Annotated in this window: 71 protein-coding genes and 6 pseudogenes; 39 read left to right on the forward strand and 38 right to left on the reverse strand. The window is 42.4% G+C overall.

Annotated elements, in window-relative coordinates; all coding sequences use genetic code 11:
• A pseudogene (locus H140_RS14030) lies at positions 1-205 on the reverse strand (RNA-guided endonuclease InsQ/TnpB family protein); the annotation flags it as partial.
• 932 nt (positions 206-1137) lie between these two features.
• Here H140_RS14030 and H140_RS0105565 point away from each other — a divergent pair.
• On the forward strand, positions 1138-1515 hold the full coding sequence (locus H140_RS0105565) for a hypothetical protein (protein WP_019672675.1): 378 nt from the start codon (positions 1138-1140) through the stop codon (positions 1513-1515).
• 297 nt (positions 1516-1812) lie between these two features.
• On the opposite strand, the pseudogene tnpA reads toward H140_RS0105565, so the two are convergent.
• A pseudogene (gene tnpA, locus H140_RS15455) lies at positions 1813-2019 on the reverse strand (IS200/IS605 family transposase); the annotation flags it as partial.
• Between tnpA and H140_RS16425 the strand changes: the two are divergent.
• Positions 2003-2567, forward strand: a pseudogene (locus H140_RS16425) (RNA-guided endonuclease InsQ/TnpB family protein); the annotation flags it as partial. The pseudogenes tnpA and H140_RS16425 overlap by 17 nt on opposite strands.
• A gap of 297 nt (positions 2568-2864) precedes the next feature.
• Here H140_RS16425 and H140_RS0105580 read toward each other — a convergent pair.
• The 5 genes from H140_RS0105580 to rpmI all read right to left on the reverse strand — a co-directional run bounded on the left by H140_RS0105580 (position 2865) and on the right by rpmI (position 8023).
• Positions 2865-3176, reverse strand: a complete 312-nt coding sequence (locus tag H140_RS0105580) for an integration host factor subunit alpha (RefSeq protein ID WP_026348864.1) — start codon at positions 3174-3176, stop codon at positions 2865-2867.
• Positions 3177-3598: 422 nt separating this feature from the next.
• Complete coding sequence (pheT, locus tag H140_RS0105585) at positions 3599-6010, reverse strand: phenylalanine--tRNA ligase subunit beta (RefSeq protein WP_019672678.1); 2412 nt, start codon at positions 6008-6010, stop codon at positions 3599-3601.
• 81 nt (positions 6011-6091) lie between these two features.
• Positions 6092-7195: a phenylalanine--tRNA ligase subunit alpha gene (gene pheS, locus H140_RS0105590; protein WP_019672679.1), complete on the reverse strand. Its 1104-nt coding sequence runs from the start codon at positions 7193-7195 to the stop codon at positions 6092-6094.
• Positions 7196-7370: 175 nt separating this feature from the next.
• Positions 7371-7727, reverse strand: coding sequence for a 50S ribosomal protein L20 (gene rplT / locus H140_RS0105595; protein ID WP_007394884.1), 357 nt, complete (start codon positions 7725-7727; stop codon positions 7371-7373).
• Between the two features lie 98 nt (positions 7728-7825).
• Positions 7826-8023: a 50S ribosomal protein L35 gene (gene rpmI, locus H140_RS0105600; RefSeq protein WP_019672680.1), complete on the reverse strand. Its 198-nt coding sequence runs from the start codon at positions 8021-8023 to the stop codon at positions 7826-7828.
• Positions 8024-8533: 510 nt separating this feature from the next.
• Here rpmI and hisI point away from each other — a divergent pair.
• The 6 genes from hisI to H140_RS0105630 all read left to right on the forward strand — a co-directional run bounded on the left by hisI (position 8534) and on the right by H140_RS0105630 (position 14505).
• Complete coding sequence (gene hisI, locus H140_RS0105605) at positions 8534-9574, forward strand: phosphoribosyl-AMP cyclohydrolase (RefSeq protein WP_019672681.1); 1041 nt, start codon at positions 8534-8536, stop codon at positions 9572-9574.
• Positions 9575-9709: 135 nt separating this feature from the next.
• Positions 9710-9964 carry a twin-arginine translocase TatA/TatE family subunit gene (tatA, locus tag H140_RS0105610; protein WP_019672682.1) on the forward strand — a complete coding sequence of 85 codons (255 nt, stop codon included), beginning with the start codon at positions 9710-9712 and terminating at the stop codon, positions 9962-9964.
• A 69-nt stretch (positions 9965-10033) separates the two neighbouring features.
• A complete protein-coding gene (gene tatB, locus H140_RS15465; protein WP_019672683.1) occupies positions 10034-10993 on the forward strand; it encodes a Sec-independent protein translocase protein TatB in 960 nt (319 codons plus the stop codon).
• Between the two features lie 98 nt (positions 10994-11091).
• Positions 11092-11865 (forward strand): twin-arginine translocase subunit TatC, encoded by a 774-nt coding sequence (tatC, locus tag H140_RS0105620; protein WP_227672927.1) that lies wholly within the window; start codon positions 11092-11094, stop codon positions 11863-11865.
• Between the two features lie 57 nt (positions 11866-11922).
• Positions 11923-13437, forward strand: coding sequence for a UvrD-helicase domain-containing protein (locus tag H140_RS0105625; protein WP_019672685.1), 1515 nt, complete (start codon positions 11923-11925; stop codon positions 13435-13437).
• Positions 13438-13503: 66 nt separating this feature from the next.
• The gene (locus H140_RS0105630; protein WP_019672686.1) at positions 13504-14505 is read left to right on the forward strand and encodes a tRNA dihydrouridine synthase; all 1002 of its coding nucleotides are present in this window, start codon (positions 13504-13506) and stop codon (positions 14503-14505) included.
• Positions 14506-14784: 279 nt separating this feature from the next.
• Here the strand turns inward: H140_RS0105630 and H140_RS0105635 are convergent, their stop codons facing one another.
• The 3 genes from H140_RS0105635 to H140_RS0105650 form a co-directional block, all read right to left on the reverse strand.
• Complete coding sequence (locus tag H140_RS0105635; RefSeq protein WP_019672687.1) at positions 14785-15210, reverse strand: MAPEG family protein; 426 nt, start codon at positions 15208-15210, stop codon at positions 14785-14787.
• Between the two features lie 177 nt (positions 15211-15387).
• Entirely contained in the window at positions 15388-15798 is a 411-nt protein-coding gene (locus H140_RS0105640) for an OsmC family protein (RefSeq protein ID WP_033426870.1), read from the reverse strand.
• Between the two features lie 381 nt (positions 15799-16179).
• Entirely contained in the window at positions 16180-18117 is a 1938-nt protein-coding gene (locus tag H140_RS0105650) for an autotransporter domain-containing protein (RefSeq protein WP_019672690.1), read from the reverse strand.
• Between the two features lie 594 nt (positions 18118-18711).
• Here H140_RS0105650 and H140_RS0105655 point away from each other — a divergent pair.
• Entirely contained in the window at positions 18712-19233 is a 522-nt protein-coding gene (locus tag H140_RS0105655) for an RNA pyrophosphohydrolase (protein ID WP_019672691.1), read from the forward strand.
• Between the two features lie 117 nt (positions 19234-19350).
• Here H140_RS0105655 and H140_RS0105660 read toward each other — a convergent pair whose 3' ends face one another.
• Positions 19351-20217 carry an NRDE family protein gene (locus H140_RS0105660; RefSeq protein WP_019672692.1) on the reverse strand — a complete coding sequence of 289 codons (867 nt, stop codon included), beginning with the start codon at positions 20215-20217 and terminating at the stop codon, positions 19351-19353.
• A gap of 339 nt (positions 20218-20556) precedes the next feature.
• Between H140_RS0105660 and urtA the strand changes: the two genes are divergently transcribed.
• The 5 genes from urtA to urtE all read left to right on the forward strand — a co-directional run bounded on the left by urtA (position 20557) and on the right by urtE (position 26810).
• A complete protein-coding gene (urtA, locus tag H140_RS0105665; protein ID WP_051086869.1) occupies positions 20557-21894 on the forward strand; it encodes an urea ABC transporter substrate-binding protein in 1338 nt (445 codons plus the stop codon).
• A 244-nt stretch (positions 21895-22138) separates the two neighbouring features.
• Positions 22139-23986, forward strand: a complete 1848-nt coding sequence (gene urtB, locus H140_RS0105670; RefSeq protein WP_019672694.1) for an urea ABC transporter permease subunit UrtB — start codon at positions 22139-22141, stop codon at positions 23984-23986.
• A gap of 10 nt (positions 23987-23996) precedes the next feature.
• Entirely contained in the window at positions 23997-25064 is a 1068-nt protein-coding gene (gene urtC / locus H140_RS0105675; protein ID WP_019672695.1) for an urea ABC transporter permease subunit UrtC, read from the forward strand.
• Between the two features lie 2 nt (positions 25065-25066).
• Positions 25067-26014 (forward strand): urea ABC transporter ATP-binding protein UrtD, encoded by a 948-nt coding sequence (urtD, locus tag H140_RS0105680; protein ID WP_019672696.1) that lies wholly within the window; start codon positions 25067-25069, stop codon positions 26012-26014.
• 97 nt (positions 26015-26111) lie between these two features.
• The gene (gene urtE / locus H140_RS0105685) at positions 26112-26810 is read left to right on the forward strand and encodes an urea ABC transporter ATP-binding subunit UrtE (RefSeq protein ID WP_019672697.1); all 699 of its coding nucleotides are present in this window, start codon (positions 26112-26114) and stop codon (positions 26808-26810) included.
• Between the two features lie 33 nt (positions 26811-26843).
• Here the strand turns inward: urtE and H140_RS0105690 are convergent, their stop codons facing one another.
• On the reverse strand, positions 26844-28508 hold the full coding sequence (locus H140_RS0105690; protein ID WP_019672698.1) for a DUF4139 domain-containing protein: 1665 nt from the start codon (positions 28506-28508) through the stop codon (positions 26844-26846).
• A 163-nt stretch (positions 28509-28671) separates the two neighbouring features.
• On the opposite strand from H140_RS0105690, the gene lgt reads away from it, so the two are divergent.
• The 3 genes from lgt to H140_RS0105705 all read left to right on the forward strand — a co-directional run bounded on the left by lgt (position 28672) and on the right by H140_RS0105705 (position 31277).
• Positions 28672-29559: a prolipoprotein diacylglyceryl transferase gene (lgt, locus tag H140_RS0105695; protein WP_026348871.1), complete on the forward strand. Its 888-nt coding sequence runs from the start codon at positions 28672-28674 to the stop codon at positions 29557-29559.
• Between the two features lie 212 nt (positions 29560-29771).
• Positions 29772-30632 (forward strand): thymidylate synthase, encoded by an 861-nt coding sequence (locus H140_RS0105700; protein WP_019672700.1) that lies wholly within the window; start codon positions 29772-29774, stop codon positions 30630-30632.
• Positions 30633-30695: 63 nt separating this feature from the next.
• On the forward strand, positions 30696-31277 hold the full coding sequence (locus H140_RS0105705; protein WP_019672701.1) for a dihydrofolate reductase: 582 nt from the start codon (positions 30696-30698) through the stop codon (positions 31275-31277).
• Positions 31278-31556: 279 nt separating this feature from the next.
• On the opposite strand, the gene H140_RS0105710 is transcribed toward H140_RS0105705, so the two are convergent.
• The 3 genes and pseudogenes from H140_RS0105710 to H140_RS15470 form a co-directional block, all read right to left on the reverse strand.
• The gene (locus H140_RS0105710) at positions 31557-33191 is read right to left on the reverse strand and encodes a hypothetical protein (protein WP_019672702.1); all 1635 of its coding nucleotides are present in this window, start codon (positions 33189-33191) and stop codon (positions 31557-31559) included.
• Positions 33192-33481: 290 nt separating this feature from the next.
• The gene (locus H140_RS14050; protein WP_227672886.1) at positions 33482-34093 is read right to left on the reverse strand and encodes a class I SAM-dependent methyltransferase; all 612 of its coding nucleotides are present in this window, start codon (positions 34091-34093) and stop codon (positions 33482-33484) included.
• A gap of 113 nt (positions 34094-34206) precedes the next feature.
• Positions 34207-34305 (reverse strand): annotated as a pseudogene (locus tag H140_RS15470) (transposase); the annotation flags it as partial.
• 315 nt (positions 34306-34620) lie between these two features.
• On the opposite strand from H140_RS15470, the gene H140_RS0105725 reads away from it, so the two are divergent.
• Positions 34621-36168 carry a phospholipase D family protein gene (locus H140_RS0105725; protein ID WP_019672705.1) on the forward strand — a complete coding sequence of 516 codons (1548 nt, stop codon included), beginning with the start codon at positions 34621-34623 and terminating at the stop codon, positions 36166-36168.
• A 105-nt stretch (positions 36169-36273) separates the two neighbouring features.
• Here H140_RS0105725 and H140_RS15125 read toward each other — a convergent pair whose 3' ends face one another.
• Positions 36274-37266, reverse strand: a complete 993-nt coding sequence (locus H140_RS15125; protein ID WP_019672706.1) for a helix-turn-helix transcriptional regulator — start codon at positions 37264-37266, stop codon at positions 36274-36276.
• A 168-nt stretch (positions 37267-37434) separates the two neighbouring features.
• Here H140_RS15125 and H140_RS0105735 point away from each other — a divergent pair, with 168 nt between their 5' ends.
• From H140_RS0105735 to H140_RS14060, 6 genes are all read left to right on the forward strand, one after another.
• Entirely contained in the window at positions 37435-38376 is a 942-nt protein-coding gene (locus tag H140_RS0105735) for an ABC transporter permease (protein ID WP_019672707.1), read from the forward strand.
• A gap of 89 nt (positions 38377-38465) precedes the next feature.
• Positions 38466-39398 (forward strand): iron chelate uptake ABC transporter family permease subunit, encoded by a 933-nt coding sequence (locus H140_RS0105740; RefSeq protein WP_033426875.1) that lies wholly within the window; start codon positions 38466-38468, stop codon positions 39396-39398.
• Positions 39395-40171, forward strand: a complete 777-nt coding sequence (locus H140_RS0105745) for an iron ABC transporter ATP-binding protein (protein ID WP_019672709.1) — start codon at positions 39395-39397, stop codon at positions 40169-40171. The genes H140_RS0105740 and H140_RS0105745 overlap by 4 nt, the downstream gene beginning before the upstream one ends.
• Positions 40172-40205: 34 nt before the next feature.
• Positions 40206-41240: a siderophore ABC transporter substrate-binding protein gene (locus H140_RS0105750; RefSeq protein ID WP_019672710.1), complete on the forward strand. Its 1035-nt coding sequence runs from the start codon at positions 40206-40208 to the stop codon at positions 41238-41240.
• A gap of 34 nt (positions 41241-41274) precedes the next feature.
• Entirely contained in the window at positions 41275-43488 is a 2214-nt protein-coding gene (locus H140_RS0105755; RefSeq protein WP_019672711.1) for a TonB-dependent receptor, read from the forward strand.
• A gap of 31 nt (positions 43489-43519) precedes the next feature.
• Positions 43520-43840, forward strand: coding sequence for a cupin domain-containing protein (locus H140_RS14060; RefSeq protein ID WP_019672712.1), 321 nt, complete (start codon positions 43520-43522; stop codon positions 43838-43840).
• A gap of 130 nt (positions 43841-43970) precedes the next feature.
• Here the strand turns inward: H140_RS14060 and H140_RS0105765 are convergent, their stop codons facing one another.
• From H140_RS0105765 to lnt, 4 genes are all read right to left on the reverse strand, one after another.
• Positions 43971-45821: an aminopeptidase P family protein gene (locus H140_RS0105765; protein WP_019672713.1), complete on the reverse strand. Its 1851-nt coding sequence runs from the start codon at positions 45819-45821 to the stop codon at positions 43971-43973.
• A 239-nt stretch (positions 45822-46060) separates the two neighbouring features.
• The gene (locus H140_RS0105770; RefSeq protein ID WP_019672714.1) at positions 46061-47635 is read right to left on the reverse strand and encodes a peptide MFS transporter; all 1575 of its coding nucleotides are present in this window, start codon (positions 47633-47635) and stop codon (positions 46061-46063) included.
• A gap of 317 nt (positions 47636-47952) precedes the next feature.
• Positions 47953-48372 (reverse strand): hypothetical protein, encoded by a 420-nt coding sequence (locus H140_RS16215; RefSeq protein WP_019672715.1) that lies wholly within the window; start codon positions 48370-48372, stop codon positions 47953-47955.
• A gap of 294 nt (positions 48373-48666) precedes the next feature.
• Positions 48667-50244, reverse strand: coding sequence for an apolipoprotein N-acyltransferase (lnt, locus tag H140_RS0105780; protein WP_019672716.1), 1578 nt, complete (start codon positions 50242-50244; stop codon positions 48667-48669).
• A 276-nt stretch (positions 50245-50520) separates the two neighbouring features.
• On the opposite strand from lnt, the gene recG reads away from it, so the two are divergent.
• The 3 genes from recG (at position 50521) to H140_RS0105795 (ending at position 55278) form a co-directional block, all read left to right on the forward strand.
• On the forward strand, positions 50521-52776 hold the full coding sequence (recG, locus tag H140_RS0105785; RefSeq protein WP_019672717.1) for an ATP-dependent DNA helicase RecG: 2256 nt from the start codon (positions 50521-50523) through the stop codon (positions 52774-52776).
• A 218-nt stretch (positions 52777-52994) separates the two neighbouring features.
• Complete coding sequence (locus tag H140_RS0105790) at positions 52995-53480, forward strand: hypothetical protein (protein ID WP_019672718.1); 486 nt, start codon at positions 52995-52997, stop codon at positions 53478-53480.
• A 109-nt stretch (positions 53481-53589) separates the two neighbouring features.
• Complete coding sequence (locus H140_RS0105795; protein WP_019672719.1) at positions 53590-55278, forward strand: flavin-containing monooxygenase; 1689 nt, start codon at positions 53590-53592, stop codon at positions 55276-55278.
• A gap of 583 nt (positions 55279-55861) precedes the next feature.
• Here the strand turns inward: H140_RS0105795 and H140_RS14070 are convergent.
• Positions 55862-56104, reverse strand: a complete 243-nt coding sequence (locus H140_RS14070) for a hypothetical protein (RefSeq protein WP_019672720.1) — start codon at positions 56102-56104, stop codon at positions 55862-55864.
• Positions 56105-56333: 229 nt separating this feature from the next.
• On the reverse strand, positions 56334-56867 hold the full coding sequence (locus tag H140_RS0105805; protein WP_019672721.1) for a DUF2058 domain-containing protein: 534 nt from the start codon (positions 56865-56867) through the stop codon (positions 56334-56336).
• Positions 56868-57287: 420 nt separating this feature from the next.
• On the opposite strand from H140_RS0105805, the gene H140_RS0105810 reads away from it, so the two are divergent.
• On the forward strand, positions 57288-57557 hold the full coding sequence (locus H140_RS0105810; RefSeq protein WP_019672722.1) for a DUF2798 domain-containing protein: 270 nt from the start codon (positions 57288-57290) through the stop codon (positions 57555-57557).
• A gap of 432 nt (positions 57558-57989) precedes the next feature.
• Here the strand turns inward: H140_RS0105810 and H140_RS0105820 are convergent, their stop codons facing one another.
• From H140_RS0105820 to H140_RS0105855, 8 genes are all read right to left on the reverse strand, one after another.
• On the reverse strand, positions 57990-58931 hold the full coding sequence (locus H140_RS0105820) for an alpha/beta fold hydrolase (protein ID WP_019672724.1): 942 nt from the start codon (positions 58929-58931) through the stop codon (positions 57990-57992).
• Between the two features lie 392 nt (positions 58932-59323).
• On the reverse strand, positions 59324-60082 hold the full coding sequence (locus tag H140_RS0105825; RefSeq protein ID WP_019672725.1) for a YidX family protein: 759 nt from the start codon (positions 60080-60082) through the stop codon (positions 59324-59326).
• Between the two features lie 98 nt (positions 60083-60180).
• Positions 60181-61239: a murein tripeptide/oligopeptide ABC transporter ATP binding protein OppF gene (gene oppF / locus H140_RS0105830; RefSeq protein WP_019672726.1), complete on the reverse strand. Its 1059-nt coding sequence runs from the start codon at positions 61237-61239 to the stop codon at positions 60181-60183.
• Positions 61240-61243: 4 nt separating this feature from the next.
• Positions 61244-62314 carry an oligopeptide ABC transporter ATP-binding protein OppD gene (gene oppD / locus H140_RS0105835; protein ID WP_019672727.1) on the reverse strand — a complete coding sequence of 357 codons (1071 nt, stop codon included), beginning with the start codon at positions 62312-62314 and terminating at the stop codon, positions 61244-61246.
• 112 nt (positions 62315-62426) lie between these two features.
• The gene (oppC, locus tag H140_RS0105840) at positions 62427-63332 is read right to left on the reverse strand and encodes an oligopeptide ABC transporter permease OppC (RefSeq protein WP_019672728.1); all 906 of its coding nucleotides are present in this window, start codon (positions 63330-63332) and stop codon (positions 62427-62429) included.
• Positions 63333-63380: 48 nt separating this feature from the next.
• The gene (gene oppB / locus H140_RS0105845; protein WP_026348876.1) at positions 63381-64301 is read right to left on the reverse strand and encodes an oligopeptide ABC transporter permease OppB; all 921 of its coding nucleotides are present in this window, start codon (positions 64299-64301) and stop codon (positions 63381-63383) included.
• A gap of 90 nt (positions 64302-64391) precedes the next feature.
• Entirely contained in the window at positions 64392-66104 is a 1713-nt protein-coding gene (locus H140_RS0105850) for an ABC transporter substrate-binding protein (RefSeq protein ID WP_406947560.1), read from the reverse strand.
• A 177-nt stretch (positions 66105-66281) separates the two neighbouring features.
• Positions 66282-67949 carry an ABC transporter substrate-binding protein gene (locus tag H140_RS0105855; protein ID WP_019672731.1) on the reverse strand — a complete coding sequence of 556 codons (1668 nt, stop codon included), beginning with the start codon at positions 67947-67949 and terminating at the stop codon, positions 66282-66284.
• Positions 67950-68404: 455 nt separating this feature from the next.
• On the opposite strand from H140_RS0105855, the gene H140_RS0105860 reads away from it, so the two are divergent.
• Genes H140_RS0105860 through H140_RS14080 form a run of 3 tightly spaced genes read left to right on the forward strand, consistent with a single transcriptional unit; the run spans position 68405 to position 72464 of the window.
• Positions 68405-69382, forward strand: a complete 978-nt coding sequence (locus H140_RS0105860; RefSeq protein ID WP_019672732.1) for a zinc-binding dehydrogenase — start codon at positions 68405-68407, stop codon at positions 69380-69382.
• Positions 69383-69429: 47 nt separating this feature from the next.
• Positions 69430-71781 (forward strand): DUF4401 domain-containing protein, encoded by a 2352-nt coding sequence (locus H140_RS15130; protein WP_019672733.1) that lies wholly within the window; start codon positions 69430-69432, stop codon positions 71779-71781.
• Positions 71778-72464, forward strand: coding sequence for a GDYXXLXY domain-containing protein (locus H140_RS14080; RefSeq protein WP_019672734.1), 687 nt, complete (start codon positions 71778-71780; stop codon positions 72462-72464). The genes H140_RS15130 and H140_RS14080 overlap by 4 nt, the downstream gene beginning before the upstream one ends.
• A gap of 52 nt (positions 72465-72516) precedes the next feature.
• Here the strand turns inward: H140_RS14080 and H140_RS16490 are convergent, their stop codons facing one another.
• Positions 72517-72645 carry a hypothetical protein gene (locus H140_RS16490; protein WP_406947566.1) on the reverse strand — a complete coding sequence of 43 codons (129 nt, stop codon included), beginning with the start codon at positions 72643-72645 and terminating at the stop codon, positions 72517-72519.
• Positions 72602-73054 (reverse strand): annotated as a pseudogene (locus H140_RS14900) (CatB-related O-acetyltransferase); the annotation flags it as partial. The pseudogene H140_RS14900 and the gene H140_RS16490, both read right to left, overlap by 44 nt.
• A 107-nt stretch (positions 73055-73161) precedes the next feature.
• Here H140_RS14900 and H140_RS0105880 point away from each other — a divergent pair.
• The 3 genes from H140_RS0105880 to H140_RS16120 all read left to right on the forward strand — a co-directional run bounded on the left by H140_RS0105880 (position 73162) and on the right by H140_RS16120 (position 74100).
• Positions 73162-73467, forward strand: a complete 306-nt coding sequence (locus H140_RS0105880; RefSeq protein WP_019672735.1) for a hypothetical protein — start codon at positions 73162-73164, stop codon at positions 73465-73467.
• Position 73468: 1 nt separating this feature from the next.
• Positions 73469-73717 carry a hypothetical protein gene (locus H140_RS15835; RefSeq protein WP_156819095.1) on the forward strand — a complete coding sequence of 83 codons (249 nt, stop codon included), beginning with the start codon at positions 73469-73471 and terminating at the stop codon, positions 73715-73717.
• 161 nt (positions 73718-73878) lie between these two features.
• Positions 73879-74100 carry a hypothetical protein gene (locus H140_RS16120; RefSeq protein WP_208596152.1) on the forward strand — a complete coding sequence of 74 codons (222 nt, stop codon included), beginning with the start codon at positions 73879-73881 and terminating at the stop codon, positions 74098-74100.
• Between the two features lie 254 nt (positions 74101-74354).
• Here H140_RS16120 and H140_RS0105885 read toward each other — a convergent pair.
• The 4 genes and pseudogenes from H140_RS0105885 to H140_RS0105900 form a co-directional block, all read right to left on the reverse strand.
• Positions 74355-74771 (reverse strand): annotated as a pseudogene (locus H140_RS0105885) (GMP synthase (glutamine-hydrolyzing)); the annotation flags it as partial.
• Between the two features lie 100 nt (positions 74772-74871).
• Complete coding sequence (locus H140_RS0105890; protein WP_019672737.1) at positions 74872-75861, reverse strand: tetratricopeptide repeat protein; 990 nt, start codon at positions 75859-75861, stop codon at positions 74872-74874.
• 234 nt (positions 75862-76095) lie between these two features.
• Entirely contained in the window at positions 76096-77694 is a 1599-nt protein-coding gene (gene guaA / locus H140_RS0105895) for a glutamine-hydrolyzing GMP synthase (RefSeq protein WP_019672738.1), read from the reverse strand.
• Between the two features lie 381 nt (positions 77695-78075).
• The gene (locus H140_RS0105900) at positions 78076-79716 is read right to left on the reverse strand and encodes an RNA-binding domain-containing protein (RefSeq protein ID WP_019672739.1); all 1641 of its coding nucleotides are present in this window, start codon (positions 79714-79716) and stop codon (positions 78076-78078) included.
• A gap of 199 nt (positions 79717-79915) precedes the next feature.
• Between H140_RS0105900 and H140_RS0105905 the strand changes: the two genes are divergently transcribed.
• From H140_RS0105905 to H140_RS0105920, 4 genes are all read left to right on the forward strand, one after another.
• Positions 79916-81757 (forward strand): FAD-binding oxidoreductase, encoded by a 1842-nt coding sequence (locus H140_RS0105905; protein WP_019672740.1) that lies wholly within the window; start codon positions 79916-79918, stop codon positions 81755-81757.
• 8 nt (positions 81758-81765) lie between these two features.
• Positions 81766-83607, forward strand: coding sequence for a glycerol-3-phosphate dehydrogenase/oxidase (locus H140_RS0105910; RefSeq protein ID WP_019672741.1), 1842 nt, complete (start codon positions 81766-81768; stop codon positions 83605-83607).
• Positions 83608-83718: 111 nt separating this feature from the next.
• Complete coding sequence (locus H140_RS0105915) at positions 83719-85290, forward strand: FGGY-family carbohydrate kinase (RefSeq protein WP_019672742.1); 1572 nt, start codon at positions 83719-83721, stop codon at positions 85288-85290.
• Between the two features lie 590 nt (positions 85291-85880).
• On the forward strand, positions 85881-87761 hold the full coding sequence (locus tag H140_RS0105920; protein ID WP_019672743.1) for a BCCT family transporter: 1881 nt from the start codon (positions 85881-85883) through the stop codon (positions 87759-87761).
• Between the two features lie 295 nt (positions 87762-88056).
• Here the strand turns inward: H140_RS0105920 and H140_RS0105925 are convergent, their stop codons facing one another.
• A complete protein-coding gene (locus tag H140_RS0105925; RefSeq protein WP_019672744.1) occupies positions 88057-89211 on the reverse strand; it encodes a MalY/PatB family protein in 1155 nt (384 codons plus the stop codon).
• A gap of 109 nt (positions 89212-89320) precedes the next feature.
• Complete coding sequence (locus H140_RS0105930) at positions 89321-89656, reverse strand: hypothetical protein (RefSeq protein WP_019672745.1); 336 nt, start codon at positions 89654-89656, stop codon at positions 89321-89323.
• Positions 89657-89732: 76 nt separating this feature from the next.
• Here H140_RS0105930 and H140_RS15845 point away from each other — a divergent pair.
• A partial coding sequence (locus H140_RS15845) for a hypothetical protein (RefSeq protein WP_026348878.1) occupies positions 89733-89954 on the forward strand: 222 nt, incomplete at its 3' end.

The following is an 89954-nucleotide window of genomic DNA, read 5'->3' on the forward strand; positions in this document are numbered from 1 at the left end:
GTAAGCCAAGTAATTCACCGCTACCTTTGGTGTATTCGTTTAGGTCATAGGCTGATAGGTCATAGGCTAAAAACAACTTGCCTGTTCGCCTTAGGTGTTTGTAACTTAGGTCATTGACATAGTTCCACGCATAGTTGACACTCCCAGCTATTTTGTTTAGCTGGTTTGCGTGTTTGTCTTTGATGCGTAGCTTGAGTGTTTTCATAGGGTTGGTGTGTCAAATTTACTGTTTGGCTGCAAGTATAGTTGTAGTCGAATAAATGAGTTACCAGGCAACCGAGTGCAAGTACTACTGAAGTAGGCTAAACGAGGTTAACACTGTAACTCTTTTATGTGGCTGTGACTATAATTATGCGATAGTCTGTGCTGCCTTATATCTGCCGCTTAAAGTCGGTGGTTTTACGGCAACCTTGGATAAATTTGAGTAAAAAATAATATTGACATATTTCGTTACATATTTAATGGCACTTTGTCATCTTGTTGTCAAAATCGTTACTGACTTTTTTGGTGCAAGCCATTATTATATTTAATGGTATAGGGTTAGTTTACGTTATATAAGTTGAATTGTTAGTGCTTTATATATTTCCCTTAACTTACTTCTTCTATCACTTAACTTTTCTATTTTAAGCTTAAGGCTCTATTTTGAGCTTAAAGCAATTTAAGGTAAGCGACTTATATTGATTTATTATCAATAAAAACAGGTACTTATACTTTAGGTGTTTATGTTACTTTAGGTACTTATGCTAAAGACAAACAGCTAGATCTTTGGTGGTAACCCGAATGATTACTGTCAAGCCTATATGATGTATTCTAATCATATGTACCTTATTGATAGTTATACTGTAATACCTGCAATCTAAATGTTTAGCTTATTAAATACTTACCAAACATAGAAATAAAGTATATTATTAGCTATATAAAAAACAAACAGGCAATATTTCGTTAAAAATTGTATCTAAATATAATGTTTAATGAGATTTACTTTAACTTGTAATATAAGTGATGTATAATCGCTAACGAATTCTGACTCTTCAAGATTTGATTATAAAAAGTTAGTTGACAGTAAATACTTTCTTTTTTCTGAGTAACTTTTTATATGATGTTGTGTCAGTTATATTTCACTATTTGGAGAAAATTATGAATCTTAAGCTAATCGCACTTTCAGGTCTAATGGCCGCTACTCTTGGTCTAACTGCATGTGGTAACAAACAAGAAGAAGCACCTGCTGAGCAACCAGTTGTTGAAGAAGCAGTAACTACTGAAGAAGTAGCCGCTGAAGAAGCTTCTATCGATGCTGAAGCTGCTGCTAGCGATGCTGAAGCCGCTGCTGGCGACGCTATGGAAGCTGCTGGTGATGCCGCTGCTGCTGCTGGCGATGCTGCTACTGACGCTGTTGCTGAAGCTGCTGACACAGCCGCTGATGCTGCCAATGCCGCTGCTGATGCTGCTACTGACGCCGCAGAAGCTGCTGGTGATGCTGCCGAAGCTGCTGCTGACGAAGTTACTGCACAGTAATTTAAAAAGCAGTAATTTAGAAAGCAATCTCGTAAACTCGTGATTTAGCATTAGGTTTAGTGGATGCAGTTAATTAAACTCAGTCCTAACTAAACCATACAAGTCATAAAAGTCGCTAAGTAGCTTGTGTATCTTACATCTACTTTGCAACTGCAAAAAAAGAGAGCCAATTGGCTCTCTTTTTTTGTTGATGTTGATACGTCTGTTAATACATCTGTTAATCAACTCTTACACTTTATCCAACGTTGTCTTATCCACCGACTTCAAGGGATGGATAAGGCAACTGTGTAGCCATGCTTACGCAAAAAAAGCTGTTTGGTGTGGCGTATTTTGCTGTTCGATATACTGGTGGATAATCTCAATTGGAGCACCGCCACAGCTACCTGCAAAGTAACTGGGTGACCACAACGCACTACCCCATAACTGTTTAGAGATAGATGGATATTGCTTTTTGCGAATAAGCCGACTAGAAACGCCTTTCAAACTATTAACCAAGCTTGAGATAGTACAAGACAGTCGTAACCGTTGGTATGCCTGTATCACTGTTAAAGACTTTCCTAAACAAGCTAGCGGTAAAGGGAGTCTCGGTGTTGATTTAGGCTTAACAGAGTCAGCCACTACCTCAAATGGTGATAAGCTGACAACCAAACAAACTCAAAAATAGGCGGATACACAAATTCACCACCCAATTAGTCAAAGATAATGCCTTGATAGTGGTTGGTGATGTTAAATCACGCTCATTTACAAATTCGATGACCAAACTGGCTAAATCAACATACGATGCAGGATGGTTTGAATTTAAGCGACAACTGGAATATAAATGCAAGTATGCAGGTTGTCAGTTTGAGATAGTAAATGAGAGTTACACTACCCAGACTAGCTCACACTGGCGCAAAATAAGCGATAGTAGTCCGAAAGGTAGAGCATCTCTTGGAATAAGAGAATGGAGGTGTGCTAAGTGTGGCACATGGCATGATAGAGATATCAATGCTGCGAAAAACATCCTTGCGGTCGGGCTTGACCGTCTAGATGTAGGAATCTCCTCAGTTTAGCGAGGGGAGGAAGTCAATGAACCTTGGTCTTAGCTAAGCAACACTTAGACTTAGCTAAAAACCCAAACTTGCTAAAAACTTAGACTTTGCAAACAAATAGACACTATAATTTATAAAACTTATAAATAGACGCTTAGTTAAAATTGGTACATATGTTAATCAGGAGTATAGTTATAGTTTAGCTAATGATCTAGTCATTAACTAATGGCTTAGTTAATTAAGAGCTTAGTTAATTAAGAGCTTAGTTAATTAAGAGCTTAGTCGTCAATTAAAGCCCTTAGTCAGTTAAGTTACAAACTATACCACTTGCCTCTCATCTACTTGACGACGAAGCTTTTGGCCTGCCCTAAAAGTAACAACTCGGCGTGCACTGATCTCTACTTCTTCACCAGTCTTTGGATTACGCCCTGGACGGCTTTTTTTATCTTTTAATAAAAAATTGCCAAACCCAGAAAGTTTCACCTCTCTACCTTCTACTAGGTGGGCATAGATTTCATCAAAAAATGAATCTACCAATAATCGACCTTGCTGGCGAGTAAAGCCAAACTTATCAACCAAATGGTCGATAATGTCCGCCTTCGTCAAGGTATCTGATTTTAATAATGTCATTACGGCTTCCTTATCATCTAAAATCCTTTGGTCATCCTTAAAAAACCAGGGAGGGTGAGCGCTATTCTTATGATAGCTATTGGGCTTTTTAGGGCGCATCATACACACACCCTAAAGCTTTCTCTTACAATTATACTTTATATTCAGGTCTGTTATTCTATATTATGCGTAATTAACAGCATAATATCCATTATTTTTATTCAGGACTGGATAGAATTGACAAATATCACTAATAGAGACTGTTATTGTGCAATACGCAATAATATATGTAACACTTAGGCGCTCTAAGTGCATAGACTTTACAAGATCTTAGCAAAAATAGTCCTGCCTCTTTGAGCTAATGCTAAATATCAATTCTATACAAGCCCCTAGCTTTACTCTGCTTTAGCTTTTTTGTAGCAGAAACCTACCTTATAGATGACTTAGCTATCCCTTAACTGAGCCCCATGCTCGCTTTGCAAGGCTTGAACTACCTTATCCATTACCGTATTTACCATCTCATCTGATAACGTTTGTACTGGATCTTGCCAAATTAGAGCAAAAGCAACCGAACGCATACCTTCTGGTGTATGCTCACCTTGATAGACATCAAACAACCAATGCTGCTGAAGCAACGCTCCACCTGCCTTACGTATGGTGGCAGACAGTGCTTGACGAGGAATATCAGCATTGACCAAAAGCGCAATATCACGGCGCACTTGCGGAAACTTAGATAAGCGAACAATCGCTTGCGTCTCACGAGCCTGCTGTAATACAGGAGTCAGACTTAATTGTGCAACCCAAGTAGTGGGTAAGTCAAGTTTTTGAGCGACACTAGGATGCAATTGACCCAACCATCCGACAGCCTCACCATCGATTAATAAGGTTGCACTTTGACCTGGATGCAAAAAGCTTAAATCACAGCGCTCGTAGCTGAGTCGTGCATCGTCAACAGCGACAGGAAGTAGTTGCTCTACATCATGCTTTAGGTCAAAAAAGTCCATCGCGCGGCTACCATGCGCTTGCTCTGGATATACATTACCCGTTGCTATAATCGCCAGACTTGGAGTCTGTACTAGCTCAGCAACTGTCGCTCCCACGAAGCTTAATCCAGTCTCAAAGAAACGCACTCTTGGCTGCTGACGATTTAAGTTGTATTGAACGCAGGGAATTAAGCTTGATAGTAGCGTACGGCGCATGACTGCTAAGTCAGCTGAAATAGGATTGGCTAATGGCAGTAGATTACCCAGCTTTGGATCATCAAGGATTTGTTCGACCTTGTCATCACTGAAGCTAAAACTGATGGCTTCCATATAGCCAGCATCCACCATAGTTAACTTCAGGCGATGAGTCAAATCATAGCTATCATCATAGCGCATATCCACACCAAGCTTAGGCAAAATACTTGGAATATTATCATAGCCATAAATTCGGGCGACTTCTTCAATCAAGTCTTCTTTGATTTCAATATCAAATCGATGACTAGGTGGCACACAGCTAAGAATTACTTGACCTTGCTGCTCAGTTTGAGTGACCTCAATTTCAAGCTGAGTTAGAATATCGATAATACGCTGGGTATCTATATGCAGTCCAATAACCTCAGATACCTTATTAGCTGGCAATATCACCGCCTCACGCTTTGGAAGCTGCTTAGGATTCTCAGCAACAGTAATCTGCCCCACTTGTGCGTGCGCAATATCACTGATTAAACTGACAGCACGATTTAGTGCCGTTATCGGCAACTCAAAATCTACACCACGTTCAAATCGCTGTGACGCATCCGTATGCAAGCCAAAACGGCGAGCACGACCCGCAATCGCTAAGGGATCAAAAAAGGCACTTTCTAACACGATATTGGTGGTGACATCTGTCACACTGCTGCGCATACCGCCCATAATCCCAGCCAACGCCAAGATACCTTCATCATCTGCAATGACCAGCTCATCACCGGTTAAGGTTACTGTCTGCTCATTTAGCAGTTCTACGCTTTCGCCAGCTGTCGCCAAACGAACCTGAATATCACCAACAATTTTATCCGCATCAAAGGCATGCAAGGGCTGACCTAGCTCTAGTAACACATAGTTGGTCACATCGACCAAGAAGTTGTGTAGGCGCTGACCACTTTGCAGTAACGTTTTTTGCATCCAGTCTGGGGTCTCAACTTGACGGTCAATATTAAGCACTGGCTGAGCCAAATAACGTGGACAAGCTTCCGTCGCGGTAACCTGTACTGCTTGACGGGTTTCAATATTTGGCGCTTGCTGTTGGATATCTGGCGGGGTACAGCTTATACCATTAATCACCGCAATTTCACGGGCGATACCACGCACGCTAAAGCAGTCACCACGGTTTGGCGTAATTGAGATGTCTAAAATCTTATTGTCCAAACCTAAGTATTTACGGATGTCTGTACCGACAGGCGCATCATCAGGAAGTTCAAGCAAGCCGTCTACCACATCTGGCAAGTCAATTTCTGAAGCACCGCACAGCATACCCTGTGACTCAACACCACGCAGCTTACTTTTTTTAATTTTAAAGCCTTTGCCATCATCGGTAGGCAACTTAGCACCAATAGTCGCCACTGGTGCACGCATACCCACACGTACATTAGGTGCACCACACACAATCTGTAACGGTGCATCGGCATCAATGTTCACTTGGGTCACACGCAGCTTATCAGCATCAGGATGCGGCTCAACTGAAATAACCTCACCGATAACCACACCACTAAAGTCGGCTGCAACGGTTTCGATATCATCGATTTCTAGTCCGACCATCGTTAGCTGATCGGCCAGCTGCTGTGTATTGTTGTTGGGATTTGCCCACTCACGTAACCACTGTTCACTAATTTTCATAAAGTTCTCAAAAGGATGTCAATTTATTGTATTTTGTCATGTTTTGTCGTATCGACTAAGCAATTATATGAGCCTACGGAATCAACCAAACTGGCGCAAAAAACGCACATCGTTTTGGAAGAACAAACGCAAATCATCAATGCCATAATACAGCATGGCAAAGCGCTCAATCCCCATTCCAAAGGCAAAGCCAGTATATTTTTCAGGATCTATACCGCAATTACTTAATACTTTTGGGTGCACCATACCGCAACCCATCACCTCAAGCCACTTACCATTATCCGCTAAAATATCAACCTCAGCTGACGGCTCAGTGAATGGGAAGAAAGACGGACGGAAACGCACCGTCAGCTGACGACCAAAAAAGGCCTCTAAAAACTCATTAATTAGTCCTTTTAACTCAGCAAAGGTGGTATGTTCTGTCACCATTAAGCCTTCTAGCTGATGGAACATTGGCGAGTGAGTTTGATCCGAATCACAGCGATACACACGGCCAGGACAGATAATACGGATTGGTGGCTCACCTGCCTCCATCGTACGAATCTGTACTGGACTGGTGTGGGTACGCAACAAATAATGCGCATCAAAATAAAAAGTATCATGCATCGCACGCGCTGGGTGATGTGACGGGATATTTAGTGCTTCAAAGTTATAATAATCACTTTCAACCTCTGGGCCCGTCGCCACGTTAAAGCCAGCTTGCATAAAGAACTGCTGCATACGCTGCGCTGCCATAGTGACAGGGTGCAGCTGCCCTTTTTGTTGACCACGTGCTGGCAAAGTGATATCTATACGCTCAGCAGCCAACTTGGCATTAAGTGCTGCGGTTTCAAGCGCTTGTTGTTGTGCATTAAGACCTTCATTAATCTGCGTACGCACTTGATGTAACCAACCACCTTTGGTTTTTTTGTCATCGGCATCAAGCTTACCCATTTGCTTTGACCATTGGGTTAGCGCACTTTTTTTACCCGTTAAGTTGACTCGCATTTGCTGCAAGTCAGCGCTGGTTACTATCTTAGTAATGGCCTGCTGGGCAGCTTGCGTATAGCCTTGCAGTTGCTCTTGCGTCAACTCGCTCAATACTTCCGATAAGATCGGTAAGCTGGCAATCAATTCATTAATGCTAGGCTTTGATTCAGAGTTATGATCATGTTGAGTATTTGATGTGCTGTCAGGTTGAGTCATGTAAGCATTCTCAGATAGTTGTTGGATGGGCCGCCTATCGCAAACAAGGCGCCTTCAATTGCGGAAATTAAAAATAACACGAATAATAAAATTGTAAGCAAATTAAACAAAAAAAGCCATCGATATGCGATGGCTTCTTTTTTGTACGAGCTGCTTAGCGTTTAATTAATGCTAATTAAGCCAAAGCAGCTTTTGCTTTTTCAGTCAAAGCGGTGAATGCAGCAGCATCATGCATAGCGATATCCGCTAGGACACGACGATCAATTTCGATGTTTGCTTTTTTCAGACCGTTGATGAAACGGCTATAACTTAAACCATTTAAACGTGCACCAGCGTTAATACGAGCGATCCAAAGACGACGGAAAGTACGTTTTTTGTTGCGACGGTCACGGTATGCGTATTGGCCAGCTTTAGTAACTGCTTGAACCGCTACACGATAAACACGTGAACGAGCGCCGTAATAACCTTTAGCGCGTTTTAAGATTTTTTTGTGACGACGATTGGCTTGAACACCACGTTTTACACGGGCCATAAGATACTCCTAATAAATTGATTTGCCTGTACTTATACGTTTAATTAAATCATTTTAATTAAGTAAAGTAATATAAGAACAATAAGAATTAAGTGGGTTTATAAATAAGGGCACATACGGCGAACCGCAGCTACATCAGCAACATGTACCATTTTCGTACCACGTAATTGGCGAATACGTTTAGGAGACTTTTTGGTCAGAATGTGACGTTTGAACGCTTGCTTGCGCTTAAAGCCGTTAGCAGTTTTTTTGAAACGCTTAGCAGCACCACGTTTTGTTTTCATTTTAACTTTCATAAGAACCTCTTATTCTTTGTTGTTAGCTTCTAGTGATATCATTACTATTAAATAAATAAATATTTAATTAATAATAAAAACAACACCTTGCTTAACAGCCAAGGGAAAACCTGTTCGTCAGTGAATTATTCATCATCTTTACTGTATTGTTAACCAATTTAATTTGGCACGCAATTTTTAAAATCGCTGCCTCAACCAGTCATAGTAAAAGACGCAAATAACCCTGCCTTGAGGTGGGAAGTGCGTATTCTAGCAGAACTGCCTCGATTAACCAACCTTATTTGTGCGAAATTTGACCAGACCTTCGTTTAATTCAACTAAAATAGGTTTATTTTTGTTATTTCATCTCAAATGCCAGTTTGCAATAATGATGATTGAGGGATAAACCTATATACTAGAGCTGTTTCCTATTTGCAGTGTTAAGTTGCTACGTTATGATTAAGTAGACGCTGTGACTCAATAGACACTGTGACTAAACCGACGTTATGATTAAATATAGAGTATGATCTCATGTCCCATCTAGATCCAACTAAATCAACAAAATCGACACACTTAACGACTGCGTCAAATCAGCCAGAACAGAGCCATGACACCCCTACGCATGGAGAGTCATGGTTAGATGAGGTTCAGTTCAATGCAGATGGTCTTATTCCTGCCATTGCTCAAGATAAAGCCACTGGTGATATCTTGATGATGGCATGGATGAACCGAGAATCACTGCTACTAACAGCACAGACCAAAACCGCAGTCTATTTTTCACGCTCTCGTAACAAACTATGGCACAAAGGCGAAAGCTCAGGTCATACCCAAATTGTGCATCAATTGTATTTAGACTGCGATGCCGATGTTATCGTGCTAGAAGTCACCCAAATTGGTAATATTGCCTGTCATACTGGGCGTAAGTCTTGCTTTTATCGCCAATTAGATTTATCAAACTCATCCAACCCAAGTTGGAAAAATGTGTTACCAGTAGTCAAAGACCCAGACGCTATTTATGGTAAGCGTGGTAGTGATATAATAACCGCAGAAAATGCCAACCAACCAGCGTCTGACACAAACAATGCTACTGAAGCAAGCAGCACCCTAGGCCTAAATGGTACCGTAGAAGTAGAAGCCAGCATCATTCTAAAACAACTGGATCAAGTATTACTTGAGCGCAAACAAGCTGATGCTGATAGCTCTTACGTAGCAAGCTTATACGCTAAAGGCATCAACAAAATTTTAGAAAAAGTAGGTGAAGAGGCGGTTGAAACTATTATTGCAGCCAAAGACTTGGCATATTATGAGGCCAGCGCTGAATATGACCACCTTAATAACAACTCTATTGACGAGCAACACCTAACTGATAAGCAATTCCTTACGAATGAGCAACAACTGACCCATAAACACGTACTAAAAAACAACTTAATCTATGAGATCACAGATGTCTGGTTTCATACCTTAGTCACCTTGGCCTGGTTTAATATTGGCTCTGAGCAGATATTAACAGAGCTTGCTAGACGCTTTGGCTTATCAGGCATTGAAGAAAAAAATAGCCGCACTAAGCAGTAACACAATAAGCAGTAAGCAGTAAATAGGTATCCGTAACCATAGCGCATAACTATACTCAATGCGCTCTAGCAACTTCTATTTCTCACTTTTTATATTTATAAAAATTTTTCTGCAACTTACTAAAAGGACAAGACAATGAGCTTATCTCCAATGCAGTTACTAATTATTCTAGGTATTGCCCTACTTATCTTTGGCACCTCGAAGCTAAAAAATGCTGGCAAAGACCTTGGCGGCGCAGTGAAAGGCTTTAAAGATGCGGTCAAAGATGAAGATGAAGCACATGCCAAAAAGCAGCACAAAGTCATTGATCATGATAGCAATGTGAGCAATAGCGTGAACAGCAGCAATATAGATGATGCGAAAGTCAAAGAAGATTCGCATCAGTCTTAAGCCGTTAACGTGAACCTCGTTACTTAATTCAGCCTTGCTATTTAGACAGTCATAGGACAAAAAGCGGTTATGTTTGACTTTAGTTTTTATGAGCTCTTGGTATTTGGGGTCATCGCCCTGATTGTGCTAGGCCCTGAAAAGCTGCCGCAAGCGGTGCGCACTTTGGGTACTTATTACGCCAAATTTCGCCGTACTGTCGGCACTATCAAAGCAGAAATGGAAGCAGAGCTAGACTTAGCTGAGACTCGACAACTGATGCAAGAAGAACTGGCCAAAATACGTCAAACTGAAGCCAAAATGAAGCGTGAAATGGATCAGTTACGCGACAGTATGCAAGAGTTTGAACAACAACAAAACTCACAACTGAAGCAGACCCTACACTCAGACAGTCCTACGGCTGATACCTCGGCTGCTAAGCTCGATACGCCTGCCCCAACGCAAAATATCAATTATCTGAATGAAAAAACTGATGCGCAGGAAAGTGCCGAGCTTACCGAACACAACGCCTCGGCTCAACAGCCAGTCGATAATGACAGCAATGCAGCGCAGAGCCGTATCGATACAAGTAACCGTAAGGTTATTGCCAAAGCCAAACGCCCAGAGCATGACAACTGGGTGCATCCTGTGGCTGGTGCTACGCCAACTACTATTGCTGCTTCAACCACTATTGCTGCTCCAACCACTATTGCTACACCAACTACGATGGCTGCGTCAGAGATTGAATCAGAAGCGGCTGATCCAGACACTCAGCTAGCTCAAGCGAATGCTGACAGCCATACCCATACAAACGAGCGCTCTGATAAACATTTGGATGAGGGCTGGCGCTTACCAATGTGCCGTCCTTGGGAAAATATGTGGTTTTTGCTCGGTGATTATGATCGTGCAAAACGCTTACCACCAGCGCCGTTTTTGCCCAATCGCAAAGCCAATCCATTATTAAATGCAATAACTAGCAACCATACGACAATAAACGCGACAACGCCATCATCCCTTACATCGGTTTCCTCTAGTCCTGAGGTCAATTCATGAGCGTATTAGATAAAGACCATCAGAAATCGACCTCAACAAACAGCAACCATCCCTCGCAAAACAGTAACCATCCTTTAGAAAGTGATGCAAGTGATACTATGGCAAATAAAGATGACAATCATCTAGCAGACATGCCCTTAACTGAGCACTTAGTTGAATTAAGGGCTCATTTGATTAAGATTGTGGCAGTTATTGCGATTATCTTTTTGGCCTTGGTCGGTTTTTCACGTCAGCTATATGACTTAATCTCTGCACCTTTGGTCGAGATACTACCGACTGCCTCGACCATGATTGCCATAGATCCTGTGGCTAACTTTATGGCACCAATTCGCTTAACGCTGTTGACTGCTGCATTTATAGCCATGCCCTTTATCCTATATCAAATCTGGTCATTTATTGCCCCTGGTCTGTACAAGCATGAAAAACGGATTGCAGTACCGATACTACTTTCCTCTATTGTGCTGTTTTATACTGGAGTGGCGTTTGCCTACTTTATTGTATTAAAACGAGCATTAAGCTTCTTGATTACCTTTTCGCCTTCAAGCGTGGTGCCAATGACCGATATTGAAAGCTACTTGAACTTTGTCACTAAGCTATTAATGCTGTTTGGTATTACCTTTGAAATACCTGTGGTGGTGCTGATTTTGGTCGTTACTGGTATAGTGTCTGTTTCATCCTTAGCTTCAAAACGTCGCTATGTGATCGTAGGCTGTTTTGCAGCAGCTGGTGTGATGTCTCCACCAGATGTACCCTCCATGTTTTTGTTAGCATTGCCAATGATCTTATTATTCGAGTTTGGCTTGTTAATGGCTCGCATATTAGTTAAAGAAAAAAAAGCAGCGCTTACTGATAAAGAAGAAGACCAAATCTAGGTATTTTCTTACTATCCTATCTGTAACTTAAATCAATATTTTAATAGGTAATTGTCCATGTCTGTTACTGAGTACTCATCCGATTCAATGCCCACTTACATGAGCGATCCGACCGATGAGCAGTTGGCAGCGTTAAACATGGCGATGGATGGTAAAACCTTCAAAATCGTTGCTTACGCTGGTGCAGGTAAAACCACCACACTTAAGTTAATCAGTGAGCGCTTACGTGGTCGTGGCTTGTATTTGGCCTTTAACAAAGGCATTGCCACCGAGGCAAAACAAAAATTCCCAGGTCATGTCGATTGCCGTACCTTTCACTCACTGGCTTATCGCCATGTTCCCAGAGACATTACCGCTAAGCTGTCACTGCCACGCTTTTCTCCCAAACGCTTAGGCGATGATTTGGGACTGCGTACGGTACAAGTACGCCGTCAAATTGAAGGCAAAACCAATTATGTTAACTTGACGCCAGCCCGCCAAGCCCGCTTTGTCAGTGATGCAGTCAGCTACTTTTGTAGCACCCATGCCAGCTACCCTGCCCCACGCCATTTGCAGTTTCCAAGCTGGGTCAACGAATCAGACGCTGAACAGCTACGTGATATGCTGTATCCTGCTGTCGAAAAGCGCTGGCTACAATCGATAGATGCCCGCCACCCTGCTGGCATCGGTCATGATATTTATCTAAAACTATGGGCACTATCAAAACCAACCATCCCTGCGGATTTTATTTTGTTTGATGAGGCGCAAGATGCGGATCCGTTAATGATGGGTATTTTGACTCAGCAGCCACGGCAAGTCATCTACGTTGGGGACGCACACCAGCAAATTTATGAATGGCGTGGTGCAGTAAATGCCATGAAAAAACTACCTTTACCACAAACGCTTCTCACCCAGTCGTTTCGCTTTGGTGAAGATATTGCTGATGTGGCCAATTTGCTATTAAAAGAGCTACAAGAAGAGGTGCCACTAAAGGGCAACCCAAAGAAAAAATCATCTACTACCAAAATTAGCGCTCAAGGCAAAAAAGATGCCATCTTGTGTCGAACCAATGCGGCAGCTATGACTCAACTGTTGGCTGGATTAAAAAGTGGGCATAAGGTTGCCTTGCAAGCAGATGCCGATAGAATGCTGAAGTTTTGTAAAGCAGCAGAGAGCTTAAAGGCCGGTAAATCAGCTTATGGTGTCCCTGAGTTGGCTTACTTTTATCAGTGGAGTGATGTGCAAGATTATGCAGAAACCAATGAGGGCAGTGACCTAAAAACTTTGGTTAAACTGGTTGATGATCATGGCACAGAAGTACTGAGCAAAGCGGTCAACAGCTTAACCGATGTCAAAGATGCTGACTACGTTATCTCTACTGCACATAAGGCCAAGGGGCTAGAGTGGGATCAGGTGCAACTCGACGATGATTTTTATTATGACGTTACGCCACATGGGCTAAAGATAACTCCAGAAGAGTTACGCCTGCTATATGTGGCCTGTACTCGCGCTAAAGATAACTTGGATATTCATCACATCAAAGACTTAATCTCAGGGTTAAAAACGGGTAAAAAAGTGATTTATGGATCTTAATCCTTACAAATAGATTGAAATGATACAGTGTAAATTTTTATTAGAATAGAAGACAATCCATACTCTATGAGCCAAACCACCGCCTATCAGCACCAAGCAGCTCAGCAGCAAGCAACTGCGAAGTTATTCGCCAACCCTGTGCGTCTGCTTGCCCCTATGGAGGGGCTTACTGACCCGTTAATGCGCCAAATATTGACTGAGATTGCGCATGACTTAGGCCGTCCGTATGATTGGTCAGTCAGTGAGTTTATCCGTGTCACTCATCATGTGCTGCCAGCACACGTTTTTTATCGCTATGTGCCTGAGCTTAAACATAACAGCAAAACGGCCAGTGGAACACCCATTCATATTCAGCTACTAGGTAGTGAGCCTGAGTTAATGGCACAAAATGCAGTGGCGGCATGTGGGCTGGGTGCTCCAGCCATAGACTTAAATTTTGGTTGCCCAGCTAAGACGGTGAACAATCATCGTGGCGGTAGTGTACTGCTCGATGAGCCTAGCTTGATGCGAGACATCATATCTGCGGTACGAGACGCAGTACCAAGCCATATTCCAGTATCTGCCAAGATACGTCTAGGCTACACCGATACTAGCAATCTTGATGATATTCGCCATGCTATCGGTGACAGTGGCGCTAACTGGCTGACCATCCATGCCCGTACTAAGACACAAGGCTATAAACCCCCTGCATATTGGGAAAAAATTGCTGACTTTACCCGCTTACCGATACCCATTATTGCCAATGGTGAAATCTGGAATAACCAACAGGCGCAGCGCTGCATCGAGCAAGCCAACACTCCACATCTGATGCTTGGGCGTGGTGCTGTGACTCGTCCAGACTTGGTGGCGCAGGTTGATAATCCACAAGCTTTAGTTGAATGGCAATCCCTTATTTCACATCAAATTGCATTTTTAAATGGCGATGCCAAAACCGACAAGGGACTGATAGGACGTTATAAACAGTGGTTAGCAATGCTAAGTAAAGGTTATGCTGAAGCCAATTCGCTATGGCATATCATAAAAAAAATGCGTGACAAACAGGCCATTATCGACCAGTTGCACGCTTAAGCTTATTAAAACAACCCCATTCTCAACATCAATAGCTAGCAACATTAATAATTGATTTATGGACAGTATATTTCGTTTATCTATTGCAAAATACTGAAAAATGTAGGGAGCCCCCCTTTCTCAAAGGGGGATTTAGGGGGATTTTAGTTATGTTATGTTTGGCCTAAAATCCATCCCCAACCCTTCCTTTTAAAAAGGAAGGGAGCCAAACCTTACATAAGCTACGACCTACATTTTAAGTTGAGATTGGTATTAAACTTATTAAAACAAAACTGACAGCTAAAACGCCATACGCATGCTTAAATAAAACAGCATAAAGCAGCACACCATAGACAATCCCCAAATAATAGAGCGGAGTGTGGGTAGGTTAGTGATATAAGCAATGCCATAAGCAATACGCAATACCACATACATCACTGCCAAATAGTTAACCACTATCTGAGGCACAAAAAATAGCATGGCGACAATCACAGAGGCCAAAAATATCGGCAAACTTTCAAAACTATTTTGCTGAGCGGCATTGGCTCTAGCTGCTACGCCTGTCATATTGGACAGCTTCTCACGCGGATGGGCATTATCTGCCATACGAAATCCACCCAATACTTTGGCAAAAGCTGCAAATATAAAGGGCAAAGCACTGGCAATAATCAGACACCAAATGGCCACACCCGATGACTCAGGGATTAATGCAAAAAACCAACTCATCTCATCTCTCTTTACAACGTCTCTAAATTGTCGTCTTTATTGTGATTGTTAGTGTTATACCAAACCTGAAAATTAAGATATCGAGGAAAACGAGTGTAAACGCTACAAATAGTAGGTTTAGCGAGTTTGACAAAGATAGGTTGTTTTTCAGAAAAGGTATTATATTATCATAGACAACTAACCCACTACCACCTCATAGCTGTGGGTAACTCGCACTCCACCATCAACAAGCATTTTGCTAGCTGAGCAGTATTTATCCGCAGATAGTTCTACTGCTTTGGCTACCTGCTTTTCTTTCACATCATTACCTGTGACTACAAAGTGCAAATGAATATCGGTATATACCGCAGGCACGGCATCTGCTCGCACAGCCGATAGCGCACAGCGCACATCGAGCACATCTTGACGGCATTTGCCCAAAATACTGACCACATCATAACTGGCACAGCCACCAAGTCCTAATAACACCAACTCCATGGGACTTGCACCTGCCTCTTTATTGGCATCAATATCCACCACCTTGCCTGACGGTGCAGTGCCAATAAAATGCTTGTCTTCTTTCCAAACCACACTGCCTTGAAGTGGCATACTTGTTGGCGCTATTCTTGGGGCGTCATTACTCATTTGGACTTACTCCTGATACGAGACCTGTACTATTTTATTTTACAGTAGTTTAACATCAGCTGCTGCTAATCCTAGCATGACCATCGGCCAATGCAAATAATCTTTGGTAACTCCCTGACGCTCACTACCTACTCGATTCAACTATTAATTCAACTATTAATTCAACTATTAATTCAACTATTAATTCAACTATTAATTCAACTATTAATTCAATATAAAAAGCCAGTATCAATTGGCACTGGCTATAATATAGGCGCTGGCTGGCTGTATAATAAATACTCGCCACAAGATTGTACTTAATGTATCTTATTCAACTTGTCTTGCCTAAGCCATCTTATTCGATGCTTAAAACTTACCACTCACCCCAACAAATACACTGGTCATGTCATCGTCATCACCAGTGGCATGTGATACCCCAGCATTGGCAGTCAAAGCACCAAACTGACGTGAGATACCAAGGCTAACACCAAAGCTATCATCATCTAAGTCTAACCTAGGTGTACTAAAGGGCATATCTGGCTGCGTATTTAAACGGGCAGTTACTTCTCTGTGATTGTCATTGAGCTGTTTTTGATAATGTACATCGCCAAATACATGAGTCTTATCATTTAATTGACTGCTCGCCTTCACTCCTACTGTGCCATAGGTGGTGCTGTATTTTTGCTTATCAAACTGCATGGCCATACCAGTCGTTTCTTTTTCTTTGATCGCATCTAGCTTAACTTGATTGGCTGTCGCTGCCAAATATGGTGTCATACTGATTTGGCTAAACTGGGCAAAGTCATTTAATGGCAATGGATACCCAGCCTGAAGTGTAGCATAGTAACGCTTACCATCAGCATCTGATTTGAACTGTTGCTGAATAGTATCAAGCGCAACAATACGGTTGATGTCTATATCAATTTTGCCATAGCCAATTGCACCATTAAGCTGCACATTGCCCAATTTATTGCTGTGGTATAGACCAACACCGATTTCATCAAAATCAATCTTATTGATACCACTACGCATACTCTTATCCAGCTTAGCTTGGCTGATGTGACCATAAATACCGCTGATGGCGTCTGCTGAGCCTGGATAATCATAGTCTAAGCCCAGTAGCAGCTGCACATTGCCACTGCTATCAAATCCTGCTACATCCAATGAGCTTATATCAGCAGATGCCCAAACTGATGGGCCTGAAGACTGGCGTGCTGGCTTGATACTTTGACCTTGATTGAGGTGAGCTTGTAACCGCTGGGTCGTTGCTAAACCTGACTGAGTGACAATGTGCGGTAACAAACCAACCTGGCTTGGCGCAGTTACTACCGCATTGGCATAGTCTGCAATCATGCGATGTGCCCGCCCTGTTGGATGAATACTGTCAGCAAAAAAGTAGCTATTTTCCGCACCCGCCTCTACCAAATCATCACGACCACATTCAAGCGAGCTGGTCTCGCCACAGGCCTTTTCTGTTAAGTTGCTATAACCATAAGCCGCTGGATTGGCCGCCACTTGTTGCAACAAACTAAAGGTGTCTAACGGAATAATATTGGCACCGGTTTTTTGAGCTGCTGAATACATGCTCTCGTTATACTGTGTCGCAAACTGAGTGCTTAGGTCTTGGAAAAAACTGCCGGCGGCGACAGCGCTTGGTGTCAGTCCCACATCTGGGATATTGGGTACCAAAATATAATTGGCGCCATTGGCTTGTAACTTTTGAATAACAGCCACTTGATCGGCAGCAGCCTCTTCAATAATACTATTGGCTGCACCTAGATTTTCAACGACGGACAGTAAGTCATTGGCACCAATCCAGACTGCATATAGCCCGTTGGGATCAACCGATTTTGACGCCAAAAAGCTGTCTAACTGGCTGCGTGCTGAGGCGATAGGAATACCTGAGCGATCAACATCAATCCCAGCTCGTGCGCCACCTATGGCATAGTTGTTACCTGAATTATCGCCACCCAAAGTATTGGGCACAGCAGCCGTGCCTAATTGCTGAGCCAATGAGCTGGCCCACGTATTGTCTGGGTTGGTGGTAAATTGGCCGGACTCTTCTTGGGGTGATAGTGGCTTAAAATAACCGCCATCGGTCAGACTGTCACCAAAAAAGGTGACACTGCTGTAATCGCTATTATAGTTACTGGCGTAAGCGCTGCCGGCTGTGACCAAACTGACTGCTAAAATTGCTTTGGTTAAGGTTTTTAAAGCGCTCGACGTTTTAGTTTTTGATGAGGCTGATTTTGATGTAGCTGGTTTTGATGAGAACGATTGAACATAAAGATGAGATGTAGACATCTTGACTTCCTTGTCATAAATAAAATAAGGTCAGTTAAAAATAACTGATAGTGAACAATTGTATATGCTTTACTAAAAGCTGGCAATCATTTTGCAAAAACCACAATCAGAATCAAATACCTAGCCGCTTATACCGCTTGTACTATTTACACCGCGTCTATTAACATCCCTTCTATTTATACGTCTTCTATTTATATGGATTCCATCTTGCTTGCCAATCTCAACGCTTGCCCCCATATAATTAGTATCAAAAGCTTAAAACACAGCTGACATTGCTGACAAAACTAACGCCCTAGTTGGCAACAACATACAGTCAAAAACACTAAAAATATGCCAAATAAGTTCAATATGTTAGCGTATTTTACCAAGAGGGGCGGTCAGCTAAACTGTGAAACATTTTATATCAAAATATCATTACCATTTAACTTGATTTACTGGTTTAATAGAAGCAACGATAATCAAACTGTTAATTCTTTGTTTTGATTGCAGATTCAGTTGCAGGTTTACTTGCCTATTAAAATGATAAAAGATGCAAGCTAATAAAGAATAATAGATTGATCTACTTCAACATTTTTAAATTTTAAGGTTTTCGTCATGATTGATGCAGACGGCTTTCGAGCCAATGTCGGTATCATCTTGGCAAATACACAAGGACAAGTACTATGGGCAAAACGAGTTGGTCATGATTCTTGGCAGTTCCCTCAAGGGGGTATTGATAAGGGAGAAACTCCCCTCGATGCCATGTACCGAGAGCTGTGGGAGGAGGTAGGCTTATATCCTCGACACGTTCAGCTTTTAGCTGCTACTGATAACTGGCTAAGATATCGCCTGCCCAAGCGTTATATACGCCATGGACAGCATCCTTTGTGTATTGGACAAAAGCAAAAGTGGTTTTTGCTCCAGCTAGATGAGCCGAATACTGAACATATCCGCTTTGATACAGCTAAGCCAGAGTTTGACCATTGGAAGTGGGTCAGCTATTGGTATCCGTTAGGTCAAGTGGTTCACTTTAAACGAGGGGTATATCGCCGTGCATTGCGAGAGCTGGCACGTGAGTTACCGCTAAAAAAAGAATTGGTTTTACCTGAGCAGACGAATCACTTACTGCAAGTTTAATAGGTGTAACCTTTACTTTTATTTGTTTAACTTGATTTTACTATGTAACAAAAGAGGCCTGTATCCATTGATACGGGCTTTTTTTGTGCGCTATTCTATCTTTAATACACGCCAGCTTTAATACGTACCAGCCTTATATTCTCGACTGAATAAAGTTAACTCAAGCTTCTTGTTAAAGTCTGTCATATTATCTTTATATTGATTTGGACTTTGCTCTTTATTAATGATCGTCTGTTTTAACGTCAAAATGCTTTGAGTCCTAGTACCATAGTTAGGTAACTTAGGTGTATCAATACAGATGGATGACAAGGATTGTTCCAGCTCTGATGGCATACCTGTATCTGGCAAGGCTGTACCTTTTGGGGCTTGCCTACTATCTGACAGCACCTCCCAAGCCGCTGGTTGCCAGTAGCTCATATCACCCTTATAAAACTCAAAACTCTCAGCGATAAGCGGTAGGATCTCTTGACGTACTCGCCCACGCAATTTTTCACACTTAAACCATTCATCATCTGGCTGACCATTAGAGATAACATGCAGGCCACTATATAGAGGGGTCGGTGGATACCCTCGGTTGTTTACAATGACTGCTTGTTTGTCATCGCCAACAATCAGGTTGAAGCCTGCATAGGCCTGTAAATCGATTTGTTTGGCATAAACCAAAGGCGATACATCGCTAGTTAAAAAGTTGGTGACCAACTCACCACGTGAGCGCTGATTTTCAGTCGCTTGTATCCCATCTCTAAAATTTAATACTGTGGCCCATCGTCCATTTTGTCTTAATAGTGCTTCCGAACCATTGACTTGTTTTTGGTGAATACCGAGCCATGTTCCACCGCTTGTATTATCACGTCCAGCATAAATAGGCGCATCTAACCACTGATGTACTGATGTGGTCGGGCGTGCTAAAAACTCATCTCGATTTGACAGTAATACTAATGGCATCTCATCAAATAACTGCCAAGCAATGGCGACAATGCACATAGCAACTCCTTATTTAAGTGTGTCATTTTTTATGACTATTTTTATTAATGACTATTTTTATTAATCACTATTTTTACTGAGTGTACTCACTCACTTCCTTACTCTTATGGTGCAAATACTCCGTTTCTAATACTTGCATCACCAATATGGTGCAAAAACAAGAGGTAATTCTCTAAAAAATAACGGTTTAGGTACATTTTAATGTATTTCAACTTGGCATGGATATTGAACTATTAGTATCAGTCAAACACAACAGGTTTATATTTACCACCCTGCTACTTTTTTTATTTTTTTAGGAGAAAAATTATGTCGTTATCTTCATCCGTTGCCACACTGAACATGACATCTACTGATGCACTAACAGCTATCCAACATACACCCACCTCATTCAAGTCACGCCTATCGTTATTAGCCGTTGCCGTTGTGGGTAGTCTAAGTCTTATCGGTTGTCAAAAGCCTGCTGAAACCACACCAGCAACAGAAACATCTGAAACTTCAACCGAAACAACCTCAACGCCAGCAACAGATGGCGATACGATCAAGGTCGGTATTTTACACTCACTGTCAGGCACTATGGCCATCTCTGAAACCTCGTTAAAAGACACCGCCTTGATGACCATTGATGAGATTAATGCAAATGGCGGTGTATTGGGCAAAAAGCTTGAACCTGTCGTGGTTGATCCTGCGTCAGATTGGCCATTATTTGCGGAAAAGGCACGTCAGCTATTAACCCAAGACGAAGTTGACGTTATCTTTGGGGGTTGGACGTCTGTCTCTCGTAAGTCAGTACTGCCTGTGGTGGAAGAGTTAAATGGCTTGATGTTTTATCCTGTTCAGTATGAAGGTCAAGAGCAGTCTGAAAATATCTTTTACACAGGAGCTGCGCCCAACCAACAAGCTATTCCTGCGGTTGAGTACCTAATGAGCCCTGAGGGCGGTAGTGCAGAGCGCTTTGTATTACTGGGTACGGATTATGTTTATCCACGCACCACCAATCAGATTTTACGTGCTTTCTTAAAGTCGAAGGGCGTGGCGGATGAAGACATCATGGAAGAGTATACCCCATTTGGCTTTAGTAACTATCAAACCATCGTAGGTAATGTTAAAAACTTTGCAGCAGGTAAAAAGACAGCGGTCATCTCTACTATTAATGGAGACTCAAACGTGCCGTTTTATCGTGAGCTTGCTAACCAAGGCATTAAAGCTTCTGACATCCCTGTTATGGCATTTTCGGTCGGTGAGGAGGAGCTACGGGGTATCGATACCAGCTTGTTAGAGGGTCATTTGGCAGCATGGAACTATTTCATGTCGATCAAAAACCCAATTAACAACGACTTTACCAAAAAATATCAGCAATATGCCGTAGATCACAACCTACCTAATGCCGATAAAGTTGTGACTAATGATCCTATGGAAGCCACTTATGTGGGCATCAATTTGTGGAAGCAAGCGGTTGAAAAGGCAGGTACCACAGATGTAGATAAGGTACGCATAAGTATGGGTGGTCAGACCTTTGATGCACCATCAGGCTATACCTTAAAAATGGATGAAGAAAACCATCACTTATGGAAGCCTGTGATGATTGGACAGATTCGTACAGACGGTCAGTTTGATGTCATTAACAAAACACCAGAAGTGATTCGTGCTGAGCCTTGGAGCCAGTATATTCCAAAATAAAGCGGCTTTTTAATACAGATAAGTCTTTTTTCTACACCTTCAACCCTCTTTCTTACGGCTGTTGCTGCTTTCATTGCCTTCAACCATTAACAAGAGGGTTGTTATCGACTTAATTATACCAAATCTGAAAATTAAGATATCGAGGAAAACGAGTGCAAATGCTACAAGTAGTAGATTTAGCGAGTTTGACAAAGATAGGTTATTTTTCAGAAAAGGTATTACATGACCACTAAGGAGCCGCTCTATGCTGCACCCGACTTTAAGCGCAGTGACAGAAGATGCCTTGCCCGACCATTCCAATCACACCCAATCAGATGTGTCATCGCACACTCAGCTTTTTTTTCAGCGCTGTGCCAATGCTAAATTTACATGGTTACCATTATTACTTGTCAGTTTGTTAACCCTATTACCTACGGCTCATGCAGATGACTCAGCTGTCACATTATCATCACAAACTGCAACAAATACCTCTGACATTGCAGCAAATCAAGTAGGTCAAGCATCAGATACTGAGCAAGTAAACAGTGCCTCAGGTGATGTGATCGAACAGTTTGTAGCAGCAGATTTTTCCAAGCGCCAAGCCATGCTAAATAGTTGGCCCGGTAGTGTTGAAAGCTTAGATACCTTAGTTGACCTTATCAGCAAAGATGAGCTCTATCAGGGCAATGGAGGTCAGACTTATCTATTAAGCAGTGATGATCAATTATTTACTTATCCAGATAAACAACAAACCTCAGACTGGCCCAGTGACTTATCTCAAGTCACTTTGACCAATGCTTTACGCTCAGCACTGATTTTTGGGCAAGCTAAGTTAAAACTGGCCTCAGAAAACCCCTCGCAGCGTTTAGAAGCGGTAGAAATTTTATCGGATAATATTGATCAAGTTGACCCAGCTCTTATCAGTAGCGCAACAACCAATGAAAGTAATCATAAGGTTGTTGAAGCCCTTACAGCGTTGCAAGCGCGTATTAATTTTAGAGATGGTAATCTTGCCACTAAAATTGCAGCTGTCCATCAGTTAGCGAACAGTGATAATCCGCAAGTATTGGTAGATATCCAGTCGGCATTGGCTACTGACAACCTAGATCCACAGTTACTAGATCCACAGTTACTAGATCCACAGTTACTAGATCCACAGTTAAAAGCCGCACTTATAGATGCTGAAAGCAGTGTTTCTAATCGTATCCAAATCAGTACTTGGACGGGTCACTTATTCACTGGCATGAGTACTGCCAGTATTTTGTTACTCGCCGCTTTAGGCTTGGCCATTACTTTTGGTCTGCTTGGGGTGATAAACATGGCTCATGGTGAGCTGATTATGATTGGTGCCTATGCCACCTATATGGTGCAAAATCTATTCCAAGCCTATTTACCAGGCATGGCAGGTTGGTACTTAGTGGCAGCTATTCCTGTGGCGTTCTTAGTCAGCGCTATTATCGGTATGATTATTGAGCGTATCGTCATTCGACCCTTATATGGCCGTGAGCTAGAGACTTTACTTGCCACCTTTGGTGTCAGCCTTATCTTAATGCAGTTGGTACGCATGATCTTTGGTGCACAAAACGTTGAGGTTAGTAACGTAAGCTGGTTAAGCGGGGCTTATCAAGTGTCTTCTAGCCTATCCCTACCATATAACCGCATCGCCATTATCGGTTTTACCATCATTGTATTGGCGCTGCTGGTTTATTTGCTAAACAAAACCCGTTTTGGCCTATTCGTCCGAGCAGTCACTCAAAACCGTCAAATGGCACGCTCTGTGGGTATCCCTTCAGCACGTATAGATATGTTGGCCTTTGGCCTAGGCTCAGGTTTAGCAGGTCTTGCTGGCTGTGCCTTGGCTCAAGTAGGTAACGTGGGTCCAGACTTAGGTCAAACTTATATTATTGATGCCTTCTTAGTGGTGGTAGTCGGTGGTGTAGGTCAGGTATGGGGGGCTGTATTGGCTGCTCTAGGCCTCGGTGTCAGTGGCACTGTTCTCGAAATCGGTATTGGTGCTGTAATGGCCAAAATAGTTTTATTGGTTCTTGTCATTCTGTTTATTCAGAAACGTCCACAAGGTTTATTCGCACTCAAAGGCCGCTTTGTGGATTAAGGAGAACACCATGAGCTTTACCCAATTATTATCAGACAAACCCCGTAATGCCCTACTTATTGGCCTATGTTTCTTAGTTCTATTGATGTTGCCTTGGCTACATTTAATGCCTGAAACTTCGGCATTGCATTTATCCGCTTATTGGATAACTCTAATTGGCAAAATTATGGCATTGGCCATGGTCGCCTTAGCACTAGACTTGGTTTGGGGCTATGCGGGTATACTCAGCTTAGGTCACGGCTTGTACTTTGCCTTAGGTGGCTATGCTTTTGGTATGTACTTGACTCGAGAAACTGCTGGAGATGCCCTACCTGACTTTATGCGCTTTTTAAGTTGGACTGAAATGCCTTGGTATTGGGCAGGAACCCAATATTTCTGGTGGTCAATAGCTTTAGTGGTATTGGTTCCAGGGTTGGTGGCTTTTATTTTTGGTTATTTTGCTTTTCGCTCAAAAATCAAAGGCGTTTATTTCTCCATCATCACCCAAGCCATGACCTACGCTGCGGCGCTGCTGTTCTTCCGTAACGAAACTGGCTTTGGTGGTAATAATGGCTTTACTGGATTTACTACTGTCTTAGGGTATGACATTACCGCAGCCTCTACTCGAGCCATGCTCTGCTTTGTAACCGCTTTGGCCTTGCTATTGTCCTATATCGGGCTGCGTTATCTTATGAACCAACCTTATGGTCGTGTGCTTGGTGCCATTCGTGATAGTGAAAACCGTTTGCAGTATCTAGGTTATAGAACCTTGTGGTACAAGCTATCTGCTTGGGTATTGTCTGCGATTATTGCAGGGATTGCCGGGGCATTGTATGTGCCACAAGTAGGCATTATCAATCCAGGTGAAATGAATCCCGTTAACTCCATCGAGATGGCGGTATGGGTAGCTGCTGGTGGTCGTGGCACGTTAATTGGTGCGATTGTTGGCGCTGGTGCGGTGAATGCGATTAAAACTTACTTTACCGTAGCTTATCCAGAGTTTTGGCTACTAATTTTAGGGGGGCTGTTTGTTGTCGTTACCCTATTTTTACCAAATGGCATTATCGGTCTGCTTGATCGCTTTAAGAAGGAAAAGTAATAATGACAAATCAAATCACCTTACCAAATACAGCACAGCCAGATCCAGATACAGGCATTAGTGATCCATCATATACTAACCAACTATCTACGACACTATCTACTAATAGTCATCAACCAGTAACTGGCTTAGAGTTAGGTATAGAAGATCAGAATTTTGCTAGCGCAGCAGGTCTTGTCCATCCTGTCCCTAAGTCAGGGCCTGATTTAAGTCACGGCATTGCCTTATATCTTGAAGAAGTCAGTGTTTGGTTTGACTCCTTTCGTGCACTTAACAACCTATCATTATACATTGAAAAAGGTGAGTTGCGCTGTATTATTGGGCCTAACGGGGCAGGCAAGACCACGCTAATGGATGTGATCACAGGTAAAACTCGCCCGACAACAGGCACCGCTTTTTTTGGTCAAGTCCATGATTTATCCAAGCTGTCTACCGAGCAAATCGCTGAAGCTGGTATCGGGCGCAAATTCCAAAAGCCGACAGTTTTCGAAAACTTTACCGTACTAGATAACTTGATGTTAGCAGCTCCTAAAGACAAACGGGTTTCAAAAAGTTGGTTTACTAAAATTGATGCTGATACCCAAGCTACGCTGGAATCAACGCTACAGCAAATTCGTTTAACTGAAATGTTACACAAGCCAGCGGGGCTATTGTCACATGGTCAAAAGCAGTGGCTAGAGATTGGTATGCTTTTGATGCAAAGTCCAAAACTTATTCTACTCGATGAGCCTGTGGCAGGAATGACTGATGCAGAAACCGAACACACTGCTGAATTATGCCTACGCCTGAAGCAAAACCATACTTTGGTAGTGGTCGAGCATGACATGACCTTTATCGATGCCATCAGCGAAAAGGTGACTGTACTGGCTAACGGTGCCATCTTGGCAGAGGGAACCTTAGATGAGGTTCAAAATGATGAGGCGGTTATTGAAACTTATTTGGGTCGATAATTTGTCTTAATTTACAAGTCATGGTCTGCAAATTAGTAGGCTCTGTTTCGGTTAAAAAATAAACAGCTTTGTTTTCATAAATTTTTAGGGCGTTGTTATGTTAGAAGTTAATGCGATAAATCAATACTATGGTGGTAGCCATATCTTACGCGATGTGTCGCTGATAGCACCTATTGGTGAGTGTAGTGTGGTACTGGGCCGTAATGGGGTCGGTAAAACCACTTTGCTTAAATGCTTAATGGGTATTTTGCCTATCAAATCGGGAGAGATTTTATTAAATGGGCAAGATATCAGCAAGCTGACGCCTGAACAGCGTGTACGAGCAGGCTTGGCTTACGTGCCACAAGGACGTGATATTTTTTCTACGCTTACCGTAGAGGAGAACATCCTTATTGGTATGGCTAAGTTTTCGCAGAGTAAGGCCAGTAAAGTACCCAAACATCTCTATGATATATTTCCCGTCCTTGATGAAATGAAACATCGCCGTGGCGGTGACTTATCAGGGGGGCAACAGCAGCAGCTTGCCATTGCCCGTGCTCTTGCCTCTGAACCTAAAGTACTGATATTAGATGAACCCACTGAGGGTATTCAGCCGTCCATCATTAAAGACATTGGGCGGGTGATACAAGATCTGGGTCGTCAAGGCAATATGGCCATTGTCTTGGTTGAACAGTTTTATGAGTTTGCCGAAGAATTGGCTGACAACTATACCGTATTATCAAGAGGACAAGTCGTTGCTCAAGGAAGGGGCGATGAAATGGCTGCCAATAATATTCAAGAGTTGGTTGCCATATAACAGGCGCCACTGTCAGCTCACATGACTGATGCGCTAGCGTTCAATCAGTCTTTTCTTTGCCGGATAACTAATGGTGGTCGTGGTTTTAACCGTTTGTGTTTGTTGCGGTGCCAACTCAAATTTCCAAGCAACAACGCCTTGTTGATCATTCCATTTTTGGGTGGTCACCGCAGGTGTATGTGTGGTCTCAAGCTTGATACCACTATCTCGGCTCACCGGCTCACTACCCAGTACTTCTAACTGTACTGTGCGATTGTGCAAGTTGGTGAATTGGTAAGCTTTGACCCGTGTTTGCTGTCTGCTTTGATTAAACACGCCACCTGCATCCCCTTTAACCGTATCGTCTGTCAGCTGTTTGATCACAATATTTGTGTCAGACCCAAAGCCAATGCCCTGCTCTGTTAGACGTTGATAGTTGTATTGGGTTTGTCCTATATAGTTGTCATCACGATACAGCTGCATGCTACCATCCGCCCACTCTGGCGTTATAAATGGCGCTGTCGCATACCAATAGGCTTTTTGCTCTACCTCTGGCGTGCTGCGTAACCACAGACTACTTTGACCAGATTTTTCGTCAATTTTGGTACGGACACGTCGACCATCGCTGGCGATACTGACTTTTTGTGGTAGGCGATATTCGGTGATGCCATTTTTGTGAGCGCTACTGACATCAAAGCTTGGCAACGGCATTTGCTCATCTGCTGCCGCCTCAGCATAGACTCTGTCCGCACCACCCCCACCCATGACAATGACAGGCGCTGGGGTGGGCACCAGCTCTTCTCTTTGCGGTGGTATCTCGTAAAGATCGAAATAAGACACCCTTGGCAGTCGATTTGCAGTGCTTTGATTGGGATTAACCGTACTGAGTACCACAGGAATATTGTTCCAGTTTTCACCGGTTTGTTGCGCAATCACAGCAGAAGCGGTAATGGCAAGTTGCCCTGTATTGGTATCCAAACGTGCTTGATAGCTTGGCTGCCAGCTTGCGCCTTGTACCTGATAATGCAGCTTGACTGTCCCTGAACCACGACTCGCCATACGCACACTGACCTGAGTCACCGTATTGTTATTGCTGTTCGTATTGCCCACAGAAGCCATCAGCTGATCTAGATCGTCTTGCATCTTGGCTTGCTGTTGTTGCAACTGAATCAGACGTTTGTTTGTATGAGCAGCTTGGGTTTGTAACTCATTGGCCTGTTTACCAATACCGCCTTCAATATTGATATTGGACGCCTTGGTTAAATGGGTTAAATAGGCTTGCGTCAACTTGGTCGCTTCAAGCTCTGCATTGATATTATCTAGCTTATCTTGATAATCACGAGCGTTGCTATCATCTTGGTAACAGCACAAATTGGCCTGCTCACCTGATACACGCCGAATGCTAATTTCACCAATATTGATACCTGGGCTAGCTTGAACACTGATGCTATTGTCGTCAATTTTTGGTGATAAACAAGAAAACAGCAAAACTTGCTCACCATTTTTGCTACCATTTGTATGTATTGGGAGACTGCGAGTCACACTCGCTAAACCTTGATAAATGGTGACTTCTTCGATTTGACTGATATTGGCATGGGCGGACAGATGAGTCATGATCAACCCAAAAGCTGTTGAGGTTGCCAACATAGAGAGCTTTAGCGCAGCTTGCTTTAGTTTTCCATGCTTGAACTTGCTATCTGTGACGGATACACCTGACATCTTAAATCCTTTTATGCTATGAATCGATATTGCTCGTAAAACGATAATAGCACTTTTGGTTACATATAAAAATCAAGATATAAGGTTTAATTTTTGCTATGATAGGCATCATTTTCCTAACATTTTTTGACACACTCTTTTACTAACTTTGTGATAATACGCCATGATGATTCATCCTCAATTTAATCCTGTTGCTCTATCACTTGGCCCCATCCAAGTCCATTGGTATGGCTTTATGTACCTGTTGGCATTTGCTGCTGCCTATGGCTTGGCTTGGTATCGCAGCAGCAAACGTGAAGGCTGGACAAAAGATATGGTATCCGACCTCGTGTTTTATGGCGCATTAGGGGTTATTTTAGGGGGTCGCATTGGTTATGTTTTCCTATATCAGTTTAGCGAGCTACTGGCCAATCCAGCCTATCTATTTAAGGTATGGGAAGGCGGAATGTCCTTTCATGGTGGCTTTGTTGGTGTGGCACTGGCAATGATTTATTTTGCGCGCAAATATAAAAAGCCCATTTTTAATGTATTAGACTTTATTGTGCCTTGTGTACCAACTGGACTTTTATTTGGACGTTTAGGCAACTATATTAATGGTGAGCTGTGGGGACGGGTATCTGATGGTGGCTACAACTGGCTTACTTACTTTCCACAAGCCGCCCGCTTTGATGCAGAGCTGCTTAACAGCACACCAGCACTTCAATCACTTGCAATGCAGTTCAATGACTTTGAACTATTACCACGCCATCCATCACAACTTTATGAAGCCTTTGCCGAAGGTTTATTAACCTTCATCTTAGTATGGTGGTTTTCTTCTAAGCCACGTCCACGTATGGCGGTATCTGCCTTATTTATGCTCTGCTATGGCATTAGCCGCTTTACTATCGAGTTTTTCCGTCAGCCTGATGCTGGCTATGAGCTAATTTTTGGCTGGATGAGTAAAGGGCAGCTATACACCCTGCCGATGATAGTCTTTGGCTTGATACTTATGATCTTAGCCTATCGCAACCAAGTGTATGACTGGGGCAAATATGCCGCCAATCAAAACTAAAGTGCACAGAACTAACCACTGCCTAAAACAAGCAAAACAGCTTGAGCTCAGACTGATAAAAAGCGAAGCAAATCCTTAACTCTGTTGTTTTTATTTTCTATTATTAATGACGTTATTTCTATTATTAATGACGTTACTTAAGCAACTTGAATGAATCTGGTTGCTCATTCATCACATCACTGAATCATAAAATTAAACAAAACGATATGACTATGACTCCTGTAAAAAATGAAGCCGCTTACCTAGATCTCATTCGCTACGTACGTGACCATGGCACGCCAAAAGGTGACCGTACTGGTACTGGAACCCTAAGCCATTTTGGCGCCCAAATGCGCTTTGATCTAAAGGATGGCTTTCCGCTATTAACCACCAAAAAAGTACACATGAAATCCATCACCTATGAGCTATTTTGGTTCTTAAAAGGCGATACCAATGTGCAGTACTTACAAGATCATGGCGTGCGTATCTGGAATGAATGGTCTACTGCCGAACAGACCGCCCGCTTTGGTCGACCTGAAGGTGAGCTGGGCCCTATCTATGGGCATCAGTGGCGCAACTATGGTGCCAGCAAAAGTGATGATGGTGGCTTTAATCAAGATGGGGTGGATCAAATTACCCAAGTCATTGAACAGATTAAAAACAACCCCAACTCACGCCGCTTAATCGTATCAGGTTGGAACCCAGCTGAAGCCAATTTAGTTGCGCTGCCGCCTTGCCATACCTTATTCCAATTCTTTGTCGCTGACGGTAAGCTATCTTGCCAGCTATATCAGCGCTCAGCAGATTTATTCTTAGGCGTGCCTTTTAACATCGCCAGCTACTCACTACTGACCCATATGATTGCGCAAGTATGTGACTTAGAAGTGGGCGAATTCATTTGGTCTGGCGGTGATTGTCACCTGTATCAAAACCACTTAGAACAGGTCAACGAGCAGCTATCTCGCACCCCTTATGAGCTACCAACTTTGTGGTTAAATCCTGAGGTAAAAGATATTTTTGACTTCACTTTTGATGACATTCGAGTGCAAAATTATCAGTCACACCCTGCCATTAAGGCACCTGTGGCAGTTTAACTGTTTTGCAAAATTTGCTAAACCAAATACTTCAAATATTTTCTAAGTATTTAAGGACATGACATGAGTTACGCTGGTACCCAAGTTGCCCAAATCGCTGCCATTAGCAACAATCGCTGTATTGGCAAAGGTAATGATTTGCCTTGGCACATTCCCAATGATTTAAAACACTTTAAAGCACTGACCACAGCAGAAACCGATGCCTATGTGGATAGCGGTGTCAAAGGTATTGTCATCATGGGACGTAAAACCTTTGAGTCCATGAATTGTAAACCCTTACCAAAACGGGTTAACTTTATCATTACCACTCAACTAGATTATGCAGATACCCATAATCTCACTGACTACAAAGACGTCTATGTGGCACACAACCTTGATGATGCACTGACGCAAGCTGCCAGCATAGCACATGGACTTAAATTTGATACGATTTGGGTCATTGGTGGTGAGCAAGTGTTTAAACAGGCGATGATGTTTACTGATCGTATTGAACTTACGGTTGTCGATACAGAGATTGAAAATGGTAATGCTTTTTATCCAGAAATTTCTGATGAGTTTAAAAAAGTGGCAAATTCTGAGGTTCAACACGATGATAAAAGTGGGCTGGCATTTGAGTTTATGACTTATATGGCAAAAGAGGCATAGTGTATCACGTACACAAGCCAAGAGATGGCTTTAACACACGTAACATGCTTGTGTCCTAAGGTGTGACACTAATGAAGTTAATACCTTTTCTAAAAAATAACCTATCTTTGTCAAACTCGCTAAACCTACTACTTGTAGCGTTTGCACTCGTTTTCCTCGATAGCTTAATTTTTAGATTTGGTATAAGTTGAATCAACTATACAGCCCATTAATTACTCTATGTTTTCTACCCTAATAACATTAAAAAATAGAAGCGGAATTAAACCTGAGTTATAAACCTTAACTTGGTGTAATAATGTGATATGTAGGCACTAATAAGACAATAAATACAGCCCATAAGGCATATACAGGTAGATAATCTGCAATTGACTTTTTAAGCAAACTATCACTAGCCTTTGGTTGACACCAAAATTGTATATAACGATAGCTTATCCAACATAAATGAATAAATACAACGATATTCACACCAAGTACAATAAAACGATTTAACGTAAAACCGTACGTGATAAAACGCTGTATCATAGCGTATAAAATAGTTAGGTTAAATAAGCTAACTACCAGTAGCATAAATACAGTTAACTTATCCATCATACCAAATGTTTGATGAGCCTGCTCACTAGAATCTCTAGCGATAATATGAAACACACTTAACACCCAAATAACAACCATCAAACCATTTGTCAGAATAAGTGCATCCCTATTTTCTGTGGGGCTAACACCACCATATAGCATGCTTAATAAATATAGAAAAAAAGTAACACCGCAAAGGGGAGAAAAAACTTTCAACAACATTGAAGCTAAGCGGCTACGTTCATTAAATACTGTTAAATACAAGTGACTTGCCACCACAGGCGTAGCCACTATGCCTAGTGGCACAATATTAGTAAAATATGTTTCGCTAATATCTACGACATTAGACCTCTCAAATAATATAATCGTTAAACCCGTTAAAAGCACGCCTCCAAACAAAATAAGTATCGACAAGATACCTACCTCACCCAGATATTGAATATAAGCAAGCCTTGCCTGCTTGGATTTAATAGCATGGCTGTACATGACAGCACCTAATAAGGCCATAGCAATGATGGGACTATGCATAAACATCAAAATAATGGAGTCATCTTTATAGACCTCGGTAGCATCAGCCGACTGCGAAATAACCACAAACATATAAATAATATAAGCAACAAAGCCCATCAGCCATGTTTTTTGCTGTCCTAATTGTTGTTTTTGAATAAAAAAGAAATAAAGTGCCACTCCAAAAACCACTAATAACGGAGTTATTGCAAGATGATAAAAACCATGACTAATATGTAAAAAACTGGGCACTAAATTCCAGTCCTTAAGTTTTACCAATGACCATACTATGATGGATAAGGCTACAACTAACCACCAAGAAGCAGCTTGATAACTTTTAAGAGAGCTTAAGAAAATGGAAGTGCCAGACTGGTTTTGTTGAATAAAAGATTGAGATGTCAGCTCAGAGGTTAGCTCATAAGAATCTTGTTGACCTGATGACAGGTTGCACTGATGAGCTGGGTTGCTAACATTTTCAGCATGAGTTTTTGCTGTTAACTCCTCAAATCTTATCTGCCAGCCAACCATAAAACCTGCTAGCAACTCATCATCAGCTAAATTCATTTGCAAATCTAGCAATGTGGTATTTAACTTTGATAAAGCGTGCTCTACTTCATCTAACTCCATTGACTGTAACTGCATTAGCCTACTTTCAATGTGCATTGCTAATGTATGTAAATCTTCAATACTATGCTGGCTTTTTAAATAAACTAAGCAATGTTCTTCTATTGATTGTTGCCGTTGTTTCAATAACTCTTCTTCATTAGATTTGATGCTATTTTTAGCAAGAGAATTGGGTGCTGGTGTAGAAGAATGTTTTTTAGGTGGGGTCGTCATAATGGTTATCCAAAGACAAATGCTTATACCAAATCTGAAAATTAAGATATCGAGGAAAAAGAGTGCAAATGCTACAAGTAGTAGGTTTAGCGAGTTTGACAAAGATAGGTTGTTTTTCAGAAAAGGTATTATTTTAAATCATGTCAGATTTTGAATATAGAGCTAGAACAGTTAAACGAACAGCGATTTTATAAGATTTCATGACATTTCCATCAATCATTCATCAAAGCGTACAATTATTACGCTTAATACATTAACACCACAGTAATTAGCTCTCTGACAATATTAGTCTAAGCTTGAGCAATTAACGTCAACACATCTGTAGTAAATGAGCCATCTGCTTGTATCTGAAAATACTCTTTGACCTCTTTGCCCACTTGTTGTTGTAATGATTTAATAGCCTGTACATAATGTACTGGCGTCCTCATTCTGCTAATCCAGCTCACAAACTGTAAGGGCAATTTATGAGTTTGTATGCTGTCAATTGCTAAACCTGCTTGACTCACCATTGACTGCCACTGTTGTGCTGAATAGTCACGCACATGGCTATTATCCCGCAATAGCTCGATAGTTTGTAAAAATGTATCACATAGTGGAACAGCTGGTGCCATAATATCCACTATGATAATGCGACCTTTAGGCTGACAGACTCTACGCATCTCTCTTAATGCGATTGGCACGTCTTGCCAGTGGTGAGCCGAAAAGCGACTAATCACCAAATCAAAACTATTGTCTGCAAAAGGTAAAGATTCGGCCACACCTTGCACCGTTTTAATATTACTAAGTTCTCTGTCTTTCGCTACCGTTTTCACAACTTCGAGCATATCCGTTGATAAATGAATTTTGCAAAGAGTATAGCCACTTTTTAACCCCTTATGCTCCAAAGTACAAATTAGAGACACGCACTATTTCCAACTTATACTATAATTATAAAGCTGAGGGTCGTTTGACCATGACTTAAAAGCAGTTACTTAACTACAAACAGACCCCGTATCGTATGCTTAGTGTTAATACGTAGGTCATTGACATAGTTCCACGCATAGTTGACACTCCCAGCTATTTTGTTTAGCTGGTTTGCGTGTTTGCCTTTGATGCGCAGCTTGAGTGTTTTCATATACTTAGTATGCCGAGGTTAATATTGATATACAACCCTTTAACCGCTTTTTACGACAGTTTGTGTCGCCTTATATCTCCCTCCTGAAGTGGGTGGATAAGGCAACGTTGGATAAAATTTACCAATGCAATATAACTAGAGCCTGTCCCTAAAAAAGTCTAAAATGGTTACTAGCCAAGCGAGTGCAAGTACTACTCTCGTAGGCTTAATGAGGTTAAAACTGTAGCAGCTTTAAAGTGAATTGACTATAACAAACCCCCAAGCTTATGAAGACTTTGACAATACATCCAATCACATTACCACAAAGAACACACTATGTTGATAAGCCTATTTAAAAAACTACTGATTGTAATATTGGCACTATTAGCCATACTCATTATACTGGGCGTCCTAAGTCACAAAAGCTTGCCTGATAACACGCAGCGCACAACCTCTACCTTCCTGCCTGTCGATCCCAATAGCCCCTTAGCACAAAAAATCTTACCCGCTATGGATCAGCGACCTGGACTGAGCGCGCTCTACCTCTTAGATGACAGTCATGAAGCTTTTTTGGCACGATTGACATTAGCAGCTTCAGCACAAAATACACTTGATGTACAATATTACATTTGGCACGACGACACCACAGGACACCTACTCATGCAAAGCTTGTATCAAGCTGCTGAGCGCGGTGTACGGGTGCGCTTACTCCTCGATGACAACAACACTGACGGCATGGATGAGCTACTTGCCAGCGTTAATGCTCATCCTAACATTGAAGTCCGTTTATTCAACCCCTTCATGCAGCGCACGATGCGCCCTCTAGGCTATTTAAGTGACTTTTTTCGCCTTAACAGACGAATGCACAATAAGTCCTTTACCGCTGACGGCTTAGCAACCATCACTGGTGGTCGTAATGTGGGGGATGAATACTTTGGTTTTGGCAGTGGCGTAATGTTTGCAGACTTAGACATGGTTGCTATTGGTCCTGCGGCCAAAGATGTCGTACAAGACTTTGATCGCTATTGGGCCAGCAACTCAGCTTATCCTGCTGAAAACATCATTAGTCAAAGTCAAAACCAACCGCCATTTGATACCACGCCAGACTCAGATCCTAATACTCAGCAATTCCTACAAGAGTTAAAAAACTCTGCCTTTGTAACCCAACTGCGCGAAGGTACGTTACCCCTCATTTGGACCAAAGTACAACTGATCAGTGACGACCCTGCCAAAGGACTCCAAAAATCAAAAGAAGCAGACTCCGTACTGGCTCACATCGCCCCCATCATGCAACACACTCAACATGAACTACTGGTCATCTCCCCCTACTTTGTGCCCACCAAACTAGGCAAAAACCTCTTTACCCAGCTTGCCAATGATAACAAGCGAGTCGCCGTACTGACCAACTCTTTAGCAGCAACAGATGTCATCCCTGTGCATGCTGGCTATGCCAAATATCGCAAGCCACTACTCGCATCAGGCGTTGAATTATTTGAGCTAAAACCGATGGCAACCGTCACCACAAAAAACCACGGCGGCATTATCAAAAGTAGCGGTGCGAGCCTACACGCCAAGACCTTTATCGTTGATAACAAAACGCTATTTGTCGGATCATTTAACATGGATCCTCGCTCAGCGAGCTTAAATACAGAGATGGGGTTTTTGTTTGACAGCAAACAGATGGCAAACTATCTGGCTGAAAATATGAAAAAAAACCAGATGCAGTATAGCTATGCAGTCACACAAAACCCTAATGGCAAACTACACTGGCAAACCGAAGAAGACGGCAAAATACTAGAATTTGATGATGAGCCACACAGCAGTCTATTCTCACGCTTTGGCGTTTGGGTCTGCTCCCTGCTACCCATTGAGTGGTTGTTGTAGGGTTTATTGCTTTCTTATTCACTTTTATTTTAACTATCTTTAGACTATTTAATGAAGACGGTCGTTTTTGTAATTATATATACTTAAATAAGTTTACCTGAGATCTTAGCTTCTTAGTGATAATAGCTCTCTATCTATAATTGACTGCCGAAACTGTGAAGGCGTCAGTTCATTGGTTTCCTTGAATAACTGACTAAAATGTGCTGCTTGATAACCACAAATTTCAGCAATTACTCTAATCTCAAGATCAGGTTTTTGTATAAGCAAAGTCTTAGCTTGATTTAAGCGGTATTGAGTCAAATATTCATGGATACTTTGACCCGTATATTGTTTAAAAAATCTTTTAAGATAAGAGGTATTTGTACCAATCCGCAAAGCTAACTCATTAATGGTTAGCGGCTGTCCATATTCAGCATGGATAATAGAGCATGCTTGCATCACAAAACTTTTCGCTCTATTTTCAAACTCATTACTATTTGCAAAATCACTAACCTTATTGATCTTAGTAGTACTATCAATAATGCTTGCCAGCCAATCCAAAGCTTTAGACTCAATACGCAATGAATCACTAATTTGATTGGTAGTTGGCATCTGACATATCTGCCAAGCAAGGTGTCTAAGTACTGGTGATACACTAACTCGCTCAAATATCTGTTTCGGCTTATTTAATACCAGTTTTACTAGCCAATGCGGCAGAGGCTGCTGTTCATTTAGGGATTCAATAAAGTGCTTATCAAACTGAAGGCTAACGTAATACAACTGTTTATTAGTGGCATATATGGTCTCAGCATCAAATTGATAGCCATTGGTGATATTCAAATCTTTATGGTAGATTTCTTTAAATGCCAAGTCTTTGAGATTAACACTGTCTGGCGCAAAAACAAAACAAATGCCAATATAATCATTTTCAAAAGGCTTATAACACATCGGAACTGACGTATAAGTATGCTCTCGAACTAAGCGAAATCCCTCCCGGATACAATGTGTTTCACGAGTGATATTTACTGGTTTCTTACTAACAGCTTCACTTACCTTTTCAACCTGTGAATTTCCCACCTTTTTGGCCTGCCAATGTAGCTCATCATAAACTATTGTCATACTCTCTATTTTTTATCCCTACAATCAATACGCAGCATAAACTCTATCGCCTGTGTTTAATACCAATAAAAATTTCCGATTTCTAAAATCACTTTTTCCGATTATCACATAAATAAAAATAATTTTGTAGATAATAATCATTCTCATATTCAAGTAGATGATTAACGAATGGTTTTTAGGTTATCACTTTTATTGCTAATTTTATGTGTTGTCTCCTTATTGGTTGGTGCAAACCAAATCACATGGTCTGACTTTCTAAACCCTTCAAGTAATATTTGGCTAACACTCACTGCCAGTAGGTTACCTCGCTTATTTACCTTGATATTAATTGGTGTTGGACTGTCAACCAGTGGAGTGATTTTACAACATATTGTACGCAATAAATTTGTTGAACCTGCAACATCGGGTGGTTTGGATGCTGCAAAACTAGGAATTTTATTAACGATTATTCTACTACCCAATGCGACGATAATAACTAAGATGACCTTCTCTTTACTTTTTTGCTTTGCTGCAAGTTTGTTTTTTATTGCTTTGGTTAAGCAAGTCAGGTTTAAAAATACAGTGCTTATCCCTGTGCTTGGGTTGATGTATGGCAGTGTATTAACTGCCATTGCAGAGTTTTATGCTTATAAAAACAATATGCTACAAAACATGCAAGGCTGGCTACTTGGCGACTTTTCACGCATCGTTCAAGGTCATTATGAATTGGTGTATCTCATCATTCCAATGGTCGCACTGATCTATTTGTACGCTCAGCGTTTCACGCTGATGGGTATGGGTGAAGATATAGCAACAAGTTTAGGGTTAAATTATATTGCGATGAGCTTATTGGGAGTGTTACTCGTATCAGTTACGGTAGCAACATCAGTAATTACGGTAGGTGCGATACCATTTGTTGGTTTAGTAATACCAAATTTAATCGCCTTAAAATATGGTGAAAATTTATCTCGTACCCTGCCATTGGTAGCACTAGGAGGGGCTTGTTTACTGCTCATAAGCGACATTATAGGACGCTTAGTAATATACCCATTTGAAGTGCCTGTTGGTCTGACAGTAAGTGCTATTGGTGGGATTATCTTCCTTATTTTAATAATAAGGGGCATACGTTAATGAAAAGTTTAATTCAAGTATCACTACCAAATAATTTCTGGTCAATGATATTTGTGGTTTTCTTTATTTTAGGACTAATAGCAACCTTTATGTTGTATGGCTTGGATTACAGTACTGGTTTTAGTGGTTTAGATTTTGACTACTTACTCCGTAAGCGCTTACTCCGATTAGCCACACTTATTGTTGGCAGCGTGTGTTTAGGATTATCTGCAACAACCTTTCAAACACTGGTAAGAAACCGTATCTTAGTGCCGTCTATCATGGGTTATGAAGCAGTATATTTGCTTTGGCAAGCATTACTATTACTCTTTTGTGGTACACAAGGTGCGATGTTATTAGGTATATCTGGGCATTTTATTATGTCTTTATTATTGATGCTCGGTTACTCGTGGATGCTACATCGTTGGCTATTGCCCAAGTGTAAAAACGATATGTTTACCTTATTATTATTCGGTTTTGTTTTAACCATGATACTCACAGCAATAACTCAATTTATTCAAATACGTATTAGTCCTAGTGAGTTCTCAATATTACAAACAGTGAGTTACACCTCTTTTAATCGTAGTCAGCCACAGACCCTACTTTATGGTGTCATCGCAGTGCTAATCGTCATATGGATAATCCGTAAAAACTTACCAATATTAGATGTCATGGCATTGGGACGAGAGCAAGCATTATCACTGGGTGTGGACTATGAGCACTATACTCGCTTATTTTTGGCATTGATTTCAATTCTAGTAGCAATATCAACTAGCCTAATTGGTCCTACTGTATTTATAGGTATCTTTATTGCCAATATCGCCTATGCCTTAGTCGCCAATCACAAACACAGCCATAAACACAAACTCATATTACCAGTTGCTTGTTTAGTATCCATCACCTTGTTTTTAATCGCTCAGTTACTGGTTGAGCATATCTTTAATTACAAAACCACCGTTAGTATTTTGGTGAATTTAGTATGCGGTATTTATTTTCTTTTATTAACCATACGTACAACCAAATTAAGCAAGGGTGTCGCATGATTAAGATTAACAATATTTGTAAACACTACGGCAAACATAAAGTTCTAAGCAATATCAACGTCAGTATACCCAAAGGTCAGATGACCTCGCTTATTGGACCAAATGGGGCAGGAAAATCTACCTTGTTAATGATAATTGCTAAGCTATTAAATCCCACGAGCGGTGCGGTTTGGCTAGATAAACGTACAATCAATACCATTAAAACAGCCAACTTTGCTCATCTAGTTGCCACACTTCGCCAAACCAATAACTTTAATTTACGCTTAAATGTCGAAGAATTAATAGCCTTTGGACGCTTCCCATATAGTCATGGAACATTAACGAAAGCAGACTGGCAAATTATTAATGACTCTATCGACTTTATGGGATTAGACAAACTACGTCACCGTTATATTGATGAAATTAGTGGTGGACAACGGCAAATGGCTTTTTTGGCAATGACTATTGCACAACAAACTGATGTGTTACTTCTTGATGAACCATTGAACAATCTTGATATGAAGCACTCTGTGCAAGTTATGCAAGCACTACGACGTTTAAGTGATGAACAAGGACGTACCGTTGTATTAGTCATTCACGATATTAATTTTGCTGCCAATTACTCGGACTTCATCATTGCGTTGAAAGATGGAGAAATTCTGTTTGATGGCGCAGTCAATAAAGTAATTAATCAAGCAAACCTAAGTGAATTATACGAGTTAGAGTTTCAAATCCATCAACTCAAATTTAATAATAATTATAAACAAGGATATTTATGCAACTACTTTATGTAGAACGGAATAACGTAGAAAAATTGAGGATTAGAAAATGGCTATAACAATAAATTTATGTAAAAAAAGCTGCTATTACATGACCTTTATACTGAGTATGATTCTCTCAATACAAGCCTGTCAAAAACCTATTGACGACTCAACACAGCTTACAGAGCAATCTACAACAGCAGTTGAAGATACATCATTGTCTACTGAACTAAAACAAAGCTTCCCCATAACTATTAAACATCAACTTGGTGACACCCTAATTGAAAAGAGGCCAACGAAGATAGCTGCTTTATCAATGAATGAGGTTGATTTCCTTGACCAGCTTGACGTACCTATTGCTGGCATGGTTAAAGACTTTATACCTAGTTTTTTATCAAAGTACAAAAATGACAACAATATCGTCGATTTAGGTGCAATCGTACAACCCAATATGGAACGTATTTACACCTTACATCCTGATTTAATTTTGATAACTCCATTACAAGCTCAAAACTATGAGGAACTATCACAGATTGCACCAACCTTGCATTTTGATATTAACTATAAAAATAGTCAAAGCGGGCATGTCACAGCCATAAAACAGCATCTGATAGCTTTGGGGCAGATTTTTAATAAAAAGGAGTTGGCCGCTCAAAAGATTACCGAGATTGATGACAAATTAGCCCATATCAATACCATCACTCAAAAGTCGGATGATAAAGCATTAGTCATTCTGCATAACAATGGGGCATTTAGTAATTTCGGGGTACAGTCGCGTTATGGCTTTATCTTTAGCGAGTTGGGGGTTAAGCCAGCCAGCAATATAGTTGAAACCAGTTTACATGGTGAACCTATCTCTAGCGAATTTATTTTAAATGCAGACCCTGACATTTTATATATCATCGATAGAACATCCGTCATGCAGCATCAACAAGTCATTGATGCCAACAGTGTCAGTAATCCCTTACTTAAAAATACCAAAGCTTGGAAAAACGGTAAAGTGATATTTGTTAATCCAGATGCTTGGTACACCACTTCTGCTAGCCCTACTTCAATAAATATTATTATAGATGATGTCTTAAAAGGCTATCAGTCTTTTTAAAACTCACCCAATTAACTAAACAATAGGAACATTCATGTATTTATCAAATGACAAAAACTGCACAAAAAACTCCTCTAAAGATAAGGTTAGATTACAACGAAATTTTATCATTTCTTCAAAGATTACTTTTATATATAGTTCGGTCCTAGGGGCATTCATCATTTTAAGTCCGTGTGCTAGCGCTCAAAACCAACCTAATACTGGAACTGAGTTACCAAGCGCAGTATTTCCTAAAATTACAGTAATCGCAGAAGTAAATGGTCCGATATCTTATGCTGGAGAACAAGTCTCTTATATCAATCATCTCGGCTTGTTAGGTAATAAAGATATTTTAGAAACTCCTTTTAATACCATAAGCTACACTGAAAAATTTATTAAGGATACCCAAGCAACAGAAATTACCGATATTATCACCCACACCGACCCTTCGGTATATAGCAGTAACATTAATGGGCAGAACCTTGAATATTACAACATTCGCGGCTTTACCCAAACTGCTAATGATGTAAGTGTAAGTGGGCTTTATGGTATTGCACCTTATTATCGTAGTACGCCAGAAATGTATGAACAAGTTGAAGTACTAAAAGGACCGTCTGCCATGCTAAATGGAATGGCGCCAACAGGCTCGGTTGGCGGTACAGTTAACTTAGTTCCCAAACGAGCCAACGACATCCCATTGACCCAAGTTACTGCAAGGTATTTATCAGACTCACAGCTTGGAGGTCATGTCGATATTGGACGACGCTTTGGTGATGATAACCAGTTTGGCGTTCGTTTTAATGGGGTGTATCGAGATGGTGATACCACCACAGATAAACAATCACAAGAAACGCAATTTGCATCGTTAGCTCTTGATTATCGTGGTGATAATGCACGAGTAAGTTTAGATGCATATGATAGCCAAGAATACGTTAATGCACCTACACGAGGTATTCAACTTGCGCCAAATGTACCACTCCCAAAATTACCTGATGCCAATACCTCATTAAATCCTACTTGGGCATATAACGACTCGCACGATAAAGGACTAATGCTACAGGGTGAGTACGATTTTTCTAATAGTACAACTGCTTATGTCAGGGCTGGTCGTAGTAAAACAGCATTTGAATCCCAAAGTGCATCACAGGCAACGGTTATCAATGAGGCAGGAGACTACAAGACCTCGCTAGGTGAAGTGGCTGATGATTGGCAAAGAGACTCATATGAGATTGGTGTGCAAAGTGACTTTAAAATAGCTGAGATCAACCATCAACTTGCGGTGAATGCAACCAAATATAAAGAAGATCACAATTTAAATGCCCGTTTTATAAGTGGGTTGGATGTGACTACTAATATTTATAATCCAGTATGGCCAGCATTTAATGAGCCTCTCATTGCACCAGCACTGCTCAACACTAAAACAGATTTAACCAGCTTCGGCATTGCCGATACCTTGTCTTTTGCTGAAGATAAGTATCAACTTACCTTAGGAGTACGCCATCAACAAGTTGAAGTAAATCAAACAGGGCTACTAGCATCAGGTAATGACTATGATGAAAGCGCCATCACGCCTTCTGTGGCTTTCTTAACTAAGATTAATGAGAATACTTCAGTTTACGGAAATTATATTGAAGGATTAAGTCAGGGCGCCACTGCACCTACTACCGCCACAAACGCTGGCGAAACATTCGCTCCTTATAAAACCAAACAAAAAGAGATTGGGATAAAGTACGATATGGGTGAATTCGCCCATACTCTCAGCTTATTTGAGATTAAAAAACCCATCAGTTATCTTGACCCTAGTAGCAATGTATTTTCGTTCGATGGAGAGCAACGCAACCGAGGAGTTGAGTGGGGCTTTTTTGGAAAACCTATATCTGATATTACCTTAATGGGTGGTGTCACCTATATTGATGCCGAACAAATCAAAGGAAATAATGCTGGTAAAGAAGCTGTAGCTGTACCGAAATGGCAAGGCAAGCTAGGAATCGAATGGGCTCAACCTTATGTACCTAATTTGACCTTAACCGCTAATGCCACCGTAGTAGCAGAGCAATACATTGATGCTAATAATGATGTTTCCATACCGAGTTATACCTTATTGGATGTGGGAGCTCGTTATGAAACTTCTTTAAGGCAATATCCATTGACTTTGCGTGGTGTGGTTAAAAACGTCACCGACAAGCATTATTGGGCAAAACCCTATTATCAAAGCCTTGGTATCGGTGAACCTCGTACTGCTATGGTATCAGCGACTTTTGATTTTTAACTTTTAAATGGAACTTAATAGGGGCAGAAACATGACTTTAAAAATAAATAACATCAGTAATGAGCTCAACAATATCACCGAGTTTTGGCAACCTAAGACGATTACTACATTCAACCAAATGCAAATAAAAATGGCGAGGCTTAAAAACGATTATGACTGGCACAATCATAAATATGAAGATAAGCTATTTTATGTGATAGCTGGACAATTGTTTATAAAGCTAAAATATGATGATAAAAATGTGACCGTCAAAGTAAATGCAGGTGAGTTGGTCGTTGTTCCCAAAAATACACTTCATAAGCCGTTTGCGCCTGTTGAGGCTAGTGTGCTATTTTTTGAACCACTAAGTTAATCATTTTTTAGCAAATGAGCATCAAATAAATAGGGTCTATTGAAGTCTCAACAGACCCTATTATATTTTTAGATATCGTACAGAAAAATAATCTAAAACTTAAGCTATAAATAAATATAAAACATTTAAACTAAATAGCCTTTGTACGCTCAGTCAACCAAGCCAAAGCGTCTCCCTCTACACGATCTTTTAGCTCATTGTAGACGTGACTGTGATACTCATTTAACCAGTCGATATCTTCTTGATTGAGCACGCTTGGGTCAACCAAACGGGTGTCGATTGGGCACAGGGTGACTGTTTCGAAGTGTAGATAGTGGCCAAATTCGGTTTCTTCTGGGGTTGGAACAGGTTGGTTGATAACCAAATTTTCGATACGAACGCCCCAACGACCTTCACGATATAGACCTGGCTCATTGCTGGTAAACATGCCGACTTTCATCGCACGCTCTGGCGGTGTGGTGGCGCTGTAAGCAATGACTTGTGGGCCTTCATGGACGTTGAGGAAGTAGCCAACGCCATGACCGGTACCATGTCCATAGTCACGTTGCGCCTGCCATAGTGGTGCACGGCAGATGGCGTCAATCAATGGTGAGGCGATGCCATCTGGGAAGCAAGCTCTGGCAAGGGCGATGTGCGCTTTTAGGACGATGCTAAAGTCACGTTTTTGCATGTTATTGACGTTGCCGATGCCGACCACACGGGTGATGTCTGTGGTGCCATTTTGGTATTGGGCGCCTGAGTCGATAAGCAATAGACCGTCGCCGTCAAGGTAGCTAAACTTGTCTTCGGTGGCACGATAATGTGGCAATGCACCGTTCTCATTAAAGCCGGCGATGGTTGGGAAGCTTGGTGACACATAGTGTGGCTGCTTGCTACGCACCTCGATAAGCATGCTGTCAACGTCTAGTTCGCTTAAGCGTTCGCCTTGGTTTAAGCGATTTTCAAACTTACTGAAAAATTGACACAAAGCAGCACCATCTTGACGCATGGCTTCACGGATGTGCTCAATATCTTGTTCTGATTTAACTGATTTTAATAGGCTGCTTGGCGCAATGCTCTCAATCATGCCAATGTCATCGGCTAAGTCGTTTAAGGTGCCCACCGCCACTTTATTCGGATCCAATAGTAGCAAGTCTTCTGGCGTTAACTCGCCTAGCGCTGATTGTACTTGCTCGTATTCAGCAACTTTAATGCCAGCGTCGGCAAGTAATTTGGCAATATCAGCACTGACCTTATTGGTGTCCACATATAAGGTGGCACTGTCGGCACTGATCAGCATGTGTGCCAAAAATACGGGGTTATAGTCGACATCATTGCCACGTAAGTTGGTTAACCAAGCAATGTCATCTAGGCTTGAAATCAGATGATGCGTCACTTCTAACTGTTGCATTTGCGCACGCACGTCGGCCAGTTTTTCTTTTGCAGATTGTGAGACAAACTGGGCATCATGGGTGTACAGTGGTGCGCTTGGCAGGGCTGGACGGTCTTCCCAGATTTGGCTTAATAAATCTTCTTCTGTAATCAGACGAATACCGTAGTCTTCATCTTCATTGTCATCCTCATTATCATGGTCTTCTGCGGTATCTGCAAAAGCGGCCAACAGTCTGTCTTGCTCAGCCAGCGACAGCACATTGCCATCAATGGCGATGCTATCCCCTGCTTTTAGATTAGCAGCCAACCAGTCGGCATGATTGGGCGCACCGGATTGTAGCTTTTGTAGCTCAATGCCTGTGCCCTCTAGCTGATCAGCAGCTTGTACCCAGTAGCGGCTGTCTGCCCACAGACCTGCAAAGTCTTCAGTAACCACTAGCGTCCCTACTGAGCCAGTAAAGCCAGATAACCACTGGCGCCCTTGCCAATATCCTGGTAGATATTCTGATAAATGCGGATCTGCTGATGGCACAATGATCGCATTGATATCATTGGCTTTCATCACATCACGTAGGTTGCTGATGCGTTGTTGAATGACTGTTTTGCTCATAATGTCCTCTGTTTGTCTTATCTGTATTTTGTCGATGTTTTCACTTATAAAATTCTGTATTAGCTTATTATCTTTATTACCTTATTAAAAGGTAAAAACGTGCTACCACAATTATGGTAACACGTTTTGTTTTTTGAACCGTTTTCAGTTAGTAAATGTAGGGCTTAAACACTCACTGCCAACGGTTAAAAAGATTAATGATTAAAAATATTAACGATCAAACCATTATCCATCAACCATCAACCATTATTATCTCTGATCTTATCTTCCGCTTCACTGCGATCCAACATGGCTCTTACCGGTTTAGCAACTGCCAATAAAAGCACAGCGGTCACCACTAAGAAGATAACCATGGTCTTAAACAAGTCTGGCAACCCATCAATGGTGTCAGCAGAGACATGCCCACCAAAGAAGGCAGCCACTAAGTTACCCATCGCATAAGAGGTGAAAAACAACCCCATCATTTGTCCCTGCATGCCTTTTGGTGCCAACTTAGTCATCGACGATAAGCCCACTGGACTCAATGCCAATTCCCCTAGGGTTAATAATAATAAACTACTGGTTAACCATAAGGGCGATACCAAAGTGCCTGGGCTGGCGACCACTGCTTTGGCGGCAAAAATCATCACTCCAAAACCAGCAGCGGCCAGTAACATACCGATGGCAAACTTAGTCATACTATTGGGCTCAAGTCCACGGCTGCCCAGCTTCACCCAAAGAATACTGACAATAGGTGCCAATAGCAAAATAAAAATCGGGTTTAATGACTGAAACCAGATACTTGGAATACTAAAGCCCATCACATCCAGATTGGTATAGCGATCTGCAAATAAGTTAAAAGAGGTCGGTTGCTGCTCAAAGCTAGACCAGAATAAGGTTGAGCCAATAATCAGTAAGAAACAAATCAGCAGGCGCAGTTTATCGCTCTTATCTAACTTAGGCGCAATAAACATATAGGCAAAATATAAAACCACCATACCAGCAATGACATAGGTCATATATTCCGCAACCATAGAGGGATTAAATGGCATGATGCCTGTCGCAATCAAGACGATCAGTGCCACCAAAGCAGCCATAAATATGCCCACCCAACGCCCAATATTTTGATACTGGCTATTGGGTAGCTCCCACGAAGCTGTGATGCCTTTTGCTCGTGCATAACGCTTTAAGTTTTTGCGTGCAGCAAAGCGGTATACCAACAGTGAAATTAACATCCCGATACCACCGACGCCAAAGCCAACATGCCACATCTGGCGCTCTTGGAACATACCAACAATCAATGCCGCAACCAATGCACCAATATTGATACCCATATAAAACAAGGTAAATCCAGCATCACGGCGAGTGTCACCCTCTTGATACAGCGCCCCAACCATGACCGAAATACAGGTCTTAAATAAACCTGAACCCAGCACAATGCAGGTCAAACCAATAAAGAATAGTGACATACCCATAAAAGCAGACAAGGCAATGCACAAATGACCTAAGCCAATGATAATACTGCCCCACCATAATGCCCGCTCTTGCCCAAGCCAGTTGTCTGCCAGCCAGCCACCTGGTACCGCAGCCAGATATAATGTGCCTGCAAAGATACCGTAGATCGCAGACGCTGTGGCATCATCAAAACCAAAGCCACCACTACTGACAGATGCCACCATGAATAACACTAATAGGGGACGAATACTATAATATGAAAATCGCTCCCACATCTCGGTAAAAAACAAAGATCGCAGTGGCTGTGGGTGTCCCATAAATCCATTATCAAGCGCTTCAAACTCAGCTGAAGGCTTGGGTGATTGTGATTCTATACTCATAATTTTCATTCCTTGCCTGTCGGTGTTTGCAAACATGCTAAAAAATAAGATGATATATTCATGTTCAAACGGTTAAATTCATATAGGATAAAAAAAGCCATATAGACTAAAAACAGAAAAAGCCCGCTTAATCCATTGATTAAACGGGCTTTTTTAATAGTTCTACTCTGGGTTATCTGACTTGATAGTATGACAAAATAGACTGGTCAGAAGCTGATAATAAACCTGTATTAACAACTGACTAACGCGACTACGTGGCTGGTTGCAAGCAGCAACAGCCAGCTTGCGTATTAGACAACTAATAACCAAACCTAAAACTACTGAGCTATTTCTTCTTCAGTAGCTTCATCTGCCACCTCTACTTCAACAGTATCATCTGCGGCATCAGCAGTAACTTCCGTAGTGGCTTCGACCGCTGCTGCAGTGGCTTGAGCGCTACTAGAGTCTGCATTGTCTGCAACGACTTCGGCAATATCCATATCATTTGCAGCACCTGCTTCTGCTACCATTTCTTCTGCCGCAGCTTCTTCTGTGGTAGGCGCTTCAGATGCTTCTGCTGTTGCCTCTTCTGCGACTTCTGTTACCTCTTCTACGGCAGATTCAGGCTCAACATGACTGCCTGCTGGGCGTAAGAAAGCAGAAATAGCAATCAGAAGAACGAGGGCCAAAAAAACAACTGTGCCAATCAGTGCGTAGGTAAATTCTTTCTTCGGTTTATTTTGGCTTGCATCTGCCATAGGTCACCTATCCGTATAGTTTAGTGGTGTCAAAATTAGCTCAAAATGGCATCGCAATCTTCATATTAATGCGTGATTAGCAGATCGCTGTCTTAGCCAACTTTGACAATCAATAAAAGTTAAAAGAGTGTGGCTCTGTACGGGTTACTCGCCCAAGAACCTGTTACATTTTTTGCTATTATATCGCAATTTGCTACATTTTGTGAAAACGCCATATCCTATTTGTGGATTAACAGTACATTTTTAATAAAACAGTTGCTTACCTGTTTAAGTTTAACCTGTTAATTCAATAGTCTACCTATGCTTTGCACCCCGTTTTGCCAATACACTTAATAACAATAATAAACCAATAAATATTAAAATCGGATAATTACCAAAGCGCACATAAGGGGTCATCCCTGTGCGTGACTGCACTTCACCGCGCAATACCGTACGCTCAAACTGTGGCGCACGCTGCACAATACGACCTTTATGGTCAATAATGGCGGTCACGCCTGTATTGGTGGCACGCAAAAACCAACGACCGGTTTCTAAAGAGCGCATTTGCACCATTTGTAGATGTTGCAGCGGGCCAGCGGACGTCCCAAACCATGCATCATTAGAAATGGTTAATAAAAAGTCAGTGCCTTTTGCATTACGGCGGGTGGTATCTGGATAGGCGACCTCATAACATACAGCTGCGCCTAGATTGTGACCCTTGACTTGAAGTGGTGACTGATTGGCATCACCACGACTATAACTTAAAATATCTGGGCTCCCTGCCAGCTTAGGAAACAAGTCGAGCGCCCCTTCTAGTGGAATATACTCTCCAAAAGGTACCAAGCGCTGCTTTTTATAGATGCCATTTGCTTCTGCACCCAATGCCAATACGCTGTTATAAAAGGGGGTGTATTTGTCAGTTTCTGGGTCATAAGCAGTATCGTCTTTGTACGGTACGCCAGTCAGCCACACAGTATTGGTCAGCTTGGCAATCCGATCTACCTCAGCAATAAAATCCCACGCCTCGGTCTGAAACATCGGAATAGAAGACTCAGGCCAAACAATAATATCTTGATCCCACTGGTTGCTGGTTAAGTTGGCGTAGATTTCTAACGTTTTATACTGATACTCAGTTAGCCATTTTAAGTCTTGTGGGATATTGCCTTGAATCAGCGAAACCGTTAAATTTTTGCTGTTTGCTTTTGGCTGAGTCCAAGCAGGGTTTATAAGCCATAGACCAATACTCACCGCCAACAATAAGGCAGACACCAGCAAATAGCCGGCCTGCTTGCGAAATGCCTCTACCAAACTTGCTGCTAATAATACCGCCACAAAAGATATCGCAAATACGCCAGCCACTGGTGCTAACGATGACAGCCAGTATTGCTCAGTAAATGCATAACCAACGAATAGCCAAGGAAAACCAGTAAATAGCCAAGTTTTTAGCCACTCTTGCAGCACCCAAAGCGCAGCAAATGCCAACGGCTGCTTACCCACAAAGCGGTTAAATATCAATGCTAAAAAAGCATGGAACAGCCCCATGCCAAGCCCCATCACCGCAATCGCCAATAAAGATAAAGGCACAGACACATAGCCGTACTCATGAATGGAGGTATATAGCCAAAATGCTCCGACACACCACAGCCCCATACCGTAGGCTTCACCAATGATAAAAGCCCGCTTATTGGACATGGGTGCTAGCAATAGCGCATATAATAAGGCCGGTGATAACAAGGCAATAATCCAATAGCCATAAGGTGCCAGCGACAACATAAACATCGCACCAGATAGCCAAGCCACTATTACCGCTAGACCAATAGGCAGACGTGAAACCTGCTCAGATGCTGTTGGCGTATTGAGTCGCTTTTGAAGATGTTGGGTGGTGGCTCGCATGATAGCTCCAATAACTATTTAGGGCTTTTCCCTATTTATATTTTATAATTCAAATTTGATAGGCGTATCATAACAGCCTAACCGCAAAAAATCTTAAAGCTGATATAGTATAAACAATAGACGCAAAGATAAAGCGCTAGTCAGCAAATGATAAGCGACGTTCACATTAACTAGCATTCACGCTATTATTTACTAACATTCACGCTGTTATTTGTTAACCAGATGATTTACTCACACCCCATTTGTCGACACTTACTGTTCACCAAGAGGCTCACTATGCCCCATACTGCTCATCCACATGCTGCACTTCACTCAAAGCCACCTGCCAGCGCCGTTGATCTGCCAGTCAACGTGCTGGCAGGTGTCGGTAGCAAAATTGAAGGCCAGCTTGAGCAACTGGGCATCACTCGTTTATTTGAGCTGTTATTACACCTACCAAGAGACTATGAAGATCGCAGTCGCTTGGTGAATATTCGCGACTTACAAGATGGTCAATCTGCATTAATTGAAGGGCAAGTTACCTTTGTCGATAACAAACGCAGTGGTATGACAGTGGTGGTTGAAGATGCCACCGGCGCCATTCAATTGCGCTTTTTTAAAGTCTATGCCAGCTTGGCGCAAACCATGACCTTAGGCACCCAATTACGTGTGTTTGGTGAGGTCAAATACAGCCGTTATGGCATCCAAATGGCGCATCCTGAATATAACGTCATTGCCCCTGGAGCACCTGTGGTCAATACTGGGTTGCAGCCCATTTATCCCATCGTTAAAGGCTTACATCAAAACAAGCTGCGCACCTTAGTTAAGTTGGCACTACAAACCATCTATCAGCAAGGCCTACCGCTCAGTGTGTTTAATGCCTCAGACTGGGAGGCTATCAATCACTTGCCAGCGCCACTGCCGACCAACAGTTATGGCCTGTCTATTCAGCCAAGTCAGCCAAGCACAACTGCGCAACAACAGAGCGTACAGCCAACTTCTCACCATGCTCCCAGTTGGCAGAATCTAACCTTATTTGAAGCGCTGACCTTAATTCACACCCCGCCGATGCACACCGACATCAGCTTGCAAGTAGCGCAGCTTGAGCAATTAAAAGAGCGCACCCATCCTGCCTGCCAGCGTTTGATTGTCGAAGAGCTGACTGCGCATCAACTAAGCATGCTGTATCGCCGCAAGCAGCTACATCAGCACAAGGCGCCTAAGTGTGACAGTGACAGTCCGTTGGCTAAGCAGCTACTTGATAACCTACCGTTTAGCTTAACCAATGCGCAAGACAGAGTGGTGAAAGAAATCACCAGCGATATGGCAACCTCCATTCCCATGTTGCGACTGGTGCAAGGCGATGTTGGCGCTGGTAAAACCTTAGTGGCAGCATTGGCGGCCTGTTATGCCCTCGACAGTGGCTGGCAAGTAGCTGTCATGGCACCCACAGAAATCTTAGCTGAGCAGCATCTGATTAACTTTAAAGCGTGGTTTGAGCCACTAGGCATTGGGGTCGGCTGGCTTGCTGGTAAGCAAACCGCCAAACAGCGCCGTGAAGCTCTGGAAGCAGTGGCTGAAAATGAAGTACAAGTCGTGGTCGGCACGCACGCTCTTTTTCAAGAATCGGTGGTGTTTGCCAAATTGGGCTTGGCCATTATTGATGAGCAGCACCGCTTTGGGGTTGAGCAGCGTATGGCATTAACCGACAAAGGAGTCGCCGACAGCACACCGCATCAGCTGATTATGACCGCCACCCCTATTCCACGTACGCTAGCGATGAGTGCCTATGGCGACATGGATACTTCCATTATTGATGAACTTCCGCCAGGACGTACTCCGATTACCACAGTCACCATTGACCGTGCTCGTCGTGATGAAGTCATCGAGCGCATTGCCGCCAACTGTAAAAAGGGTAAACAAGCCTACTGGGTCTGTCCATTGGTCGATGACTCAAGCACCTTAAATGCTCAAGCTGCAGAAGCAACCTATGCAGATTTAAGTGCCCGCTTAGACATTCGCATCGGCATGGTGCATGGCAAAATGAAGTCGAAAGAAAAGCAACAGATAATGGCTGCCTTTAAAAATGCAGAACTCGATTTATTGGTAGCCACCACAGTGATTGAGGTTGGCGTTGATGTGCCCAATGCCTCACTCATGGTCATTGAAAATGCCGAACGTTTGGGCTTATCACAGCTGCATCAGCTGCGTGGGCGGGTTGGCCGTGGCTCGACCAAAAGCTTTTGTGTATTGCTGTACCAAACGCCATTATCCGAGACGGGTATTGAGCGCCTAAACGTACTCAGAGATAGTAATGACGGCTTTGTCATAGCCCAAAAAGACTTGCAACTGCGTGGTCCCGGCGAGCTATTAGGCAAACGCCAAACTGGTAATGTGGGCTATTATGTATCGGATTTAACCCGAGATGAGAACTTATTAATGATAGCCAGTCACTTGGCAAAACGCTTGATTAATGATGACTCACGCAAGACGGAAGTCACCCAACTGATTCACCAATGGATACCGGAGGCAAGTAAATATACCAATGTGTAGGTTTATAATAGACCTAGACTTAACTTAAAGCTGTATTGTAACGGTGATTCACTCAGGCTTTGAACTGTTAAATCAGCCGTAGATAAGTCGTTTTTATTTGAATAAATAGTTGTTTTTACTAATCTAAATTATGATATGATTTACAAATGAGAATAGTTATTATTCATTTTTAATAAAATAAGCCCAAAAAAGATAAGCTAAAAACTCAAGGTAGCCCTATGTCAAATAGTGATCATCTTGATCTAAAGAAGATAACAAAGGAGATCGAATCACTTGCAAAAATTCTTGGAATTTCCGCAGGGTTAATACACCTTTTGATAATAGCGCATTTTTTCTATAAACCCATAACTCACGAAAGATTTTTCAGCGCTATTGATTGGGTACTGGCATCCATATTCATTGTCTCCATTGTGATGTTAGCTATAAAAATTCCAAAAACATTAACTGGCTTGAATACTCGTTTTACGGACGAACAATTAAAAACCAGAACGGACCAGTTGTTAGGCTATAATTCTAATAAGCTAAAGAGCTCTATGGCTTTACTGCCAGTGTTCATAATGATGTTGGGTTACTTATATTTTGTATATTATGTCTCTTTCATCAAGAATTACAGTAGCCAAAGCTTTTTAAGTGTGGGATTGGTTGTTTTGATTGGACTTCTATTTATGCTATGGCATGAGGGTAAAAAACTATTGACCCAATAATTATAACCGTTGGATGAATGGCTCTATTCTTAGAAACAAAAACTACCTTATCTCGGCTATCGTTGGTAAACTAAGGGACAATCTCCAAGTAGCTTATCAAGGACGAGTCATGTTATCTCTACATAGACGCCACAAATCCACCACCAAGGGCAATATCCCTCATATCTCTTTACGTCAAAAGCTCCCGCAACTACCACGCCTCCCTAATCTACCTAGGCGAGCTGTCGCTAAGCTTCGTAAAATAAAGCCAAAACTGCCTTTTATAGGAGGTAAGTCGCCGCAACTGGATATTTTAATTATTGGCGCAGGTATCTCGGGGATAGCTATGGCAAGCCATATCCAGCGTGACAAATTACTTAGTCAGTCCATTAAAAAAGGACGGGTTAAAATTGTCGAAAAACGTAACGCCATAGGCGGCACTTGGGATTTATTTAAATATCCAGGCATTCGCTCTGACTCTGACATGACTACTTTTGGCTTTGCCCATCGACCTTGGATAGGAAACAAGACCTTGGCAGACGCTGCCTCAATTAAGCAATACCTTGAACAAACAGCACAGGATGAAGCAATTGATAGGTTAATTCAGTTTGACACCAAGGTCATTCGCTTGGACTGGTCAAGCAAAGATCAGTATTGGACGGCCACTTTAGAAGAGGTCACAACAGGCAAACAGCGCAAAATCAGCGCCCGCTTTGTAGTGGGTGCTACTGGCTATTATGATTATGACCAAGGTTATCAGCCTCAATTTAAAGGACAAGATGATTTCACAGGTCAGATAGTGCATCCACAGCATTGGGATGACAAAATTGATTATCAAAGCAAACGTGTGGTGGTCATTGGTAGTGGCGCCACAGCGGTAACCCTATTGCCAGCGCTTATTAAGCCCTTGATTGATCCAAACAGCACAGAGACTCAAGCCGCTGCTCACGTCACCATGCTCCAACGCACCCCGACTTATATCGGCAGTGTGCCCAGTGAAGACCCTAGTGTCGATATCTTAACCACCCGCTTTAAGCTAAATCCAAAGATTGCTTATCGCTTGGTACGTGGCCGCAATATCTTATTCCAGCAAGGCATCTATCAATTGGCAAAAATAGCACCCAATACGCTCAAAAAAGGCATCATAACCAAAGCCAAAAAAGAGCTGGCTGGTAGCGGTGTACAGCTCAAGCACTTTATCCCAGACTACAACCCATGGGATGAGCGCTTGTGCGCTGTCCCTGATGGCGATTTGTTTAAGGCGCTACATACAGGCCATGCAGAGATTATCACCGACCATATCGATCGCTTTACAAAAGAGGGTATCCAACTTAAATCTGGTCACCTTCTACCTGCCGATATTATCGTTACAGCGACTGGGCTTAAGCTACAAATGCTAGGTGGTGCTCAAGTCATTATCGATGGTGATGAGCGCAAAGTCAGTGAGCGTATGACTTACAAAGCGGTGATGGTAGATGATGCACCCAATCTAGCGGTGTTATTTGGTTATACCAATGCTTCTTGGACCTTGAAAATAGACCTTGCTTGTGGCTATATAACCCGACTGCTACGCCACATGCACTATTATGGCTACACCACAGCCGTACCTCAAGCGACAGCCACCGATGGTGAACACGTGACTAGGCAACCTTATACAGTCATGGATACACTCACCGCAGGCTATATACGCCGTGCGCAAAATGTATTGCCCAAACAGGGGGATCGCTACCCTTGGATTGTCACCAATAACTACTTGAGCGATATCATCATGCTTAAATATCATCGTATTGAGGATAAATGGTTACGCTTTTATCGCTAAGATTAAATAGGACTTATGCACGGGTAGATATTATGGCAACTGGTAATCATTTGTGAATCCTCTGAAGGTAGAGCCAGACGCTCCATAAATAATAACCAGTCGCTTTTAAAGCCTTGAAATCGTATTTTTGCGTAAGTCCTATTAATAATATCTCTAGAGTCTGTTGAACAGTCATCTTCGTGGAAAAGGTTTGTCTTATTGTTATCACCATTTTCAAAATGAAGACACGCCCTAGATTGCTATCTTAGATTAACATATGAAGTATTAATACCAAATCTGAAAATTAAGATATCGAGGAAAACGAGTGCAAACGCTACAAGTAGTAGATTTAGCGAGTTTGACAAAGATAGGTTGTTTTTAGAAAAGGTATAAGACGTGTGATGAGTGTTCAATATACCTTAATAATCAAGAAGAGGAGAGCCTATACCCTCCTCTTTTTAGTCACTTTCTTTTTTGTATTAGTGTATCTTTTGTGCTATATCTAGTTATTTTACCTAGCATCTGTTGATGTAGGACAGCAGTGCAACCTGTTATTAGAATAGCGCAATTAGGATAACGCTAGCACACTTTGATAAAAACTAGACTACTTCTTCTTTTTATCCTGTTTTTTTTGCTTAGAGTCTTTTTTCTTATCCTGTTTTTTGTTTTTCTTGCTATCTTGCTTTTTACCCTTCTTAGACTTCTTCTTATCTTTTTTAAGCTCGTTCTTTAACTCTTTAAGATCTTGCTTCTTCTCAGCAATCTCTTTTTTTAGCTTCTTTTTCGCAATCTTGATGTCTTTTTCAAGTTCTTTTTTTAGCGCTTTTATTTCTGACTTCTTAGCCATTTTCAACTCCTTGGGTGGTTAGTTAATTTGCTTACTACTTCATTCACGACTTAGTTTAATTTTTACAGTGTTTCACGTGAAACAGGGGTAATAGCCATTAAGTGATATTGGCATAAAACATTAGCTGTGATTAATACAAAATTTAATAAAAACAAAAAACTTACCTTGATAATAGCAAATCCACCTAGTAACTCAAGGGGTCACTGTATGCGCTGTGTAACATCTTGAGTTACCACATCAAGTCATCAGGGATCACGTACTGTGCATACGGATCATCTTCTGCTGGCTCATCTTCTGCTTTGTCATTAGATTCCACGATGAAGCCTTCCAGCTTTTCATTAATTCGATCTGCCAATGGGCGTGGTAGCAAGGCGTAGCCCTCTTCTAAGCGAGCGATACTGACATGACCAGCGACAATTTGGTCAAACAGCTTTTGGGTAATATTTATCTTTTTAATCTTACTGTCATCGACAAAGCGATATTCAATCTCGCCTTGGGTGTCAGTAATCTGATGCTGTTGAATCATTTGTACGATGTTGGCTCTCAGCGTTTTTTCTTCTAGCGCCTGTTGTCGTTGCTGATTAAGCTGTTGGTCTCTTTTTAACTTCTCAGCTTGTGCTTCAGCCACTGCCTTCTTGATGTCAGCATCGGGTGCTTGACCAGTACGTTTGGCATGCTCTGCCTGCTTGGTGAGTTTTTTCGCTTTTTTGCTGTCTACCAATCCAGCTTTTAATAGCTGAGCTTGTAGTGCGTTTTTAGCCATAACAAATTCCTTTGAGTCTGGGTTTATGTTGCTGATAGGATAATAAGTTTTATGACTTGTTGTCGGTAGTTGCAACCATAATTATTACCACTTACTGATATTAATCTACCAGATAACTAGATAGTGAGTATATTAAAGATATGACTGTATTGTTGTTCATAAATTACGAACAATCGAAAACCATAAACACTATTATTGACAATATTCATTTTATTAGAATCAACAAATGAGGTATGCTTAATAATAGAAAAAATCATCGTAAGACTAGGCCGTGTCCTCATTTTGAAAATTGATAATATAAATAAGATACATCGCTATTAAACACATGAGATAAATGTTCAACAGATCCTAGGAAAATAACACAGATAATATCATGATATTAACCAAATAAAATAAAAGGAAAAGGATAAATACATTACTATGACAACCAGAACAGCCACTACAACTCATGTTCGGATTCATCGTAAATATCAGCGTTTAATCTTTACTGGATTGATGGCGCTGTTAATGTCGTTAATTATTTCAACTGCATTAATTTTATTAAAAGATGGTTATAGTGAGATATTCTTTAATGATCTTTTGCGCTCATGGCGCACATCATTCGTATTCGCTTGGCCTAGCGCTTATGTGTGCGCCTACTTGATTCAAACTCATATCCTTAGCCGTATTCACTTCCATGACGATAAATAGAAAAATCACTGCCTAACAAGCAGTGATTTTTCTATTATCACAGTCTAGAGCCTAAGATACACCCAACGACCACTTAATTATCGACAGCATCTTACAGTTGGAATGGAAAAGTATAGTTGTAGTCAGATAAATGAGTTACAAGGCAACCGAGTGCAAGTACTACTGAAGTAGGCTAAACGAGGTTAACGCTGCAAATCTTTTATATGGCCGTGACTATAACCGCATCAAACGCCAATGCAAAAGGTAACAACACCAATTTACCCACAGTGCTTGTCCCACTATTAGTGGTAGGTGTAGTTTGAGTAATAAAAACCACATGCATCCATATATCTATTTTTTTGAATAAAACACCAGCTCAGTGATATTATTGGCTCAATTAAATATGCGTTTATAATAAAAACTCTTTTAATTTATACCTTCTATTTATACCTTCTATTTTATACTCTGACGAAAGTTTTTATAATCTTCAGCAGAGCTTTTTACCGCCTCGAGTACAGGCACATGCCCTACTTTTGGCATCATAATGACTTTTGCTTGTGGAATAATCGTTTTGATATAAGCTGCCGTCTCAGGTTTAATAACACTATCCTCCTCTCCCCATGTTACTAGGGTCGGAATGTTATATTGAGCGATGATCTTTGCCTTTTCTTCCACACTATCCTCGATGATTTGTGCCAGAATCTTGGACTCTAACGCTCTGTTTTCTATTCTCTGCTGCGCTAATACCGCTTTTACTGTCGTCGGAATGTAAGGTGGATCATACATGACCAAGTCAGTTAGTCTATCAAAATCATCATAGCTACTAATTAATAGTGGATTATTATCAAGGGTTGCGCCTTCCAATGATTTGGGTACACCAACTGACCAAAATCCTGCACTATCAATCAGCCAAACACTAGCCACCTCTTCTGGATACAAGGCCGCATAAGCTACCGCGATAGAGCCGCCCATAGAGTTACCACCAATATGTAGGTTGGTCGCCATGCCATTGGCAGTCACCAGCTCGTGCAATCTCTTGGCTTGAGCATCCGCTCGATAATCTTTGTCCATCGGCTTATCAGAGTCACCAAACCCCAGTAAATCTGGGATGATGACGTGATATTCACTAAACTCTTCGGCAATACGGGCAAAATTATGAATATTACCGCCAAAACCATGCACTAATAATAAAGGCTTACCAGAAGTGTTATTGTTGTCGGCATAGACTAGGGTGTCCCCTGACGATAGCTCAAAAGATTTTAGCTCTAAGCCCGAACTATTTAGCTCATGCTGTAATAACTTTTCAGTTGTAGCAATCGTGAAGGAGTTGGGAGTAGTACAGCCCATTACTGTTATAGCCAATAGCGCCACTAGCCCTTTTTTTAATAATTGCATTATATCCCCTTGTCAAACAAAAAATACTTATAAATCCTCTAATGCTATGGACTTACGATTTGCAAACGAGAGTTAATAATAGCATTATTCAATAGTTTAGCTAAGGGCAATCTTTAAAATATTAATTTAAAGGGCAGGTTTAGACCCATTAAGAAGACCAATGTAACAGGATAAGTTATTTACTGTTGAACCGCTTCAAACATATAAGTTAATTTTAAGAGCTAGCTAAAATTTACCTTACTAAACAGAGTATTTACTAAAGTAAATTTAACTTAAACAATCATAACTTTTAAAATAGGAGACTAGAGTTTCTGCCTAAAATATTTAATGCTATTTTTATACTGTATAAGCCATTTTAAGTTGGATAAATCTGTTGAGCTAAACCTAACTAACTATTGGCTTGCCGCATCCAATAACTGGAATGGGAAAGTGACCACATCAAAGGCTAAAGCAAAGGGTAACAACACCAGTTTACCCGCAGTGGACGTCCCATTTTGGCTAGTCTTAGTGGTCTCTGTCTTGGTATAAATAGACACTGGATAAGGCTTGGTTAAGGCATTATACTTTTGTTGTATCAGACTCAAGTTACTGACTGCTGGATAGACACCACCTTTGATCGGAATGGTAAAGCAAAAGCGCTGTGCTTCAATACGAGCATCACTGGCATCCGTACATTCCTTACCACCACTTTGCAAGAAAAACTGGTAATCTTTGCGCTGAAACTCATCTTTGAGCTTGGCATAAGACAGCTTCATCTCACCCTGAAAGTGACCATCATTGTTGGGCGAATAAAAGGTCATGTCATTTTCAACACGAATGTTTTGAGGGGTTAAGTTGGTCAATAGTTGCACCATCTCAGGTCCGCCTTGGCTTAACACATAGCTTTGTTTTTCACCGACAATGACCACACTACTTGCCGGCATATTTGGCAACGCAGTCGCAGGACGACCAAAGGCAACCAATTGATCTTCAACCAACACTTGCTTAGTGCTGGCAGTGCTTGTGGTGGTACCAGAGTTTAATAGCTCAGAAGTGGCACAACTAGATATCCCCAGCATGGTAGCTACCACACTAACTAACACCAAACCCTTAGCATTAGCTTTAAAAAAATCTGAACCTTTGTTTTGTGGCTGTTGATGGTTTAACTGCATATCATGTCCTTATGAAGCTTGATTAAATTTAATGAAACTTGATGAAAATAGATGCCTAAATCTTACGGCATAGTCAAACTAGTCGCAATCTATATTTGCTAAGCCACCTCATGTATGTCTGCGACCTTGTTCTTTAAACAAGCAACTTGGTGTTCAGCAGTCCCCTCAAGCTTTGGTTTGGTTTGAGCGCAGCCCTCATCGGCAATCGGGCAGCGGGTACGGAATACACAGCCAGAAGGTGGATTGATTGGACTTGGTAAATCACCTTCTAACAGTTCAATGGTTTTATTGCGCTCAATCTCAGGGTCTGGAATCGGCACCGCTGACATCAAAGCCTTGGTATAAGGATGAGTGGGCTGCCCATAAATGGCACCGCCCTTACCCAGCTCGACTGCATTACCCAAATACATCACCAGCACCCGATCAGAGATGTGCTTGACCACAGACAAGTCATGGGCAATAAAGATCAGAGCCAACCCCATCTCTTGTTGCACGTCTTGCAGCAGGTTAATCACTTGCGCTTGAATCGATACGTCGAGTGCAGACACTGGCTCATCACAAATAATTAACTTGGGTCTTAAAATCAGTGCTCGGGCAATACCAATGCGCTGACACTGACCACCAGAGAATTCATGCGGATAACGGTTGACTTGGTTTGCCAGCAGCCCCACCTTCTCCATCATCTCCCGTACTTGGGCGTCCACTTCAGACTTAGCCATCTTTGGATAATAGGTGCGCAGTGGCTCGGCAATGATATCGCCCACTGTCATGCGTGGATTGAGTGACGCCAGTGGATCTTGGAAGATCATTTGAATGTCTTTGCGCTTAAGACGCATTTGCTTTTTACTGCTACCTACCAGCTCTTCGCCGTTAAATTTAATGCTACCAGAGCGGGCTTTAACCAGACCAATAATGGTACGTGCCAAGGTCGATTTACCACAGCCTGACTCACCGACCACGCCGAGCGTTTCACCAGCGAATAGATCAAAAGAAACGCCATTGACTGCCTTTAAGGTAGCCGGCTTTTGCCAAAAGTAACTGCCTTTTTGCTTAATATCAAAGCTGGTCACCACCTCTTTGACTTGCAGCAAAGGGGTGTCAGAGCCTGAATGGATTGGATTGCTATTGCTATTGCTATTGCTATTGCTAGGTATCATGGCGTTATCCCTCCTGCTTGGTCACAACGGTTGGTGCATCTTGCGGCTCAACTTTTGCCACCTCATCTGGTTTCCAGTGACACGCACGTTGGCGATTATTAGACAAAAATTCTAACGGTGGTGGCACATCACGGCAGATGTCCATTGCATACACACAACGCTCAACAAAGGGACAACCCTTTGGTAGATTAAGCAGGTTTGGCGGACTGCCAGGAATGGTTTGCAGCTTACCACTGGTGTTGTCTAATCGTGGAATGGCACGCAGTAACCCTTTGGTATACGGATGGGTGGGGTTATAAAAGATGTCTTCCGTTTCGCCATACGCCATGGTGCGCCCAGCATACATCACCAATACCCGATCACAGATACCGGCCACCACCCCTAAGTCGTGGGTAATCATAATAATGGTGGTGCCAAAGTCACGCTTTAGCTCATTCATTAAAGTCATGATTTGTGCTTGTACCGTCACATCCAGCGCTGTGGTAGGCTCATCGGCAATCAGTAGCTTGGGGCGACACAAGAGCGCCATCGCAATCATCACCCGCTGACGCATACCACCTGAGAACTCGTGCGGATACATGCCAATACGCTTACGTGCTTCTGGAATCTTAACCGCATCGAGCATTTTTATCGCCTCTTCCCAAGCGTCCTTTTTGCTCATGCCTTTGTGCAAGATAAGCACTTCGGCCAGTTGATCGCCGATTTTCATATACGGGTTTAACGAGGTCATCGGATCTTGGAAGATCATTGATACCTGCTCAGCACGCAGCTTATTAAGCTCTTTTTCGGGCAAGCCTAACAGCTCACGCCCTTCAAATAATACCGAGCCTTTGGTCTGACCATTTTTGGCAAGTAACCCCATAATGGCAAAGGCAGTTTGTGATTTGCCTGAGCCAGACTCACCGACAATGCCTAAGGTCTCGCCTTGATGCAGGTTAAAGTTTAGCCCGTTTACCTCAGTCACCAGCCCCTCTTCTGTACTAAATTGTACCGATAGGTCTTTGACTTGCAGTAAAGCAGTAGTCTCAATATTTTCTATACTGCTCGTGTTTATCGTGTCCTGTACATTACTCATAAAGGTTGTCTCTATCTTGGCTATTTGGCTATGTTGTTGTGGCTCATTAGCTATCGATTACGGGTGCGGTTATAAGTTGTCTATTGTTGTAAAACCTCTATTGCCCCAAAACCTAACGGTCTTTTGGATCAAACGCATCACGCAGACCATCACCAATAAAGTTAAAACAAAATAAAGTCACGACCAAAAATACAGAAGGAATCAAAATCTGCCACGGTGCAACCTGCATCGTCTGCGACCCTTCTTGCAATAGCGCACCCCAGCTGGTCATCGGCTCTTGCACACCCAAACCTAAGAAACTTAAAAAAGATTCAAACAAAATCATGCTTGGCACCAACAGCGAGGCATAAACCACCACCACGCCTAACACGTTTGGCACAATATGACGCATGATGATATTAAAGCCAGACACCCCGCCAACATGCGCCGCTTCGATAAACTCTTTGCTCTTTAAGCTTAAGGTCTGACCACGCACAATACGTGCCACATCTAGCCAAGACACCAAACCAATGGCGATAAAGATAAGCATCAAGTTACGACCAAAAATGGTGACCAATAAGATGACAAAGAACATAAACGGAAAGGCGTTTAAAATTTCCAAAAAGCGCATCATCACCGCATCAATTTTACCGCCCAAATAACCAGAGGTAGCACCATAGACAGTGCCGAACAATACCGCCACCGTCGCTCCAGCAATACCCACTAACAAGGAAATACGACCACCGATTGCGGTACGCACCAACAAATCACGCCCAAGCGAGTCGGTACCAAAGTAGTGCTTATTATCAAATGACGGCGCACCCTGCATGTAACCCCAGTCGGTATCGGCATAGCCAAAGGGGGCGAACATAGGCACAAAGATGACAAATAAGGTCACCAAAAACAATATCACCAAGCTGGCAATGGCGGCTTTGTTTTTGTAAAAACGGCGCCAAGCATCTTGCCATAAGCTACGCCCTTTGACTGCAGCTTCGGTTGGTGCGACTAGATCTATGGGCTTATCAGTGAGTGCACTCATAATTATCCTTGTCTTTCATAAACATTGAATACTTAGTACTTTTAACGATTAGTACTTAATCTGTGGATCAATCACAGCGTATAAAATATCGACAACAGCGTTAAACGCGATGGTCAACACCCCGACCAAAATTGTCAAACTCAGCACCATGCCATAGTCACGGTTTAACGCACCGTTGACAAATAATTGACCGATACCGGGCAGACCAAAAATAGTTTCAATGACGATCGATCCAGTAATAATGCCCACAAACGCAGGGCCTAAGTAAGAAATGACAGGCAACAAGGCAGGACGCAACGCATGCTTGAACACAATGCGCTGCATCGGCAAGCCTTTGGCTCGGGCAGTACGGATAAATTGGCTGTTCATCACCTCAATCATCGAGCCACGCATGATACGGGCAATACTGGCAGTGTAAGCCAAGGCTAAGGCGGTAACCGGCAGGATTAAGTTCGGCAGTGCGCCATCATTCCAGCCACCACCAGGCAGCCACTTTAAGGTAATGGCAAAGATAAGTACGAGCAGCGGCGCTTTCACAAAGCTAGGAATCACCACCCCGATATTGGCAAACGCCATCACGATATAGTCTATCCATGAGTTTTGCTTTAAGGCGGCAACAATACCAAAAACCAGTCCCAGCACTAACGCCAACACAAAAGCATAAACTCCAAGCTCTATTGATACTGGAAGTGACTGCGCTAATAGCTCATTGACCGTATAGTCTTTGTACATAAAAGAAGGACCAAAATCACCGACCATCAATTGCTTTAAGTAATTGATATATTGCAACCAGATGGGGTCATTTAGATGATATTTGGCTTCGATATTGGCCATCACTGCGGGTGAAAAGCTGCGCTCACCACTAAAAGGGCTACCAGGCGCTAAGCGCATGATAAAAAATGACACCGTAATCAAAATAAACATGGTCGGAATCGCTTCCAATATCCGCCGTACGATAAGCTTTAACATAAACCCTCTGTTATCAGTAACGTCTTGTGTTTAGATACAAAATATTTATTGGTTTTTTAGTTGTCATTTTTGATAATTGATACAATACTATTAAGGCTGAACAATTGCTAAGTCTTTAGCTTGCCACATATCCAACGGATCTTGCTGTGAAAATCCCACCACGTGTGGCTTAACCAAACGCACCCCAACATAGTGAAATATATTCAAATTCGGCATATCAGCATCTAACTGAGCCTCTGCTTGCTGATATAGCTTAGCACGCTGATTGACAGTAACACCCTCACCCAAAGTTTGCGTCATAAGGCTATCAAACTGCGGACTAGAGTACTTACCGTGATTGTTACTATTACCCGTCTTTAATGTATTTAAAAAAGAAGATGGCTCGTTATAATCGCCACACCAACTAGAACGGGCAATATCATACTTCCCGTTACGGCGTATGTCCAAGTAAGTCTTCCATTCCTTATTCACCAAGGTTATCGCCATCACCTTGTCACCAAACGCCTCTTTTATTAATAGACTAAACGCGATGGCTATCTTTTTGTGATTATCACTGGTGTTGTATAACAGTTCAAATTCTAGTGGATTATGTTGATTGTAACCAGCATCATTGAGTAGCTTATTAGCGTAATCAATTCGCTTCTGCTTGCTCCAGTTTTTCCACTGTGGCGTATAGCTTTCTATTCCATAAGTAATTGGCGGTGTCAGTTGATAGGCCGGTGTTTCACCTTGACCCATTACCTTATTGGTTATGATATCTCTATCTAACGCAAGCGCTAACGCTCGGCGCACACGCACATCATTAAAGGGTGGCTTTGCTGTATTGTATTTGTAGTAATAAGTGCATAATCTGGGAATGACTTGCATCTCATCACCCAGTTCTGTTTTGAGCGTCTCAAATTGATCTAAGGGTACATCGCTAATGACATCTACTTCGCCTGCACGATAACGGGCAATACCTGTGGTCAATGAGGTTAGCGGTAGCAAGGTAATCTGTTCAATGTAAGTATTGGCATTATCAAAGTAATTGGGATTGCGGGTCAATACTATTTTATCATTCACCAGCCACTCGCTAAGCGTATAAGGGCCATTGACCACGATATTTTCAGGTGCTGTCCACTGATTGCCATACTGAGCAATGACCTTTTGTGGTACTGGCTTGGTAGCGATATAAATCAACATCTCTGGAAAATAAGGCACAGGCTCGGTCAGAGTCACTTTTAGAGTCTTCGCATCAAGTGCTTCAACACCCAAGCTATCTGCTGGTACAGCGCCAGTCAAAATAGCTTCAGCACCAGCTACCTTGGCATCCACTAAATAGCTGGCATAAGGTGCTGCTGTCTTAGGGTCTATCAATCGTCGCCAGCTATAAACAAAGTCTTCGGCAGTGACAGGATCGCCATTTGACCAATTAGCGTTACGCAGCTTAAAGATCCATACTTTATTATCAGCACTTTTCCAGCTTTTCGCCATACCAGGAATAAGTTTACCATCCCTATCCGTTTCGACTAAGCCAATAAACATTTGGCGAATAACATTACCTTCAGGTATGGCAGATATCTTATGAGGATCCAGCGACTCAGGTTCAGCAGTATTGTTAATCACGATATGCTGAGTCTGAGCCAATCCTGTTATATCTATGCTTTGTGATAGTTCAGCCTCCTCAATGTTAGTCTCAGTAGTTTCATTCACCTCATCAGCATCATTATTAAGATCAGCACAGCCAACCAAAAGAGCACCCGTTAAGATGACAGTGGCTAACGACAAATGACTTTTCCATAGATTACGAAATAAATTCATCATCATTTAATTACTATTATTACTAGAGTTTATACAAATTACGCTAGCTAAATATTTATGAGTAGTTGGATGTATCATTTGTTTTTATTCCCTGAAAGATAATTTTGACTGTCCTAAGAAGCAGACTCAAGTAAAGCCAAAACTGCTGTTCACTTGAGTCAATCCCAAAGCATAAGTCAATTAATGCTTAGCAATATGAATGTCCTTGCCTTGCCAGTTGTCTAATGCGTCTTTGGTTGGGAAGCCAATCACATACGGCTTAACCAAACGTGGGCTAACATAATGATAAATATTCAATAAAGGCATGTCCGCATCCAACTGCGCTTCAGCTTGCTTATACAGCTCAGCACGTTGCTCAGTGGTGACCCCTGGTTTTAGGGTTTGCGTCATCAAGTTGTCAAACTGGGTGCTTGAGTATTTACCTTGGTTATTACTGTTGCCTGTTTTGACAATATTTAAGAAGGTAGAGGGCTCGTTATAGTCACCACACCAGCCAGCACGAGCGATTTGATAGTCACCATTGCGGCGGGTATCTAGATAGGTTTTCCACTCTTTATTGACCAGCTCTACATTCACCAAATCTTCGCCAAGTGCTTGTTGCCACAAGGAAGTAGCAGCAACGGCAATTTTCTTATGGTTGTCATTGGTGTTGTATAACAGCTCAAACGTCAGTGGATTGTTGGCGCTATAACCGGCTTCGTTCAGCAGTTTTTTTGCCTCTTCAACACGTTTGGCTTGATCCCAGCTTTCCCACTCAGGCGTGTTGTTGCTCATCGCATTAGTAGAGACTGGTGTAAATTGATAAGCTGGGGTTTGACCTTGACCCACGACCTTATCGGTAATGGTGTTGCGGTCTAATGCCAAGGCCAAAGCACGACGAACACGCGCATCGTCAAATGGCGGTTTGACGGTATTAAACTCATAGTAGTAAGTACATAGCATTGGTGAAATCTGTACTTGATCACCCAGCTGCTCTTTTAGTGATGCAAACTGCTCTGATGGGATTTCATTATAAGTGACATCAATCTCGCCGGCCTGATAGCGTGACACATCTGTGGTGCTCGACGGGATGGCCAGCAGTGTTATCTGCTCTAATTTGGTGTTGGCATTGTCATAATAGCTTTCGTTGCGAGTCAGCACGATTTTATCGTTTACCTGCCAGTCGCTAATCTTATAAGGACCATTGACCACGATATTGGCAGGGTCTGTCCATTTTTCACCAAACTGCTCAACCGTCTTTTGATGTACTGGCTTGGTTGAGGTGTGAATCAATACATCTGGGAAATAAGGTACTGGCTCAGACAAGGTCACTTGTAGCGTCTTCTCATCAAGCGCTTTGACACCCAAAGTTTCAGGGCTGGCTTCGCCATTAACAATCGCCTCAGCGCCCACCACTTTTACATCGGCCAAGTAGCTGGCATAAGGTGAGGCTGTATTTGGATCAACCACACGGCGCATACTGTATACAAAGTCTTCAGCGGTCACTGGATCACCGTTTGACCAATTGGCATCACGAATTTTAAAAATCCAGACTTTATTGTCCTCAGACTCCCAGCTTTCTGCCATACCTGGGATGGTTTTGCCCTCAGCATCTGTGGTGGTTAAGCCCACCAACACTTGACGCAATACGTTGGCTTCTGGCACACCCGATACTTTATGTGGGTCTAGCGATTCTGGCTCAGCACCATTGTTAATCACCATCTCTTGCTTATCGGCAAGCACATTTGGATCAATGTTAGCAGACTCAGCAGCACTGTCTGACTGACCGCCACAGGCTGCCAGCATCATAGTGACTGCCAATGTTGATGATAAATATAAGGGGGTAAATTTGGTCTGTGATTTACGCATGCTACAATCCTTTTTAATACGACTTTTTAAGATAAGCCCTTGTAATTTAGTTAAAATTAAAGTCAATATAAGCTGTGACATAACAGCATTAAAACAAAAAACAATAAAAAATAAAATCGGTAATTACTGATAATTCAAAATCAAAAAACTTAAATAGATATAAAATAAAATACAAGATAAACTATAAACAAAATAAGATATCTTGATTAACCATACACCTTTAGTGTGGTAACTAAAATAGGCTATATTAACTTATTGTATAATTTTCATAGCAAAAATACACTTAGTTTCCAAGATGCCCCATGTTTCCTCTGTTGTTACCGCTGATATTAGAAGATTAAAGCGATGTTTAATACAGCGATCCTTTAAAGTAATGTTTGCGTACAAACAACCCCTACATTAGGGCTGTTGAACACTCACCACATATGCTCAATAGTAATCATAAGGATATCACCATGCGAAGTGCAAGTTATCACCAGTTTGGCAAACCCTCAGATGTGTTAAGTATCACCGATGCCCCTATCCCTAAACCAGCGCCACATGAAGTACGTGTTAAGACAATATTAGCATCTATTCACAACCATGATTTGGTCACTATTAAAGGACAATATGGCGATAAGCCAGACTTGCCGACCATTGCAGGTAGTGAAGCACTAGGCGTTATTGATGCGATTGGCTCTGACGTTCAAGGATTTGAAATCGGTCAGCGTGTGGCTGCCGCCAGCGTCACTGGCACATGGGCTGAGTACTTTACTGCGCCTGCGACAATGGTTTTTTCTATCCCTGATGAATTAGAAGATGAGATGGCTGCACAACTGATTGCGATGCCATTAAGTGCCTTAATGCTATTGGAATTTTTGGATGTAAAACCAGGACAATGGACCATCTTAAACGCTGCCAATGGCGCAGTTGGTAAGACCTTTGCCATGCTGGCAGCTGCTCGTGGTGTCAATAGCATCAGTCTGGTGCGCCGTGCTGAAGCGGTCGATGCTCTAAAACAGCTGGGCATTAAGCACGTGGTCAACACCTCTGAGCCCGACTGGAAGCAGGCAGTGCGTGATATCGTCGGTGAGACACCCATCAGCGCCGCAGCCGACTCTCTCGGTGGTGAGGCGAGCAATGACTTATTATCACTGCTTGGTAATGGAGGCAACTTAGTATCTTTTGGGGTGATGGCCGGTCAGCCCATGCTGTTAGACCCCAGCACCCTGATCTTTAAGCAAGCCGTGGTCAAAGGCTTTTGGGGTAGTAAAACCAGTCGTGAAATGGATGTGCCAAACAAACGGCGTTTAATTAATGAGCTGATTGAGCGGGCGGTCAACAAGCAGATGAGCCTACCTATTGAAGCCATTTACGACCTAGCCGATATTAAAGAAGCGGTGTCTGGCAAGGTTCAAAAAGGTAAGCAGGGTAAGGTACTACTTAGACCATAACAGCCGAGTTAAAAATAGCTCGTTAACCACACAAGGAAGTGACTTGTATGCCAAACACACCGCCTGAGTCTGCACTGCCCCCTGATCCTGCACTGCCCCCTGAGTCTGCGTTACCTAATGATTCTGGCTCTGATTCTGGCTCTGATTCCCAGCTATCTAAATTGTCTCCCACCTACCCCAGCCGTGACGCTTGGTTTCATTTCTTTGACAAGGCATTGCTGATTATCGGTGCGGTGGCTCTGGTATTGGCGGTGGTGTTTTTTATCGCCTATAACTGGGCAAATATGGGCAAAATTGGCAAGTTTGCCTTGGTCGAAGGTGCGTTAAGCCTGAGTATTATTGGATATATCATTTTGGCGTATCAGCGCCGTTTTCAATTAGCTCAGCAGTTATTATTACTGGCTGCCTGCGTTCTTACTGGTAGCTTGCTGGCGCTATTTGGTCAAACCTATCAAACAGGGGCGGACACCTGGCAACTTTTTTTTAATTGGGCACTACTCATCATCCCTTGGGTACTGATTGCGCGACTGCCAGCCTTGTGGTTGCTGTGGTTAGCACTGATTAACCTCAGTATTCCGCTATTTGTAAATACTACTGGCTTTTTGTATCCGACAATAGCGCTAGATAGTCATATTTATGGTCACAATGACAGCTTGCAAGTTATCTTGCAAACCCTATTTAACAGCATTGCCTTGGCAGTATGGGTAGCTATGACCGTCAAGCCGACTGCTGAGCATCTTGACCCGTCTAATCCTAAAAGCTTGCCTCTGGTTAACTCTAATCTTAACGCCACAGATACTGGCCATTTAGACCCAAAGTCTTTAGACAAGTCCAGCAAGCTTAACTTTACCAAACAGATTTTGACACGCAACCATCATTGGAGTGTCTATCTACTTGGTGCTATCACCACTTATTACGCCACAAGTGCAGGCATCCTAGCGGTCAGTAGTTATAGCAATGAGTTATCGACCCTCGTCAATCTACTACTATGGATCACCTTTATCGGATATTTATATTGGCGTTTTCGGCGTCAACAGATAGATGTATTAATGCTGACTTATGGCTGTATCTCTGTACTTTTTGTGGTGATATTTTGGCTAGCTTCACCCCTACTTAATCATGCAAATGAGGCAGGTTTTTTATTATTAACCCTATTAGTCAGTGGTATGAGTGCAGGATCTGTTTTTTGGCTGCGCTCACTTCACTCTGAAGATGCGGCTGCCACGGCATCACCCCTCCTCACCACCACTGAGCCGTTAGCAACAACTAACACTGACCTAGCGACTACTGACCCTGACAACCATCTAGCTTATCTTGATACCACCTCCGCTTCTAGCTCTGAGTCACTGCCTTGGTACTTACATTTGTTGATAGGCTTAGGAGGTATGATATCTGGCGTTTCGATGATTGGCTTTATTGCTTTAATACTTTCCAACTATATTGAGCACACCATAACTCAGCTACTGGTAGGTATTACTTTAGCCGCTATCAGCTTATTTATATTTTTTGTCAATCGCAAACAGCTCGGATCTACGCAAGTATTCGTCAGTAGCATCGCTTTTCCGTTGAGCTTTTCTGGTCAATTATTTTTAATCTTTGCCTTATACGATATATTAGACTCCGAGCCACTACTGGCGGTGGCGATAATAATCATCCAAGCTGTATTTTATCTGACTATTAAGGACTTTTTGCACCGCCTGTTTAGTGCACTAGTGGCGTTATCCGCTATGATATGGTTGCTAACCTATTACCATGCACCTGAATTATCTGCTGCTATGTTGGCGCTTGTGTTATGTGTATTTAGCTTACAGTCTGATCAACTTTTGTCCTTTATCACACCACAAAAACAAGCGCTAGCAAGCGCTTTATGTCGCCCATTCACCCATGCCAGTATGCTGTTATTACTCACTGTTTCGGTCGTATTTATTGCTGCTGAGTATGGTCAGGATATCGCCAACGCTACCACTGAGTTTTATTACCATTATCCCTTAGCGCAAGGGCTAATGATTGCTGTCAGCTTATACGCCACCCACCTGTTATTAGCTCGCTATCGCATTGGCTTAACCTCAAAAACAGGCATGATCATCGCCAGCGCTGTCGTCATCTTGGGCATATTATCTGTCTATGTGTCTGGACTGTTGGCGACCTGCTTGGTACTGGTCATTGCCAAAGCCAATCAACAAAAAAGCATCATGGCACTGGCCATCACAGCCTTAGTCGGCTATATCTTTTGGTATTACTATCAATTAGATACCAGTTTACTGGTGAAGTCATATTCTATGTTGGCAGTCGGTGTGGCTCTACTGCTTACCCATTGGATTCTCAAGCGCCACTATGACAGTAATAACACCAGCTACGGCAATAACATCAACCATACTGACAAGGAGCACGGCTTATGAGCATCCAGTCCTTAACCTGCCAAGCCAACAAGCTCTCAAAGCCATTGCCCATTAAAATCAGCATTGGCTTAGCCGTCATAGCTTTGCTTGTCGTATTAGTCATGGTCAATCTGAATATCAAAAAGTTTGAAACCCACCTAAATACCGGCAAACCTGTGTTATTAGAGCTGGCACCGGTTGATCCCAGAGGCTTAATGCAAGGTGATTATATGGCACTTCAATTTGCGCTTGCCGATGACATTTATCAAGCGCTAGAGGAGGCTCACGACTCGCAACAAGAGATCTCAAACGGTGATGGCATTGCCATTGTCAAACTCGATGAGCATCAGGTTGCTCACTTTGTACGCTTGGCCTCATTTAGTGGCCTAGACCATCTCAACACAGACAGCAACACAGACAGCAACACAGACAGCCGTACACACACTTTGCCACCCAATGAAATGCCATTATATTTTCGTATTCGCAATAATCAGGTGAAATTCGCTACCAACGCCTTCTTCTTTCAAGAAGGACACGCCAAAGATTATGAAAGCGCAGAATATGGCTTGTTTCGGGTCAATGACAAAGGCGAACCGCTACTTACGGACATGGTCAATGCTGAGTTTGAAATCATCGAAGCTAGCACAGCCAATAATGATACGGGTAACGATATGGATGACGAGGCGAATACAACATCAAACTAAGAAAACGTTTTACCTTTTAAATAGAGGTTTAACCTGACACACACAACAGAGCCTAGCGAAACGCCTGCCAGTACTGATTCAACGCGTCAATCTTGGCAAAGCACAATAACGGCATGGCATCTTTGATTTGCGCCTCTGTCCAAAACCACCACTGCTCGACTGGCAATAGTTGCCCCGTCACCAACCGTCACACCCGGCATAATCATCGCCTCAGAACCAATCCAAACATCGTTGCCAATGACCGTGTCGACTGCCCGCTAAAAGCCATCAATGGCCTCTACAAAGTTTTCGTTGTCTTGATAAAAGAAGGGAAACGTGGTGACCCAAGACGCCTGATGGCCTTGATTACCCGCCATCATAAACACCGCACCAGAGCCAATGGAACAATAACGACCCATGATAAGTTTGTCGACATCGTCTCTGTCTGGCGCCAAATAGCGGGCACAATCATCAAAGCTGTGACCATGATAATAGCCCGAATAATAGCTGTGCTCACCGACAATAATATTAGGATTAGTAACCTGCGCCTTTAGCGGTATGCCCTTAAAAGGGCTTTCGAAATAGTTGTCATCGTGGCTATGGCTACTCACGGTCAAATCCCTCCTGATGTCTTATAAATTTATCTGTACCGTATTTATTACAGATAAAATCGAGTATATTTAGAGCCACCATTAGTTTCAAACTTTAGGAAAAATAAATGAACCTCAACTTAAGCAGCTTAGGTCTCATACTGGCATTAATCTCTATGATTGGACAAATCTGGGAGCTGGTGCTGATGTGGAAAAAAAAGGAATTTTCACTCTTTGGATTAAGCCTTTTATTTATTGTTGCTGGTAGTTTTTATCAAGTATTAGGGCTTGCTTTACTGGTGATTAAAATCATCTTTTATTCACGTTATTGGTCTGACAAAAGCATACGCAAGCCTTTGTATCTGCAATTGATTCCTATGCTAGTCGCCTTGATTTTGTTTGGCATTATGCTGACGCTCGCCTCGGGTATGTAGGATGCGCAGTATTGATTGGCGTAGCGGTTGTGATGTGGCTGGCGTAGAGGAACGACACCCAGCGAATCATATATTTTCAGTATATCCACATCCAACATATGTTAGAGCCAATCCCGCCATCCGCTCATATCTTGGCTTGCACAGGGGCAGGCGCTACCGGCTAGCGCCATTCCTGCGCCACGAGACTGCCCCTAGCCAAGCGCCTGCAACCCTGTGCTTTACCAAGGATACCCGCTACTGTCGGGGCTAAACCCCGTCTTATGACCACATTCAAGGCATAAACAACAAATCCAGCCCCAGCCCTGAGAAGCGTTGATAAAAGCTCTGGAGGAGATTTTTAGCTTTGCAAGAGCCAAGCTGTGCTTGGCTAACAGATAAAGGAAGGGAGCAAAGCCTTGTGTGAGTTATAGCATGGTGTGTGGTGTAGGCTGGTATGGCGATTGTGGCTGGCGTAGAAGAACGACACCCAGCGAATGTGGATTTTGGGATTTTCACCGTGAGTGTGAATTGAAGGTGCGGTTTAGCCTCGACAGTAGCGGTATCCTGCTGAGGTCAATGGCGATGCGGACTGTGGCTAGGGGCAGTGTCGAGGTAACAGCAATGCACTTAGCCACGATAGTCCGCACGCCATGAGCAAGGCAGATACAAGCGAATGGCGGGATTGGCTCCAACTTTTAAGCTTAAAACTTCCACAGCCCAACATAAAAAGCTAATGTCTAAGCACAAAAAAAGCACCCGATATGCATAACGGGTGCTTTTTATTAACAAACTCTTCTAGGGTGATTCAAAGAGGCGTTTAGTGCAAGGAAGGTGAGCGCAAATTGCACATCAAGTGCATTAAGCGAGCCTGACACCGCAATAAATGCCTATTTGATTCAACCTGTCAATTATTCCCACTCAATCGTCGCCGGCGGCTTGCTCGACACATCATAAGTCACACGAGATACGTCTTTGATTTCGTTCATGATACGGTTACTGACCGTCTCGATTAGCTCGTATGGCAGATGCGCAAAACGGGCCGTCATAAAGTCGATGGTTTCAACCGCACGTAGCGCAATTACCCACGCATAACGGCGACCGTCACCGACCACGCCCACAGATTTGACAGGGGTGAATACCGCAAAGGCTTGTGCTGTCTTTTCATACCAGCCTGAACGCTCAAGTTCTTGCATAAAGATAGCATCGGCTTGACGCAAGATGTCTGCATATTCTTTTTTGACTTCGCCCAAGATGCGCACGCCTAAGCCTGGACCTGGGAACGGATGACGGTAAATCATTTTGTGCGGTAAGCCTAAGGCGATGCCCGTTTATAAGGCGAGAGATGTTTTGCTGCTTGGGGTTATGAAAATATGATTTTGTCCTAATGTCATTGCAGGAATTAAAGACACGCTCTAGATAAAGCTATTATTTTTTTGATCTTTCAGCCCGTTTCTTTTCAATAAGCATTTGTGCTGTTTCATTATCTTCCCACCACTCCCCCATATCTTGCCAATAAAAATACGCTTGCTCTTTACTATTAACAACCGTACCGTAACTACTATCATGATTCATACCACGCGGCATAGCGTGGCGCTTTTTAAGGATTTCATGTGCCACCTTAGGTAGCACCTCCTTACCTTGCTCCCACGCTTGGTCTGCCTTTTGTAAGTCACCTAAGTAGCAATAAGCCAGCGCTTTACCAAAAGCAATATTGGCGAAGACATCATCAGGGAAATGCTCACAAACTTTGATGATTTTTTGATAGTCTTCAGTGTACATATACCACTCAACCAATACCTCACGTACTCCCAAGTTATCATTTGGACATATACTTAACAGTCTCTCTCCCTCTTTACGAGCCTCTTCAAAACAAAGATTATTCGCATAAAGGTTTGCTAACTGAAATAAAGCCCGCAAAAAAGGACGATTATCTAAAAACTCCCAAGGTATTGTATTCTTCTTCCAATTAAAATTTGTAGGAAAAGACTTTAAGTATAAGCGCATGCACTCACGACTACTCATCAAAGCATTAAAAGACTCGTCACACTGTTCATACAAAAAAGCCATATTATAATGGTTCTCTGGAACTGATAAACCTTCGAGCACATAACCTTGTGCAACAACAGTGGCTGCATCAATACCATAGGAGTGCAAAGTCTCAATAATAACTTCAAATGCAGACGGTGGCTGAGACTCGATATCAGCTAGAATCTCATGTTGATAATCTTCCATTACCTGCTGCATGACCTCATCAATATCACGACCTTTTTTAAGCTGCGCTTCTATAATCTCGTGTATCTTTTTAGTAAATGCGTCTTGCGGATTTTGGGGTGCTTTACCTCTCTTACCGCTTGGAAAGCTAATAACACTATCTTCTAGTTGCCACTGGTTTTGACCCATATGAACTAACTTCATACCATACCCCACCTTAGGTTAAATATTTTAGTTTTAAACACCATTATCATAAGCAAGCACTAATGAAGCGCTCTATTAAAGAACATTCAACAACAGATTCGAATCTAAGTCTATTGCAAAATTTCCAGTTCTTAATAAAACGCTCGATGAAAATGAATGATAGTGCTACATTAAGTAGGCTGAACGAGTTATAAGAAGCTAATTGGATTTTTGGTCAGATAGTTTTTTTAAAGACTATTCCCACTCAATAGTCGCCGGTGGCTTGCTCGACACATCATAAGTCACACGAGATACGTCTTTGATTTCGTTCATGATACGGTTACTGACCGTCTCGATTAGCTCGTATGGCAGATGCGCAAAACGGGCCGTCATAAAGTCGATGGTTTCAACCGCACGTAGCGCAATTACCCACGCATAACGGCGACCGTCACCGACCACGCCCACAGATTTGACAGGGGTGAATACCGCAAAGGCTTGTGCTGTCTTTTCATACCAGCCTGAACGCTCAAGTTCTTGCATAAAGATAGCATCGGCTTGACGCAAGATGTCTGCATATTCTTTTTTGACTTCGCCCAAGATGCGCACGCCTAAGCCTGGACCTGGGAACGGATGACGGTAAATCATTTTGTGCGGCAGACCTAAAGCGATACCCAGTTTGCGCACTTCGTCTTTGAATAGATCACGTAATGGCTCGACCAGCTCAAACTGTAAGTCGTCTGGCAGACCGCCTACGTTGTGGTGGCTCTTAATCACGTGGGCTTTGCCTTGGTGTGATTTGGCAGATTCGATAACATCTGGGTAAATCGTGCCTTGCGCTAAGAATTCAACTGGCTTGCCATCGCTACCTTGGCTGATGTCACGAGCGGCATCAGAGAAGACGTCGATGAAGGTTTTACCGATAATTTTGCGTTTGGCTTCTGGATCTGACTCGCCAGCCAATGCATCTAAGAAACGTTTTTCGGCATCAACACGCACTACTTTCACGCCCATGTTTTCGGCGAATACTTGCATCACTTGGTCGCCTTCGTGCAGACGTAATAGACCGTTGTCCACGAAGACACAAGTCAGCTGATCGCCAATGGCTTTGTGCAATAATGCGGCAACCACTGAGCTGTCGACACCACCTGATAGACCTAGTAGAACTTGCTTGTCACCGATTTGCTCTTTTAATTGTGCCACACGCATATCGATGATGTTATCTGGTGTCCAGTCGCCAGCACAGCCACACACTTGATGCACGAAGCGTGATAGCAACACGTCGCCTTGTAAGGTGTGGGTGACTTCTGGGTGGAATTGTAGACCATAGTATTTTTTGTCTTCATTGACCATCACTGCGATTGGACAACTTGGCGTGCTGGCAATAATGTCGAAGCCTTCTGGCGCTTTCACCACTTTGTCACCATGACTCATCCACACGTGCAAGCGGCTGTGCTCTTGATGCTCATCTTCAAGGCCGTCAAGCAAGGTGCTTGAACTTGTGATATCAATGATAGCAGCACCAAACTCATGAACGTCACTGGCTTTGACTTCGCCACCGAAGTGATCCGCCATGGCTTGCATGCCGTAGCAAATGCCTAAAATAGGCACTTCTAAATCAAATAAAGCTTGGTTGATTTTTGGGCTATTTTCGTCGTGTACGCTCTCAGGACCACCAGATAAGATAACGCCTTTGGCACCAAAATTTTTAATGCGGTCGCTATCAATATCGTAGGGATACATTTCGCAGAATACACCGGCTTCACGTACACGGCGGGCAATCAGTTGGCTGTATTGTGAGCCAAAGTCGATGATTAAGATGCGATCTTGTTTGATGGTCGGCTGGTTGTTACTCATAGTTGGGTCCAATTGGGTTGATAAAGTCGGGATATGCAAATTTAATGCTAAACAGCAAATTTAATATTAAAAAGTGAATAAAAATTTGAATAAATAAGCAGATAACTCAAAAGTGGTTAATAACTGTCTATTTTAACAAGAATCTTAGGGTCAATGGGAATTGAGTTTTGTGATAAAGATGAAAAGGTGGCTTCACGCTTATCCCACTCTTTTAATCTATTGATGATAGGCATCAAATGTCTAAAATCAGACTAAAATGTCTAAATTTAGACTTGAATGTCTAAAAAACACCTCAAATGTCTAAAAAGCACCTCAAATGTCTAAAACAGCATGATTAATGTCTAAAACTTAGTCTAAATGTCTAAACTCAACCAATGCTTCTTAATCCTTTAGTTTCCAAGTCTTACCTTCTACTGCAATTTTATCTTGCTTACGCAAATCTTGTAGTAAGTTTCGAACTTTGACTTTTTTTTGTTGTTCAGATAGTACTTCTGGTAACTTATCAAATAAAATATCATCAAACACAGCCCGCTTTACAGGGCCGAAGTCTTCAAGGCATTTTAAAATAACATCTTTATAATACTGATTATTAAAGCCTTTATTTTTAATATAGCTTGCCATATCATCAGTCTGTTCGGCGATATGTTTGCTAATATGATAATTCGGCCTTCTACCCTCAATAAGCTGACGTCCCTTAAGATACTTAGCTTCTGTGTCAGTCAACAGCTTACCTTTTTGAACCTTGTCAAGTAGCATAATATCTTCAAGTGATAAGTCATCAGATGATTGTGCTAGCTTTTGAGCATAAGCTAAATCTAAAACCTTACCGTAAATGGTTACCTCAACTTTATTATTGGTTAAGTCGTATTCAGGTAATGGGAAAAACTTATTACGCTGAATAATAAACATTTTTTTGATGCCACTGCCAATGGTATCTATCATATTCAAGTTAACCATCGCTTGTACTAAAAACTTATTACGATAGCGATGTTCAGGTGCATCTTCTTTAATAACAGCTTCCACACTGGCAGGGATAAACTTACCTTCATTTTTTATGACTAACTTACCATCTTCAAACTCAACCAATGTAATACGACCACCTCTGGCATAGTCTTGATGAGCGATGGCATTGTTTAGTGACTCTCGAATCAGATAAGGATCATATTGCTCCACTTCTTCAGGAAACAAGGTATTACCCTGCATATAGCGATATTTTAAATTACGAATCTTACCAAAAACCTCATCTACTGCCAGTAGCAATGGGCAGGTATAGTGCTCATAATCCTTCTCAATACCCTCTTTATCTTTTAGTATCCAAGTTATTTTTGCAGACGCTGGATTAATAAAGTACTCTGACTCACTTTTGCCAAGTAATAAAATTGCCGTTCGAGTAATTTGCCCTTTAAAGGTAAGCTTGGCTTTGTCCAAGAACTGACGATCATCCCAACCTTTGATATCTTCTATTAACTTTGGATTTTTTTCAGCAAACCTTTGTCGAGCAAAGGCAATGGCATCGGGATCTAAGTCCTCGATGTCAGCATCATGAATGATATGCCGGCTCCAGTCTGGCTCAAAAGATGCTCGTATCGTTTCAAGCTCATTGATATTTAATGCGCCAAGTGAAGATCCGTCTCGACCATAAAAATGGCCATCAGACGCAATAGGCATTCCTTGCGGTGCAGGTGGTATCTGCAACATCAATACTCTGCCATTTGGATGATTGACTTCAAATATATCAGTGAAAGTTACTCGCCCTGTCATACGATCAGCCACATCTTTTTTAAGCTTATCTAATACCGCACCATCTAAATAAGCTTGTGTACCAACAATGTTCTTATCATCATTAACCCCTAAAACCAACCATGCACACGCCTTTGCTTTTAGATTAGCCTCATTACTTAATGCTGAAAAGTATTTGCACAACTTCTTAAAGTCATACTGTGTTTTAGCTTCTTTGAACTCAACAACTTCGTTTTCGTTAGCGTCTAATAGTTCAGATAATTGAATAATGGCATTTAGCATGGTATTCACTTAAATATTTAAGAGTAGAGTTGGTTATGGATAGCACTTAAATTCGCGCACCTTTATCTTACCTGTGATGGCTGAATAAATAACAATGTTTTTGTAAATAAAGAGCTGATTAATCCAGTAATTCATTTGCTATGGCAACAGGTTTTGTTATATTGTCTCAATAATAACAAATGGATAGGTTGTATATACTATGAGTAAAATCGACGCTTTTTTTCAACACCATACGGACGCTCACTCTAGCGCAAACGCTACTTCTCAAGGCACTAAAACCACTCAAAACACCGCTCAAACTACCTCTAAAAATAGTAGTGAAAAACGCTCACGTTTTAAAAAAAAGCACCAAAAAAACCCTTTTTTAGACAATGCCTTACACGGTAATACGCCAAAACAAATGACCCGTTGGAATGGCTGGGGTAACATTAATTTCAACAAAGCCGTCTCCAAACATGGCGCTCGATTGATTCGCTCTCACCTTGGTAAAACCAAAAAACTGCCTTCCATTCGCCTACAACAAGTACTCAAACAAGTCCCCAAATCTCGCCTGCCAGCCGAGCTTACCGAACTAGAACTCATCAGCATCGACCCAGAAGTCAGAGTCAGACACGCCCGTGGTCAAAGCTTCGCTGATTGGATTGCAATGCACAGTGGTAACTTTGGTGCTTTCCCCGATGGGGTCGCCTTCCCAACCAGCACTGAGCAGGTCGAGCAATTAATGCAACTGGCGATTGAGCATGACTTGCAGCTGATTCCTTATGGTGGCGGTACGTCTGTGGTCGGCCATATTAATCCACCAAATCCGTCTAATAGCTCTGGTAAAAATAAGGCCTCTCGTCCAGTGTTAACCATTGCCATGGGCAAGATGGATAAACTGCTAGACTTCGACAAAGACAGTCAAATTGCCACCTTTGGCGCTGGTGCGCAGGGCCCTGTGGTCGAAGCACAATTAAGCCAGCTTGGCTATCGTCTTGGACACTATCCACAGTCTTGGGAGTTATCGACTCTAGGTGGCTGGATTGCGGCACGCTCAAGTGGCCAGCAGTCGCTGGGCTATGGCCGTATTGAGCAAATGTTTGCTGGCGGTACTTTGGTCACCCCACAAGGCACGCTGACTATTGCCGACATCCCTGCCTCTTCAGCAGGTCCTGATTTGCGTGAGATGATGATGGGCAGTGAAGGTCGAGCGGGTATATTTACCGAAGTTAAAATGCGGGTGCAACCTTTGCCTGAGCAAGAGCTGTTTAAAGTGGTGTTTTTGCCCAATTGGGAAGCAGGTAAAGCCGTATTGCAGCAAGCAGTACAAGCTGATATCCGCTTATCAATGCTACGCCTCAGCAATGCGATTGAAACCGACGCACATTTGCACTTAGGCACCACCGCCAGTCAGTTTCTAGCGATTAGTACCTATTTAAAAGCCAGAGGGCTTGGCGCAGACAAGGTGATGCTAACCTACGGTGTCAGTGGCGATAAAGCACAAAACAAACTGGCACTGAGCCAATTTCGAGCCTTATTAAAACAACAGGGTGGCGTCGGTGGCAAGCTGGCAGATCTGATGGGTGCTATCTGGGCACATGGTCGCTTCAAGTTTCCTTATTTACGTGGCACGCTTTGGCAAAAAGGCATCATGGTCGATACCTTTGAGACGGCGACCAATTGGCGCAATATAGATCTACAACTGTTTGATATGGAGCAGGCCGTTCACCACGCCCTCACCGATGAAGGTGAAAATGTGATGGCCTTTACCCACATCTCACACGTCTATAAGCAAGGTGCCAGCCTTTATACCACTTACTTTTTCCGAGCTGCCAAAGATCATGCCAGCACCTTAAGTCGTTGGCAAAAAATAAAACAAGCGGCCAGCCTCAGTGTCGCCAATGGGCACGCCACCATTTCCCATCAACATGGGGTGGGACGTGACCATGCGCCATATTTGGCTGCTGAAAAAGGGGAGCTTGGCTTACAAGTAACCAAAGATATGTTGACCAGCTTGGATCCAGAGCAACGGATGAATCCTGGCGTTTTACTAGAAGACTAGGGCAGTTTATGAGTCAAAGCAAACACCGCCAACAGGCACTCGCCCCTTTATCCAGAACGGAACCTTGGGATATGTTGATTATCGGTGGCGGCATTACCGGTGCTGGTATCGCCCGAGAAGCCGCACGTCAGGGACTGCAAGCCTTATTAATTGAACAAAAAGATTTTGCTTGGGGCACTTCCAGCCGCTCCAGCAAAATGGTACATGGCGGTCTGCGCTACATCGGCATGGGCGACTTCAAAACCACCCGTCTTAGCGTCCAAGAGCGTGAGCGCCTGCTCAATGAGGCCAATGGTTTGGTTAATGAAATGCACTATGTGATGGCGCATTACAAAGGCAATTTCCCACCGCCTTGGCTGTTTAATATCGTACTGCGCCTATATGACAGATTGGCTGGCAAACGCTATTTTAAATATTTTAACAAAGCAGCGTTTTTAAAATTAAAAACTGGTATCAAACAACATAAGTTTTTGGGAGCCAGTCAGTTTAGTGATGCGGTCACCGATGATTCACGTTTGGTGATGCGGGTATTAGATGAAGCCATCCACGACGGCGCGGTTGCTATTAACTATCTACAAGCCCAGTCACTGCTGACCAATGAGCAAGGCTTGATTATTGGTGCCAGATTGGTCGATACAACAACAGATACAGACAGTGGCATTAATACGAGCACCTATACTAACGCTAATACTGACGCTGATATTAATGCCAGCGCCAACGCTGATACTGATACTAGCACTAATATTAACGCTGATACTGAGCAGGCTAACCAGCATCCCGCCCATTATGAGGTACATGCCAAAGTGGTGGTTAATGCCACAGGCGCTTGGGCGGATAACTTACGTCTACAAGCGGGCTCAACCACGCAAGACGCCCATCACTCACCGTTACGCAGACAGATTCGCCCCTCACGTGGCAGTCATTTGGTGGTCAGCCAAGAGCGTCTTCCTGTCACGCACGCCTATACCCTACTGCATCCGACCGATAAGCGAGCCTTGTTTGTCTTCCCTTGGGAAAATCGTACCGTCATTGGCACCACCGACTTAGACCACCCTGATTTGGATGACAAGGAAGTGGCAATAAGCGCTGACGAAGTCGATTACTTATTAATGGCGGCCAATGATTTGTTTGATAGTGCCCACCTAACCAAAGCGGACATCATCAGCACTTGGGCAGGGGTGCGTCCCTTAATCTCAGAGGCAGGGCATGGCAAGCGGGTTAGCCCAAGCAAAGAAAAACGAGATCACAGCGTTTGGCTTAATAACAACTTGGTGACGGTCAGTGGTGGCAAGCTCACTACTTTTCGCTTAATTGCACTGGATGTGATGGCACGCTGTCAGCCCATATTAGCTAAAAACCCGCACTCACTTTCCAAAGCTGATACGAGTACTGATGCCAATACTGATACGAATACTGACACCCATACTGATACGAATCCTAAAAACAACACGGACGCCGTATTTAGCAACCCTTTACCCACTAATGAAAAATTTGCTACCCTGCCCCTTAAGTTACAGCATAGGTTACAAGGCTTTTATGGTCGTCAACTAGATACCTTACTAGAATTGGCACAACCAGATGAATTAACCTATATCTCTGATAGCAATACCTTATGGGCTGAGATTCGCTTTGCCACCCGTTATGAGCAAGTCATTCATTTAGACGACTTATTGCTCAGGCGCACTCGCTTAGGTTTATTAATTCCCAACGGTGGATTAACCCCGTTAATTACCAAGCATTTAAAGCAGATATGCCAACAAGAGCTGGGCTGGGATGAACAAAAATGGCAACAGGAAGTTGCCCGTTATCAACAGCTGTGGCAACGTTATTACTATCTGCCTAACTGCTAACTGCTAACTGCTAACTGCCTAACTGCTAATTGCTAATAACTATTAAATTAAATAGCTGATAATTTAAACAGCTGATTCGTTTATAAAAAAACATATACCAAGGATGGAAGCATGAGAAGAGATCACCACGCCAAACCCATTTATTTACTGGCGATAGACAATGGCACTCAAAGTGTCAGAGCGCTGATTTTTGATCAATTTGGCACCGAAATCGCAAAGGCACGGGTGCCCATTGAGCCTTACTTTTCAACCCAGCCAAGCTATGCCGAGCAACACGGCGACTATTATTGGCAAAAACTGGCTGAAGCCTGCCAGCAGTTATGGCAAAACTGTGATATTAAGCCATCACAAATCGCAGGGGTCAGTCTCGCCACTCAGCGCTACACCATGCTGTGCTTGGATAAGGATAAAAAACCGTTACGTCCCGCTATTGTTTGGATGGATCTGCGCCAAGGCAAACCTAACAATTTAGGATTATTAGGCGCAGTAACCTCAGTGATTGGTATGGGCGAGCTGGTAAAAGAAGCACAGCAAAAAGCACGGTGCAACTGGTTGGCGCATTATGAGCCTGAAGTTTGGCAACAAACCGCCTATTACGTCAATCTATCCGCCTATTTGACCGATAAGCTGACCAGCGATCTGGTTGATTCTAGTGGTCATATACTCGGTTATTTGCCTTATGATTACAAGGCACAGGCTTGGATGTCACCCCATAATATAAAATGGCGACTGTTCAGCTGTCGTCTTGAGCAGATGCCTAGACTGGTCGCACCAGGGCAGCAATTGGGCACCATTAGCGCACAAGCTGCGGCTGCCACTGGTATCATCGAAGGCACACCCATGATAGCGGCTGCCAGTGATAAGGCGTGTGAAGCCTTGGGCTCAGCAGGTCTGACCTCGGACACCGCCTGCCTAAGCTTTGGCACTACCGCCACCATCAACACCACCTCGCAAGATTATATTGAAGTATTAAAACACATGCCGGCTTATACCGCTGCCGCCCCCAATTATTATAATCACGAGTATATGGTCTATCGTGGCTTTTGGATGGTCAGCTGGTTTAAAGAGCAGTTTGCCCACTACGAACAGCAATTGGCCAAGACCCAAGGTATAGATACTGAAAAACTTCTCGATGAGGCTATCAAAGACATTCCTGCTGGCTGTATGGGACTGATGATGCAGCCCTATTGGTCACCTGGGGTGCGTCATCCGGGTCTTGAGGGCAAAGGTTCACTGATTGGTTTTAGTGACATACACACCCGTGCCCACGTCTATCGAGCGATATTAGAGGGGTTGGCATACGAATTAAAGCTGGGATTTGATACCATTGAAAAAAGCACTGGCAAGCGCATTAAGCACTTACGTGTCTCTGGCGGTGGCTCTCAAAGTGATGTGGCCATGCAATTGACCGCAGACATCTTTGGCATGCCAGCTTATCGTCCGCATACCTTTGAAGCGTCTGGACTTGGTGCCGCCATTAACTGTGCGGTGGGGCTGGGCATTTATCCAGATCATCTGACCGCCACTGAGGCCATGACCCATTTGGGTGATGAATTTTTGCCAATTGCGGACAATGTGCAGTTGTACCGTCGTTTATATAAAGAGGTGTATTTAAAAATGTATGAGCGCCTGCAACCTTTGTATTGCCGTATTCAAAAGATTACCGGCTATCCGCCACTATAAAACTTATTTCAAACCTAACTTTTAACCCTGTTTAAAACTCTTTTTACGCTCTTTTTTAAACGCTATTTCAAATCCTTTTTTAAGTCTTGTTTTAAATATAAGCTAAATACAACTAATATAAAACTCAGCTACAACTTTTGTAGAAAATTTTTTAAAATAACAACACAAGCAAAGAAAACTTTATAAAAAAAAATATTACCCATAAAATAAAATCGATGCTTATCTTTTTTGTCGTCGTTTTTATTATCAACTTTTTATTAAACAAGCTCATGTCACTTGGACAAGATCTTGCTTATGTGTTTGTACTTAGCATACTCACGACCTTCGCGTTTTATCTGATGATGGCGATTCGAGGTCGCTGGTCGCATTGATGGGCAAGTTACATGAATGGCATTCGCCAATCGCCTAGCCAACTGCCTAATTCGCAAATTACCTAAATAAGGCCCAATCATGCGAGCCAATCACCATCATCAACCTGAGCAGTTGATGCGCAAAAAACATATCGGTGGCTCTAGTGTGTTAAGATATAGGCACATATAAGTTTTATTAAAAAAAACAATAAGATTTATCTTAGCATTAGGAGCACATACATGAGTAACTCTAGTGGTAAGCAACATAACCACACAACGAACAACACCCAGCAAAAAAACACAACGCAATACCAATACCTTCCCGATTTTATTAGATCTACTTCCAAGCATCGCCGCCCACCCCGTTTAGGTACCTTTAATGCGGGCATGGAAATATCGCAGCGCAGACCGGATCATGAGCCTGATACACGCATCGATAAGTTTACCTTCGGTATGGTGCTGGCAATCTTATTTAGTATCTGTATTCCCTTAATTTTCTTTCCTGAGCAAGGTAAAGAATGGGTTGGTATTGCACGCACCTTTGTCACAGACAAATTTGGCTTTGCCTACCTCGCATTTGGGGTGCTGGCCATGATGTTTGTGGTTTACATTATCTTTTCTGATATCGGAAAAATTAAACTGGGGCGTCCTGAAGATGCGCCAGAGTTTACCGATGCCTCATGGGCAGCCATGCTGTTTTGTGGTGGTATTGGTGCCAGTATTTTATACTGGGGTTTGATTGAGTGGGCCTATTATTATCAAGGTCCTCCGTTTAACATTGAAGCCGGTACACCAGACGCCATCCGCTGGGCCACCACTTATGGTATCTTCCACTGGGGTCCTGTGGCTTGGGCGATTTACCTAGTGCCTGCTGTACCGATTGCCTATTTTTATTATGTGCGTCAGACACCAGTACTCAAGGTCAGTCAGACCTTGATGCCGTTATTAGGTGAAAAACTGGCCGGCAGCAACTGGGCAAAAATGCTGGATGTGCTGTTCGTATTCGGTATGGTTGGTGGTGGTGCCACAACCCTTGGTCTGGCCTCACCGTTAATTACTGAAGGCTTGCACAACCTATTTGGTCTACCACGCACCATTACCATGCAGATGGTGGTGTTATTTGTGACCACTTTGATTTTCGCTTACAGTGCGTATCAAGGCTTAAAAGGCGGTATTCAAAAGCTGTCGAATATCAACTTTTATCTGGCTGTGGTGCTGCTATTATTTATCCTAGTTGCTGGCCCAACCGTCTTTATTCTGAACACAGGTCTTGAAGCCATTGGCCGTTCAATTACTGAAATGCCGCGCATGATGACCTACATTGAGCCATTTAAAGACTTTGGTAGCTTCGGCTTTGAACATACTACCTTCCCGCAAGATTGGACGGTGTTCTATTGGGCTTGGTGGCTGGTATTTGCGCCAACCATTGGTCTATTTATCGCCAAGATTTCACGTGGTCGCACCATCCAAAACATGGTGGTCGGTTCGATGTTTTACGGCTCACTAGGCTGTGCGATGTTTATGATTATCTTAGGTAACTATGGCTTGTATTTACAGCTTACAGGTAGCGTGGATGTGGTCAATATCCTAAATAACGAATCGGCAACTGCCGCTATTTTTGCTATCTTAAATAGCTTGCCAATGCCGTACTTAGTGGTTGCGGTCTTTACCTTCTTAGCGGTCATCTTTACCGCCACCACCTTTGACTCTATTTCATATATCTTAGCGTCAGTGGTACAAGTAGAAGTAGATGACGAACCACACCGCTGGAACCGCTTATTCTGGGCATTTACCTTGTGTCTATTGCCAGCCATCTTAATGTTCCTAGGCGACCTTGCAACCTTGCAAACCGCCTCTATTATCGCTGGTGCACCACTGATCATCATCTTGTCTATGATGATGTTGTCGGTGATTAAAGCAGCCCGTTACGACTTGCACTATCAGCCAGATTACAACCTCAAAACCATTCACATTGAAGAGTTGGCAGAGAGTGCGCCTTGGGAAGAAGGGATTACCTCTGAAGCCCCAGAAGGCTCTGTGTTAGCACAGCAAGAAGAGTGGGAACATATGATTGAAGAAGAGGCTGAAAATTCAGAAGATGAACAGAAACAAGACAAGTAAGCTTTAACAAAAACCGTTAACGGCTCACGCTTCACAAAGAGGCTGGATTAAAGGGTTAATCCAGCCTCTTTTTTATAATTTTTTACAGTCAAAGAAATCTAATACCAAATCTAAAAATTAAGCTATCGAGAAAAACGAGTGCAAACGCTACATATAGTAGGTTTAGAGAGTTTGACAAAGATAGGTTGTTTTTTAGAAAAGGTATAAAATGGTGACAAGGAAACCGAGCACAAATACTACAACTGTAAGCTTAGCGAGATTAATACCGTAACCGTTTAGTATTTCACCGACTATATTAAACGCCCACTAACGCCTGCTTCACCCTATCTAACCCCTCTCTCAACAACGCCTGCGGACATGCCACATTAATACGCAGCTTTAAATGACCTTGTTGACCGTATTGAATCCCAGAATTTAGCTCGACTTTGACCGCACGTAAACTGTCATATAACGCCTTATCATCGCTCGCATAAGCAGCACAATCCAGCCATATCAGATACGAGGCTTCAGGACGCATCACCTTAATATCAGGTAAATTAGTGGCAAAATAATTGACGGTAAACTCGATATTTTTTTCAATATAAGCAAGCACTTGCTCAAGCCACTCAGTGCCCTGCTCATAGGCACTTTGCATGGCCGCATAAGCAAATAAATTCAGATCATATTCATCATTGAGCTTTTGATGCTTCTGAATTTGGATACGTAGCGCCTTATCTTTGACAAAGATCATCGAGCCTTTGATACCTGCAATATTAAAGGTTTTGGTCATTGAAGTTAGGCTCACCACCATATGCTCATAACCATCAACTAAACTCAAAAATGGGGTAAAGGTATGCCCAGTTAAGGTCAAATCTTGATGAATCTCATCACTCACAATCGCCACATTGTACTTTTTACACAGCTCAAGAACCTCTATTAGCTCCTCCTTCGTCCACACGCGACCGCCCGGATTGTGAGGGTTACATAGCAAAAACACCTTCACCTTATGCTTCTTAATCTTGGCTTCCATATCTGCAAAATCAAAGGTGTATTTGCCGTCTTTTTCTACCAAAGCTGAGCTGATCACCTTACAGCCATTAAGCTTGGTTTTGATTACAAAAGGTGCATAAATCGGGTCATTGATCAATACCGCATCGCCCACTTCAGTAAACAGATTGAGCATCAGCGAAATACTCGGCACCACCCCAGGTGAAAACAAAATCTCATCTTGAGTAAGCGACAACCCATAACGACTGCCGTGCCAGTTTATAATCGCCTCATACAGTGCATCAGTCTGCTTGGTATAACCCAACACACCATGCTCAATAATCTTCCTAATGCTATCCAAAATAGGCGGCGCCGCTTTAAAATCCATATCCGCTACCCACAATGGAATGGTGTCATCTTCATAATGCCATTTAATTGAGCCAGTATTGTGTCTATCGATAATCTCGTCGAAATTGTATTGCATGGTGGTCTCCTTAAAGGTGAAAAAGTGGGGTTTTATGCTATTTGCCAGAGGGTTTGGGGCAGAGATAATAATTAAAGTTTGAACATTGTAACGCTCTTGGCTACCTGAATTAATAAATCTTAGGTGTTGGCTGCAATTGATTCGCTGTTTCTAACAAACCAATTAATTCTTCTCTATAGCCTTTAGCATAAGGAATGACGTATATAGTATCGTTATGTTTTACGCCTATATAATCATAATCGTATTTTTTATATGGCTTTAGACCTGGAATTTGTGATTCAAATTTTAATTTTCTTTTGTTCAATATGAGCGTGAATTTACTAATTTCTATAATAGACCCCCACTTTAATTTGATTTTTAAACCATCGTCTAAATTCAAGCCTACTATCACTCTCTTTTTATCTACATAGAAAAATCTATATATGACATATATAAAACCTGACATACCTATTAGCCAATATATAATACCAATTCCAAGAAATAATATATAATAAATTATTATTTACTATTACGACGCCAGTATGCCAAAAATAACGCCTAGAAATCATAAGTTAAGCGATCACGACTTTCTGAAGCTATCAAAAGTTGAATCTAAACCAAGAGCACGGGTCAAACTGCTTATATTACATCAACTCAGTCAAAACAAATCCTTAGAAGGCATAGGTAAAGACTTTGGCTATCATCCTCAAAGCATAGGTATCATCAGAAAGAACTACTGGCTATATGGTCTTAAAAGCATCTAC

The sequence above is a fragment of the Psychrobacter lutiphocae DSM 21542 genome (assembly GCF_000382145.1).
Lineage (GTDB): Bacteria > Pseudomonadota > Gammaproteobacteria > Pseudomonadales > Moraxellaceae > Psychrobacter > Psychrobacter lutiphocae.

What these genes read in the sequence shown, in the direction of transcription:
- tatB (WP_019672683.1), top strand. Translation starts at nt 10,034, where the DNA reads ATGTTTGACTTTAGTTTTTATGAGCTCTTGGTATTTGGGGTCATCGCC.
- H140_RS0105770 (WP_019672714.1), bottom strand. Translation starts at nt 47,635, where the DNA reads ATGAGTATAGAATCACAATCACCCAAGCCTTCAGCTGAGTTTGAAGCG.
- H140_RS0105630 (WP_019672686.1), top strand. Translation starts at nt 13,504, where the DNA reads ATGAGCCAAACCACCGCCTATCAGCACCAAGCAGCTCAGCAGCAAGCA.
- H140_RS0105660 (WP_019672692.1), bottom strand. Translation starts at nt 20,217, where the DNA reads ATGTGCATTGTCGCCATTGCTTGGCAGTTATTTGATGAGATGCCATTA.
- H140_RS0105850 (WP_406947560.1), bottom strand. Translation starts at nt 66,104, where the DNA reads ATGATGAATTTATTTCGTAATCTATGGAAAAGTCATTTGTCGTTAGCC.
- H140_RS0105635 (WP_019672687.1), bottom strand. Translation starts at nt 15,210, where the DNA reads ATGAGTTGGTTTTTTGCATTAATCCCTGAGTCATCGGGTGTGGCCATT.
- H140_RS0105855 (WP_019672731.1), bottom strand. Translation starts at nt 67,949, where the DNA reads ATGCGTAAATCACAGACCAAATTTACCCCCTTATATTTATCATCAACA.
- oppD (WP_019672727.1), bottom strand. Translation starts at nt 62,314, where the DNA reads ATGAGTAATGTACAGGACACGATAAACACGAGCAGTATAGAAAATATT.
- H140_RS0105750 (WP_019672710.1), top strand. Translation starts at nt 40,206, where the DNA reads ATGGCTATAACAATAAATTTATGTAAAAAAAGCTGCTATTACATGACC.
- urtB (WP_019672694.1), top strand. Translation starts at nt 22,139, where the DNA reads ATGCTGCACCCGACTTTAAGCGCAGTGACAGAAGATGCCTTGCCCGAC.
- H140_RS15835 (WP_156819095.1), top strand. Translation starts at nt 73,469, where the DNA reads ATGCGCAGTATTGATTGGCGTAGCGGTTGTGATGTGGCTGGCGTAGAG.
- oppB (WP_026348876.1), bottom strand. Translation starts at nt 64,301, where the DNA reads ATGTTAAAGCTTATCGTACGGCGGATATTGGAAGCGATTCCGACCATG.
- H140_RS0105810 (WP_019672722.1), top strand. Translation starts at nt 57,288, where the DNA reads ATGACAACCAGAACAGCCACTACAACTCATGTTCGGATTCATCGTAAA.
- lgt (WP_026348871.1), top strand. Translation starts at nt 28,672, where the DNA reads ATGATGATTCATCCTCAATTTAATCCTGTTGCTCTATCACTTGGCCCC.
- rplT (WP_007394884.1), bottom strand. Translation starts at nt 7,727, where the DNA reads ATGGCCCGTGTAAAACGTGGTGTTCAAGCCAATCGTCGTCACAAAAAA.
- urtC (WP_019672695.1), top strand. Translation starts at nt 23,997, where the DNA reads ATGAGCTTTACCCAATTATTATCAGACAAACCCCGTAATGCCCTACTT.
- rpmI (WP_019672680.1), bottom strand. Translation starts at nt 8,023, where the DNA reads ATGAAAGTTAAAATGAAAACAAAACGTGGTGCTGCTAAGCGTTTCAAA.
- H140_RS0105900 (WP_019672739.1), bottom strand. Translation starts at nt 79,716, where the DNA reads ATGCTAAATGCCATTATTCAATTATCTGAACTATTAGACGCTAACGAA.
- H140_RS0105825 (WP_019672725.1), bottom strand. Translation starts at nt 60,082, where the DNA reads ATGCAGTTAAACCATCAACAGCCACAAAACAAAGGTTCAGATTTTTTT.
- H140_RS0105690 (WP_019672698.1), bottom strand. Translation starts at nt 28,508, where the DNA reads ATGTCAGGTGTATCCGTCACAGATAGCAAGTTCAAGCATGGAAAACTA.
- H140_RS14080 (WP_019672734.1), top strand. Translation starts at nt 71,778, where the DNA reads ATGAGCATCCAGTCCTTAACCTGCCAAGCCAACAAGCTCTCAAAGCCA.
- tatA (WP_019672682.1), top strand. Translation starts at nt 9,710, where the DNA reads ATGAGCTTATCTCCAATGCAGTTACTAATTATTCTAGGTATTGCCCTA.
- hisI (WP_019672681.1), top strand. Translation starts at nt 8,534, where the DNA reads ATGTCCCATCTAGATCCAACTAAATCAACAAAATCGACACACTTAACG.
- H140_RS0105860 (WP_019672732.1), top strand. Translation starts at nt 68,405, where the DNA reads ATGCGAAGTGCAAGTTATCACCAGTTTGGCAAACCCTCAGATGTGTTA.
- H140_RS0105650 (WP_019672690.1), bottom strand. Translation starts at nt 18,117, where the DNA reads ATGTCTACATCTCATCTTTATGTTCAATCGTTCTCATCAAAACCAGCT.
- pheS (WP_019672679.1), bottom strand. Translation starts at nt 7,195, where the DNA reads ATGACTCAACCTGACAGCACATCAAATACTCAACATGATCATAACTCT.
- guaA (WP_019672738.1), bottom strand. Translation starts at nt 77,694, where the DNA reads ATGAGTAACAACCAGCCGACCATCAAACAAGATCGCATCTTAATCATC.
- H140_RS0105565 (WP_019672675.1), top strand. Translation starts at nt 1,138, where the DNA reads ATGAATCTTAAGCTAATCGCACTTTCAGGTCTAATGGCCGCTACTCTT.
- H140_RS0105795 (WP_019672719.1), top strand. Translation starts at nt 53,590, where the DNA reads ATGTTATCTCTACATAGACGCCACAAATCCACCACCAAGGGCAATATC.
- H140_RS14070 (WP_019672720.1), bottom strand. Translation starts at nt 56,104, where the DNA reads ATGGCTAAGAAGTCAGAAATAAAAGCGCTAAAAAAAGAACTTGAAAAA.
- pheT (WP_019672678.1), bottom strand. Translation starts at nt 6,010, where the DNA reads ATGAAAATTAGTGAACAGTGGTTACGTGAGTGGGCAAATCCCAACAAC.
- H140_RS0105880 (WP_019672735.1), top strand. Translation starts at nt 73,162, where the DNA reads ATGAACCTCAACTTAAGCAGCTTAGGTCTCATACTGGCATTAATCTCT.
- H140_RS14060 (WP_019672712.1), top strand. Translation starts at nt 43,520, where the DNA reads ATGACTTTAAAAATAAATAACATCAGTAATGAGCTCAACAATATCACC.
- H140_RS0105740 (WP_033426875.1), top strand. Translation starts at nt 38,466, where the DNA reads ATGTTGTATGGCTTGGATTACAGTACTGGTTTTAGTGGTTTAGATTTT.
- H140_RS0105925 (WP_019672744.1), bottom strand. Translation starts at nt 89,211, where the DNA reads ATGCAATACAATTTCGACGAGATTATCGATAGACACAATACTGGCTCA.
- H140_RS0105765 (WP_019672713.1), bottom strand. Translation starts at nt 45,821, where the DNA reads ATGAGCAAAACAGTCATTCAACAACGCATCAGCAACCTACGTGATGTG.
- H140_RS0105655 (WP_019672691.1), top strand. Translation starts at nt 18,712, where the DNA reads ATGATTGATGCAGACGGCTTTCGAGCCAATGTCGGTATCATCTTGGCA.
- H140_RS0105705 (WP_019672701.1), top strand. Translation starts at nt 30,696, where the DNA reads ATGAGTTACGCTGGTACCCAAGTTGCCCAAATCGCTGCCATTAGCAAC.
- H140_RS0105745 (WP_019672709.1), top strand. Translation starts at nt 39,395, where the DNA reads ATGATTAAGATTAACAATATTTGTAAACACTACGGCAAACATAAAGTT.
- recG (WP_019672717.1), top strand. Translation starts at nt 50,521, where the DNA reads ATGCCCCATACTGCTCATCCACATGCTGCACTTCACTCAAAGCCACCT.
- urtD (WP_019672696.1), top strand. Translation starts at nt 25,067, where the DNA reads ATGACAAATCAAATCACCTTACCAAATACAGCACAGCCAGATCCAGAT.
- oppF (WP_019672726.1), bottom strand. Translation starts at nt 61,239, where the DNA reads ATGATACCTAGCAATAGCAATAGCAATAGCAATAGCAATCCAATCCAT.
- H140_RS0105910 (WP_019672741.1), top strand. Translation starts at nt 81,766, where the DNA reads ATGAGTCAAAGCAAACACCGCCAACAGGCACTCGCCCCTTTATCCAGA.
- H140_RS0105735 (WP_019672707.1), top strand. Translation starts at nt 37,435, where the DNA reads ATGGTTTTTAGGTTATCACTTTTATTGCTAATTTTATGTGTTGTCTCC.
- H140_RS0105915 (WP_019672742.1), top strand. Translation starts at nt 83,719, where the DNA reads ATGAGAAGAGATCACCACGCCAAACCCATTTATTTACTGGCGATAGAC.
- H140_RS0105625 (WP_019672685.1), top strand. Translation starts at nt 11,923, where the DNA reads ATGTCTGTTACTGAGTACTCATCCGATTCAATGCCCACTTACATGAGC.
- H140_RS0105700 (WP_019672700.1), top strand. Translation starts at nt 29,772, where the DNA reads ATGACTCCTGTAAAAAATGAAGCCGCTTACCTAGATCTCATTCGCTAC.
- H140_RS0105905 (WP_019672740.1), top strand. Translation starts at nt 79,916, where the DNA reads ATGAGTAAAATCGACGCTTTTTTTCAACACCATACGGACGCTCACTCT.
- urtE (WP_019672697.1), top strand. Translation starts at nt 26,112, where the DNA reads ATGTTAGAAGTTAATGCGATAAATCAATACTATGGTGGTAGCCATATC.
- H140_RS0105890 (WP_019672737.1), bottom strand. Translation starts at nt 75,861, where the DNA reads ATGAAGTTAGTTCATATGGGTCAAAACCAGTGGCAACTAGAAGATAGT.
- H140_RS0105755 (WP_019672711.1), top strand. Translation starts at nt 41,275, where the DNA reads ATGTATTTATCAAATGACAAAAACTGCACAAAAAACTCCTCTAAAGAT.
- oppC (WP_019672728.1), bottom strand. Translation starts at nt 63,332, where the DNA reads ATGAGTGCACTCACTGATAAGCCCATAGATCTAGTCGCACCAACCGAA.
- H140_RS16120 (WP_208596152.1), top strand. Translation starts at nt 73,879, where the DNA reads ATGGTGTGTGGTGTAGGCTGGTATGGCGATTGTGGCTGGCGTAGAAGA.
- H140_RS0105725 (WP_019672705.1), top strand. Translation starts at nt 34,621, where the DNA reads ATGTTGATAAGCCTATTTAAAAAACTACTGATTGTAATATTGGCACTA.
- H140_RS16215 (WP_019672715.1), bottom strand. Translation starts at nt 48,372, where the DNA reads ATGGCAGATGCAAGCCAAAATAAACCGAAGAAAGAATTTACCTACGCA.
- H140_RS0105920 (WP_019672743.1), top strand. Translation starts at nt 85,881, where the DNA reads ATGAGTAACTCTAGTGGTAAGCAACATAACCACACAACGAACAACACC.
- lnt (WP_019672716.1), bottom strand. Translation starts at nt 50,244, where the DNA reads ATGCGAGCCACCACCCAACATCTTCAAAAGCGACTCAATACGCCAACA.
- H140_RS0105640 (WP_033426870.1), bottom strand. Translation starts at nt 15,798, where the DNA reads ATGCCACTTCAAGGCAGTGTGGTTTGGAAAGAAGACAAGCATTTTATT.
- H140_RS0105820 (WP_019672724.1), bottom strand. Translation starts at nt 58,931, where the DNA reads ATGCAATTATTAAAAAAAGGGCTAGTGGCGCTATTGGCTATAACAGTA.
- H140_RS0105790 (WP_019672718.1), top strand. Translation starts at nt 52,995, where the DNA reads ATGTCAAATAGTGATCATCTTGATCTAAAGAAGATAACAAAGGAGATC.
- H140_RS0105930 (WP_019672745.1), bottom strand. Translation starts at nt 89,656, where the DNA reads ATGTCAGGTTTTATATATGTCATATATAGATTTTTCTATGTAGATAAA.
- H140_RS15125 (WP_019672706.1), bottom strand. Translation starts at nt 37,266, where the DNA reads ATGACAATAGTTTATGATGAGCTACATTGGCAGGCCAAAAAGGTGGGA.
- H140_RS0105580 (WP_026348864.1), bottom strand. Translation starts at nt 3,176, where the DNA reads ATGACATTATTAAAATCAGATACCTTGACGAAGGCGGACATTATCGAC.
- tatC (WP_227672927.1), top strand. Translation starts at nt 11,092, where the DNA reads ATGGCAAATAAAGATGACAATCATCTAGCAGACATGCCCTTAACTGAG.
- H140_RS0105710 (WP_019672702.1), bottom strand. Translation starts at nt 33,191, where the DNA reads ATGACGACCCCACCTAAAAAACATTCTTCTACACCAGCACCCAATTCT.
- urtA (WP_051086869.1), top strand. Translation starts at nt 20,557, where the DNA reads ATGACATCTACTGATGCACTAACAGCTATCCAACATACACCCACCTCA.
- H140_RS0105805 (WP_019672721.1), bottom strand. Translation starts at nt 56,867, where the DNA reads ATGGCTAAAAACGCACTACAAGCTCAGCTATTAAAAGCTGGATTGGTA.
- H140_RS15130 (WP_019672733.1), top strand. Translation starts at nt 69,430, where the DNA reads ATGCCAAACACACCGCCTGAGTCTGCACTGCCCCCTGATCCTGCACTG.